Annotated in this window: 112 protein-coding genes and 1 tRNA gene (1 of these 113 only partly in view); 64 read left to right on the forward strand and 49 right to left on the reverse strand. The window is 60.2% G+C overall.

Translation table 11 applies throughout. The features are described 5' to 3' along the window. From ABJN75_RS14290 to ABJN75_RS14300, 3 genes are all read right to left on the reverse strand, one after another. Positions 1-604 (reverse strand): magnesium chelatase domain-containing protein (locus tag ABJN75_RS14290; protein WP_348440249.1); only part of this gene is annotated, 604 nt, incomplete at its 3' end. A 274-nt stretch (positions 605-878) separates the two neighbouring features. Then, a complete protein-coding gene (gshB, locus tag ABJN75_RS14295; protein ID WP_348440250.1) occupies positions 879-1,826 on the reverse strand; it encodes a glutathione synthase in 948 nt (315 codons plus the stop codon). A 166-nt stretch (positions 1,827-1,992) separates the two neighbouring features. Further along, positions 1,993-3,084 carry a diguanylate cyclase gene (locus tag ABJN75_RS14300; RefSeq protein ID WP_348440251.1) on the reverse strand — a complete coding sequence of 364 codons (1,092 nt, stop codon included), beginning with the start codon at positions 3,082-3,084 and terminating at the stop codon, positions 1,993-1,995. Between ABJN75_RS14300 and ABJN75_RS14305 the strand changes: the two genes are divergently transcribed. Further along, positions 3,084-4,364: a YHYH protein gene (locus ABJN75_RS14305; RefSeq protein WP_348440252.1), complete on the forward strand. Its 1,281-nt coding sequence runs from the start codon at positions 3,084-3,086 to the stop codon at positions 4,362-4,364. The genes ABJN75_RS14300 and ABJN75_RS14305 overlap by 1 nt on opposite strands. A 23-nt stretch (positions 4,365-4,387) precedes the next feature. Here the strand turns inward: ABJN75_RS14305 and ABJN75_RS14310 are convergent, their stop codons facing one another. After that, positions 4,388-4,756: a YraN family protein gene (locus tag ABJN75_RS14310; protein WP_348440253.1), complete on the reverse strand. Its 369-nt coding sequence runs from the start codon at positions 4,754-4,756 to the stop codon at positions 4,388-4,390. Next, entirely contained in the window at positions 4,753-5,694 is a 942-nt protein-coding gene (rsmI, locus tag ABJN75_RS14315) for a 16S rRNA (cytidine(1402)-2'-O)-methyltransferase (RefSeq protein ID WP_348440254.1), read from the reverse strand. The genes ABJN75_RS14310 and rsmI overlap by 4 nt, the downstream gene beginning before the upstream one ends. A 574-nt stretch (positions 5,695-6,268) precedes the next feature. Here rsmI and ABJN75_RS14320 point away from each other — a divergent pair. Continuing rightward, the gene (locus tag ABJN75_RS14320) at positions 6,269-8,209 is read left to right on the forward strand and encodes an EAL domain-containing protein (RefSeq protein ID WP_348440255.1); all 1,941 of its coding nucleotides are present in this window, start codon (positions 6,269-6,271) and stop codon (positions 8,207-8,209) included. A gap of 62 nt (positions 8,210-8,271) precedes the next feature. On the opposite strand, the gene ABJN75_RS14325 is transcribed toward ABJN75_RS14320, so the two are convergent. From ABJN75_RS14325 to rph, 4 genes are all read right to left on the reverse strand, one after another. Then, complete coding sequence (locus ABJN75_RS14325; RefSeq protein WP_348440376.1) at positions 8,272-8,799, reverse strand: GNAT family N-acetyltransferase; 528 nt, start codon at positions 8,797-8,799, stop codon at positions 8,272-8,274. A gap of 118 nt (positions 8,800-8,917) precedes the next feature. After that, complete coding sequence (hemW, locus tag ABJN75_RS14330) at positions 8,918-10,123, reverse strand: radical SAM family heme chaperone HemW (RefSeq protein WP_348440256.1); 1,206 nt, start codon at positions 10,121-10,123, stop codon at positions 8,918-8,920. Beyond that, on the reverse strand, positions 10,120-10,782 hold the full coding sequence (locus ABJN75_RS14335) for a non-canonical purine NTP pyrophosphatase (RefSeq protein ID WP_348440257.1): 663 nt from the start codon (positions 10,780-10,782) through the stop codon (positions 10,120-10,122). The genes hemW and ABJN75_RS14335 overlap by 4 nt, the downstream gene beginning before the upstream one ends. 6 nt (positions 10,783-10,788) lie before the next feature. Further along, positions 10,789-11,514 carry a ribonuclease PH gene (gene rph, locus ABJN75_RS14340; RefSeq protein ID WP_348440258.1) on the reverse strand — a complete coding sequence of 242 codons (726 nt, stop codon included), beginning with the start codon at positions 11,512-11,514 and terminating at the stop codon, positions 10,789-10,791. Between the two features lie 214 nt (positions 11,515-11,728). Here rph and hrcA point away from each other — a divergent pair, with 214 nt between their 5' ends. The 3 genes from hrcA (at position 11,729) to ABJN75_RS14355 (ending at position 14,224) form a co-directional block, all read left to right on the forward strand. Then, positions 11,729-12,808, forward strand: coding sequence for a heat-inducible transcriptional repressor HrcA (gene hrcA, locus ABJN75_RS14345; RefSeq protein WP_348440377.1), 1,080 nt, complete (start codon positions 11,729-11,731; stop codon positions 12,806-12,808). A 109-nt stretch (positions 12,809-12,917) separates the two neighbouring features. Continuing rightward, complete coding sequence (grpE, locus tag ABJN75_RS14350; RefSeq protein ID WP_348440259.1) at positions 12,918-13,550, forward strand: nucleotide exchange factor GrpE; 633 nt, start codon at positions 12,918-12,920, stop codon at positions 13,548-13,550. A gap of 38 nt (positions 13,551-13,588) precedes the next feature. Further along, on the forward strand, positions 13,589-14,224 hold the full coding sequence (locus tag ABJN75_RS14355) for a trimeric intracellular cation channel family protein (RefSeq protein WP_348440260.1): 636 nt from the start codon (positions 13,589-13,591) through the stop codon (positions 14,222-14,224). A 12-nt stretch (positions 14,225-14,236) separates the two neighbouring features. On the opposite strand, the gene ABJN75_RS14360 is transcribed toward ABJN75_RS14355, so the two are convergent. The 5 genes from ABJN75_RS14360 to mutS form a co-directional block, all read right to left on the reverse strand. Then, the gene (locus ABJN75_RS14360; protein WP_348440261.1) at positions 14,237-15,229 is read right to left on the reverse strand and encodes an adenosine kinase; all 993 of its coding nucleotides are present in this window, start codon (positions 15,227-15,229) and stop codon (positions 14,237-14,239) included. 224 nt (positions 15,230-15,453) lie between these two features. Then, a complete protein-coding gene (locus tag ABJN75_RS14365; protein WP_348440262.1) occupies positions 15,454-16,893 on the reverse strand; it encodes a radical SAM protein in 1,440 nt (479 codons plus the stop codon). A 71-nt stretch (positions 16,894-16,964) separates the two neighbouring features. Further along, positions 16,965-17,168 carry a hypothetical protein gene (locus ABJN75_RS14370; protein ID WP_348440263.1) on the reverse strand — a complete coding sequence of 68 codons (204 nt, stop codon included), beginning with the start codon at positions 17,166-17,168 and terminating at the stop codon, positions 16,965-16,967. Positions 17,169-17,361: 193 nt separating this feature from the next. Continuing rightward, positions 17,362-17,895 carry an AAA family ATPase gene (locus ABJN75_RS14375; protein WP_348440264.1) on the reverse strand — a complete coding sequence of 178 codons (534 nt, stop codon included), beginning with the start codon at positions 17,893-17,895 and terminating at the stop codon, positions 17,362-17,364. Between the two features lie 64 nt (positions 17,896-17,959). Further along, positions 17,960-20,710 (reverse strand): DNA mismatch repair protein MutS, encoded by a 2,751-nt coding sequence (gene mutS, locus ABJN75_RS14380; protein ID WP_348440265.1) that lies wholly within the window; start codon positions 20,708-20,710, stop codon positions 17,960-17,962. A gap of 158 nt (positions 20,711-20,868) precedes the next feature. Between mutS and ABJN75_RS14385 the strand changes: the two genes are divergently transcribed. Continuing rightward, positions 20,869-23,154, forward strand: coding sequence for an NADP-dependent malic enzyme (locus ABJN75_RS14385; protein ID WP_348440266.1), 2,286 nt, complete (start codon positions 20,869-20,871; stop codon positions 23,152-23,154). A 70-nt stretch (positions 23,155-23,224) separates the two neighbouring features. Here the strand turns inward: ABJN75_RS14385 and ABJN75_RS14390 are convergent, their stop codons facing one another. From ABJN75_RS14390 to ABJN75_RS14415, 6 genes are all read right to left on the reverse strand, one after another. Next, positions 23,225-24,094: a GNAT family N-acetyltransferase gene (locus ABJN75_RS14390; RefSeq protein ID WP_348440267.1), complete on the reverse strand. Its 870-nt coding sequence runs from the start codon at positions 24,092-24,094 to the stop codon at positions 23,225-23,227. Positions 24,095-24,210: 116 nt separating this feature from the next. Continuing rightward, positions 24,211-26,436 carry an ATP-binding protein gene (locus ABJN75_RS14395; protein WP_348440268.1) on the reverse strand — a complete coding sequence of 742 codons (2,226 nt, stop codon included), beginning with the start codon at positions 26,434-26,436 and terminating at the stop codon, positions 24,211-24,213. Between the two features lie 159 nt (positions 26,437-26,595). Further along, positions 26,596-27,600: an MDR family oxidoreductase gene (locus ABJN75_RS14400; protein WP_348440269.1), complete on the reverse strand. Its 1,005-nt coding sequence runs from the start codon at positions 27,598-27,600 to the stop codon at positions 26,596-26,598. A gap of 196 nt (positions 27,601-27,796) precedes the next feature. Next, a complete protein-coding gene (gene lspA, locus ABJN75_RS14405; protein ID WP_348440270.1) occupies positions 27,797-28,258 on the reverse strand; it encodes a signal peptidase II in 462 nt (153 codons plus the stop codon). Positions 28,259-28,287: 29 nt separating this feature from the next. Next, positions 28,288-29,169, reverse strand: coding sequence for an RNA methyltransferase (locus ABJN75_RS14410; RefSeq protein ID WP_348440271.1), 882 nt, complete (start codon positions 29,167-29,169; stop codon positions 28,288-28,290). Further along, a complete protein-coding gene (locus tag ABJN75_RS14415; RefSeq protein WP_348440272.1) occupies positions 29,166-30,386 on the reverse strand; it encodes a class I SAM-dependent methyltransferase in 1,221 nt (406 codons plus the stop codon). Before ABJN75_RS14415 ends, ABJN75_RS14410 begins: the two co-directional genes overlap by 4 nt. A 152-nt stretch (positions 30,387-30,538) precedes the next feature. Here ABJN75_RS14415 and ABJN75_RS14420 point away from each other — a divergent pair, with 152 nt between their 5' ends. Then, the gene (locus ABJN75_RS14420) at positions 30,539-30,994 is read left to right on the forward strand and encodes a carbon monoxide dehydrogenase subunit G (RefSeq protein WP_348440273.1); all 456 of its coding nucleotides are present in this window, start codon (positions 30,539-30,541) and stop codon (positions 30,992-30,994) included. A gap of 171 nt (positions 30,995-31,165) precedes the next feature. Here the strand turns inward: ABJN75_RS14420 and ABJN75_RS14425 are convergent, their stop codons facing one another. After that, a complete protein-coding gene (locus ABJN75_RS14425) occupies positions 31,166-31,576 on the reverse strand; it encodes a helix-turn-helix domain-containing protein (RefSeq protein ID WP_348440274.1) in 411 nt (136 codons plus the stop codon). A gap of 73 nt (positions 31,577-31,649) precedes the next feature. Here ABJN75_RS14425 and ABJN75_RS14430 point away from each other — a divergent pair, with 73 nt between their 5' ends. Next, the gene (locus tag ABJN75_RS14430; protein WP_348440275.1) at positions 31,650-32,354 is read left to right on the forward strand and encodes a cation transporter; all 705 of its coding nucleotides are present in this window, start codon (positions 31,650-31,652) and stop codon (positions 32,352-32,354) included. Between the two features lie 102 nt (positions 32,355-32,456). Here ABJN75_RS14430 and ABJN75_RS14435 read toward each other — a convergent pair whose 3' ends face one another. The 5 genes from ABJN75_RS14435 to sppA all read right to left on the reverse strand — a co-directional run bounded on the left by ABJN75_RS14435 (position 32,457) and on the right by sppA (position 36,043). Continuing rightward, entirely contained in the window at positions 32,457-33,548 is a 1,092-nt protein-coding gene (locus ABJN75_RS14435; RefSeq protein ID WP_348440276.1) for a PHB depolymerase family esterase, read from the reverse strand. A 27-nt stretch (positions 33,549-33,575) separates the two neighbouring features. Continuing rightward, positions 33,576-33,992 carry a CopG family transcriptional regulator gene (locus tag ABJN75_RS14440; RefSeq protein ID WP_348440277.1) on the reverse strand — a complete coding sequence of 139 codons (417 nt, stop codon included), beginning with the start codon at positions 33,990-33,992 and terminating at the stop codon, positions 33,576-33,578. Positions 33,993-34,268: 276 nt separating this feature from the next. Further along, positions 34,269-34,619, reverse strand: coding sequence for a LapA family protein (locus tag ABJN75_RS14445; RefSeq protein ID WP_348440278.1), 351 nt, complete (start codon positions 34,617-34,619; stop codon positions 34,269-34,271). Positions 34,620-34,771: 152 nt separating this feature from the next. After that, complete coding sequence (locus ABJN75_RS14450; protein WP_348440279.1) at positions 34,772-35,062, reverse strand: integration host factor subunit beta; 291 nt, start codon at positions 35,060-35,062, stop codon at positions 34,772-34,774. A gap of 12 nt (positions 35,063-35,074) precedes the next feature. Continuing rightward, on the reverse strand, positions 35,075-36,043 hold the full coding sequence (gene sppA / locus ABJN75_RS14455) for a signal peptide peptidase SppA (protein WP_348440280.1): 969 nt from the start codon (positions 36,041-36,043) through the stop codon (positions 35,075-35,077). A 234-nt stretch (positions 36,044-36,277) separates the two neighbouring features. On the opposite strand from sppA, the gene lptC reads away from it, so the two are divergent. The 6 genes from lptC (at position 36,278) to ptsN (ending at position 41,627) form a co-directional block, all read left to right on the forward strand. Beyond that, the gene (lptC, locus tag ABJN75_RS14460) at positions 36,278-36,958 is read left to right on the forward strand and encodes an LPS export ABC transporter periplasmic protein LptC (RefSeq protein ID WP_348440281.1); all 681 of its coding nucleotides are present in this window, start codon (positions 36,278-36,280) and stop codon (positions 36,956-36,958) included. 1 nt (position 36,959) lies between these two features. Further along, entirely contained in the window at positions 36,960-37,514 is a 555-nt protein-coding gene (locus tag ABJN75_RS14465; RefSeq protein ID WP_348440282.1) for an LptA/OstA family protein, read from the forward strand. An 89-nt stretch (positions 37,515-37,603) separates the two neighbouring features. After that, positions 37,604-38,317 carry an LPS export ABC transporter ATP-binding protein gene (gene lptB, locus ABJN75_RS14470; RefSeq protein ID WP_348440378.1) on the forward strand — a complete coding sequence of 238 codons (714 nt, stop codon included), beginning with the start codon at positions 37,604-37,606 and terminating at the stop codon, positions 38,315-38,317. 345 nt (positions 38,318-38,662) lie between these two features. Continuing rightward, positions 38,663-40,216 (forward strand): RNA polymerase factor sigma-54, encoded by a 1,554-nt coding sequence (gene rpoN, locus ABJN75_RS14475; RefSeq protein WP_348440283.1) that lies wholly within the window; start codon positions 38,663-38,665, stop codon positions 40,214-40,216. A gap of 247 nt (positions 40,217-40,463) precedes the next feature. Continuing rightward, positions 40,464-41,039 carry a ribosome-associated translation inhibitor RaiA gene (gene raiA, locus ABJN75_RS14480; RefSeq protein WP_348440284.1) on the forward strand — a complete coding sequence of 192 codons (576 nt, stop codon included), beginning with the start codon at positions 40,464-40,466 and terminating at the stop codon, positions 41,037-41,039. A 123-nt stretch (positions 41,040-41,162) separates the two neighbouring features. Further along, positions 41,163-41,627, forward strand: a complete 465-nt coding sequence (gene ptsN / locus ABJN75_RS14485; RefSeq protein ID WP_348440285.1) for a PTS IIA-like nitrogen regulatory protein PtsN — start codon at positions 41,163-41,165, stop codon at positions 41,625-41,627. 192 nt (positions 41,628-41,819) lie between these two features. On the opposite strand, the gene ABJN75_RS14490 is transcribed toward ptsN, so the two are convergent. Beyond that, positions 41,820-42,077 (reverse strand): DUF1150 family protein, encoded by a 258-nt coding sequence (locus ABJN75_RS14490; RefSeq protein WP_348440286.1) that lies wholly within the window; start codon positions 42,075-42,077, stop codon positions 41,820-41,822. A 55-nt stretch (positions 42,078-42,132) separates the two neighbouring features. Then, a complete protein-coding gene (locus tag ABJN75_RS14495; RefSeq protein ID WP_348440287.1) occupies positions 42,133-42,564 on the reverse strand; it encodes an Hsp20 family protein in 432 nt (143 codons plus the stop codon). 158 nt (positions 42,565-42,722) lie between these two features. Here ABJN75_RS14495 and ABJN75_RS14500 point away from each other — a divergent pair, with 158 nt between their 5' ends. Then, positions 42,723-43,661 (forward strand): nucleoside hydrolase, encoded by a 939-nt coding sequence (locus ABJN75_RS14500; RefSeq protein ID WP_348440288.1) that lies wholly within the window; start codon positions 42,723-42,725, stop codon positions 43,659-43,661. A 34-nt stretch (positions 43,662-43,695) separates the two neighbouring features. Here ABJN75_RS14500 and ABJN75_RS14505 read toward each other — a convergent pair whose 3' ends face one another. From ABJN75_RS14505 to rmuC, 3 genes are all read right to left on the reverse strand, one after another. Then, on the reverse strand, positions 43,696-44,595 hold the full coding sequence (locus ABJN75_RS14505; RefSeq protein WP_348440289.1) for a ribokinase: 900 nt from the start codon (positions 44,593-44,595) through the stop codon (positions 43,696-43,698). Positions 44,596-44,631: 36 nt separating this feature from the next. Beyond that, positions 44,632-45,249 (reverse strand): hypothetical protein, encoded by a 618-nt coding sequence (locus ABJN75_RS14510; protein WP_348440290.1) that lies wholly within the window; start codon positions 45,247-45,249, stop codon positions 44,632-44,634. A 151-nt stretch (positions 45,250-45,400) separates the two neighbouring features. Beyond that, on the reverse strand, positions 45,401-46,660 hold the full coding sequence (gene rmuC, locus ABJN75_RS14515) for a DNA recombination protein RmuC (RefSeq protein WP_348440379.1): 1,260 nt from the start codon (positions 46,658-46,660) through the stop codon (positions 45,401-45,403). Positions 46,661-46,810: 150 nt separating this feature from the next. Between rmuC and def the strand changes: the two genes are divergently transcribed. From def to ABJN75_RS14540, 5 genes are all read left to right on the forward strand, one after another. Next, positions 46,811-47,329: a peptide deformylase gene (def, locus tag ABJN75_RS14520; RefSeq protein ID WP_348440291.1), complete on the forward strand. Its 519-nt coding sequence runs from the start codon at positions 46,811-46,813 to the stop codon at positions 47,327-47,329. Between the two features lie 66 nt (positions 47,330-47,395). Continuing rightward, the gene (fmt, locus tag ABJN75_RS14525) at positions 47,396-48,334 is read left to right on the forward strand and encodes a methionyl-tRNA formyltransferase (protein ID WP_348440292.1); all 939 of its coding nucleotides are present in this window, start codon (positions 47,396-47,398) and stop codon (positions 48,332-48,334) included. Next, on the forward strand, positions 48,334-49,092 hold the full coding sequence (gene truA / locus ABJN75_RS14530) for a tRNA pseudouridine(38-40) synthase TruA (RefSeq protein WP_348440293.1): 759 nt from the start codon (positions 48,334-48,336) through the stop codon (positions 49,090-49,092). Before fmt ends, truA begins: the two co-directional genes overlap by 1 nt. A 203-nt stretch (positions 49,093-49,295) precedes the next feature. Beyond that, on the forward strand, positions 49,296-51,791 hold the full coding sequence (locus ABJN75_RS14535; RefSeq protein ID WP_348440294.1) for a methyl-accepting chemotaxis protein: 2,496 nt from the start codon (positions 49,296-49,298) through the stop codon (positions 51,789-51,791). After that, positions 51,791-52,261 carry a chemotaxis protein CheW gene (locus tag ABJN75_RS14540; RefSeq protein ID WP_348440295.1) on the forward strand — a complete coding sequence of 157 codons (471 nt, stop codon included), beginning with the start codon at positions 51,791-51,793 and terminating at the stop codon, positions 52,259-52,261. The genes ABJN75_RS14535 and ABJN75_RS14540 overlap by 1 nt, the downstream gene beginning before the upstream one ends. A gap of 75 nt (positions 52,262-52,336) precedes the next feature. Here the strand turns inward: ABJN75_RS14540 and ABJN75_RS14545 are convergent, their stop codons facing one another. The 4 genes from ABJN75_RS14545 to dapD all read right to left on the reverse strand — a co-directional run bounded on the left by ABJN75_RS14545 (position 52,337) and on the right by dapD (position 55,455). Continuing rightward, positions 52,337-52,939: a hypothetical protein gene (locus ABJN75_RS14545; protein WP_348440296.1), complete on the reverse strand. Its 603-nt coding sequence runs from the start codon at positions 52,937-52,939 to the stop codon at positions 52,337-52,339. Between the two features lie 2 nt (positions 52,940-52,941). After that, entirely contained in the window at positions 52,942-54,150 is a 1,209-nt protein-coding gene (gene dapE, locus ABJN75_RS14550; protein ID WP_348440297.1) for a succinyl-diaminopimelate desuccinylase, read from the reverse strand. A 63-nt stretch (positions 54,151-54,213) separates the two neighbouring features. After that, entirely contained in the window at positions 54,214-54,594 is a 381-nt protein-coding gene (locus tag ABJN75_RS14555) for a DUF805 domain-containing protein (RefSeq protein WP_348440298.1), read from the reverse strand. A 6-nt stretch (positions 54,595-54,600) separates the two neighbouring features. Continuing rightward, the gene (gene dapD, locus ABJN75_RS14560) at positions 54,601-55,455 is read right to left on the reverse strand and encodes a 2,3,4,5-tetrahydropyridine-2,6-dicarboxylate N-succinyltransferase (protein WP_348440299.1); all 855 of its coding nucleotides are present in this window, start codon (positions 55,453-55,455) and stop codon (positions 54,601-54,603) included. 147 nt (positions 55,456-55,602) lie between these two features. Here dapD and ABJN75_RS14565 point away from each other — a divergent pair, with 147 nt between their 5' ends. After that, complete coding sequence (locus ABJN75_RS14565) at positions 55,603-56,457, forward strand: LOG family protein (RefSeq protein WP_348440300.1); 855 nt, start codon at positions 55,603-55,605, stop codon at positions 56,455-56,457. Positions 56,458-56,529: 72 nt separating this feature from the next. Here the strand turns inward: ABJN75_RS14565 and ABJN75_RS14570 are convergent, their stop codons facing one another. Together ABJN75_RS14570 and ABJN75_RS14575 are read right to left on the reverse strand one after the other, a co-directional pair. After that, positions 56,530-57,114 carry a hypothetical protein gene (locus ABJN75_RS14570; protein WP_348440301.1) on the reverse strand — a complete coding sequence of 195 codons (585 nt, stop codon included), beginning with the start codon at positions 57,112-57,114 and terminating at the stop codon, positions 56,530-56,532. 130 nt (positions 57,115-57,244) lie between these two features. Further along, positions 57,245-57,952: a pyrimidine 5'-nucleotidase gene (locus ABJN75_RS14575; protein WP_348440302.1), complete on the reverse strand. Its 708-nt coding sequence runs from the start codon at positions 57,950-57,952 to the stop codon at positions 57,245-57,247. Between the two features lie 209 nt (positions 57,953-58,161). Here ABJN75_RS14575 and ABJN75_RS14580 point away from each other — a divergent pair, with 209 nt between their 5' ends. From ABJN75_RS14580 to ABJN75_RS14590, 3 genes are all read left to right on the forward strand, one after another. Continuing rightward, the gene (locus ABJN75_RS14580; RefSeq protein ID WP_348440303.1) at positions 58,162-58,917 is read left to right on the forward strand and encodes a GGDEF domain-containing protein; all 756 of its coding nucleotides are present in this window, start codon (positions 58,162-58,164) and stop codon (positions 58,915-58,917) included. A 195-nt stretch (positions 58,918-59,112) separates the two neighbouring features. Next, positions 59,113-60,015, forward strand: a complete 903-nt coding sequence (locus tag ABJN75_RS14585; protein WP_348440304.1) for a DMT family transporter — start codon at positions 59,113-59,115, stop codon at positions 60,013-60,015. A gap of 81 nt (positions 60,016-60,096) precedes the next feature. Beyond that, entirely contained in the window at positions 60,097-61,431 is a 1,335-nt protein-coding gene (locus tag ABJN75_RS14590; RefSeq protein ID WP_348440305.1) for an alpha/beta hydrolase, read from the forward strand. A gap of 7 nt (positions 61,432-61,438) precedes the next feature. Here ABJN75_RS14590 and ABJN75_RS14595 read toward each other — a convergent pair whose 3' ends face one another. The 3 genes from ABJN75_RS14595 to argB all read right to left on the reverse strand — a co-directional run bounded on the left by ABJN75_RS14595 (position 61,439) and on the right by argB (position 63,275). Continuing rightward, positions 61,439-61,867, reverse strand: coding sequence for a carboxymuconolactone decarboxylase family protein (locus tag ABJN75_RS14595; RefSeq protein WP_348440306.1), 429 nt, complete (start codon positions 61,865-61,867; stop codon positions 61,439-61,441). After that, positions 61,864-62,250, reverse strand: coding sequence for a MerR family transcriptional regulator (locus ABJN75_RS14600; RefSeq protein ID WP_348440307.1), 387 nt, complete (start codon positions 62,248-62,250; stop codon positions 61,864-61,866). Before ABJN75_RS14600 ends, ABJN75_RS14595 begins: the two co-directional genes overlap by 4 nt. 128 nt (positions 62,251-62,378) lie before the next feature. Further along, positions 62,379-63,275 (reverse strand): acetylglutamate kinase, encoded by an 897-nt coding sequence (gene argB, locus ABJN75_RS14605; protein ID WP_348440308.1) that lies wholly within the window; start codon positions 63,273-63,275, stop codon positions 62,379-62,381. A gap of 208 nt (positions 63,276-63,483) precedes the next feature. Here argB and ABJN75_RS14610 point away from each other — a divergent pair, with 208 nt between their 5' ends. The 4 genes from ABJN75_RS14610 to msrB all read left to right on the forward strand — a co-directional run bounded on the left by ABJN75_RS14610 (position 63,484) and on the right by msrB (position 66,097). Further along, positions 63,484-64,023 (forward strand): sigma-70 family RNA polymerase sigma factor, encoded by a 540-nt coding sequence (locus ABJN75_RS14610; RefSeq protein WP_348440309.1) that lies wholly within the window; start codon positions 63,484-63,486, stop codon positions 64,021-64,023. Then, positions 64,008-64,721: an anti-sigma factor gene (locus ABJN75_RS14615; RefSeq protein WP_348440310.1), complete on the forward strand. Its 714-nt coding sequence runs from the start codon at positions 64,008-64,010 to the stop codon at positions 64,719-64,721. The genes ABJN75_RS14610 and ABJN75_RS14615 overlap by 16 nt, the downstream gene beginning before the upstream one ends. A gap of 125 nt (positions 64,722-64,846) precedes the next feature. Continuing rightward, positions 64,847-65,413, forward strand: coding sequence for a fasciclin domain-containing protein (locus ABJN75_RS14620; protein WP_348440311.1), 567 nt, complete (start codon positions 64,847-64,849; stop codon positions 65,411-65,413). Between the two features lie 177 nt (positions 65,414-65,590). Then, positions 65,591-66,097: a peptide-methionine (R)-S-oxide reductase MsrB gene (gene msrB, locus ABJN75_RS14625; RefSeq protein WP_348440312.1), complete on the forward strand. Its 507-nt coding sequence runs from the start codon at positions 65,591-65,593 to the stop codon at positions 66,095-66,097. 21 nt (positions 66,098-66,118) lie between these two features. Here the strand turns inward: msrB and yihA are convergent, their stop codons facing one another. The 4 genes from yihA to rpmH are packed head-to-tail and all read right to left on the reverse strand — an operon-like array spanning position 66,119 to position 69,252. After that, positions 66,119-66,796, reverse strand: a complete 678-nt coding sequence (yihA, locus tag ABJN75_RS14630) for a ribosome biogenesis GTP-binding protein YihA/YsxC (protein WP_348440313.1) — start codon at positions 66,794-66,796, stop codon at positions 66,119-66,121. A gap of 22 nt (positions 66,797-66,818) precedes the next feature. Beyond that, entirely contained in the window at positions 66,819-68,630 is a 1,812-nt protein-coding gene (yidC, locus tag ABJN75_RS14635; RefSeq protein ID WP_348440314.1) for a membrane protein insertase YidC, read from the reverse strand. Continuing rightward, complete coding sequence (rnpA, locus tag ABJN75_RS14640; protein ID WP_348440315.1) at positions 68,630-69,079, reverse strand: ribonuclease P protein component; 450 nt, start codon at positions 69,077-69,079, stop codon at positions 68,630-68,632. Before rnpA ends, yidC begins: the two co-directional genes overlap by 1 nt. A 35-nt stretch (positions 69,080-69,114) precedes the next feature. Further along, complete coding sequence (rpmH, locus tag ABJN75_RS14645) at positions 69,115-69,252, reverse strand: 50S ribosomal protein L34 (RefSeq protein ID WP_342889469.1); 138 nt, start codon at positions 69,250-69,252, stop codon at positions 69,115-69,117. 332 nt (positions 69,253-69,584) lie between these two features. Here rpmH and ABJN75_RS14650 point away from each other — a divergent pair, with 332 nt between their 5' ends. The 6 genes from ABJN75_RS14650 (at position 69,585) to ABJN75_RS14675 (ending at position 75,843) form a co-directional block, all read left to right on the forward strand. Then, positions 69,585-70,394, forward strand: a complete 810-nt coding sequence (locus tag ABJN75_RS14650; RefSeq protein WP_348440316.1) for a DUF547 domain-containing protein — start codon at positions 69,585-69,587, stop codon at positions 70,392-70,394. A gap of 171 nt (positions 70,395-70,565) precedes the next feature. After that, positions 70,566-71,375: a TVP38/TMEM64 family protein gene (locus ABJN75_RS14655; RefSeq protein ID WP_348440317.1), complete on the forward strand. Its 810-nt coding sequence runs from the start codon at positions 70,566-70,568 to the stop codon at positions 71,373-71,375. A gap of 54 nt (positions 71,376-71,429) precedes the next feature. Then, positions 71,430-72,860, forward strand: a complete 1,431-nt coding sequence (locus ABJN75_RS14660; RefSeq protein WP_348440318.1) for an FAD-dependent oxidoreductase — start codon at positions 71,430-71,432, stop codon at positions 72,858-72,860. Positions 72,861-72,885: 25 nt separating this feature from the next. Continuing rightward, positions 72,886-74,373: a HAMP domain-containing sensor histidine kinase gene (locus tag ABJN75_RS14665; protein WP_348440319.1), complete on the forward strand. Its 1,488-nt coding sequence runs from the start codon at positions 72,886-72,888 to the stop codon at positions 74,371-74,373. A gap of 206 nt (positions 74,374-74,579) precedes the next feature. Next, positions 74,580-74,656 (forward strand) — tRNA-Arg (locus ABJN75_RS14670). 440 nt (positions 74,657-75,096) lie between these two features. After that, positions 75,097-75,843: an NYN domain-containing protein gene (locus ABJN75_RS14675; RefSeq protein ID WP_348440380.1), complete on the forward strand. Its 747-nt coding sequence runs from the start codon at positions 75,097-75,099 to the stop codon at positions 75,841-75,843. Positions 75,844-75,932: 89 nt separating this feature from the next. Here the strand turns inward: ABJN75_RS14675 and ABJN75_RS14680 are convergent, their stop codons facing one another. Continuing rightward, entirely contained in the window at positions 75,933-76,622 is a 690-nt protein-coding gene (locus tag ABJN75_RS14680) for a GntR family transcriptional regulator (RefSeq protein WP_348440320.1), read from the reverse strand. 298 nt (positions 76,623-76,920) lie between these two features. On the opposite strand from ABJN75_RS14680, the gene ABJN75_RS14685 reads away from it, so the two are divergent. From ABJN75_RS14685 to ABJN75_RS14780, 20 genes are all read left to right on the forward strand, one after another. Further along, complete coding sequence (locus ABJN75_RS14685; protein WP_348440321.1) at positions 76,921-77,907, forward strand: TRAP transporter substrate-binding protein; 987 nt, start codon at positions 76,921-76,923, stop codon at positions 77,905-77,907. 2 nt (positions 77,908-77,909) lie between these two features. Then, complete coding sequence (locus ABJN75_RS14690) at positions 77,910-78,380, forward strand: TRAP transporter small permease (protein ID WP_348440381.1); 471 nt, start codon at positions 77,910-77,912, stop codon at positions 78,378-78,380. Then, the gene (locus ABJN75_RS14695; protein WP_348440322.1) at positions 78,377-79,657 is read left to right on the forward strand and encodes a TRAP transporter large permease; all 1,281 of its coding nucleotides are present in this window, start codon (positions 78,377-78,379) and stop codon (positions 79,655-79,657) included. The genes ABJN75_RS14690 and ABJN75_RS14695 overlap by 4 nt, the downstream gene beginning before the upstream one ends. Positions 79,658-79,690: 33 nt before the next feature. Continuing rightward, positions 79,691-80,395 (forward strand): hypothetical protein, encoded by a 705-nt coding sequence (locus tag ABJN75_RS14700; protein WP_348440323.1) that lies wholly within the window; start codon positions 79,691-79,693, stop codon positions 80,393-80,395. Between the two features lie 33 nt (positions 80,396-80,428). Further along, positions 80,429-81,346, forward strand: coding sequence for an NAD-dependent epimerase/dehydratase family protein (locus ABJN75_RS14705; protein WP_348440324.1), 918 nt, complete (start codon positions 80,429-80,431; stop codon positions 81,344-81,346). Between the two features lie 16 nt (positions 81,347-81,362). Beyond that, positions 81,363-82,103 carry an SDR family NAD(P)-dependent oxidoreductase gene (locus ABJN75_RS14710; protein ID WP_348440325.1) on the forward strand — a complete coding sequence of 247 codons (741 nt, stop codon included), beginning with the start codon at positions 81,363-81,365 and terminating at the stop codon, positions 82,101-82,103. Between the two features lie 19 nt (positions 82,104-82,122). Further along, entirely contained in the window at positions 82,123-82,941 is an 819-nt protein-coding gene (locus tag ABJN75_RS14715; protein ID WP_348440326.1) for a sugar phosphate isomerase/epimerase, read from the forward strand. A gap of 20 nt (positions 82,942-82,961) precedes the next feature. Further along, the gene (locus ABJN75_RS14720; protein WP_348440327.1) at positions 82,962-84,854 is read left to right on the forward strand and encodes a TIM barrel protein; all 1,893 of its coding nucleotides are present in this window, start codon (positions 82,962-82,964) and stop codon (positions 84,852-84,854) included. 313 nt (positions 84,855-85,167) lie between these two features. Continuing rightward, entirely contained in the window at positions 85,168-85,812 is a 645-nt protein-coding gene (locus ABJN75_RS14725; protein ID WP_348440328.1) for a TetR/AcrR family transcriptional regulator, read from the forward strand. A gap of 328 nt (positions 85,813-86,140) precedes the next feature. Continuing rightward, positions 86,141-86,968: an ABC transporter ATP-binding protein gene (locus tag ABJN75_RS14730; protein WP_348440329.1), complete on the forward strand. Its 828-nt coding sequence runs from the start codon at positions 86,141-86,143 to the stop codon at positions 86,966-86,968. Then, entirely contained in the window at positions 86,952-87,653 is a 702-nt protein-coding gene (locus ABJN75_RS14735) for an ABC transporter ATP-binding protein (protein WP_348440330.1), read from the forward strand. Before ABJN75_RS14730 ends, ABJN75_RS14735 begins: the two co-directional genes overlap by 17 nt. A gap of 33 nt (positions 87,654-87,686) precedes the next feature. Then, the gene (locus ABJN75_RS14740) at positions 87,687-88,895 is read left to right on the forward strand and encodes an ABC transporter substrate-binding protein (RefSeq protein WP_348440331.1); all 1,209 of its coding nucleotides are present in this window, start codon (positions 87,687-87,689) and stop codon (positions 88,893-88,895) included. Between the two features lie 73 nt (positions 88,896-88,968). After that, the gene (locus ABJN75_RS14745) at positions 88,969-89,838 is read left to right on the forward strand and encodes a branched-chain amino acid ABC transporter permease (RefSeq protein ID WP_348440332.1); all 870 of its coding nucleotides are present in this window, start codon (positions 88,969-88,971) and stop codon (positions 89,836-89,838) included. Continuing rightward, complete coding sequence (locus tag ABJN75_RS14750; protein ID WP_348440333.1) at positions 89,835-90,812, forward strand: branched-chain amino acid ABC transporter permease; 978 nt, start codon at positions 89,835-89,837, stop codon at positions 90,810-90,812. The genes ABJN75_RS14745 and ABJN75_RS14750 overlap by 4 nt, the downstream gene beginning before the upstream one ends. Then, on the forward strand, positions 90,813-92,303 hold the full coding sequence (locus ABJN75_RS14755; RefSeq protein ID WP_348440334.1) for an AMP-binding protein: 1,491 nt from the start codon (positions 90,813-90,815) through the stop codon (positions 92,301-92,303). A 7-nt stretch (positions 92,304-92,310) separates the two neighbouring features. Beyond that, entirely contained in the window at positions 92,311-92,841 is a 531-nt protein-coding gene (locus ABJN75_RS14760; RefSeq protein WP_348440335.1) for a nuclear transport factor 2 family protein, read from the forward strand. A 3-nt stretch (positions 92,842-92,844) separates the two neighbouring features. Next, the gene (locus ABJN75_RS14765; RefSeq protein WP_348440336.1) at positions 92,845-93,657 is read left to right on the forward strand and encodes an enoyl-CoA hydratase; all 813 of its coding nucleotides are present in this window, start codon (positions 92,845-92,847) and stop codon (positions 93,655-93,657) included. 14 nt (positions 93,658-93,671) lie between these two features. Continuing rightward, positions 93,672-94,853, forward strand: a complete 1,182-nt coding sequence (locus ABJN75_RS14770; protein WP_348440337.1) for an acyl-CoA dehydrogenase family protein — start codon at positions 93,672-93,674, stop codon at positions 94,851-94,853. Next, on the forward strand, positions 94,850-95,971 hold the full coding sequence (locus tag ABJN75_RS14775; RefSeq protein WP_348440338.1) for an acyl-CoA dehydrogenase: 1,122 nt from the start codon (positions 94,850-94,852) through the stop codon (positions 95,969-95,971). The genes ABJN75_RS14770 and ABJN75_RS14775 overlap by 4 nt, the downstream gene beginning before the upstream one ends. A 43-nt stretch (positions 95,972-96,014) precedes the next feature. Then, entirely contained in the window at positions 96,015-97,457 is a 1,443-nt protein-coding gene (locus ABJN75_RS14780) for an aldehyde dehydrogenase family protein (protein ID WP_348440339.1), read from the forward strand. 273 nt (positions 97,458-97,730) lie between these two features. Here the strand turns inward: ABJN75_RS14780 and ABJN75_RS14785 are convergent, their stop codons facing one another. Continuing rightward, positions 97,731-99,911 (reverse strand): EAL domain-containing protein, encoded by a 2,181-nt coding sequence (locus tag ABJN75_RS14785; RefSeq protein ID WP_348440340.1) that lies wholly within the window; start codon positions 99,909-99,911, stop codon positions 97,731-97,733. A 212-nt stretch (positions 99,912-100,123) separates the two neighbouring features. Between ABJN75_RS14785 and ABJN75_RS14790 the strand changes: the two genes are divergently transcribed. From ABJN75_RS14790 to ABJN75_RS14835, 10 genes are all read left to right on the forward strand, one after another. Continuing rightward, positions 100,124-100,849, forward strand: coding sequence for a Crp/Fnr family transcriptional regulator (locus ABJN75_RS14790; protein WP_348440341.1), 726 nt, complete (start codon positions 100,124-100,126; stop codon positions 100,847-100,849). 483 nt (positions 100,850-101,332) lie between these two features. After that, the gene (locus ABJN75_RS14795; RefSeq protein ID WP_348440342.1) at positions 101,333-103,741 is read left to right on the forward strand and encodes a methyl-accepting chemotaxis protein; all 2,409 of its coding nucleotides are present in this window, start codon (positions 101,333-101,335) and stop codon (positions 103,739-103,741) included. A 371-nt stretch (positions 103,742-104,112) separates the two neighbouring features. Beyond that, on the forward strand, positions 104,113-104,883 hold the full coding sequence (locus ABJN75_RS14800) for a glycosyltransferase family 25 protein (RefSeq protein ID WP_348440343.1): 771 nt from the start codon (positions 104,113-104,115) through the stop codon (positions 104,881-104,883). Then, positions 104,880-105,884, forward strand: a complete 1,005-nt coding sequence (gene galE, locus ABJN75_RS14805; protein ID WP_348440344.1) for a UDP-glucose 4-epimerase GalE — start codon at positions 104,880-104,882, stop codon at positions 105,882-105,884. The genes ABJN75_RS14800 and galE overlap by 4 nt, the downstream gene beginning before the upstream one ends. 131 nt (positions 105,885-106,015) lie before the next feature. Continuing rightward, complete coding sequence (locus ABJN75_RS14810; RefSeq protein ID WP_348440345.1) at positions 106,016-106,879, forward strand: glycosyltransferase family 25 protein; 864 nt, start codon at positions 106,016-106,018, stop codon at positions 106,877-106,879. After that, a complete protein-coding gene (locus tag ABJN75_RS14815) occupies positions 106,876-108,468 on the forward strand; it encodes a family 6 glucosyltransferase (RefSeq protein WP_348440346.1) in 1,593 nt (530 codons plus the stop codon). Before ABJN75_RS14810 ends, ABJN75_RS14815 begins: the two co-directional genes overlap by 4 nt. Positions 108,469-108,497: 29 nt before the next feature. Next, on the forward strand, positions 108,498-109,226 hold the full coding sequence (locus ABJN75_RS14820; RefSeq protein WP_348440347.1) for a class I SAM-dependent methyltransferase: 729 nt from the start codon (positions 108,498-108,500) through the stop codon (positions 109,224-109,226). Positions 109,227-109,250: 24 nt separating this feature from the next. After that, a complete protein-coding gene (locus ABJN75_RS14825) occupies positions 109,251-109,811 on the forward strand; it encodes a methyltransferase domain-containing protein (protein ID WP_348440348.1) in 561 nt (186 codons plus the stop codon). Between the two features lie 33 nt (positions 109,812-109,844). Then, on the forward strand, positions 109,845-110,552 hold the full coding sequence (locus ABJN75_RS14830; RefSeq protein ID WP_348440349.1) for an FkbM family methyltransferase: 708 nt from the start codon (positions 109,845-109,847) through the stop codon (positions 110,550-110,552). 57 nt (positions 110,553-110,609) lie between these two features. Continuing rightward, positions 110,610-111,467 carry a hypothetical protein gene (locus ABJN75_RS14835; protein ID WP_348440350.1) on the forward strand — a complete coding sequence of 286 codons (858 nt, stop codon included), beginning with the start codon at positions 110,610-110,612 and terminating at the stop codon, positions 111,465-111,467. Positions 111,468-111,551: 84 nt separating this feature from the next. Here ABJN75_RS14835 and ABJN75_RS14840 read toward each other — a convergent pair whose 3' ends face one another. The 3 genes in view from ABJN75_RS14840 to ABJN75_RS14850 are tightly spaced (each overlapping or abutting the next) and all read right to left on the reverse strand, a layout consistent with a single transcriptional unit that may run on beyond the window. Then, positions 111,552-112,517, reverse strand: a complete 966-nt coding sequence (locus tag ABJN75_RS14840; RefSeq protein ID WP_348440351.1) for a GDP-L-fucose synthase — start codon at positions 112,515-112,517, stop codon at positions 111,552-111,554. Further along, positions 112,510-113,568 (reverse strand): GDP-mannose 4,6-dehydratase, encoded by a 1,059-nt coding sequence (gene gmd, locus ABJN75_RS14845; protein ID WP_348440352.1) that lies wholly within the window; start codon positions 113,566-113,568, stop codon positions 112,510-112,512. The genes ABJN75_RS14840 and gmd overlap by 8 nt, the downstream gene beginning before the upstream one ends. Then, on the reverse strand, positions 113,565-113,913 hold the end of the coding sequence (locus ABJN75_RS14850; protein WP_348440353.1) for a glycosyltransferase family 10. 557 nt of this gene lie beyond the right edge of the window; 349 of the gene's 906 nt are visible here — the last part of the coding sequence; the start codon falls outside the window, past its right edge — the gene reads right to left on this strand; it ends in the stop codon at positions 113,565-113,567. Before ABJN75_RS14850 ends, gmd begins: the two co-directional genes overlap by 4 nt.

Here is a 113,913-nt window from a genome sequence, read left to right on the forward strand (position 1 = left end):
CCCGCTTGGCGGTTTCCTGGCCCTTGATGTCCGACAGGTCCGGCATGTTGGAGGGCGCGGCGCGCATCGCAGGCACCGGTCGCGAGAGCACCTGGGTGCCGCGAAAATGATTGGCGATGGCGATCAGGCTGCGCGGCGCCAGAATTTCGATCTCCTCGCCGGCCCATGCCGCTTCCGGGCCGCTGCCCGCCGGACAGATCAGCCCCTTGCCCAACGCATTGGCGCCGATCGCGGCGGGCAGTGCGCCAGCCACCGTGGCAATGGTGCCGTCAAGCGAGAGTTCCCCCAGCACCACATAGCCGTCCAGCGCGTCGCCGGGAATGGCGCCGAGTGCCGCCATCAGCCCGAGTGCAATCGGCAGATCGAAATGGCTGCCCTCCTTGGGCAGGTCAGCAGGCGCCAGATTGACGGTCACTTTCTTGGCCGGCAGCGCCAGACCGGAAGCATGCAGCGCCGCCTGAACCCGCTCTCGGCTCTCGGCCACCGCCTTGTCCGGCAGCCCGACAATGTGCATGTTCACCTTGCCCGGCGCGATCATCACCTGAACGTCGACCGGCACCGCCTCGATGCCCTGGAACGAAACCGTACTGACCCGCGCAACCATGTTTTCGGCCTCCTCACGCTGCCGCTTCAACCGCGCCGGAGCATTCGATTGTACCCGTTATGCGCGATAAGGGTGGAAGTTAAACACGGTATACGGACTAAAACAAGAACAATATGGCAACGAATACACTATTAAGGCGAATGAGGTTGTATCAGGTTGTAGAGCGGGAACGTTTCGGTCAGGCAGACCGCACCAATCCGTCCTGCCCAGGCAGGTCGGCAGCGGACAAGGCCGCCGGCGACGGCATATTCCATGCGTGAAGCCGGGCTGTCTCTCAGCCTCGCTTGGCTTCCACAGCATCCCAGAACAGCGCCGCCACGTCGGGCCCGCCGAAATTCCTGATCTCGCGAAGCCCGGTGGGCGAGGTGACGTTGATCTCGGTCATCAGGTCGCCGATGACGTCGATTCCGACCAGAATGAAGCCGCGCTCTTTCAGTGCCGGTCCGATGCGGGCGCAGATTTCCTTCTCGCGATCAGTCAGTTCGCTGTGCTCGGCGCGTCCGCCGACATGCATGTTGGAGCGTGAATCATGCTCGGCGGGAACCCGGTTGATGGCGCCCACCGGCTCGCCGTCGATCAGGATGATGCGCTTGTCGCCGGCCCGGACCCTGGAAAGATACTCCTGGGCGATGAACGGCTCGCGGTACATCTGCGCGAACATCTCCAGAAGCGAGGACATGTTGCGGTCGTCAGGCTTGACGTGGAACACGCCGGCGCCGCCATTGCCGTAAAGCGGCTTGAGGATCATGTCGCCGACCTCGGCACGGAAATCATTGATCGTCGCCGGATCACGGGAAATCAGGGTCCTGGGCATCAGGTCGGGAAATTCGGTGACAAAAATCTTTTCCGGCGAATTGCGCACCCAGGCCGGATCGTTGACCACCAGCGTCTTCGGATGCACCCGTTCGAGCAGATGCGTCGAGGTGATGTAGGCCATGTCGAAGGGCGGGTCCTGCCTGAGCAGCACCACATCCATGTCGGCCAGATTGATCTTTTCCTCCGGTCCGAGTTCGAAATGGTCGCCCTCGACATCCCTGAGGATCATCGGCTCGGCAACAGCCTGGATCACCCCGTCGCGCATCGACAGCTGGTCCGGCGTGTAGTGAAACAGCTTGTAGCCGCGCGCTTGTGCCTCCAGCGACATGGCGAAGGTGGAATCGCCGGCAATCTTGATCGAGCGCACATGGTCCATCTGGACCGCGACATTCCGGATCTTGCTCATGGGTGTGGTGTCTCCGCCAATCTGATGGATCCCACATAGGGTGTCGAAGGGGGCAATTGCAACGGGGGCGGGGAGGATTTGGCAGATCGATCGGCCAGGCAGGCGCCGGCTTTTTCGTTGTCGCGAACCGCCGCCAGACACGCCTCATGACCTGGACGGCAGCTTGTCAGGCTGCGATGTCGGCGACAACCCTGTTCCGGCCGGCGGCTTTGGCGGCGTAGAGCGCCTTGTCCGCGGCTTTAACCGCGGTCAGGAATGCGCCTTTGGTATCGCGGACCGTAGAATAGCCGATGCTGATGGTCACCTTGAGCGCAAAGCCGCGCACGTTGGTGGTGGTCTCTTCGACCGCCTTGCGAATGCGATCGGCGACCAGTTTCGTATGAATAGCATCCTGATCAGGCAGGACGAGTGCGATTTCCTCGCCGCCATAGCGCGCAACCAGATCTCCCGGACGTGCGTTGCAGGCGATAACGGACGCGACCTTCTGGATGATCTCGTCGCCCGTAACATGTCCGTATGTGTCGTTTATTCTTTTGAAGTTATCGATATCAATGAGCATGACGGCGCAGGGTTCGCCCGATCCTGCCCCTGATTCTGCCAGCCGGGATCCCTCTTCGTCGAAAACGCGCCTGTTTGCCAGGCCGGTGAGCGCATCGACTTTCGCCTGGTTTGTCAGCTTGCGCTCGTGGGAGAACTGGGAGGTGCGCCTGTTGAGTATTTCCGCAGCTCCGATGACCCCGACAAAATTGGCCAGGGCGATTGGCAGGCCGACTTTGCCAAGGATGAGCAGCGCCATTGACCAGGGAAGCAGAAACAGGCTGAGAAGCGCCAGGTTCGAAGCCAGACCCATCGCGACAAGCCTGAGCGGGCTCATCAGGCGTTGATTACCGAAATGCGCGAAGCAAAGCCCGGCAGCAGTCGAAATCATGATCCCCACGGCACCCGGCACCGCGCCCGCGCCGCCCTCCCAGAGACGAAAAACCAGTGCCGTTCCCGCAGTCAAAATGGTAGCGGGAAGCCCGCCATAGGATGCGACCAGAATAAGAAATACATGACGCAGATCGAAGATCAGCCCCGGAGCCAGTTCGATAGGGACCGCCATTGAACCCAAGGTTCCGGTAATGAACACGATTGTTGTGGCGGCGATGCGGCCTCGACGGGTCTGGCAATAGCGCAGCGCTGCCTCGTGCAGCAGCGCCGCAATGGCGATGATGCCGAAGCCCTGGAGAAATCCTGCGATGATGTCTTTCGCTTCCAATGATCCTGTTCCCTGCTGGCGCGCCGACCATCGAAGTCGTTCCGGTTGTCCCGAAAAATGACCCAGGAAGATTAAGAAAGAGCATCCAGTCGATGCCAAGAAAAAGCCGGCGTGCTGATTTCCCCGAGGGTAATCTTGCTTGCCAATGCCAGGCTGAATATGGCGGCGGGCATGTGAGCCCGCATGTCGGTTATCATTACCATGCCGTCACCGACCGCCTGCAGCAGTCACCAGTGACACTGGGTCCGGTTACAGAGGAGCATCGCGCTCCCATCGGCATCGCCATGGACGGGTTCGAGATATTCCTGCACCGGACGGCATCGGGCAATATCCCGGGCGAACTGGACAGCTGCAACGGTCACGAAGCCGAGGGGGTGGACTGTCATTACCACGCAGGAACCGCAGGCTCGAACGCGATTCTGGGCTGTCTTACGGCTCAGGCTGGCTGCGCTCTTGCAGGTGACGATGCGGTCTGCGACGCTCCATGCGCCCGCAGTGTCGATAAAGGGAAGTCCATCATGAGCAGCACGCGCCGGGGCAGGTTTGGTCTTATCCGCAAGGACGTCATGGAGTATCCCGGCGTCACAATGGGGCTTACCCTGCTCAGCGTGGCTGCCCTGTGGTCGGCCTCAAGTTACGGCTATTACGCCTTGGTCAGCGCCTTGCACCTGGAGAGCGGTTACAACGACGCTCCGTTTGTGTTCACCGCCTATTACCTGATCTGGACGGGGCTGGCCTTGCTTTGGTTCCGCAAGGTGCTGGCCGGTAGCCTCGTTCGCCGAAAGATCATGGCTCATGCCGTGGCAATGGCCCCGCTGATGCTGGTCATTGCTATTTTCGTGGCTGTCATACTGCCGAGCCTGCCGCCAGTCTCGGTGTGGCGCGCGCCCAGTGATCCGCCCGAGTTCATGTTCGCGTCCGGTTGGTATTACCTGCCCAAATCGGCGGACATCCTGTTCCAGCAGGTCCTGGTGGCGTCGCTGATTTACACCGCCGCCGAGTTGAAATTGCGCTTGATGACCATCTCAATCGGCATGGGGCTGATGTTCGGCGGTTTCCATCTTCTGCTGGCGCTCGACGGCTTCTTGCCGCTCTATGTGGCTCGTTTCACCATCGCCGCCTCCCTGTTCGGGCTTGTTGTTCCGTACATGTACCTGCGCCTGAAGCACGGCTTTCGCTGGGCCTATGGTCTGCATTGGTCGTTCTACGCGTTCGACGCGGCGGTCACCCACTTTGTTCTCGCAGTCCCGCGCTGGGCGGTCGGCATTCCAGGTGCGTAACAGAAGGTGCCGCCCGCCAAAGTTCAAAACGCATCCTCAAGATGCACAGGCCAGCGCCAGGGGCTGACCACGACGATGTCGTGGCGCCAGGACAGTCGCGCCGAATCCTTCTGCCGGCTGATGAACAACTCGCCCGCTGCCGCGATGCGCCGTTGCGCGGGATAGCTCACCGCATCCACACCCGCAGCCAGATCCCGCCGCGCCTTGACCTCGACAAAGGCGATGAGATCGCCCTTGCGCACCACCAGATCGATTTCGCCTGCCGGGGTGCGATAGCGCAGCGCTGCGATGCGATAGCCCTTGAGCATCAGGGCGAGTGCCGCCAGCCATTCCGCGCGCCGTCCCTTGCGCTCGGAGCGCCGTTTCCTGTCGAGCCTGTCGCCCGCGCTCACGCCTCGTCTTTCATGGCAAGCAATCTTGAATACAGATCCTTGCGCGTAAATCCTGTCAGCCGCGCCGCTTCCGTCGCGGCCTTGCCGGCGGGCAGGTCGGCTGCGAGCTTCGCCAGCAGCCTATCGACATCCTCTTCCGAGGGGGGTGGGGTAGAGCCGGGGCCGATCGCCAGCACGATCTCGCCGCGCACATTTTCATTCTCATATTGCACGGCCAATTCGCCCAGCGTGCCGCGCCGGACTTCCTCGAACGCCTTGGTCAGTTCGCGGCACACGGCAGCCGGCCGGTCCGGCCCAAGCACGTCGGAAGCGGATTTGAGGCAGGCCGCCAGCCGGTTCGGGCTTTCGAAAAACATCAGCGTCGCAGCCACCGTCTTGAATTCGCCAAGCCGGTCGCGCCGCGCCTTGTCCTTGGATGGCAGGAAACCGGCAAACAGGAACGTGTCGCTGGGCAAACCGGAGGCCACCAGCGCCGCCATCGGCGCCGAGGCACCGGGGATCGGGATCACCGGCACGCCGGTCTCGATTGCGGTCTGCGACAGCCGGTAGCCCGGATCCGAGATCAGCGGCGTGCCGGCATCCGAAATCAGCGCCACGCTCTTGCCCGCTTCAAGCGCCTCGATCAACTTGGGTCCAACGCGCTCGGCATTGTGCTCGTGATAGGCGTAAGGCCGGGTGGTGATGCCAAAGCGGTCGAGCAGCACCCGGCTGACGCGGGTGTCCTCGCAGGCGATGATGTCGGCGCCGGCAAGCGTTTCCAGCCCGCGGATCGTCATGTCGCCGAGGTTTCCGATCGGAGTGGAGATCAGATAGAGCCCCGGCTCGAGTGGTCGCGCCGCAATCTCGTGTCCGCCAATGCGGAACGAGCGCGCTTCGGTGTCCGCTGCCGGGTCGTTGCCGTCGGCCCTGGCCTCGGCGTTTGTTTTTTTCCGTGTCATGTCCGCGCTGGCGCCCCTTTGCTTCGGGATATTGCCTGCTGCATGGTTTGACAAGGTGTTCGCCCAATCAGGCGGGGCGCGGGCACGCCGCGACAACGCCTGTAACGATAGCGGCCTTTCGCGCCGCCGCCTTCATCATGGTCGCCTCATCGCAAGGACAGGCGGTTTGCCGGGGCTTGCGCATTAGCGGGCGATGCCGACAAACCTGGCATATAGGCGTTCACCGGACCCGCCGGCACACCGGTGGCGATCAGCATGGTTCAGCCAGTGCGGCCCTCGGGATGAACACCATGGCCATGGTCGAAACCCAGACCGGATCGAGATGCAATGGGCAAATTCCCTTCGCCGCCCGCAATTCCAGTATTGCACCGGAAGGACGAAAATGCCGGCTGTTCCTCTCGAGCAAATTTCATCAACAGAAATGGCAATGCGGTTTTGCGGACCGAGGCGGTCTTAAGAAGATAAAGGTTGTAGCATTTCAAATACACAACTGAAACTTTAAGTTAATGAGTATCCTGTATATCCGCCCCAGTAATTTGGATGATTTACGATTTAAAAACACTGGCTGCCAATTATGCGAAATTCAATTCTTGCAAGCATTTCACAGATCTTCGCGGTTCCCGGCAAGGATCCCGATTTGCTCAAGGAACAGTTCGAGGTGTTCTCAAGCCAGGTGCCGTTGATGTACGCGATTGTGCTCATCAATGCTTGGGGACTTGCCCTGAATTTCATGACAGCTGCCCCAGCATGGCTGACGATTTACAGTCCGGCAGCCCTCACTGTTGTTTGCTGCATCCGGCTTGTCGGCTGGTGGCGGGTGAGACACACGGTTCCCACACCCGAGGCGGCGCGAAAGGCGCTGACAAACACCAACAAAATGGGGTTTCTTCTCACAGTCGGGCTGTCCTGCTGGTCATTGTCGCTGTTTCAGTATGGCAATGCCTACATGCAAGGTAACGTTGCCTTTTTCATGGCCATTACCGGCGTGGGCGTCATCATCTGCCTGCAACAGTTGCCGTCTGCGGCGCTGATCGTTGCCATTGTCATCAATTTCGCCTTTGTGATGTATTTCAGCCTGGCGAATATTGCTACATTCGGGGGGATGGCAATCAATCTGTTGCTTGTCTCGATTGCTTTGCTGCTGGTGGTTTCGGTGCAGTTTCGCTACTTCAAGGGGGCAGTCAACGCCCGCAAGCAATTGGAAGCGATTGGCAAGACAAATTTCCGTCTCGCCAATCTCGATAGCCTCACCGGCCTGCCCAATCGCCGTCAGTTTTTCTCTCATCTTGAGGATGCAATCTCCGACGCCGATGGCCGACGTCACGCCGTCGGGATCATTGATCTGGATGGCTTCAAGCCGGTCAACGATCTCTATGGCCACAAGATCGGCGACACTCTTCTGGTCGAGGTCGGCCGGCGCCTGACGGAACTTGCCGATGACAGCACCCACATCGCCAGGCTTGGCGGTGACGAGTTTGCCCTGACCGTTGCCGATTGTCCCGACGACAGCGCACTGCTGGCGTTGGGCGAACGGATCTGCCAGGCTTTGCGTGATCCGTTCGTGCTTTCCGAGGCAACCGTGCAGATATCCGGGTCCATCGGTTTCGCGGTATATCCTGAACTGGCTGACAGCTCACACGAGCTTTATGAGCGGGCGGATTATGCGCTTTACCAGGGCAAGCGCGGCAACCGCGGCCATGCGGTACTGTTTTCCAGCGGCGATGTCGCCGATATCGAACAGGGCAAGCGGATTGAACAGGCGCTCAGCCACGCCGACATCGAACAGGAAATGACGGTGTTCTTCCAGCCCATCGTAAACATTCAAACCGGGGAGACTGCGGCTTTTGAAGCTCTGGCGCGGTGGACCAGTCCAACACTGGGCAGCGTGCCGCCGGATCAGTTCATACCGGTTGCCGAGCGGATCGGCCTGGTAAGTCAACTGACCCGGATATTGTTCAGGAAAGCGCTCGCAACGGCATCCGGCTGGCCGGAGGAAATCGGGCTTTCCTTCAACCTTTCAACCTACGACATCTGCTCGTCGGATGGTGTTGTTGCAGTTGTCGGCATCATCATGGCGAACGGCATTGACCCCAAACGCCTGGATTTCGAAATTACCGAGACCGCGATGATGTATGATTTCACCCAGGCCAGAGCATCAATCGAAATGCTCAAGGCGTTGGGGTGTGGCATTGCGCTCGACGATTTCGGAACCGGCTTCTCCAGCCTGAGCCAATTGCACGCCCTGCCACTGACCAAGATCAAGATCGATCGCAGCTTTGTCACCGATCTGGATCGGAAACCCGCCAGCTTCAAGATAGTCAAGTCGCTGCTTGCGCTCAGCTCCGACATGGGCCTGCACTGTGTCATTGAAGGTGTCGAGACCGCGGAAGAACTCACCGCGCTGAAATCACTTGGCGGACATCTGGTCCAGGGCTATTTCTTCTCACGTCCGGTATCGGAAATCGAAGCCACCAACTTCATTTCCCGCTCGAGTCCCGCGCAGGCGACCGGATAGGCCAGCAGGCTGGCGCATTGAATTGCGATGTGTCGATGGCAAGTCCATCCATTGCGGTGCGGTCAGGCGCCGTTCCATCCCGAGCGTGTCAACTCGTACCAGACTTCGCCGTGCTCGCTGCCCGGAACCGGATCGGGAAAATCGACGTAAACCGTGCGAGCGTAGCTCATACCGATCTTTTCCATGACGCGCCGCGAGGCGTGGTTCACCGCCATTGTGGTTGCCACGATCCTGTCATACCCACCGTTTTGAAACCCCCAGCCGACGAGCGCCGAAGCCCCTTCCGAGGCCAACCCCTGGCCCCAATCCGTCCGGCGCAGGCGATAGCCAAGTTCGGCCAGGGTCTCGCTCTCCGGCCACAAGCAGAACCAGCCGACGAACGCACCATTGGCTCTGCGACGCGCCGTCCAGACGTAGGGTTCTGTTCCTCTGGGCATGAGGAACGATGTGGCCGGTTCGCTTCGCTCGTGATCGATTGCGTGCCCGCCGTTCAGAAACAGCATGACCTCCGGATCAAGCTCCAGGCCGATGAAATCGGCCCGGTCATCCGGACAGCAACGACTGAGCGTCAGCGTCTTGGTCTGCAACATGGCCACGGTTGAGTATCCATCGCGAAAGCTTCGGCAAGCATGTCCCTGATCTGGCTGGACTTCCAGTCCTCAAGCCAGGTTGTCGGTTGCTCGAAAGCTCTCGCAGCGTTCGAGAGGCTCAGAATGCCAGGTCGGCCACCACCGCGTCGAGCACCAGCATGCCTTCGGGCGTGCAGCGGATCCGGTCGGGCGTCATCTGCTCTATCATGCCGTGGCTGATCAGAAATCCGGTTCGCTCGGCATCCAGGGTGCGGCCCGCAAGCGCGCTCCAGCGCTTGAGGTTGATGCCTTCGCGAAGTCTCAGCCCCATCAGCAACAGTTCGTCGGCTTGTTCGGACGCGGTCAATTCGCTGGTTTCGACCATGCCATGACCGCTGAGCGCGACAAGCTCCAGCCACTTTTCCGGATTGCGTTCGGTCGCGGTGGCGATCTTGCCCGCAGGTGTGAGCAGCCGGCCATGCGCGCCGGGCCCGATGCCGGCATAGTCGCCATATCGCCAATAGGTCAGATTGTGCCGGCTCTCGGCACCGGGCCTGGCATGGTTGGAAACCTCGTAGGCAGGCATGCCGTGGCCTTCGCACACCTGATGCGTCAGTTCATACAAGTGAGCCGAAAGATCGCCGTCCGGCACTATCAGCTTGCCGGCCTTGTGCAGGCCGTAAAACGGCGTGCCTTCCTCGATGGTCAGCTGATAGAGCGACAGATGGTCGGCGGCGAGCGAAATGGCTTCCTCAAGTTCGGCCGCCCAGGCCCTGGCCGTCTGGTCGGGCCTTGCATAGATCAGGTCGAACGACATTCGCGGGAAGATCTCCCGCGCCAGGCCAATCGCCTTGAGCGCATCGGCACGGTCATGCAGTCGTCCAAGCCGCTTGAGATCGGGATCGTTGAGCGCCTGCACGCCCATCGAGACCCGGTTGACGCCTGCCTCGCGGTAGCCGCGAAACCGGCCTGCCTCGACGCTGGAAGGATTGGCTTCCAGCGTGATCTCGATCCCCTCGGGCACCATCCAGGCTTCGCGAACGGCGTCCAGAATCGCTGCCACCGTGTCGGGCGACATCAGCGATGGCGTGCCGCCGCCGAAAAACATGCTGGTGACCACGCGCGGGCCGGAGATCGCCCGCATCGCCGCGATCTCGCGGGTGAAGGCGCTGACATAGGCCTGCTGATCGATACCGGCGTGACGGACATGGCTGTTGAAATCGCAATAGGGGCATTTGGCGGCGCAGAACGGCCAATGCAGATAGATCCCGAACCCGGGCTTGCCGGTATCGGGCGCGATGGCGCCGGACGCGGCGGCGTTTGCGGGGGGCGGCGTCTGGTTCACGTGGCGGGAACGCCCAGGCGTTGCTCAGCGAACAATTTGAAGGCGCGCGCCCGGTGCGACAGCGCGGTCGCCTGTCCCGGGTTCCAGCCGTGCTTTTCCTCCGCTGGCATCTCGCCAAAGGTGCGGTCGTGGCCATCGGGCCTGAACATGGGGTCATAGCCGAAGCCGAGAGATCCGCGCGGCGGCCAGACCAGAACGCCCGGTGCTTCGCCGCGATAGAAGCTGGTGTCTCCCTCGGGCGTCGCCAGGCACAGAACGCTGACGAAACGCCCTGTGCGTTGGGCGTCGCTTTCAGCCCCCCGGGCCTTGAGCGCGTCCTCGACCTTTTGCATGGCCCTGTCGAAACTCCGGCTGCCGTCGGCTTGCGTCGCCCAATCGGCCGTGTAGACCCCCGGCGCACCGTCCAGCGCATCCACCACCAGGCCCGAATCGTCCGACAGCGCGATCAGGCCGGAAGCCCGCGCCGAGGCAAGCGCCTTGGTGGCGGCATTGGCCTCGAAGGTGTCGCCGGTTTCCTCGGGTTCGGGAAGCCCAAGCTCGGCGGCAGACGTCACCTCGATGCCGAGCGGTCCGCACAAATCGCGCATTTCCGAGATCTTGCCGGCATTGTGGCTGGCGACCAGCAATGTGGTCAGCGTGGCGGGCGACGGATGGGTCATCGGCTGTTACAGCGGTCCTGCGACCGTCTCCTTCTGCATTGCCACCAGGTCGGCAATCCCGGCCTTGGCCAGTCCCATCAGTTCCAGAAGCTGGGCCTCGGAAAACGGTGCGCCTTCCGCAGTGCCCTGGATTTCGACAATGCCGCCCGATCCGGTCATGACGAAATTGGCGTCGGTTTCGGCGGCTGAATCCTCGAGATAATCCAGGTCAATCACCGGCTGGGCAGCGAAGATGCCGCACGAAACTGCCGCGACATGATCTTTGAGCACGCGGTCAACCTTGGCCATCGAGCGCTCTTCCATCCATTTCAGGCAATCGTGCAACGCGATCCACGCGCCGGTGATCGCCGCCGTCCTGGTGCCGCCATCGGCCTGGATAACATCGCAGTCGACGGTGATCTGGCGTTCGCCGAGCGCTTCGAGATCGACCACGGCGCGCAATGAACGGCCGATCAGGCGCTGGATTTCCAGCGTCCGGCCACCTTGCTTGCCGGCGGTTGCTTCGCGGCGCATGCGGTCACCGGTCGATCGCGGCAGCATTCCGTATTCCGCGGTCACCCAGCCCTTGCCGCCATTGCGCAGCCATGGCGGAACCCGCTCTTCCAGGCTCGCGGTGCACAGCACGTGGGTATCGCCGAACTTGACCAGGCAGGAACCCTCGGCATGTTTGGATACGTTGCGCTCAAAGCTGACCGCCCGCATCTTGTCTGTCTTCCGGCCCGATGGACGCATCTTGTTTCTCCTGATTCAAATATTGCCGCGTTCTATCGGCGCTCACCGCAGGATGCAAAGGAAAAGCGTTCCGGCCTTCAGGAGGCTGTAAACGGGCGTCTTTGTATTGCCCCTTCCGTGCCGCGCCGCAAAACCCTATATTCCGGCACAAGGGCCGCTATACTCCCTCCCAAGGGCATTGCCAGGGGCGGCCTCGAGGACAACATTGATGACCATGAACACGCCATCCATATCGGCGGATCTTGCCGGAACGCTTGATGAGCGGTCGCGGGAAATCTTTCGTGCGCTTGTGGAAAGCTACATGGAGTCGGGCGATCCGCTCGGCTCGCGCAGCCTGTCGCGGATGTTGCCGATGTCCCTGTCGCCGGCCTCGATCCGCAACGTGATGAGCGATCTTGAGGACCTCGGCCTGATTTACGCCCCGCATGTCAGCGCGGGTCGTCTGCCCACGCAGAAGGGGCTGCGCTTTTTCGTCGATGCCTTCATGCAGGTCGGCGATCTGCAGCCCGACATGCGCGAGACCATAGAACGCCAGGTGCATTCGGAGGATTCGAGCCGGCCGGTGGAGACGCTGCTGACCGAGGCGAGCCAGATGCTGTCGGGCATGACCCGCGGGGCGGGCCTGGTGATCGCCGCCAAGCAGGATGCCACCATCCGCCATATCGAGTTCATCCGGCTCGACCCGAACCGGGCGCTGGTGGTGCTGGTCGGCGGCAATGACCAGGTGGAAAACCGGGTGATGGAATTGCCCGACGGGGTGACTGCAGGGCAATTGACCGAAGCCGCGAATTTTCTCAACGCCCATCTTGCTGGACGGACGATGGGCGAGGTGCGCAGTGAACTTGAACGCATCACCGCCGAAGTTCGCTCTGAGCTCGATGTGCTGTCGCGCGATCTGGTCGAACGTGGTCTGGCGGTCTGGGCCGGAACCCGCGAAGGGGCGGGGGCTGCCAGGCTGATCGTGCGCGGTCGCGGCAACCTGCTTGAAGGCCTGTCGGCGGGAGAGGAACTCGACCGGCTCAGACTGCTGTTTGACGAGCTCGAACGCAAGGAGAGCCTGATCGAACTGATGACGCTGGCAGAGGAAGGCTCGGGTGTTCGCATCTTCATCGGCTCGGAGAACAAGCTGTTCTCCCTGTCCGGATCATCCCTGATCGTGGCGCCCTGGCGTGACAGCGACGACAAGGTCGTCGGCGCCGTCGGGATCATCGGCCCGACACGGCTCAACTACGCGCGGATCGTCCCGATGGTCGATTACACAGCCCAGCTGGTCTCCCGTCTGGTGCGCAAATAGCGCCGCCGGATCAGCCCGGCATCGATCTCGGCCCTTGATTTTTACTGTCCGAACGTCGATATGCGGGTCAACTCCCTAATTTGGTTCAAACAGTCAGGACATGCATATCATGAGCGATGAAAGCCAGGGCCACGAACACAACAAGCCACGGGCCGACGCCGCACAGAAGGATGGCGAAGCCGCCAATCCCGCACCGGCGGCTGAGCTTGATCCGATGGAAGCGCTTGCCGCCGACATAGAGCAGCTCAAGGACCAGCGTCTGCGGATGGCTGCGGACATGGAAAACCTGCGCCGGCGCACCGCCCGCGAAATCAAGGACGCCAAGAGCTACGCGATTTCGGGGTTTGCCCGCGACATGCTGCAGGTTTCCGACAATCTTCAGCGCGCGCTGGCCGCGGTGCCCGAGCAGACCGATGATGCGACCGACAACGGTCTCAAGTCACTGGTCGAGGGCGTCGAGCTGACCGAGCGGGCAATGCTGGCGGCGCTGGAACGTCACGGCGTGCGCAAGCTCGAGCCGAAGGGACAGAAATTCGATCCGAATTTCCACCAGGCGATGTACGAGGTTCCCAACCCCGATGTGCCCAACAACAGCGTCGTTGACGTGGTGCAGCCAGGCTATGTGATCGGTGATCGCATGCTTCGCCCGGCCATGGTCGGTGTCGCCAAGGGCGGTCCGAAAGAGGCGGCGGCGGCCCCCGAACCGGGTCCGATGAATTCGCAGGCGGAAAAGGACGCCTGAGTTCAACCTTGCCATAGTAACGGGCAGGAGACACGCACATGACCCTGCTCGAAGCTATCGATTATGCCGGTGTTGCGGTTTTCGCCGCCACCGGCGCGCTTGCCGCATCACGCAAACAGCTCGATATGATCGGCTTCATGTTCCTGGCCGCGGTAACCGGGATCGGCGGCGGCACTTTCCGCGATCTTGTGCTGGGTGCAACCCCGGTGTTCTGGGTTCACAAGCCTGCCTATCTGTTGGTCTGTGTCGCGGTGGCGGTGATTGTATATTTCACCGCCCATCTGGTGGAATCGCGCTATCGCCTGCTGCTCTGGTTCGATGCAATCGGCCTGTCGGCCTATTCCGTGATGGGTGCGGCCAAGGGCCTTGCGGTTTCCGGTTCGCCGATTGTGGCGCTGGTGACCGGCATGATGACCGCGACCATGGGTGGCATCCTGCGCGATCTTCTCGCTGGCGAACCTTCGGTGCTGATGCGTCCGGAAATCTATGTCTCGGCGGCACTTGTCGGTGCCGGCGGCTTTGTCGCCGCCAGCCTGTTCGGAGCGCCGCTGCTTGCTGCATCCGCTGCGGGCGTCATCCTCGCCTTCGCGGTGCGGGGCGGCGCCATCCGCTACAATTGGGCGTTCTCGCCCTACCGCTCACGCGCCGGCCGCCCACCCGAAGACGTGATGTGAAACCGGCCGGGTTCAGATGAACCCGGCGTCGCGCGCTGCATCCTTGAGCGAGAGCTGAGGCCGTGGCCCGATCTGCTGGATCACAAGGCCAGCGGCAAGGCTGCCGAGTTTCCCGCACACATCAAGCGGCTTTCCGGCCGCGTAACCATGCAGGAAGCCAGCCGCATACAGATCGCCTGCGCCGGTGGTGTCGACCACCTCGTCAATGTCGATGGCATCAATATCAACACGCTCATCGCCGCGGACAATTACGGACCCATGTTCGGACCGGGTGATGGCCGCGAGCTTGCAATCCTTGCGCAGCTGCGACACCGCATGTTCAAAGTTATCGGTCTCGTAGAGCGATTTGGCTTCTTCCGCATTGGCGAACACGATGTCGATGGTGCCCGAGCGCATCAGCTCGAGAAACTCTTGACGGTAGCGGCTGACGCAGAACGGATCCGACAGCGTCATCGACATTTCGCGGCCGTGCTTGTGGCCGATCTCGGCGCACAGACGGATAGCATCCTTGGCGCGCGGCGGATCCCACAGGTAACCTTCGAAATAGGTCACCTTCGCATCAGCCACCACATTGGCCTCGATGTCTTCCGGTCCGAGCTCGACGCAAGCGCCGAGATAGGTGTTCATCGAGCGTTCGCCATCCGGCGTGACGAAAATCATCGACCGGGCGGTGGGCGGCGTGCCGTCCAGCGGCTTGGTGTCGAAATGCACGCCCAGGGCGCGGATGTCGTGACTGAAGATCTTGCCCAGTTGATCGGCCGAAACCTTGCCGAAATAGGCCGAGCGGCTGCCGAAGCTGGCGAGACCGGCGGCGGTGTTGCCGGCGCTGCCGCCTGATGCCTCAATCGCGGGTCCCATGCGCGAATACAGCAATTCGGCCCGGTCGGCGTCGATCAGGTTCATCGCGCCCTTGATGATGTTGTTGTCGACGAGAAAAGCCTCGTCACAGCGGGCAATGATATCGACAATGGCATTGCCGATGCAAAGGACGTCAAACTTGCTCATGAAATGGTTCCGGTTGGCTCGCATGGTGTAGGTTCGTAATCAGACTTATTAGCGGTTTGAAGCCTTATTGGAACCCTTGGGTGTGCAATAACCACCATATGCGGCCATCTGCCGGTGCCTTTTTTGGTCGGAAAAACCGCGGTTAGGCCGCTGACTGCCGCAACCGGCTGACGTGATCATGAGCCGAAGTGTCGGAGCAGGACCGGAATTCTGCTGGGGATCTGTCACGCCTCGAATTTGCGTGGACGCAGGAATTCGGCGAAATTTTCCAGAAACAGGTGTTTGCCGGGGCTGTTCAGGGCGTCGCCAATCTCCCCCAGAACCGCTGAAATGAGGGTTTTTTGCACCCCGCAAAACCAGGCGGGCGGCTTGGCGATCTTTTTCTCCAGCAGAAACGAGGAGCCGAGGCACGATTGGCAGATTTCATTGGCCCAGCAGGTGCCGCAGGTCTCGTGGTAATCCTTTCCGTTTTCGACGAATTTTTTCGAAATCCTCGAGTAACGCTCCTGATCCCAGTCCTTGCCGATAAAGCCGTAGGACGTCTCCTCGGATTCCAGAAGATAACAGGGGAAGGCCTCGCCATCATAATTGACCGCCATGAAGCTGCGACCGGCGCCGCAGACGTGGGAGTTTTTCGCCTTGTTGACGAAGCCATCGATGACAAACTGAATGCCCCTGAGCAGAAATGGATCGTCAGACAGGAACGATCTGATGCAGTCCCGCGCGACATTGGAAAAATCCCGGGAAACCTTTTCGATTTCGGCGTAAGCGCCTTCACCGTGCCACGAGCCAAGCGCCAGGGTGATTTGCATTTCCCGCACGCCGAGGTCGAGAAAATGGGACACAACATCCCTCACTCCGACGCCATGCTGGTAGTGGGTCCGCGTGTAGACCGCCTCGACCGCCACCGGGTTGCCCGACTGCCGGAATTTCCCGATTGTTTCCGAGGCCTTGTTGTAGGAGCCCCGCCCGCCGGAGAATGGCCGGAGATGATCATGGATGCTCTGCTCCCCGTCCATGCTGACCAGAACGTAGAAATTCCGCGAGCAGAAAAACTCGATCATCTCGTCGGTGACAACGGTGCCGTTTGTGACGATCACGAAGGAAGGCGGGGGGAACCCGAGCTCGGCGCTTCTCATTTCGACATGATCGACCGCCAGGCAGATCTCCGTGAACGCCAGCGCCGGCTCTCCGCCGAGAAATTTCAGGCTTTTCAATCCGCCTTTCGACAAGTGCAAGGCCCGGTCGATCGCATCGCGGCAAGTCTGGGGGAGCATGATCTTCTTTGATTTGTTGAGATCCTCCGCATAGCAGTAGGAGCAGGCCAGATTGCAGATCTGGCTGATGTTGAGAACCAGATCCTTCAGTCCCTCGTCATTGACGGGTTGAGCCTGGGGTCGTGGTTTCTGCGCCCCGATGACACTTTGAAAGAACTGACGTGCGGCGTCCTCAAACGGCTTTTCACCAGGCAGGTTTTTTGAAAACTCATCGGATCTGAAAGCCTCGAGTTCCGAGATGACGGAACCCGGCGCTTCAAAAAGGGTGCAGATCTCCGGCAGGAAGATGTAATCGCCCCCGGAGCCGGAGACGATGGTGAACCTGCCCTTCGCCGCGGCCTTTTTCTCGGTGCGCGGGCGTGTGCCGACGGGAACGGGGGAAGGCATGGCGTTGCTCCATTTCCAGTGGGGGAACCCGGTGCGGCGGCCGCCGCCAGGCAGCCGCCGCGGGTGCTATCTCAGCCGCAGCCGATACCGCCGCAATTCGCACGTGATGCAGACGCAAGCTCGGAGAGCTTGTTGATGTCTTCGGCGCTCATTGCGGCGATCGCATCCTTGTTTGCCATCAGCGCGCGGATTGGCCCAGCTCCAATGGCTTCGGCGACTTTTTCCATATCCCTGCCCGATAGATGGGAAAGGTCCGGTGCATCTCTTGATGCCATGATACGCTCCCTTTTCTTCGTATGAACATTGACACAGGCCCGGCCAGAACATGACGAACCCATCACGATGGTAACATGTGTCAAAGATAAAATAAATCTAAGGTAGCAATAAAACTAAATACAACCTATGACAATGGTCTCGTTGAACCCTGCCCGCATCAGCTGTCGTCCGGATAACCCAGCCGCGCTGAAACTAGCCCAGCATGTTGATCACGAATGCTCTGCGCTCCGCGATCGAGGCGCGGGGAATTTCCAGCAGATCATATCCGGCGGCGCTGTAAGCCGCGAGATTGGCTTCATAATCGCGGATCGCAAAATTGAAATCATGCCGCCTTTCAGCATCACGCGCAAAGATTGCCTCCCAGGGCGGACAGACAAAAACCGGATTGTCGAACCGTCGTTCCGCAACTGCTTCGAGCATGAAACGCGGAGGCTGTCGCCCGATCACCTCTCCGTAAGCAATGGCCTCGATAAAACTCCGGTCGAAAAACACAGATTGGCCGGCGGTCTCGGCGATCTGGTCAAAGGCGGCAATCGAACGCGCAAACAGCAGGTTCATGAACGCGGCCTTGTCGGCCCAGGGCAGGGCCGTGCCGTTTGACGCCAATTGCTCGGCGACGATCTGGCGTCCGGCCTCGGGCGCACAGGTGTATCCCGCGGCGGACAGGGACTTGATCAATGTCGATTTGCCGCCGCCCGATGCGCCGGTGATGACGAATTTCGGCATGGCCGATTTGCCCCCTGACAGATGTGCCGATGGGATCGGGAGACTGGTCGAGAACTCCCTGGTGTCAGCGCCGGCCGGTGTCAGTCAGCCGCCGCTTGAGCTCGTACAGCGCTTCCAGCGCATCGCGCGGCGTCATGTCATCGGGATTGAGCGCCTCCAGATAGGCATCCGATTGCGATGGTCCCTTCGCAGTCCTGGCCGGCTCCCTTTTTACCGGCATTGCAAACAGCGGCAGATCATCGACAAGTCTTGCGGCCGGGTTCTCCCGTTCGCTGGTTTCCAGAAGCTGCAGCACTTCGCGGGCCCGCGCCACCACCGCATCGGGAAGCCCGGCCAGCCGCGCCACCTGGATGCCGTAAGAGCGGTCTGCGGCACCGGGTCCGACCTCGTGCAGGAAGACGACTTCGCCCTGCCATTCCTTGACCTTCATGGTGGCGTTGGAAAGCCGCGGCAATTTTTCCGACAGCGCGGTCAGTTCGTGGAAATGCGTGGCGAACAAGCCCCGGCAGCGATTTTGCGCGTGCAGGTGCTCGACCGCCGCCCAGGCGATCGACAGCCCGTCAAAGGTGGCGGTGCCGCGCCCGATCTCGTCGAGAATGACCAGTGAGCGCGGGCCGGCCTGGTTGAGGATCGCCGCCGTCTCCACCATCTCGACCATGAAGGTCGAGCGTCCGCGCGCCAGATCGTCCGAGGCGCCAACCCGCGAAAACAGCCGGTCGACCGCTCCGATATGAGCCGCGCCCGCAGGCACGAAGGATCCGATTTGCGCCAGGATCGCAATCAGCGCGTTCTGTCTGAGAAAAGTTGATTTACCACCCATGTTGGGCCCGGTCAGCAGCCAGATCGACCCGCCTTCGCCGGTTTCGTCGGGGGGTGAAAGATCGCAATCATTGGCGACAAACGGTTGCGCGGCCTGGCGCCGGAGCGCCTGTTCGACAACCGGGTGCCGCCCTGCGATGATCTCGAAGGCGAGGCTGTCGTCAACCCTCGGCCTCGCATAGCCCTGTTCGCTTGCCAATTCCGCCAGCGCCGCCGTCACATCGATCACCGACAGCGCATCCGCTGCCGCCTTGATCGCATCGGCGTGGACTACTGCGAGCTTCACCAACTCGTCAAAGGCGGCAAGCTCGATGGTTAGCGCTTCGCCCGCTGCATTGGCGATGCGGGTCTCGAGGTCGGAAAGTTCCGTGGTGGTGAAGCGCATGGCGTTAGCCATGGTCTGGCGATGGATGAAGCGGGATTTTGCCTCGTCGCCTGTCGTCAGCGGCCCGGCATTCTGGGCGGTGACCTCGATGAAATAGCCAAGCATGTTGTTGTGCTTGATCTTAAGCGCGCGGACCCCGGTCTCCTCGGCATAGGAGAGCTGAAGTCCTGCGATCACCCGCCGCGACTGGTCGCGCAAGGCCCGAAGTTCATCAAGTTCCGCCGAATACCCGGTGCGGACAAATCCGCCGTCGCGCTTCATCAAGGGCAGTTCATCATCAAGCGTTGCTGACAGCCGGTCGCTGATCTCGTCGGGAAGCGCCTTGAGTGCGGTCACGGCCTTGGCGAGATGATCAGGCGCGTCGCCGGCTTCAAACACCCTGGCGATGTCGCCAGCGGCCCTGACGCCGGTCAGGATTGCGCCGAGATCACGCGGACCGCCGCGATTGAGCGCCAGCCGCGACAAGGCGCGCGGCATGTCGGCAACGCCCTTGAGCGCTCGCCTGAGCGTGTCGGTCAGCGACTGCTCGGCGATCAGCCAGGAGACACCGTCAAGCCGGGCATTGATGGCGTCGGGATCGGTCAGCGGCGCCATCAGCCATTCGGCAAGCTTGCGCCCGCCGCCGCCGGTCACAGTCCGGTCGATTGCCTTGATCAGGCTGCCCTGCCGCTCGCCCGAAAGCGTGCGGACCAGCTCGAGATTGGCCCGTGTCGCCGGGTCGATGAACATCCGCGCGCCGTCGCTTTCGCGCTCGGGACGCCCCAGCGGCGGGCGCTCGGAAATCTGGGTTTTCTCGACATAGGCGATGACGGCCGCGGCAGCCGCCAGTTCAGCGCGTGAAAAACTTCCGAAACCGTCGAGCGATCCGACCTCGAAAAACCGCGAGATCCGTCCCTCGGCGGTGGCGCTGTCAAACAGAACCGCCGGCTGCGGTGCCGCCACCCGTCCGATTTGGTCGATCAGCGGCCGGATTTCAGGATCGTGGAACACGTTCTCCGCCAGAATCAGTTCGCTCGGCTCGACCCGGGCGATATCGGCGAGAAGCCTCGCTGGGCGGCTTTCAGCAACATGGAACGCGCCGGTTGAAATATCGATCCAGGCCAGCCCGAACTGCGCGTCGCCTGAACCCTTGATCCGCGCCAGGGCCATCAGGAAGTTTGACTGCGACGGATCGAGCAACCTCTCCTCGGTCAGCGTTCCCGGCGTCACCAGCCGCGTCACGTCGCGCCGGACAACCGATTTCGCGCCGCGTTTCTTGGCCTCCGCCGGATCCTCGGTCTGCTCGCACACGGCGACCCGGAACCCCAGCGAAATCAGTTTCTGAAGATAGTCGTCGGCGGCATGCACCGGCACGCCGCACATCGGAATGTCCTGCCCCAGATGCTGGCCGCGCTTGGTCAGCGTGATGCCGAGCGCCCGCGAGGCGTCCACCGCGTCCTCGAAGAACAATTCGTAGAAATCGCCCATCCGGTAGAACAGCAGCGAATCCGGATTGGCCGCCTTGATCTCGATGAACTGCTCCATCATCGGCGTCGCGGTGGCGCGGCTTTCCGCGGTGGCGAGCTGGGCGGTTGTCAATATGGCGGGAGTGAGCGGGTTTTCTGCGTTCAAGAGCGGGTATCTGCCTTGGGTTTTCAGCGGTTTGCGATGTAAGTTTCAGCGGATCGTCGGCTTTACAGCCTGATCCAACCACCCTAACGGTGGGAAGAGGACAAAGACAACAGGGACGAGGCGCCATACACAAGGTCGCCCACAACGGGATGGATACTATGCCAGGGACGGACAAGTCAGATCGCTCGATTTCAGCTGTGACGGACCAGGAGGCGCTGGATTTTCACGCCCGCGGCCGGCCGGGCAAACTCGAAATCAATCCGACCAAGCCGATGGCGACGCAGCGCGACCTGTCGCTGGCCTATTCGCCCGGCGTCGCGGTTCCGGTCAAGGCCATTGCCGAGGATCCGTCCCGCGCTTTCGATTATACCGCCAAGGGCAACCTGGTGGCAGTGATTTCCAACGGCACCGCTATTCTCGGCATGGGCAATCTCGGCGCGCTCGCCTCCAAACCGGTGATGGAGGGCAAGGCGGTGCTGTTCAAGCGCTTTGCCGATGTCGATTCCATCGATCTGGAAGTCGACACCGAGAATGTAGACGAGTTCGTCAATTGTGTGCGCTTTCTCGGCGCCAGCTTCGGCGGCATCAATCTCGAGGACATCAAGGCGCCCGATTGCTTCATCATCGAGCAACGGTTGCGCGAGGTCATGGACATCCCGGTGTTCCATGACGACCAGCACGGCACCGCCATCATTGCCGTTGCCGGTCTGATCAACGCGCTGCACCTGACTGATCGCGATCTCAAGACAACCAGGCTGGTCTGCAATGGTGCGGGTGCTGCGGCAGTGGCCTGCGTCGAGCTGATCAAGGCCATGGGCTTTACGCCCGACAACATCATCATGTGCGACACCAAAGGCGTCATCTACCAGGGCCGCACCGAAGGCATGAACCAGTGGAAATCGGCCCATGCCGCGGAGACCAAGGCGCGCTCGCTGGCAGACGCCATGGACGGCGCCGATGTGGTGCTCGGCCTTTCGGTCAAGGGGTCTCTGACCGAAGACATGATCCGTTCGATGGCGAAAAATCCGATCATCTTTGCCATGGCAAATCCTGACCCGGAGATCACGCCTGAAGAAGTGGCTGCAATCCGCAATGACGCCATCATGGCCACCGGCCGTTCCGATTATCCCAACCAGGTCAACAATGTCCTGGGCTTTCCCTATATCTTCCGCGGCGCGCTCGATGTGCGGGCGTCAACGATCAATGACGACATGAAGATCGCTGCCGCCAATGCGCTGGCCGAGCTCGCCCGCGAGGACGTGCCGGACGATGTGGCTGCTGCCTATCAGGGGGTGCGGCCGCGCTTCGGTCCGCAATACATCATTCCGGTGCCGTTCGATCCGCGGCTGATCTCGGCCGTTCCGGTCGCAGTCGCCAAGGCGGCGATGGAGTCAGGCGTGGCCCAGAAGCCGATCCTCAACATGGATGCCTATGCGCAGGAACTTTCGGCCCGGCGCGATCCGATCGCCTCCACCCTGCAACGGCTTTATGAGCGGGTACGTCGTCATCCGCGCCGCGTCGTCTTTGCCGAGGGCGAGGAAGAACAGGTCATGCGCGCCGCGGTTTCCTATGTAAACCAGCGGCTTGGCACAGCCTGCCTTCTGGGCCGCGAGGAGCAGATGCGCGAGACCGCAAAGCTTGCGGGTATCGATCTCGACCGTCCCGGCATAGAGCTGGTCAATGCCCGGGTGTCGCGCCGGGTCGAGGCCTACACCGATTACCTTTATGCCCGGCTGCAGCGCAAAGGCTATCTGCACCGCGACTGTCAGCGGTTGATCAACACCGACCGCAACCATTTTGGCGCCTGCATGGTGGCGCTGGGTGATGCCGACGCCATGGTCACCGGCACCACGCGAAACTATTCGACCGCTCTGGAGGATGTCCGCCGCTGCATCGACGTCAAGCCGGGACACCGGACCATCGGGGTGTCTTTGGCGCTGTGCCGGGGGCGCACCGTGTTTGTCGCCGATACCGCAGTGATCGATATGCCGAATTCGGAAGAGCTGGCCGACATCGCCGAGGAAGCTGCCGGTATGGCGCGGAGGCTTGGTTATGAGCCGCGTGTGGCGATGCTGGCCTATTCCACCTTCGGTCACCCGACCGGAGAACGCTCGGAACGAGTCCGTGACGCGGTCAAGATTCTCGACAAGCGCCGGGTTGATTTCGAGTATGACGGCGAGATGGCCGCCGATGTGGCGCTCAACCCCAAAGTGCTCGCGCAGTATCCGTTCTGCAGGCTGTCGGGCACGGCCAATGTGCTGGTCATGCCGGCATTCCACTCGGCCTCGATCTCCACCAAGATGCTGCAGGAACTTGGTGGCTCCACCGTCATCGGGCCGCTGCTGGTAGGGCTCAACAAGTCGGTGCAGATCGTCTCGATGGGCGCCAAGGACTCCGACATCGTCAACATGGCCGCCATCGCCGCCTACAACGCGGCGAGTTGAAGAGCGGAAAGATCTGGTTCAAGCAAGTGACCGGACCTCAGGTTTTCTGATCCCGGTCATGCGGCCTTGCTCAGGCCGCGAACCGCGATGCGTCGGCGCCGTAGTGATTGATATAACGGCCGTTGATCTGCCGGATCGGCAGCATCACCAGAATATCGGTGGTGCGGAAAGCAACATCGACCACGGCCTCGCCCGAAACCAGTGCTCCAACTCTCAGGTAGCCCTTGACCAGCGGTGGCATCGCGGCGATGGCGGCGCGCGGATTGATCGCTTCGACCGGCATCATGTCCATCGACAGGCCGCGGCCGGCAATGGCCCGCACGCTCCAGTCAGCATTTCCCGCCGCTGTCTGGTTGAGGAATGACAGCGCCAGCGCGTGGGCATAGGGCTTGTCGCCGGGAAACGAGGCGCATCCGAACATCACGTCGACGCCATGGCCCAGCGCATAGGCCCAGTTGCCTTGCCACAGCGCTTCAAGCGTGCGGCGGGTGCGGTACTCGCGCAGCACACAGGAACGTCCAAGCTCCAGGAAGCGTTTATCCGGATTGCGCCCGACCAGATCCATGACATCGAATTCGCTCTGTGAATAGAACCCGTCATGGCGCGCCGCCACTTCCTGCCGGAGCAACCGGTAGGTGCCGACAATCTGATCCTCGGGCTCACCGGCAATCGCCGTATCAAGCACGATCAGGTGATCGCAGTAGCGGTCGATGGTGTCATAGTCGCGTTTCTGCTTCATGGCGTCCGCCGGCAGCCGCGCCCCCATCTCCTCGACAAACACGCGGTAGCGCAACGCTTGCGCTGCTTCGACTTCGCTCAGTGTGGCTGCAAGCCGCACTTCCAGCGCTCCGATGCGTCCCAGGACCTGGGCCGCCGGTTGAAATTTCGCAATCGGTGCGAGGAAGGGCTTTGACAAAGACCGTTGCACTTGCGTTTCCATGGGTATTCTCCCGCTAGGTGATGGCGGGTTTCAACCATGATTCTGCGACATCCGAGTGACATTTGCCATCCCGTATGTGGTCATTTCGAGATCATTCTGCAATTTCGCGCCTGTGATCAGCCTGCAGCGACCGATCTTTTGTGCGCGGTGACGGTTGCAAGCTGGAGCAACCAGTCCGGATCGACCGGTTTTTCAGCGTGGCCGTCGGCACCTGCCGCCAGCAGATCGTCGCGGGTCGAAGCCTGCCCATCGGCCGACAGCACGATGACGGGCAGCCGCGAGAGCTGGCCAGCCTCCTCTTCGGCGCGGATATGAACGATTGCGCTGCGCCCATCGAGCTTCGGCATCGACAAGTCGGTGATGACAAGATCGTAGTTCGGCACGCCGCCGGGGCGCTCCATGGCTTCACACACAAGGTCGCGACCGTTTCCGACCACCGTTACGCGGTGCCCCTGGCGCGCCAGCATGGTGCGCACCACCAGTGCGTTGACCGGATCGTCTTCCGCCAGAAGAATATCCAGCGTCGGGTTGCCGGAGCCACGTTCAAGCACCGCAGGGCGCTGCTTTGCGCTCAATCTTTCCCGGTCATCCCGGTCATCGCGGCGGGTCAGGACATTGATCAGCGATTCCCGCCGCACCGGCCGCACCAGCCATGCATCCGCCCCATGTCCGGTGTGGCTGTCGAGATCGCGGCTGTCTTCGGGCGCGATCACCAGGGTGCGGGCGACGTTGGTGGCAAATTCGGGCGGCGCGGCCGACAACAGCGCCTCTGCGCGGTCGGCCAGCCTCCGGTCGACAATGATGTCGCTGAGCGTTGCACCGGAGCGGAACAGCTGTGTCAGCGCCGACATCATGGTTTCAGCATCATCAGCGGTTTCGGCAATGCCGCCCAGATCGCGGACAGTCCATTTCAACGCTGTTGAAACCGGACCTTTGGGAGCGATCACCAGCACCGTGCGGTCGGCGAGCGGCCCATGCACCGGCTTGCTGGCTTCAGGTTCGGCAAGCTCCCTCACCGGTGCGGTGAACTGGAATGTGCTGCCCTGTCCGGGCGTCGAGGTGACGCCGATGCGACCGCCCAGCGCCGCCACGATCCGTGCGGAGATCGCCAGTCCCAGTCCGGCGCCGCCATGCTTGCGGGTCGGGCCATTGTCTGCGCGTTCGAACTCGTTGAAGATCCGGTCCTTGTCTGCGTCTTTCAGGCCCGGCCCCGTGTCGGAGACAATAAAGCTCAGTTCGGTGTCTTCACGCCCGACTTCGATCAGCACGCCGCCGGTCTCGGTGAATTTGATGGCGTTGCCGACAAGGTTGAACAGCACCTGCCTGAGCCGGCCGATGTCGGATGTGATCCGCCGGGGCGCCTCGGGCGCGATATGGACAGCGATGTCGATGCCCTTTTCGTGGGCGCGTGAAGCCATCAGTTCGCAAACCCCGTTCACCAGCTCTTCGAGATCACCCTGCTCATGGCGCAGATGCAGCCTGCCGGCCTCAATGGATGTGACGTCGAGCAGGTCCTCGATCAGGGAGAGCAGCGACTGGCCGGATTCGCGCGCGGTCTTGAGGTAGCTTGCCTGCTCCGGAGTCGTCTCGGTTTGCGAGAGAAGATGGGTCATGCCCAGAATGCCGTTGAGCGGCGTGCGGATTTCGTGGCTGACGGTGGCCAGAAAACGCGATTTGGCGTGGTTGGCGGCTTCCGCCTTTTCCCGCGCCTCGACCAGTTCAGCCTCGGCCCTGCGCGTAGCGGTGACATTGCGGGCGATGCAATTGACAAACAGATCTCCGGAAGACGGATCGCGTGAGGCTGTTTCATGCCATGTCCAGATCGTCTGGTCCGCGCCTTCGCCCAGCACCAGTTCGCGGGCGCCGGTTTCCCCGGTCTCAACCGGTTCGATGCCCGCCATGGAGAGCGTCAGCCCGGTCGGATTGTCGCAACCCGTCACGCTCCGGAACGTTTCGTTGGCGTAGACGATGCGGCCATCCAGATTGCAGGCGGTGATCATGTCGCCAAGCACGTCAAAGACCGTGATCAACTGGCCTGAAAACTCGCCCAGTTCCCAATTGCGGTCGATGTCACGTTCCGCAAGTGCCGCCTTTTCGGCCATGGCGCGCGCCGGATGTCCCGATACGGTGTGTTTGACCGAGCGTTGCAGCAAAGGCGTGGCGGCATACACCGCCAGCCCCGCGACCGAGGCTAGCAGCAAGGCCGGAGCATTGAACGCCACCGAAAGCGCCGTTGCCGCCATCGCGGCCGATACCGCAAACAGGGCCCCCGAGGCACTTCCCGGCGTATCGGTATCCGCCCCGCGCTGGCTCGCCGCAGCGCCCGGGACCGGGTATCGCACCGCCGGGATCACCTCCGGCGCGTGTGACTGTGTCGCTACCGGCTGGGTCAGGGCCCGGTGAAGTGCGTCTTGGAGTCGTCGCGGTTCTGTGCTCATGGACCCGTGAATACCACGGGCCCGGTAAGCAAAGATTTCAGCAAAAGCCTCAAATTTTAGAGATTACGCATTTGCCTGTTTCATATTGATCACCACCCGACCGCGAACCTTGCCGTCGATGATGGAGTGGGCTGCATCGACAATGCCGTCGAAGCCGATTTCGGTCGACAGCGCAGTGAGCTTGGAAACGTCCAGGTCCTTGACCAGGCGCGACCAGGCTTCCTGTCGCAGCGCCAGCGGAGCCATCACCGAATCGATGCCGAGCAGCGAAACGCCACGCAGGATGAACGGCGCAACCGATGCCGGCAGATCCATGCCCTGCGCCAGGCCGCAGGCCGTGACCGCGCCGCCATAGGAGGTCATCGACAACACATTGGCCAGCGTGTGACTGCCGACCGCGTCGACGCCACCGGCCCAGCGTTCCTTGGCGAGCGGCTTGGCCGGGCCCGACAATTCATCGCGATGGATGATTTCCGAAGCGCCGAGGCTCTTGAGGAAATCGGCCTCTTCAGGGCGACCGGTTGATGCAATGACCTCGTAACCGAGCTTGCCAAGCACCGCGATCGCCACCGTGCCGACGCCACCATTGGCGCCAGTGACCACCACCGGACCGCGATCGGGCGTGATGCCGTGGCGTTCGAGCGCCATCACCGACAGCATGGCGGTGTAGCCCGCGGTGCCGATCGCCATCGCCGAACGGCCATCCATGCCCTCGGGCATCGGAATCAGCCAGTCGCCTTTCAGCCGCGCGTAGGCCGCATAGGCGCCGGTATGAACTTCGCCGACGCCAAAGCCGTTGAGAATTACCTTGTCGCCGGGCTTGAAGCGATCATTGTGCGAACTCACCACGGTGCCGGCGCAGTCGATGCCAGGCACCATCGGCCAGCGTCGCACCACCGGGCCCTTGCCGGTGATGGCCAGACCATCCTTGTAGTTGACGGTGGTCCATTCGACCTCGACGACCACGTCGCCTTCCATCAGGTCATCAAGGCCAAGTTCTGTCACATTGACTGACATCACCTTGTTCTCGTCGCGGGTGAGCAATATGCCCTTGAAACGGTCTTGCATGAAAACTCCTCGTGGTTTGTTGGTTCAGACTGGCCCGCCCGGATATCAAGATCAAGGCAGGCGAAGTTGGGCAGGTTCCTAGTGGTCTGACCGAAACAGATGATACCTATCGGTTTCGAAAAGTCAGCCCACAAGCTATTGATCTGGTGGGGCGATTTGTCCTGACAGATGGGAACCATCTGTCAGGATCGCACCACTAGTCGCGGCTTTTGCGCTCTCTGATCGCCATGATCGCTTCATCCAGCACAATCAGCCCTGCACCAATGGTAATGAAGCTGTCCGCGAGATTGAACACGGCGAAGGACCAGGTTTCGGTGTGAAACAGGATGTAGTCGACCACATGGCCATAAATAGCCCGGTCGACCAGATTGCCAGCGGCGCCGCCGATGATCAGGGCATAGCCCAGATGCGCGATCGCCCGTCCTGGCGGGTTGCGCCACCAGAGATGGGAAACGAAGACGATCACCAGACCGGTCAGCACCAGCAGCCAGCGATCAGGCATGTCGCGCAGCAGCGAAAACGCAATGCCCTCGTTCCAGGTGCGGTAGAGTGCCAGCATCGGCGCCACCGGCAAGAATTCCTGAAACGGCAACCGTGTTTCGACCAGCCATTTGATCATCTGATCGAGCGCTACAGTGCCCGCGACCAACGTCAGCATCGGAACGATCCGTCTTGGCAGCGATTTTGTCACGATGGGGTCTTTCCGGTCGCGGCGGGCTCTGCGAGATCAAGCAGGTGGCGGCGCGCCTCAAACAGCATCACCCCGGTGGCGATCGCCAGATTGAGCGAATCCGCCCGGCCCGTCTGCGGGATGCGGGCCAGTTTGCCGCAGGCTTTGGCCAGCGTGTCGGGCAGGCCTTGCTGCTCGTTGCCCATCAGCAGAATCACCGGCCGGCCCTTGTAGCCGATGGAGCGGTAATCGACGCTGCCCTTGAGATGGCTGCCGACCACAAGCGGCTCGGCTTTTTTCGACCAGGCCAGAAATTCGGCCTCGCTGACCCGGACCAGTGGCACGGCGAAGATCGAGCCCATGGTGGCGCGCACGGTCTCGGTCGAAAATGGGTCGACGGTGTCGCCAATCAGCATCACGCCCGCTGCGCCGGCCGCATCCGCGGTGCGGATGATGGTGCCCAGATTGCCCGGATCGCGCACCCGGTCGAGCGCCACCCAGGTGTCGTCCGGTGCCATCCTGACGGCCTCAAGTGCCGCCAGTTTCTGCTCGAACACGGCGATGACCGCCTGCGGATTGTCGCGCCGCGTGATCGCGGTCAGCACCTTGTCGCTGACTTCCAGCACAAGCCCGCCGCGCGCAATCGTCAGCGCCGCGATCTTTTCAACCTGGTCCTTGCCGCGCTGGCCCTTGGCGTAGATCAGCGTGCGGATGGACCAGCCCAGCTCGATCGCGTCGATCACCAGCTTCAGTCCCTCGGCAAGGAAAGTACCGGTCTCGTCGCGGTGCTTTTTCATCGACAGCGCGCGAATGTCCTTGATCACCGGATTGGACAGGCTGGTGATTTCCTTGACCTGGCCAACACGAACCTTGTCGTTATGGGTTGCGTGATCACTCATTGGGGCAGCCACCGGGCAAACAGGGAGGTTGACAGCGCGCGGCATTCGTCCGGATCGGGCTTGCCGCTCTCGCGGATGATCAGTTCGCCCGATTCCACCCGTCCGCCGGCGCCGCGCATGGTCTCGCGCATTAACTCGTGGATGGCGTAGAACGAGGCCCGGATCGAGTACGCCGTCAGCACCAGCCCCACCGGCTTCGGGCTCAGGAGTTCCCGGCAGATATCGAGCATCAGCGGCAGATGCTCGAACAGCTGCCAGACTTCGCCATTCGGACCACGCCCGAATTTTGGCGGATCGGTGAGAATGATGTCGTAGTGGTTGCCGCGGCGTTCCTCGCGCGCAATGAATTTCATCGCATCCTCGCAGATCCAGCGGATCGGCTTGTCATTGAGCCGCGCCAGGGCCTGGTTTTCCCGGGCCCAGCCGATGGCCTTTTTCGAGGCGTCGACATGGGTGACCTCCGCCCCGGCATGGGCCGCCACCAGCGAGGCGACGCCGGTATAGCCAAACAGGTTGAGCACTTTCAGCGGTCGCTTGGCCTCGGTGATCTGATCTGCCATCCAGCGCCAGTGGGCGATCTGCTCGGGAAATACCCCGACATGGCGGAACGAGGTCAGCCGTCCGTGAAAATCGACTCCGAGCAGTTTCATCGGCCAGGTTTCGCCCAGCGGGACGCCTGGAAAGGCCCAGCGTCCGATGCCGTCCTCGTCGGTGTCGCCGGTAAACACCGCGTCCGCCTTGTTCCATTCGGAATCGGGCAACCCGCGGCTCCACAGCGCCTGCGCCTCGGGTCGGACAATGCGCAGGCTTCCATATTGCTCGAGCTTCTCGCCCTCGCCGGCCGCGTTCAGGCCCATGTCGATGAGCTGGTAGTCGTCCTCGTTGCCGGTTTCCAAAATCACCGGCGCGGTCTGCCGTGGCAACGCTCCGCTGCGCTTGATCAGCGGCCTGATCGGCGCTTGCGGTTGGGCTGGTCCATGCTTGTCCGTGCCGCGTTTGTCAAACACAGGCGCGTTATAAACCGGCTTGGCTGTCACGGCTCTTGGGGGAGCGCCTGCGATCTGCGGTTTTTTGGCACGTGACGGTTTCTCGGCCGGATTTGCGTCACGACCCGGTTTGCCGCGCGGTCCACCCGCTGGCTTGCCGTCGCCCGGCCTGGCGTCCCTGGGTTTGGCGGGACCTCCGCGTCGTGGCTTTTGGGTGCGCTTGTCGGCCAAGGTAAATGTCCGGTTTGTGAGCGTGGCCAGACCCTCCAAGGTGTCATGACCCGCGATTTCATGAGAGTTTGGACATAGCAACCCGATATGCACTTGGCAAAGCCGTTTTCGCTTTGCATAGATAGGGCAGCAATCAGGGAGGGACTTGTCCAATGGAAATGAACGGCGAAGAACGTATCGCTGCACCGCGCCAGCTGGTCTGGGAAGCGCTGAACGATCCTGAAGTTCTGCGCGAATGTATTCCGGGCTGTGAATCTCTCGAAAAGAGCTCCGATACCGAGATGTCGGCCACCGTCAAGGTCAAGATCGGACCGGTGTCGGCCAAGTTTTCGGGCGAGGTGACGCTGGAAAACATCAACGCGCCCGAAAGCTACACCATCGCGGGCGAAGGCAAGGGCGGCATCGCCGGCTTCGCCAAGGGCGGCGCCGATGTGAAGCTTGTCGAGGACGGCGCGGAAACCGTGCTGAACTATGTTGTAAACGCGCAGGTCGGCGGCAAGATCGCCCAGCTCGGCTCCCGCCTGATCGATTCCACCTCGAAAAAGCTCGCCGGCCAGTTCTTCACCAGGTTCAACGAGGTGGTCAGCGCCAGGGCCGCGGGGAGCTAACGCGCGTCGCGTTCAAACGGATTGAGGTGACGCGCGTCAGCTCTTTGTTTTTGCATGTCGTAGCAAAATCGCTGCACACTTTTGCGCGACATGCATTGGAAGGTCCGGTGGTCGGCGGGCGCAGGAAACAATGCCGGTTGAACGGTCACACCCGGTTGCCCATAATCCCGCTCAATGCTCGGTCTCGCACAAGCTGTGATCGGCCAGTGTCTCGATCACCGCACAATGGGCGACGGTGTTGGCGTCACAATCGGAAATTCGTTGCAGCTCGCGTTCCAGTCGCCGCAGCTTGGCAATCCTTGCCCGGACATCGTCAAGACGGCGAGCGGCCAGATTGTGGGCGTCATGGCACGGCTTCTCCGGGTGCTGACTGAGTTCCAGCAAGCCTTTGATGTCCTCGATGGAAAACCCCAATGCGCGGGAATGGCGGATAAACGACAGCCGTTTCAGCCCGTCTGTTGAATATCGCCGCTGATTGCCGTCAGAGCGTTCCGGAGCATCGATCAATCCCATCTGCTCGTAGTAGCGAATGGTCGGGATTTTTACGCCGGTGCGTTTGGAAAGCTCGCCGATGGAAAACATCAAAATTACCTCTTGAACCTATAGCTGCTAGAGGGATTATATGTCGTGCCTCCAACAAGGCAAGGACCATGAAATGGCAGATACCCCCACCCTGAGCGCCCCTTCCTGTGGCCGAGAAACCCAAGCCTGCGGCTGTTCCGGCAACCCGCGCTTCGACGGCATGGACACGTCCTACAAGCGCGTCTTGTGGACCGTGATTGTCATCAACGCAGCCATGTTCTTCGTCGAAATGTCGGCAGGCCAACTGGCAGGCTCTCAGGCCTTGCAGGCCGATGCGCTGGATTTTCTCGGCGACGCGCTGACCTACGGATTGAGCCTCGCGGTGATCGGCATGAGCATCAGGGTCCGCTCCACCGCAGCCTTGCTGAAGGGCTTCAGTCTGCTGGCCATGGGGCTCTGGGTGTTCGGCTCGACCGCTTATCAGGTGTTAATACTGGGTGTGCCCAGCGCCGGGATCATGGGCTCGATCGGCCTGCTCGCGCTCGCGGCAAACCTGGCCAGCGTGTTTCTGCTGATGCGCTACAAGGATGGCGATGCAAATGTGCGCTCCGTCTGGCTCTGTTCGCGCAATGACGCGATCGGCAACGTCGCGGTGATGGTCGCAAGTGCTGCGGTCTGGCTCACCGCATCGGCATGGCCCGACCTCGTCGTCGCTTTGCTCATGGCCGGCCTGTTCCTGCGCTCGGCCCAGCTCATTCTTGTCCAGGCCTGGCAGGAATACCGCTCCGGCGAAGATCTCGGCGCTCTGGAGAGCCACGGGCATGACCATGCGCGCTGAGCTGAACCGGGTGCCGCGCTTTGACAGGACACTGATCGATAGCACTTGATCGGCTGATTGCAATTGGCGGCATGATCGAAAGCCGGTGTCATGGGTGTCATTTCAGATGTCCTGATCAGCAGCGTCGAGAAAGAAGCGGATCATTTCATAGCTCGCATCCGGGCCGCGGGAATCGGTGTAGCTGCCTCCCGGCTGTCCGCCCGACCAGGCGTGGCCGAGACCATCCACAATCCAGTGCTCCAGCTTGACCCGGCCGTCGGCGGTTGTGGTGATCTTCCGCTCGAACGATCGCCCACCGGTATACCCCTGCTGAATGGTCTCGATGGTTGGCTCCGGGCAATGGGCGACACTGTTGATGGCTATCTGGTCGCCATTGGCCGGGTGGACGGTACTGTCACTGGAACCGTGAAAGACGATGGTTCGCACATTTGTGGCCTCGCCTGTGGAGCGCACAGCGGCGCTGCCGCGGCCGGCCATGGCAGCAAAAGCCGAGGGCACATCATTGGCCGCACCGAAGGCAAGGCCGGAATGGGCGCCGACCGCGGAAAAGATATCCGGATAGGTTTCACCCATGATCACCGCCATGGCAGCCCCCGCGGACAGGCCAGCCACGAAGGTCCGGTCTCCGGGCACCTCGTGCTCGGCCATGATCTGACGCGTGAGGCCCGCCAGGATCGCAGGCTCGCCGCGATCCCGCCGCTGATCGCCGCGACTGAACCAGTTCCAGCAGGACTGCGCATTGTGGCCGCGGGATTGCTGCGGATAGATCACGACCAGACGGTGAAGTTCCGCCAGTGCATTCATGCCGGTACCGGTGGCAAAAACTTCGGGCGTCTGGGTGCAGCCGTGCAGCATGACAACAATCCCCGACACCCCCTGCGTGGCAGAGTCAGGCACATAGGTCAGGAAAGGGCGGCTTCCGGCTTCGCACTCGAACAGCCCTTGGCGAAATTGCGCGCCGCCGGGAACCACGTCGGCAGGTGTGGCGCCGCCGCCGGTCACGGTCTGCAATCCGGCAAGGCCGGAAAGCGGAGACATGGCCGGGGACAGGCCGCCTCTCGGCTCGGTCCCCGCCTCCGGCATCAGTCCATGCCGGGCGAGGGTGCGCCGGACAAGATCATTGGCGGCAGCTAAGCGCGCAAGGCGTGCGTCAGCGCGGGCCGGGTGCTTCGCACCGGTGTCAAATATGTTCACGTTTGTGGTCCTTGTGATGCGCGCGTCCTATCTGATGCGATCGGCGAGCGCTTTCTTGACTTCACTGCTTGCTTGCAATGCACCCAACACCGTGATGGAGCCTATGGTTCCAAGTGCGAGCTCCGGGGTGACGTCGGGATAGATCCGGGCAAGCCCGACGACCTTGACATGCAGCACTTCGCCAGCATCGCGCAGCGCCTCCAGGTCAGCCCGTGTGTAATCGCGCAATCCCAGCTCCATGGTGTGCCGTTCGATCGTTTTGGTGACCACATCCACCTGGCTGTCCAACTGGTTGCGTATCGCGGTTCGAATGAAATCGCTGCGGTTGGAATAAAATCCTTCCTGCACCAGAAGATCGATGCGACCGAGATCGACATAGCCAAGATTGATGGTGATTTTTTCATTGTCGGGCACCTTGTCCCGCAGCCGGTGAATGTTGCTCATTGTTATTCTCCATCCATGTGGATGGTATATGGATTACAATTAGCAAAATGCAAGAAAAAAGTGAAATCTAATATGTCAGCTTTCACGATCAACCCGGCGCCGACGCGCACTTCGAGTCAGAGGAAGAATCGGGTCTGCTCGGAAAACGCGCCTTGACACGCGGTCTGCACAGGGAGACCGCAGGAGTGACAACACCTGCGGGAGCGCCGCATCCCTGGACGGGGGGCGATTATTACAAGCATTGAAAGCAAGGATGTCCGGCGAAGGTGGGCGGCCTCAGGCAGCGCTGCGCTTGTCCGGTGCAGGCAGGGCTGCCGCGATTTCCTGGGCCTTGGCCTTTTCGCGATCGGCTTCGGTGTGCCATTTGACCGCTTCATTGGCTTTGACGCGGGCCTGTTTGCGGTGTTTGCCCTGCTTGACCCAGGTCGCCAGCGACCCGATGATCATGCCGATGATGAGAGCTGCAAACAGAAACACGAAAAACGGCAGCGTCACGGACAGCACCGTATCGGCCGGATCAAACGGATTGAGAGACAGTGTCACCGCCGTGCGGTTGGCCACCGACAACATGATGAGAACGATGCCCAGGGGCACAAAAATTGCCAGTGCGATGATACGTTTGATCATGTCTCGATCCAGTTCTTTGAAAGCCCGCAATCCCTTGGGCGGGCCTTGTCATCGTTAATGCCGGCCATGACGGCAATCGTGATGACAGCGCCACCTCTCAAGCCGCTTGACTGATCCGCATCAGATAGGGCCGCGCTGCAGTCAGCGCAAGCTCAGTCCTTGTCGTCCGGGTTGAGACGTTCACGCAACTCCTTGCCGGTCTTGAAGAACGGCACCCATTTCTCTTCCACGAACACCGGTTCGCCGGTGCGCGGGTTGCGGCCCGAGCGCGGCGGACGGTTCTTGACCGAAAACGCCCCAAAGCCGCGCAACTCGACACGGTTGCCATCGGAGAGAGCATCGGTGATCTCGTCCAGTACGGCGTTGACGATATTTTCGACATCCCGGTGATAGAGATGCGGATTTCGCGCCGCAACCGCTTGAACCAGTTCCGATTTGATCATTTTGGTTTCCCCCTACTCTGAACTCTCCGACTGCCCGCCAACCTGCCAAACGGACACAAGACCGTCAAGGAACAACTTGCCGCCCGACAGCCGGTCAATTTCATGTGTCAGTGTCTGCGGCATGCCCATGAATTGCTGCAGCAGGCTTGCCGCGCCGCCGCCAAACAGCAGGCTTGATGTCGAATCCGCGGTTTTCCAGTCGATAATCTCCAGTTTGTCGTCGATTCCGCGGCTTTTCAGGTAGGCGCGGATTTCTGCCTCGCCACCGAGCGCATCGACAAGGCCGTTCTTCAGGCCTTGCCGCCCGGTGAAAATCGAGCCGTCGGCCAGCGCCAGCACATCCGCGCGATCCATCTTGCGGTTTACCGCCACCAGATCGACAAACCAGTCATAGCTGTCGAGCACCATGGAACGGATCATCGCCTTGGCTTCTTCGCTGGTATCGTGGAAGGGCGACGGTTCGGCTTTGAGCGGCGAGGATTTGATTTCCTCAAGCCGCACACCGATCTTGTCGAGCAGTTCCCGCGCCTGGGCATACTGGAAAATCACCCCGATGGAGCCGACGATCGAGCTTTCTCCCGCGACGATATGGTCTGTGGAGGCCGCGATCATGTAGCCGGCGGAGGCGGCCAGGGTGTGAATGTCGGCGACCACCGGCTTGGATTTGCCGGCTTCCACCAGTGCCTTGTGGATCTGCTCGCCGCCGTAGGTTGTGCCGCCGGGCGACGAGATGGAAACCACGATTGCCTTGGCCGCATCATTGTCCGATGCATCCTCGATCAGGTCGAGGAGTTGCTGATTGTCGGTGATGACGCCGCTGATGTCGATGCGGGCGATATGGTCGCTGCGCCGGCCTGGTTCCGCGTAGTTCAGCGCCAGACCTGTCGCCACCCCAATCAGGATCAGCACGGTCAAGATTCGCCAGAAGCTGAGCTTGCGCCTGATGCGGCGGCGATCGGTGAGACGTTCCGGATCTGTCACGAGGTTTTCTCCGATTGAGCCGCACCCGGCAGTCGTCGATGCACGAAAGGCAACAACATATGAAAATGAACGGTTACGGCATTGCTTTGCCATCGTGGCCGATGCATGGCAAATTGTATCAACTGCTTCGCAAAATTACCATATTGGCATGCGAAGCCATCCGCAACATTTGCCTGGCCTCGATGGTCGGGAGTGCCCGCCTGGCGCTGATAACCTTTGGGACCGCAACAGCAGATGACCGCCTCGACAGTTTCAGGAATACCGGGCAACGGCGCTTACGCCGGCCGGTCGCATGCCGAGTACCGGCTTGCGCTGAGGCATACCCGGCTGGTGCGGATGCTCAAGATCCTGTTGCCGGTGCTGGCGGCTCTCATTGTCATCGGGTTTATCGCGGTTTCCTGGCTGGATTCGCTGGGACCGGAGGGAGTGGAGATCGAATCCGTGTCCCTGCGTGACGGAAAGCTGGTCATGCTGAATCCGGAGATGAGCGGTCAGGGGTCGGATGCAAGACCCTACAGCATGCGGGCCGCGCGGGCGATTCAGGATCTGGCCACCCCGGATGTGATCGTGCTTGAAGAGATCGTCGCCGATCTGCCCGTGGCTGAAGACGACGAGGCCGTTCTCAATGCCGAGAGCGGCGTCTATGACAGAGCCGAGCAGACACTGGTGTTCGACAAGGCCTTCACCGTGGTCAGCGAGACAGGCATGGAAGCCAGGCTGCAGTCGGCCGACATCGATCTGGCTGCGGGCAATTTGACAACCTCCGATCCGGTCTCGATCCGGTCTGGCGAGGCCTCGGTGGTTGCGCAATCCATGAAGATGCAGGATAAGGGCCGCGTCATCATTTTCAAAGACAAGGTCCGCATGACGATCAACCCTTCGGCGCTCAAGCCGAAGGACGGAGCGACGAACTGATATGACAAGAACCGCATTGTTTTTCATGAAGCTTGCCGTGGTCGCGATTGCCGCCGGGCTGGTCTTGCCTGTCGCGGATTCCTGGGCCCAGGGCACCGAAAAGCGAATGGCGGGTCTGGCGCTTTCCAACGACGAACCGATCCAGATCGAGAGCGACGAGCTCAAGATCGACGAAGAGACCAGCAAGGCCACCTTCACAGGCAACGTCAAGGTTGTGCAGGGTGACACCCTGCTGCAGGCAGGCCGGATGGTCGTCAATTACGACAAGAACGGCGGATCGGTGTCCTCGGGCTCGGCCCAGATCCGCGAAATTGAACTGTACGACAAGGTGTTCATCCAGGCCGACACCCAGACCGCCACAGCCGATACCGGTAACTTCAATATGGTCAACGAGGTGCTTGTGCTGTCGGGCAAGAAGGTCGTGCTCACCGACGCCGAGAATGTCTTCATCGGCTGCAGGCTGACCGTCCAGATGAAGGACGGGCAGGCCAAGCTCGACAGCTGCGGCCGCCGGGTCATGATCCAGCTGGATCCGAAGTCGCGACCAAAACAGTGATCCGTGCCCTTTTTTCATCGCTCGGCGGCAATCGCGACCAACCCGAAACACAACGCGGGCCAGAGGATGCGCAGCGCTATGACGGAACGCTGATTGCCCGCAATCTGACCAAATCCTACAAATCAAGACGCGTCGTGGATGGCGTTTCGCTCGGCGTGCGCCGGGGGGAGGCGGGCGGACTGCTGGGACCGAATGGCGCCGGCAAGACCACATGCTTTTACATGATCACCGGTCTGGTTCCGGTCGACACCGGCACGATCGAGATCGATGGGCACGACGTTTCAACCTTGCCGATGTACCGCCGCGCCCGTCTCGGCGTCGGCTACCTTCCGCAGGAGGCCTCGATCTTCCGCGGCCTGAGTGTCGAAGCCAATATCCGCGCGGTTCTCGAAGTCGTGGAAAAGAACCGCGCCAAGCGCGAGGAAAAGCTCGACAACCTGCTCGAAGAGTTCCACATCTCGCATCTGCGCAAGGCGGCATCGATTTCGCTCTCCGGCGGCGAGCGACGCAGGCTCGAGATTGCCCGTGCGCTGGCTTCCGACCCGACTTTCATGCTGCTTGACGAGCCTTTTGCCGGCGTTGACCCGATTGCGGTCTCCGATATCCAGGACCTGGTCCGGCATCTTACCCGAAGGGGCATCGGCGTGCTGATCACCGATCACAATGTGCGCGAAACGCTCGGTCTGATTGACCGCGCCTACATCATGAACGCGGGCGTGTTGCTGACCCACGGGCGGCCCGCGGAAATTGTCGCCAATGCCGATGTCCGCAGGCATTATCTCGGCGAGCAGTTCTCGCTCTGAGTTACGATTCAGCCTGAACCACTCCAGCTTCAGAACATAAAGTTTCCGCCGCGTGCTCCAAATACCCGGCGCTGCATCCCTGTTGGATTGCGGCATGAGTCTTCAAATTAAACCCCATCCAGACAGGAACGCCGCCGAACCGCCCGCGGGAGCATATTCTGCCCGCTGTCCGGTGGCTTTTACCCTGTTTGAAGGCGCCACTTGACCCGAAGGAAGAAAAAAGCAATTTTTGGGCCAGATGGGGCTAGTGATGTGCCGGTGAAGGTGCAGGGGAACGCGAAACGGATGGAGCGGCATGATCGCGCCCGGTTCCTGTTCGGCCCAAGCGGGGAGTAATGCGTAACCATGGCGTTGTCAGCTGGACTTCAATTGCGCCAAAGCCAATCTCTGGTGATGACGCCGCAACTGATGCAGTCGATCCGGCTGCTCCAGTTCAGCCATGTCGAACTGACACGGTTCATCGAGCAGGAGGTCGAGCGAAATCCGCTGCTCGAACTGGTTACCCCGGAATCGGAAGCGGTGGAGGCGAACACAGATGCGCCGCGCGACCTGCCGGAGCTTCGCACAGAGGCATCCGAATCGGGCGACGACGCCACATGGGCCGGTTCGGCAGAAACGCAGGCCGAACGGATGACCTCCGAGATTGACGGCCGTTACGAGAACGTCTTCCCCGACGACCATGGCACCGAACGGGTTGACGCGCCCGAGTTCATCGACAACTGGAAATCGATGCCCGGCAGCGATGGCGGCCACGCCAGCGAGGGCTATGATCTCGACGATTTCGCCGCCCGTGCACCGACTTTGCGCGATCACGTTGCCGAACAGATTGCCTTTGCGTTCTTCGATCCGGCCGAGCGGCTGATCGCCACAGAGCTTGCCGACCAGCTTGATGCGGCGGGCTACCTGACCGGTGAGCTTTCCGAAACCACCGAACGGCTGGGCGCTGATCCGGACCGGGTAGAATCGGTGCTCGCCCGGCTCCAGGATCTGGAACCTGCTGGAATTTTTGCCCGCTCGCTTTCCGAAAGTCTTGCCTTGCAACTGGCGCGCAAGGACCGGCTTGATCCGGCGATGGCGGCTTTGGTCGGCAATCTCGAGCTTCTCGCGCGGCGTGATTTCGCCGCACTGACGCGGATATGTGGTGTCGATGAAGAAGATCTGCTTGAAATGATGGGCGAGATCCGCGCGCTTGATCCCAAGCCGGGAACGCGGTTCGAGACCGGATCGAGCGAAATGATCGTGCCCGATGTCTCGGTGCGGCCGGCATCCGATGGCGGATGGACCATCGAGTTGAATCCGGACACTTTGCCGCGGGTGCTGGTCAATCAGACCTACTTCGCCACAGTGTCCGGCAAGATGGCCAGGAATGCCGACGGTCAGGATTTCCTGAGCGAATGCCTGCAGACCGCCAACTGGCTGGCACGTTCGCTCGACCAGCGCGCCCGCACCATCATGAAGGTGGCGACAGAGATCGTTCGCCAGCAGGATGCCTTCCTGCTTCATGGAGTCGATCATTTGCGCCCGCTCAACCTCAAGGCCGTGGCGGAAGCCATCGGCATGCATGAATCGACCGTCAGCCGCGTGACCTCGAACAAGTACATGATCACGCCGCGCGGCGTTTTCGAACTGAAATATTTCTTTACCGTCTCCATCGCCTCCGCCGAAGCCGGCGGCGACGCCCATTCGGCCGAATCCGTCCGGCATCGAATCCGCGTGCTGGTCGAGCAGGAAGCGCCCGAAGCTGTGCTTTCCGATGATGATGTGGTTGATCTGCTCAAGCAGGCCGGGATCGAGATTGCCCGGCGAACAGTGGCGAAATACCGTGAGGCCATGGCGATTCCATCCTCGGTTCAGCGCCGCCGGGAAAAGCGCGCCCGGGCCCGCGCCGCCGCTGTTTGACCCGGGGCCCGGCAATCATCTGAAATCGTTGTTGAAATAAGCAAGGCCCGTGCCAAGCTTGACAGTGTAGGCGCATCGGCGTAGAAGCCGCACCGCACCGGGCAGGAAAGAAATGCGCTCCCGGGCATCCGGTTCTGTCAAGTGAAAAATTACATGGACCGGAGCAATTGACCGTCGTCAACCGCTTGGATGAGCGTGACGCATGGCTTAGACTAAATCCCCAAGTCATAATAAGAAGGGACTATCCATGAGCGTGCGAGTGTCGGGTAAGCATATGGAAATCGGCGAGTCGTTTCGGACACGCATTGAGGACCAGATCACAGGTGCCGTCCGGAAATATTACGATGGCGGTTTTTCGAGCCAAGTCATCGTGGAGAAATCCGGATCCAGGTTTACGGCCGATTGCAAGATCCATCTTGATACCGGCGTCGTGTTGCATGCGACCGGCGATGGCCAGGATCCGCAGCCGGCATTTGATGCCGCCGCCGAACGCGTTGAGAAACGGTTGCGCCGTTACAAGCGCCGCCTCAAGGATCATTACGCCAACGGCCAGCAGACCAATGCCGAACTGGCCTACGCGGTGGTGGATTCAGCCAGTGATGACGATGTCGACGAAGTGCCGGCTGACTATGCTCCCGCCATCATCGCGGAAAGCACCAAGCAACTGGTCACCATGAGCGTGGCGCATGCCGTGATGGCTCTTGATATGACCGATGAACGAATCCTGATGTTCCGCAATGCCGGAAACGATGCGCTCAATGTGGTCTATCGCCGGGAAGACGGGAATATCGGTTGGATTGACGCCGGTGGGGTTAAATCCTGAAGGCGTTTGCTGAAATGAAATCGGGCAAGCGGGCCGTACGCGGCTAGAGACGGCGTCGCCCGCTGCAATTGCATGAAGCGAAAAACGATGCCCGCGCCGCGGGCCCGAGACAAGGAACGTGACATGGCGCTTGCTGATCTGATTGGGCAGAACTCTGTTCTGCCCGCGCTCAAGGCAAACTCCAAGAAGCAATTGTTGCAGGAACTGGCGGCAAAGGCCTCGGAGGTCACCGGACTGAGCGAGCGGGAGGTGTTCGACGTCATTCTCCAGCGCGAACGGCTTGGCTCCACAGGTGTTGGCAACGGCATTGCGATCCCGCATGGCAAGCTTGCCACGCTTGATCACATCGTTGGTGTCTTCGCACGCCTCGATCATCCGGTTGATTTCGAAGCCCTCGACGACCAGCCGGTTGATCTGGTGTTTCTGCTGCTGGCGCCCGAGGGCGCCGGCGCCGACCACCTCAAGGCGCTGTCACGGATCGCCCGCGTCATGCGCGACAGCGACATGGTGGCCAAACTCCGCGCCACCGACAACGCCGCTTCGCTCTATGCCTTTCTGACCGGAGAGCCCGCGTCCAACGCCGCCTGAATGCGGGCATAGCACCGGGCCACACGCCCGACCTGCCGGACAAACCCATAATCCTGCCGGCACCCGTCCGCACGGCCGGATAATCGATCCCGGCAGATCGGGAATTCAGTCACCGTTGCAGGTGTGAGTTGGCGGGCATTTGCCTGGATATCCGGCAAGCACGGGGGCCTGCGCCGCGCAGTTGATGGGAGATCAGTGCAGGGCGACGGTTTTCAGTTCATCCTCGGCAGCGCGGTAAAACGTGCTGGAGCGGTTATCGGTCAGCAGGATCGGCGTGCCGTCGGCGCCAAACAGCGCCCAGAGTTCAATCCCGGGATCAAGTTCGGGGGCTTCCGGAAAGCGGGCGCTGACGTCTTCGGAGCGCATCTTGCGGATATAGCCAACCTTCCCGGCGCCCAGAAGCGCCAGGTCATGAGCGGACAATTGGCTTTTTGCTGATTTGGCAATCATGTAGATTTCCTCCGGTGAGTGGCAGGAAACATCCTGTGGGAATGAACCGTGATCTTCAGTCTCGAACCGAAATGTTAATTTTTCGCACCATGCGCTCGGGCTCGGGGCGAATTAGATCGACGGAAAGCAAACCGTTCTTCAACTCTGCGCTGGTGACCTCCATGCCCTCGGCGAGCACGAACATGCGCTGGAACTGCCGCGCCGCGATGCCGCGATGCAGATATTCCCGTCCGTCATTGTCGGACTGGCGTCCCCGGATGACGAGTTGGTTCTCCTCGGTGGTGACCTCAAGGTCCTCATCCCGGAAACCGGCAACGGCCAGCGTGATCCTCAACCGTTCGGCGTTGGAGCCGTCGGTGGAGGCGCGGATGCGCTCTATGTTGTAGGGCGGGTAACCTTCCGACCCCTTGGCGATCCGCTCCAGGGTCTTTTCCATAGTGTCGAATCCCAGCATCAGCGGACTCGAAAAGGGCGTCATGCGCGACATGGCTTGTCCTCGTTTTCAAGCGACAGGCGCCGGACCCACATTCGGCATCCGGCATGACACCAATATGGGAACTTCAGCACGGCTTCGCAAGAACCTTGCCGTGAGGCTTTGCAGGCACGTAGTCTCGCGGCAACCGAATCGCATTTCGAGGAACCGCCATGACGCCACGCAAGATCATCATCGACACCGATCCCGGTCAGGACGACGCCGCGGCGATCATGCTGGCCCTGGCGAGCCCGGAGCTCGAGGTGCTGGGGATCACCGCGGTGGCGGGCAATGTGCCGCTCGCGCTGACCGCCCGCAACGCCGGCATGATCACCGAAATCTGCGGCAGGGACGATGTCCCGGTGTTCGCCGGCGCCGACATTCCGCTCAAGCGCAAGCTGGTGACCGCCGAGCATGTGCATGGCAAGACAGGGCTGGATGGTGTTGAGCTGTTTGAACCGGCGCGCCCGCTCGAAACCGTGCACGCCGTCGATTTCATCATCGAAACCTTGCGCAACGAACCTGAGGGAACAGTTACCCTGTGCGCGCTGGGTCCGCTGACCAACATCGCCAGCGTGTTTGAGCGGGTTCCCGGCGTTGTCACGCGGGTCAGGGAAATCGTGCTGATGGGCGGCGGATTCTTCGAAGGCGGCAACATCACACCCTCGGCCGAGTTCAACATTTATGTCGATCCGGAGGCGGCTGACATCGTGTTCAGGTCGGGCGTGCCGATTACCATGATGCCGCTGGATGTCACCCACAAGGTGCTGACCACCAGGGCGCGTGTTGACCGGCTGCGCGCCAATGGCAATCATCCTTCGGTGGTGATGGCCGACATGCTCGAGTTCTATGAGCGCTTTGACGAGCAGAAATACGGAACCGATGGCGGCCCGTTGCATGATCCGACGGTGATTGCGTGGTTGCTTGACCCCGACATGTTCAAGGGCCGCCGGTGCAATGTCGAGATCGAAACCGGATCAGACCTCACGCTGGGCGCAACAGTGGTGGACTGGTGGAAAGTAGCCGGCAGAACAGAGAACGCCTTTGTCGTCAAAGACGTCGACTCCGACCGCTTTTTCGATCTGTTCATCGAGCGCCTCGGCCGGCTTTGAACTGCTGAAACAGATGCGCCGGGGCCGGGCGCCGCTACAATCTGTCGTCCACCTCTGCTGACAACGGAATCGATGGCTGGGCTCCCGGTTTCAGGCAGGCCAGTGCGCCTGCTACTGCGGCGCGCCGAACTGCTGCCGTGAATTCCATCCCGGCGTCGAGGCCCTGCGCCAGATATCCGCAGAATGTATCGCCTGCTCCGACGGTGTCGACCGGTGTGATCGGCAGCGCGGCGGTATGGGTGATCTCGCCGTCGCGCGCGGCCAGCACGCCGTCGCCGCCAAGCGTCACGATCAGGCACTGGCCGGTTTGCCCGTGCAGCGCAGCGAGCTCCGTCCTTGCTTCTGCCAGCGTCGCAATCTGCCGGCCGCACAGCCGGGCGAATTCGGTCTCGTTGGCGATGACGATATCGGCCAATGGCGCGAGCCGGTCGACCGCGTCACTCAGTGGCGCAATGTTGAGGACGCTTGTGACCCGCTTGCCTCGTGCCGCGGTCAGAGCCGCGCCAACTGCATCCTCGGGAATCTCCATTTGCAGCAACAGCGTGTCGCCTGCTGTCATGCTGGCCACCGCCCGTTCCGCGTCCTCAGCCGTCATTTTGCCGTTGGCGGCGGGAATGACCGCGATCATGTTCTCGCCGTCGCCGCCCACCAGAATGAGCGCCGTGCCTGTCGGGCCTGTAAGGTGACGGACGGCGCCAAGATCCGCGCCGGCTTCGTCAAGCAATGCCAATGCTTCAGCGGCAAAGGCATCATCGCCCACCGCACCCGCCATTTGCACGGCGGCGCCCGCACGCTGCGCCGCCAGCGCCTGGTTGGCGCCCTTGCCGCCTGGCGCGGTGGCAAAGTCCGTGCCTGTCACGGTTTCGCCCGGCTCCGGTAATCTCGGTGTGGTGGCGATCAGATCCATGTTGACTGATCCGATAACGGTAATCATGGGATTCTCCTGCGTCGGGCTGCTGTGTTTCGGGTCCTACCCTGGAAAGGATTGCGCGCCAACGCTGATCAGTGCGCTGACGCCGGGATGCTGGACAAGGCACAAAGTGCTTTCGCGTCCCTGGATGTAGCAGACCATCGGATAATCGCTGGCGCGAAGCTCCTGATAATCCCGCTGAGACAGTCCCTCCTCCACATAAAACGGAAATTCGCCCGCATCGGGCTGGTCCATGCCGTGCGGCCATTCCGGCAATGTCCCGGAACGTGTGTTGTCAGCGTAGAAACCCAACCAGTCTTCCATCGCGAAACGCATTGCATCGGGTTCGAGGATATCGTCGAACCCCAGCAGATCGGCTGACCCGTAGGACGCGCTCCAGACCACTTCGTCCACACCGTTGTGCACGACCAGGTCAAGAGTGGCGAGGCCGCAGTCTCCGGTGGCAATTGCCGAGGCGACGAGATCGCCCAGCCAGGTCTGTTCAACGGCCATCCCGCAATCCTGCACCATTGCCTTCTGAGCAAGTGCTGTGCCGTGCGGCCCGACCGGAACGACGATCAGGCTCATGGCGAGCGCCGCCGCCATGCCGAAAACCCGGTGACCGGTCATGGCGGCATGAACGCCGGATGGTGCGGTGACCCGTTTGCAAACAGCCATGTCTGTCTCTCCCTGAAAATTCCGATAACTCCCTGTCACACGACAAGCGTCTGATGTTCACCTCATACCAGAGGCTGGGGCTTCGCAATGGAAATTCTGGGGATCTCCCGCAAGATGCGGCAAAGGTACCGGGCTTTCCGCTGCTCCCGGGTCAGTCGTCCTCGTCAACCACCCTGAGTTTGAGCGTCGAGGATCGCGGTTCGAATTTCGGGTTCTGCGGCGGGGTGGAGGCATCGTCCCCTGGCGTCTTGGCGGGAACGGCGGGTTTGGCGTCATCGGTCAGTTGGGAAAATTCCAGCGCCTCGATTTTCGCACCGCGTTTGCTGAGCTTGTCCGACGAGGTCAGGATCAGCTCGACATCCTTCTGCGCCATCGAGAAATGCGCCTGCAATTTTCGGGTCCGGTCATCAAGGCGGGAAAGGTCTTCCATCAGTCTCAGCACCTCGCCCTGGATGAGATGCGCCTGTTCACGCATGCGGGCATCCTTGAGCAGCGCATGGATCACCTGGATCGACAGCATCAGCAGGGAAGGTGAGACAATCACCACGCGCGCCCGCTGCGCCTTGTGTACGATCGCTTCGAAATTCTCATGGATCTCGGCGAAGATCGATTCCGACGGCACGAACAGAAACGCCGTGTCCTGGGTCTCCCCGGCGATCAGATATTTTTCCGAGATGTCGCGGATATGGACTTCGATATCGCGACGGAAGCGCTGTTGTGCGCTCTGGGCGGCCTGCTCGCCCGATCCCGCCGTTTCGGCCTCGCGCATGGCGTTCCAGGCCTCCAGCGGAAACTTGGCGTCGATCACCAGATCCGGCGCGCCATTGGGCATGGCAATGGTGCAGTCGGGCCGCATGCCGTTTGACAGGGTCGGTTGAAAACTGAAGGCTCCGAACGGCAACCCGTCCTGGATGATGGTCTCCATGCGCGATTGTCCGAACGCGCCGCGGGTCTGCTTGTTGGACAGGATCGCCTGCAATCCGACCACGTCACGCGCCAGCGACTGGATGTTGGCCTGCGCGGTATCGATCACCGCCAGCCGCTCCTGCAGTTTCGACAGGTTTTCATGGGTGGTGCGGGTCTGGTCGGTCAGCGTCGAACCGATGCGCTGGGTCATGCCGTCGATCCGCTGGCCGATCGACTGGTTGAGCTCGGCCTGACGCGCGCCGAACAGCTCAGTCATGGCGCCCATCCGGCCCTGCATCTCCGATTGCGCCTTCAGGATCTCGGCCAGCCGGGCCTCGGCCTCAGCCGCCCGTTTGGCAGCATCGGCTTCCGCCCGGGCTCGGGCGCTGGCTGAACGCTTCAGTGCCACCGCCAGCCAGACAGCCAGCACTCCCCCCGCCAACAGGGCGGCAAGCAGCGTCTGGCCAAGCGTCACCGCATGGCCATTGAGCTCAAAAAACGGCATCGAAAAGAGCGCGGCGCCTGTCTCCATGCGCAAGACTTAGCTGATTCTCCGCATTTTGTAAGATCAAAACGGGAACATCTGGGCGACGTTGCGATTCGATCGCATGCCGGCCCGATTGACGACGGACTTTTCAGTGACTATTTCAACCTCATGAGCATCAAGCCGATTATCTATTTGCCCGATCCGATCCTGCGCCAGCAAAGCCAGGCGGTGGAACGCGTCGACAACGAACTCGCCGCTTTCATCGAAGACATGATCGAGACCATGTATGACGCGCCGGGAGTAGGCCTCGCGGCGATCCAGGTTGGCGTGCCGCGCCGCTTGCTGGTGATCGACGTCGCCGGCAAGGATGAGGAGCCCAATCCGCAGGTCTTCATCAATCCGGAGCTTGTCGCAGCCAGCGACGACATCAATGTCTATGAGGAAGGCTGCCTGTCGATCCCCGACTATTATGCCGAGGTCGAACGGCCGGAGGCGGTCACGGTCCGTCATCTTGACCGGAATGGCAAGGAACGCGTCACCGAAGCCAACGGCCTGCTCGCCACCTGCCTGCAGCACGAGATGGATCACCTCAACGGCGTGCTGTTCATCGACCATATTTCCAAACTGAAACGCGACATGGTGGTGCGCAAGTTCACCAAGCTCGCCAAACAGCGCGTGACCGCCTGAACCCCGGCGACGGCGTGGCCATTGCCGGCCGGTTTGTCGGCTGAGGATGTCTTTCGAGGAGCCACAATGCGCATCATCTTCATGGGGACGCCGGATTACGCGGCGCCGACGCTTGAGGCGCTGCATGCGGCCGGTCACCAGATTGTTGCAGTGTATTCGCAGCCGCCGCGCCCCGCCGGACGGCGTGGACTGGAAGTGCTGCCGTCTCCGGTTCATCGCATGGCCGAAAGTCTCGGCATCCCGGTCTTCACTCCGAAAAGCCTCAAAAGCGAGGAAGAGCAGGCGGCGTTTCGCGCGCTCGATGCCGATGCCGCGGTGGTCGTGGCCTATGGATTGATCCTGCCGAAACCGGTTCTCGATGCTCCGCGGCTTGGCGCCTGGAACGGTCACGCCTCGCTGTTGCCGCGCTGGCGCGGCGCCGCGCCGATCCAGCGTGCGATCATGGCCGGCGATGCCGAGACCGGTGTGATGATCATGAAGATGGATGAGGGGCTCGACACCGGCCCTGTGGCGCTGAGCGAAAGGACAAATCTGTCGGACACCGTAACGGCGGGCGAATTGCACGACGATCTCTCCGCCATGACGGCGCGGCTGATGGTCGATGCCATGGCGAGACTGGAGCGCGGCGAGCTTCCGCTGACACCGCAATCCGACACCGGTGTCACCTATGCGTCGAAAATCAGCAAGGCCGAGACCCGGGTCGATTTCAGCCGGTCCGCCAGCGAGGTCAGTCATCACGTGCGCGGACTGGCGCCCTCGCCCGGCGCCTGGTTCGAGCTTGAGGCCAATGGCCGAACCGAGCGGGTCAAACTGCTGGGCGCCGGTGTCGTTGATGCCGATCCCGGTGAGGCTGCTGCCGGCACCGTGCTCGACGACCAATTGCTGATCGCCTGCGGCGAGGGCGCGGTTCGGCTTGTGACCTTGCAAAAAGCCGGCGGCAAGCCGCTGGCTGCCCGGGACTTCCTGCGCGGAACACCGGTTGCGCCCGGAACGGTGATCGGCTGATGCCGCGTTACCGGCTGGATATCGAATATGATGGCACTGGCTATGCCGGATGGCAGCGCCAGGAGGACCAGCCCTCGGTCCAGCAGGCGATTGAAACCGCAATTCGTGGATTTTGCGCCGAGACAGTCAGCATTCGCGGCGCAGGACGAACCGATGCCGGCGTTCACGCGCTTGGCCAGGTTGCCCATGCCGATCTTGCCAGAGAGTGGCCCGGCGACACGGTACGCGATGCCGTCAACGCGCATCTGCGGATGGCCCGCGAGCGCGTTGTCATCCTTTCGGCAAGCCGGGTCGCTGACGATTTCGATGCCCGGTTCTCGGCCCTGTGCCGCCATTACATCTACCGGATTATCTGCCGTCGTACGCCGCTGGTGCTTGAGAGCAATCGTGCGCTCTGGTCCCCCAGACAACTGGATGCAACGGCCATGCATGAGGCGGCGCAGCGTCTCGTCGGGCGGCATGATTTCACCACCTTCCGCTCCGTGCAGTGCCAGGCGAATTCGCCGGTGCGCAGTCTCGACCGGCTGGACGTTGTAGCGGGGAATGCAGATGGTTTGATCGAGATCCACGCCAGTGCGCGCAGCTTCCTGCACAACCAGATCCGCTCCTTTGCCGGAACCCTGAGGCTGGTCGGGGAGGGGAAGTGGTCCGCCGATGATGTCGAGGCTGCACTCGCGGCGCGCTCGCGCAAGGCATGCGGACCAGTGGCGGTACCGCACGGACTCTATTTTCGGGCGGTTGACTACCCGGACGCGTAGAACAGTACCAATTTGTGCCATGAAATCAGGTACAACATCTGATTTCGGGGATCTGGCGGGCAGTTTTAACGCAAAAATAACCTAAACAGCCGAAAGCTTTACTTGCCAGAAACCGTGCCTGCGCGTGCGGTGCATGATGCCGTTCTGGAAGTCTCGACCTCCCCGAGACATGCTGACAAACTCGCTCGCTCCTAGGAATCACCATGCGTCTTTCCACCAAATTGCCGATCGCGGCCGCATTGCTGACCATCGTATCGATCGGAGCGGCGAGCATCGCCAGCCTTCAGATAGCGTCCCGGGCGCTTGAGGCGAAGACGACGGAGAAACTGGAAGCGATCGCCGACGGGCGGCGCAATCAGCTCGAGACCTTCATCGCCAATCTCGAGCAGGATCTGACCGCAGCCTCGCAGAACAATCTGATGCGCATCGCGCTGGAAGGCTTCAAATATGACTGGGGCTTTCTCGGGGACGGAGCCGCTGAGGAACTGAAAAGGCGTTACATTACAGAGAACCCCTTCCCGGAAGGCGAGCGCCAGAAATACGACACCGCCCATAAACCTGACGCGGCGAAAGTCAGCTCCTACGATCAGAGCCATGAACGCTATCACATCCAGTTGCGCGAGATGGCCGAGGGCCGCGGTTGGGAAGATTTCTTCCTGGTCGACATGAATGGCAATGTTCTCTACTCGGTCAACAAGCACAATGATTATGCCGCCAACCTGAGGGCCGATGACTGGAAGGGCACCGGCATCGGCAAGGTATTCGAAGGCATCGTCGGCGCCGATGAAACCGGCAAGACCGTGTATGCCGATTATGCATCCTATGCGGCGGATGGCGGCAAACCGGCCGCCTTCATGGGACACGCCCTGAACTCGCAAATGGGCATGGTCGGCGTTATTATCATTCGCATGCCCGGCGGCAAGATCGCCGATATCATGGCCAACACCGCGGGCCTCGGCCGGACCGGTGAAACGGTACTCCTGAATGCGCAGGGGTATCTGATCAGTGATTCGGCCAAGACCGGAGAGATGGACTCCCTGAAGGTTCAACTCGACACCAGCCTTGCACAGGATATCCAGGGGGCCGGCGTGGCCGTCGGCAGCCTGGAAGGCTACCGCAACATGGATGCCTACGCGGCCATGACCAATTTGTCGTTTGACGGTGGCAACTGGACCGTTGCCGCCTTGCTTGACAAGAACGAGGCCGGCGCCAGCATGGTGACGATGCGCAACACCATTCTCGGTCTGTCGCTATTGCTGCTGCTTGGCGCCCTGGCGGTCAGCATCTGGTTCTCCCGCACCCTGACCAAGCCGATTGAAGCACTTGTCGACAATATGCGCCGTCTTGCCGGCGGCGACACATCGATTGAACTGGCTGGTGAAACCCGCAAGGACGAGATCGGTGAAATGGCCCGCTCGGTGGCCGTGTTCCGTGATGCCGCCCTTGAGAAGGTCGATCTCGAGCGTCAGGCTGACGAGAGCCGCACGCTGTCGGAGCGCGAACGCCAGGAACGCGAAGCAGCCAAGGCCGAGGAAGCGGTTCGCATGCAACAGGCGGTCGATGCCCTGGCCGGCGGCCTGCACAGCCTGTCGGAGGGCGATCTGTCGGTTCGCCTCGACAAACCGTTCATGCAGGGCCTTGACGGATTGCGGCTTGATTTCAACGCCTCGGTCGAAAAGCTCAACAGCACGCTCTCTGAAGTCAGTGAGAATATCCTGGCGATCAATGGCGACACCGGCGAATTGCGCGCCGCCGCTGACGATCTGTCGCGCCGCACCGAGCAGCAGGCGTCCTCGCTCGAACAGACATCCGCCGCACTCGACGAAATCACGGCAACCGTCAAGAGTTCCTCCCAGCGCGCCGACGAGGCCACCGGCAAGGTCGGCGAGGCCAAGGTCTCTACCGACAAGTCCGGCCAGGTGGTCGCCGAGGCGATCAATGCCATGGGCCGGATCGAGAATGCGTCCGACGAGATTTCCAAGATCATCAATGTGATCGACGAGATCGCTTTCCAGACCAATCTGCTGGCACTCAATGCCGGTGTCGAGGCGGCCCGCGCCGGCGAGGCAGGCAAGGGCTTCGCGGTGGTTGCGCAGGAAGTGCGGGAACTGGCGCAACGCGCCGCATCGGCGGCCAAGGACATCAAGGGTCTGATCGGCAAGTCCGGTGAAGAGGTGAAATCGGGTGTGGCGCTGGTCCGGCAAACGGGCGAGGCATTGGGCCTGATTGCCCGGCATGTCAGCGACATCAACGAACAGATCAATTCGATTGCGACCGCGGCCCGTGAACAGGCGACCGGACTTTCGGAGATCAACTCGGCGGTCAACCAGATGGATCAGGTGACCCAGCAGAATGCGGCGATGGTGGAACAGACCACAGCAGCGACCCACCGGCTGTCCGGCGGTGCGGCAACGCTGGATGGCCTGCTACGACAGTTCACGCTTTCCGATCATCGTGGCTTCGTGCCGGTTCAGGCTGCCGCGCAGAGCACCGCTCGCACAACGGGTCATGGGGACCCGACCCCCAAGATGTCCGGACAAACGGCGAGACCGGCGCAAGCCGTCAGCAGTTCGACTGCGGGTGCACGCCCGGTTCCGTCGCCCGCCCGCACCATTCTCAAATCTGTCGCCCAAGCCTTCGGCGCCGGCAAATCCAACAACTCAACCGCAGCGTCACAGGACGACTGGGAGGAATTTTGATGCAAGACAACGCAAACATCATGGCGGATTCGGGGTTTCTGGAAATCATCTCGTTTCATCTGGGCAAGCAGGTTTTCTGCGTCAACATCATGTCGGTTCGCGAAATCCGCGGCTGGGCGCCATCGACGACCCTGCCGCATTCGCCGCCGCATGTACTTGGTGTAATCAACCTGCGTGGTTCGGTGATCCCGGTGATCGACATGGCGATCCGGCTCGGTCTTCCGGCTATTGAACCGACAGAACGCTCGGCTATTATCGTCACCAACATCGCCGGAAAGCTGGTCGGGCTGCTGGTCGAGAATGTCTCCGACATGATCACCGTCAACACCGCCGAGCTGCAGCCCGCTCCCGACGTGCTGCCGGCCGCCGAACGCGCGCTGACCAAGGCGATCATTCCGGTCGACCAGCAGATGATCTGCTACCTCGATCTCGACGCGCTGTTTTCGGCTCCCGAGGACATCGCGGCCTGATTGCGCGACAGCCCCATAGCAGTTTCAGCGCCGCGCGCCCCGACGGATACGTGGCGCTGAAGCATTTTGCAGGGGTCAGACGGCAAGTGCGGTGAAGGCCAGTTCGGAGACGATCAGCCCTGTCATGACCATCATCAGGGTGATGAAGATCGAGATCATCAGGTCGCCGCCAAGGCTGGTCCTGATGACCCGGTAATAGAGCCAGATGACCACCATATAGACAATCACCGAGATAAAGGCGCTGACGGTCTCGGACACTGGCGTCAGATAGCGCAGTGCAGCGGGAAAAAAGCCGATATAGGCCGACAACAGCCCGAACCAGTTGTTGACCACGACCAGCTGGGAATATTTGCCGGACAGGCCGAAGACCTGGGTCACGGCCAGCAGCAGCACCGCCGGCACCACCCAGGCGGCCAAGTCAAAACTGCTCGAGACGAAAAAGAACCGGAAAATCTCGCCGGCCGACTCTGGTCTGGTATCAGGCAATGCCCGCCAGATGCCTGTCCACAGAAAGCACTGTACCGGCCAGGCCCAGGCAAAGGCGCCGAACGATCGCCAGAAACCGTCGGGCGAGGCGTCGAGCAGCCGCGCTCCTTCAGGCCGGCGCTGGATCAGATAAAACAGTCCCGCCAGCGACTGTCTGGCTTCGCTGCGCGATGGGACAAGGTTTGTAGCCAAGATCAGCGAGCTCCGGCGCCGGAACAGCGATGCTCGAACCAGCGCTCCAGAAACAACTCGTAAATCCCGGTGAGGCTTTCGAGATCCGCAAGCGCCACCCGCTCGTCGACCATGTGCATGGTCTGTCCCACCAGGCCGAACTCGACCACCGGGCAATAATTCTTGATGAAGCGCGCATCCGAGGTGCCGCCGGTGGTCGACAGCGCCGGCGTCCGGCCGGTCGCTTCACTGACCGCGGCGGAAAGCGTCTCAATCAACTGGTCGTCGCGGGTCAGAAACGATGGTGAGACGCGTGGATCGAACTCGACCGTGTAACGAACCGGATCACGTCCGGGGCGCAACCGTATCTGCTTTGCGGCCTGTTCCAGCCGCCCGCGCAACTCGGCCGCGAGGCTTTCACCCGTCCAGATGTCGTTAAAGCGAATGTTGAACCGGGCCGTGGTGCGCGCCGGAATCACATTGGTGGCCTTGTTGCCGGTGTCGATACTGGTGAATTCCAGATTGGTCGGCGGAAACCGGTCATTGCCTGTATCCAGCGGCGGATCCAGCAGCCCGTCCATCAGCGTTACAAGCCCGCGCAGCGGATTGTCGGCCAGATGCGGATAGGCGGCATGGCCCTGCACACCCTCGACCGTCAGCGTGCCCGACAGCGATCCGCGTCTGCCGATCTTGATCATGTCACCCATCCGGTCCGGATTTGTAGGCTCGCCGACCACCGCCGCATCCCAGCGCTCGCCCTTGCCGGCGGCGTAGGCCAGCAGTTTCTCGGTGCCGTTGATCGAGGGGCCTTCCTCGTCGCCGGTGATCAGCAGCGAGACCGATCCTTTCGGGGCGCCGCGGCGTGCAATCAATCGCGCCAGCGCCGAGACGAAACAGGCAATGCCGCCCTTCATGTCAACCGCACCCCGGCCATACATTTCGCCATCGACGATATCGGCTCCGAACGGGCTGCGGGTCCAGGCCTCCTCATCGCCGACCGGCACCACATCGGTATGGCCGGCAAACATCAGATGCGGGCCGTCAGAGCCGAGCCGCGAATATAGATTGTCCACATCCGGCGTGCCGGTGTCGCAAAACGTCACCCGGTCATTGCTGAAGCCGAGCTCGCCCAGCATTGCGCCAAGCGTCTCAAGTGCGCCGCCGTCTTCCGGCGTTACCGATGGACAGCGGATCAGGGCGGCGAGTGTCTGGGTCGGATCGGTCAGGGTCATGCTTCGTGATTAGACGATTGCCCCGGGGCTGTCGACTGCTAGCGGCTACGGAAACCGCCGGTTTCAATAACCCGGATGATCGGGTGCAGGCCCGTGTCGGTTTGGCCCCTTGAAGGAGGGCCAGAGCATGATGATCAGCAGCATGAAAAAGGAAGCAGCCGGAACCACCAGCACCCCGACCAGAACGCCGGGCAGACCGGCGTCGTGCAGACGCTTGATGCTCATCACGGCGACCGACCAGGCTGCGGGCAAGAAGGTGAAGATGATACCGAAACCGGCCGTGGTCATGGCCGGGCTGTCGGGAGCAGCCTGAACCGCGGCTGAAGTCGGGATTGCCAGAACCACGGTCCAGAACAGCATGGCCCAGGCATAGGCCCGGCGCGACAGCCGGCCGGATACGCTGAACAGAAGCCAGCGCATTCCGGACCCGGGTCGCCGCGCCATGGGATGCTAGTCCCTGAGCAATTCGTTGATTCCGGTCTTCGACCGGGTCTTCGCGTCAACGATCTTGACGATCACCGCGCAATAGAGATTTGGCGCAGTGGCGCCGTCGCCCATCGTGCCCGATGATGGCATCGAACCCGCCACCACGACCGAATAGGGCGGGACTTCGCCATAGCTGATCTCGCCGGTCATGCGGTTGACGATGCGGGTCGACTTGCCGATGTAGACGCCCATTCCGAGCACCGAGCCCTCGCGGATGATACAGCCTTCCACCACTTCGGAACGAGCCCCGATGAAGCAATTGTCCTCGATGATGGTCGGTCCGGCCTGCAATGGCTCAAGCACGCCGCCGATGCCGACGCCGCCGGACAGGTGCACATTCTTGCCGATCTGGGCGCAGGAACCAACTGTGGCCCAGCCATCGACCATGGTGCCTTCATCGACATAGGCGCCGAGATTGACAAACGACGGCATCAGCACGACGTTCCTGCCGATGAATGATCCGCGCCGCACGATCGAGCCGGGAACCGCGCGAAAGCCGGACCGTTCGAATTCATTGGCGGTCCAGCCATCGAACTTCGATGGCACCTTGTCCCACCAGACGGCGTCTCCGGGCCCGCCCTTGATGATCTCCATCGGATTGAGCCGGAACGACAGGAGCACGGCTTTCTTGAGCCATTGATTGACCGTCCATGCGCCATCGTCGCCGCGCTCGGCCACACGGGCTTCACCCCGGTCGAGCAGGTTCAGGGCTGTTTCGACCGCTTCACGCACCGCTCCGGCAGTTGTCGTGGAAACCGAGTCGCGGTCGTCAAAGGCGGTTTCAATCGTGCTGGCGAGGGCGGCCAAATCGTGCTTCATTGTGGCGATTCCTTAAGGTTCAGCGTCTAGTCTGGCGGATATGGGCGTCAGCGGCCGGACTGCCAGCATCGTTGCTCTTCTCCTAAGCGAGCCGGGGCGCGGGGTCAATTCCGGTGCGGTCGCCAACGCCAAAACGGGAATTTGATCATGAACGCCAAACGAACCAACCAGGTCTGGGATCCGCTCGCCGACAGCAGGCAGGACAAGCTCCGCGCCGACCGGCAGCCCAGGACGCCACAGAGCACGGCGCCATCCTACCGGCTGGCCTATGCCAACGAGGAATTTCTCTGCCGCGAGGAACTGCGCCCGGTGCGGCTGCAGCTCGAGCTTCTCAAGCCCGAAATGATTCTCGCCGAAGCAGGCATCCGCTCGACTGTGGTGATGTTCGGCGGCGCGCGGATTCCCGAGCCGGGCAAGGCGCCCTGGGCTGCCAAGAACGAGACCCAGGCCAAAAACCTGACCGAAGCCTCGAAGTATTATGACGAAGCCCGCGCGTTCGCACGTCTGTGCTCGAACCATTCGCTTGCCACCGACGGCAAGGAATTTGTCGTCGTCACCGGCGGCGGACCGGGGGTGATGGAGGCGGGAAACCGTGGCGCCCATGATGTTGGTGCGGCCTCCATCGGTTTGAACGTGGTGCTGCCCCATGAACAGGCGCCCAATGAATTCGTGACGCCGGAACTCAGTCTCAATTTCCACTACTTTGCCATCCGCAAGATGCATTTCCTGATGCGCGCCAGGGCGATCACCATTTTTCCGGGCGGTTTTGGAACCCTGGATGAACTGTTTGAATCGCTGACATTGATCCAGACCGGCCGCATGGAGCATGTGCCGCTGATCCTGTTCGGATCGAAGTTCTGGAACTCGATTGTCGATTTCCAGGCGCTGGCCGATTTCGGCACGATTTCACCGGGCGATCTTGATCTGATCAGCTTTGTCGACACCGCCGAGGAGGCCTGGTCGATCATCGCCAGCCATTATGAAATCACCCCTTTGACATGAAAAGGCCAGACCGGGGATGTCCCGGCCTGGCCCACTGTTCAGATGACGTGGCGTTCAGGTGAACGCCTCCGGTCAGTTCTTGTCGGCGTTGGAACGATAGAAATCGGTGATGTCGATCTTCTTGTCGCCATTGCGGTCGAAACGTTCGAACATCTTGCTGTCGACGGAAGCGAATTCCTCGACGCTGATCTCGCCGTTCTTGTCGGTGTCGAGGCGTTCGAGCCGCGCTCCGCCGCGATGGTCGCCCCGGCCTTCGCCGCCACGCTTGCCTTCAGCATGACGCTTGCCGTCGCGGTCGCCGTGCTTGCTCATCTTGCCGTCACGATCACCGTCTTTCATCTCGGCTCGTTCAGCACGGCGCTCTTCACGGTTCTGCTTGCGCATTTCCTTGCGCATGTCGCCAAAGGCCTTGAGCTCATCCTTGCTCAGCGAGCCGGACTTGTCGGTGTCCGCGCTTTCAAACATGGCAAGGCGATGCGCCGAGACTTCTTCGAGCGTGACAGAGCCGTCTCGGTCGGCGTCAAACCGGTCCATCATGCGTTCGATGCGTGGGCCGCCATGCCGGGGGCCATCGCCCTTGCCTTGTGCGGCCATTGCAGGAGCGCCAACGGAGGCGATCAGGGCTGCGGCGAGGGTGGCGAGAATTGTCTTCTTCATGAGTGATATCCTTTATCGAGGGAGGCGTGTTGTGCATCCTCAATGTGGTTGCTGCATCTCATGAAAACCACTTAAAGCCCTGTAATGTAGATTAAACTTCGGAAAGGTTTGAAACCCGCCGGGCGAAAGCTCAGCTCACGGCTCTAATCAAGAAAGCCGCCAGATCGTCGGTGACATGATCAATGTGGTCGCCGTCCTTGCCCTCATGTTCCCAGACTTCGTCGAGCACCACATCGAGATTGTTGGGCACGATCAGTACCGTGCGCATTCCCAGCGCATGCGGAGCGAGCAGATTGCGTGGCAAGTCCTCGAACATTGCCGCCTTGTCCTTGTGCACGCCATGCCTGGCCAGAAACCGGTCATAGGTCTCGGGCGCAGGCTTGGGTTTGAGGTCGGCCGCGACAATATCGAATATATCGTCGAAATGATCGAGAATCCCCAGCGCCTGCGCCGCCCGTTCGGCATGCGGCGTATCGCCATTGGTGAAAATGAACTTGCGGCCCGGCAGCGCCTTGATCGCCGCGCCGAGCACCGGATCCGGCTTCACCCAGGAATAGTCGATGTCATGGACCTTCTCGAGAAAGTCGTTCGGGTCGATTCCATGATGCAGCATCAGGCCCTGCAGCGTGGTGCCATGTTCCCGGTAATATTTCTTCTGAATGCTGCGCGCCGCATCGTGATCCAGATCGAGCAGATCGCGCACATACGCGGTCATTTTCTTGTCGATCTGCGAGAACAGGTCGGTGTGACGCGGATAGAGTGTGTTGTCGAGATCAAACACCCATTCGGTTATATCGGCGAAGTCGGCGGGATCGGGCAGAGCCGATTTGTTGGTCATGCGAATCTCGATTTCATTCTGGAGAAATTTTCCTGATCCAACTTGGACCATCCGCGATCAAACATAAACAGCCGGTTTACCTACTCTGTATACCGGACGTCAAAACTATCATGCGATGCACCTGCCAATTCGACTTCCGGAAGTGGTATTGATGCATGCAGCCCCCTCGACCGACGCTCTGTTCCGCCGTTCTCAAAAAGATATTCAAGGTGACACTGGTATCGGTGATCCTCTCCATGATGGTCACCGCCGCAATCCTGTACGCCATGGGTGAAACCGGTGGAATGTTTCTGGGGCTTCAACTCGCCATCATCTGCCCGTCGTTGATAATGCCGCCTGCAACCTACTTGTTCTATCGCCAGGCGCTTCAGCTGGAGGCGGCGCACAACGAGTTGCGCGACGTCCATCAGCGACTTTTCGATGTTCATCTCAAACTCCAGTCCGCACATAGCGATCTGGAGCACAAGGCAAGCCATGATCAGATGACCGGGCTCGCAAACCGCGACTTCTTCCTTGATCGGCTCTCCGCCATGCGGCGCCTCTCTGATCATGGCTACCTGATGATGATCGATGCGGATAATTTCAAGCGGATCAACGACACCTATGGCCACGACGCCGGTGACCGCGCGCTGCTGGCTATTGGAAAGGCCATTTCCCAAACTGTTCGAACAGGCGATTTCGGCGCGCGCATCGGCGGCGAGGAGTTCGCGGTCATTCTGCATGGCGTCGACAGCGCCGATGCTTCCGTTGTCGCTGAACGGATCAGAACCTGCGTCGAGCAAACCGAGATAGTCACCGCTGAAGGCGAGACATTGAAGGTAACCGTCAGCATTGGCGCAACGGCATTTGGCGCCCACCGGCATAATGACGAAATCATGCGCGCCGCCGACGCCATGCTCTACAAGGCCAAGAATTCCGGTCGTAACAGGGTTTGCGTCGAACCATTCATGGCCCGCGCGGCCTGAGGCGGCGGATGTCTGGCGAAATCTACGGCCTCCATAGGGCGCTTGTCTTTCAACAAGCGGCAAGGCCGTCGGGCTCGCAGCGGGGGCTGTTGCGCGGGCCGCAAGGCTGCTAAACCGCTGCAAACCTGCAGTTCCCGATCCGCGTTTTTCTTCTCCGCGCACTGATCGGCCTCCCACCGGATATCGCCTGACCAAATGGAAACCTGGATCCTCATCACCATTGCCGCCGCGTTTTTGCAGAACATCCGCTCGGTTCTGCAAAAACACCTCAAGGGGGTGATGGGCACCACCGGCGCGACCTTTGTGCGCTTCGGTTTCGGTGTGCCGTTCGCCTTGTGCTTTGTCGCGCTGCTTGCCTTTGGGCTTGATTATCCGGTCCCCCGCCTCAATCCGGCTTTCGCTGGCTGGGTCACGCTTGCGGCGCTGGCCCAGATCGCTGGCCAGGCCTTGCTGATCCAGATGTTCAGCCATCGCAATTTTACCGTCGGCACCGCCTATTCGCGCACTGAACCGGCGCAGGCGGCGCTGTTCGGGTTGATCTTTCTCGGTGACCGGGTCAGCGCCGGCACGCTTGTCGCCATCGCCATCAGTCTGGTCGGGGTCATCCTGATTTCGGTGGCTCGCGCCGCAACCGGTGCATCGGCGCTGTTGCGTTCGGTCTTCTCCCGCACCGCCGCGCTGGGGCTGGCGTCGGGAACCATGTTCGGCATCGCCGCGGTTGGCTACCGTGCCGCCTCTCTGTCGCTCGCCGGACCGAACTTCATGATGCAGGCAGCCGTGACGCTGCTCTCGGCGATCATTCTGCAAACCGTCATCATGCTTGTCTGGATGGCGCTGAGGGCGCCGGGGGAACTCGGCAGAATTCGGGCAGCCTGGAAAATTTCGGCACTGGTCGGTCTGGTCGGGGCCAGCGCCTCGTTTGGCTGGTTCATGGCCATGACCCTGCAGACAGCCGCCGCGGTCAAGGCGCTGGCGCAAGTGGAAATGATTTTCACCTTCGCCTCGTCGGTGCTGGTCTTCCGCGAGCATGTCAACAGGTTGGAGATTGCCGGCTGCATTCTGATTGTGGCAGGGATACTTGTGCTTGTGCTGGTCTGACCGGCATGATGGCGATAAGGTTCGTTTCCGGACGTGGCCACTCCTTACGACGTGAATGGAATCTTTATGCTTGCATCGTGCATGCCAACGACCCGACTGCCGTTTGAGAAGCCCCGGATTTTGGTCCGTGCGGCCTTGCTCGCGCTTGCATCTTTGCTGGCAAGTTGCGCCAGCCCGCCCGAAGGCGTGCTCACTCCGGTTGCCCAGTCAGCACCGGATGCGACCGGCATCTCGATCATGGTCGCCACCACGCGCGCCCCGTCCGACAATCCGGGCCTGCTGTATTCGGGAGAGCGCGGCACCGCGATTGATTTCAATGAACTGGTGATCTCGATCCCGCCCGAAGCCAATCGCAAGATCGGCGAGGTGCAGTGGCCCAAGAAACTGCTCGCCGATCCGTCGCGCGAATTCGCCACGCTGTCGGCAAACAAGTTTACAACCGTCGATCAGGTGAAAGGCTGGTATCAGCGCAACCAATCGCCGTCCGGGCGGCTTTTGATCTTTGTGCACGGCTTCAATACCCGCTATGAAAGCGCGGTCTATCGCTTCGCCCAGATCGCTCATGACAGCAAGACCGACGCCACTCCGGTGATGTTCACCTGGCCTTCGCGTGGCTCTGTGTTCGATTACGGCTATGACAAGGAAAGCACCAATTATTCCCGCTCCGCGCTGGAGGCGCTGTTGACCGAGGCCGCCCTGGCGCCGGAGATCAAGGACATCACCATTCTGGCCCACTCCATGGGCACCTGGCTGACGATGGAATCGCTGCGCCAGATGGCCATCCGCAACGACGGGGTGCCCTCAAAGATCGGCAACGTCATTCTGGCCTCGCCCGACCTTGATGTAGACGTGTTCCGCCAGCAACTGGCCGACATGGGGCCGGCGCGGCCGAAGTTCACGGTGTTTGTGTCCAAGGACGACCGCGCGCTAACCCTGTCGCGGCGGATTTCAGGCAATGTCGACCGGCTAGGCCAGATCGACATCAACGATCCCACCTATCGCGACGAGTTCGAACGTGGCGGCATCACCATTCTCGACCTCTCGGCCCTGCAGGTTGGCGACCGTCTCAACCATTCAAAGTTTGCCGAAAGCCCGGAAGTCGTCAAACTGCTGGGCCAGCGGCTGATCGACGGGCAGGCTGTTACCGATCAGGATCTTGGTCTGGGTGCCGAACTGGGCGCCACCGCGATGTCTGTTTCCAACACGGTAGGCTCGGCCGCGGGCATGGTGATTTCCGCCCCGATCTCCATCATAGATCCGAAAGCGCGCGATACGTTCGATGCCCAGACGCGGCGTTTCGGCCAGGGTCTTGGCGACAGCATTCTGGGCGTGACGACCGGGTTGGGCGGGAGCGTGAGCGGAACGGCAACCCGCACGCAGCGCTGCGAGCCGGCACGGGGAAACAGCTGCAGATGAGACGTGGTCAGGCTTTCTCCGCGTCCTGATCGTCAAACAGCTCCATGGCGGTGTTCATGCCGTTGATGGCAGCAGGCATGCCGCCATAGACCGACATCTGCAAAATGACTTCAAGCAGTTCGCCGCGGCTCGCACCCGCCGCCAGCGCGTGTTCGAGATTGACGCGAAGCTGGGGGCCGGTCTGGCCGCCAAGCGCAGTCAACGCCGCGACTGTTGCAATCTGCCGGGTTTTCAGATCGAGGCCGGGACGGGAGTAAAGCCGGCCATAGGCATATTCGACCAGTGTCTCGGCGAAATCGGGAACCATTTCATCATAGCGCTCCGCCAGCACAGCCTCGAGCCCCGGATTGAGTTGAGCGACGATGGCACGGCCGCGCTCCAGTGCGGTCGGGGATGGGGATGAGGCTTCCGATGGGTTGGCGGTCTGCGGGGTCATGATGCGTATCCCTTCTGGTCAGCCTGCGCATGGGCGGCTTCGATCTCGTGATAATTGGTGATCTTGTATTCAAGCAGGGCCGCGCAGGCGTTGAGCTGTTCAATCCGCTTGAGCACCAGCGCATGCTGGTTTTCAAGCATGACGCGACGGTTCGAGGCCGTGGCGTTGCCCCTGGCCCGCATCAGCGCATAGCGCTTCATGTCCTCAAGGCGCATGCCGGTGGCTTTGAGCGCCTTGAGAAAATCGATCCAGCGGACCGCGTCGGGGTCGTAAAGTCGCTGCCCGCCTTTGCGAAACGGCGGATCGATCAGGCCGATTTTTTCGTAGTATCTGAGCGTGTCGATGCTCAGTCCGGTCAGCTCCGAAAGCCTGCCGATCTTCATGCCGTTGAGCCCGCGGGAATTGCGCTTGCCGCATCAAACAAGTCCATCACCTGTTCTCCAGTTGCCAGTGTGCATGAAGCCTACGGGCTGGAGTACGGTTCAGGTCAAGCGGCTTGTGGCATCTTTTTTCACGGAACCAGCAAGGTTCCCGCGCCATGGGCGGTAAACAGCTCCAGCAGCACCGCATGCGGCGTCTTGCCGTTGAGGATGACCACGCCCTTCACGCCGCGATCGATCGCTTCGATGCAGGTTTCCACCTTGGGGATCATGCCGCCCGAAATCGTACCGTCGGCGATCAGCGCACGGGCCTCGCTGACTGTCAGTTCGTCAATCAGGTTGCTGTCCTTGTCCAGTACTCCCGGCACATCGGTCAGGAACAGCAGCCGCGAGGCCTCGACCGCCCCGGCGATGGCGCCGGCGAAGGTATCGGCATTGATGTTGTAGGTGTGGCCGTCGCGGCCAGGCGCAACAGGGGCCAGAACCGGAATCATCTCGGATTTGGCCAAAAGGTCGAGCAATGTCCGGTCGACTTCCACGGGTTCGCCGACAAAGCCCAGATCGAGCACCCGTTCGATATTGGAATCCGGGTCGATAACGGTCTTTTGGGCCTTCTCGGCATAGACCATGTTGCCGTCCTTGCCGCACAGACCGATGGCCCACTCGCCCTCGGCGTTGATCAGGGCGACGATTTCCTTGTTGATAGAACCGGCCAGCACCATTTCGACGATCTCGACGGTTTTCTCGTCGGTGACCCGCAACCCGCCCTCAAACTTGGATTCGATTCCCATCTTGGCGAGCATCGCGCCGATCTGCGGTCCTCCGCCATGCACCACAATCGGGTTGACACCGGATTGTTTGAGCAGGGCGATGTCCTGGGCGAAGGCCTTGCCCAGTGCCGCGTCGCCCATGGCATGTCCGCCATATTTGACCACCACGGTCTTGTTCTCGTAGCGCTGCATGTAGGGCAGCGCCTCGGCGAGCAGGCGGGCCTGGGTTGCTGCGTCATTGCTTGTGGTTTCAGACATCGGCGTGGCATCCCGGTTTGGCGTGAGCGCAGGAAGGAAAAGTCCGGCGCTGTTTAGCCGCAATCGGTTCCCGCATCAACAACTCCGGCACTTAATGCCGAAACCTTCGAGGAAAATGACAACCGGATCGCCGATTCAGACGTACAGGGTTTCAGCAATGCATGAAACTGATACTGATAAGCGAAGTCGCGGAGAAGCCAGGCCCAACATGAGCACAAATGACCTCTCAGGATTGATCGCGCGCACCGCGCTGGGCGACCGCACTGCGTTCTCCACGCTGTATGGTGAAACAAGTGCGAAACTTTTTGGCGTCGCGCTGCGTATTCTCAAGGACAGGGCGCAGGCAGAAGACGCCATACAGGAGGTCTATGTCCGGATCTGGCGGCGTGCCGGCAGCTTTCGGGTGGGGCAGGCCTCGGCCATGGCGTGGCTGGTGACGATTGCCCGCAACCAGGCGATCGACATGATCCGCGCCCGCCAGCCTGCGACGCTGGAGTATGATGATGCGCCCGATGTGGCCGACCCGGATCCCGATCCGGAAGCCCGGGCAGCGATGAGTGGTGAAGGCCGGCGGATCGAGGCCTGCCTTGAGGAACTGGAGGCCGACAGGGCGGCGGCCGTGGTTGCCGCCTATGTCGAGGGACTGAGTTACCAGGAGCTGGCCGCGCAGAACGCCGTGCCGCTCAACACCATGCGAACCTGGCTGCGCCGCAGCTTGCTGAAACTGAGAGAGTGCCTGAACCGATGACCTCCGGAGCGCAAATTTCCGACGACAACGCCCTGGCGGGTGAGTACGTGCTCGGCGTGCTGCCACTGGCGGAGCGCCGCATGGTCGAAGACCGTATGCTTCGCGACAGTGATTTCGAAAAGCTGGTGGCTTCCTGGCAGGTCGATCTCTCCAACCTCGACGACGCCTACCGGCCCGCAACTGTACCTCAGGGTGTGAAGGCCCGGATCGATGCGCGCCTGTTTGCTCAAGCAGCAAAGCCTGCCGGCGGGCTCTGGGCCTCGCTCGTCTTCTGGCGCGGCCTGGCCTTTGCCGCGGTCGCCGTTGCCACCGCCATCGGTATTTTCCGCCTGGACCTTCCCGGCACGGGCAGCCCGGCCACGGCTCCCGCCCTGGTCGCCGAGCTTGGTGCTCCGGGCAGTGCGGTTGGCCTGATCGCCGCGCTTGATCCGGCTGATGGCGCGTTCACCATCACGCCGGCGGCATTTTCGCCCGATGACGGCAAGTCGCTTGAATTGTGGCTGGTGCCGGGTGAAGGCGCGCCGGTATCTCTTGGACTGGTTCCAGCCGATGGTGGCCGGCTTGTGCTTGATCAGGAACTGAGCGAGCGGCTGTCGGCCGGTGCACTGATCGCTGTCAGTCTTGAACCGCTTGGCGGCTCCCCCAGCGGCGCTCCGACGGGCCCGGTGGTCTTGTCCGGCGCGCTGGCAAAAAAATAATTTCAGGTTTCTGAAACTTATCTCGCACAGCTCCCGTCTTCCTCTTTAACCGCCGCAAAACAGATGCGGCGGGTGATCAAAGGCCCGGATGATCCGGCCTGCAACCACGACAAAGAGGCTGACTTATGAAAAACACTCTTCGCTCCATTGCCGCCACTGCGGTTCTTCTTTCCGGCGTAAGCCTGGCCTTCGCTGCAAGTCACGGCGGAAACAAGATGGTCGGTGGCGCCGAAATGTTCCCTGACAAGAACATCGTCGAAAACGCCGTCAATTCCGCCGACCACACCACACTGGTCGCCGCCGTCAAGGCTGCAGGCCTGGTCGATACGCTGATGGGCGAAGGCCCGTTCACCGTGTTCGCTCCGACCAACGACGCTTTTGCCGCTCTGCCGGAAGGCGCTGTCGACACTCTGCTGAAGCCTGAAAACAAGGACCAGCTGACCAAGGTCCTGACCTGCCATGTTGTCGCTGCTGACGCGATGTCGGACGCAATCATGAAGATGGTTGACGATGATGGCGGCGCGCATCCGGTCAAGACCGTCGGCGGCTGCATGCTCAACGTTACCTACAAGGGCGACAAGATCATGATCGAAGACGAGACCGGTGGTATCGCCAATGTCACCATCGCCGATGTCGACCAGTCCAACGGCGTGATCCACGTCATCGACAAGGTGCTCCTGCCCAAGTCCTGAGCCCTTTCATCCGGGCGCGCCGGCCCAGAACAATAATATCGCCGGCGCTCCCCCCGGATGGTCTCCCGCCTGGCCACCTCTTGTCGGGCGGGAGGTTTTCACGGCCAAGTGAAAACATGTGCTTGGTCTTTTCGGTCCCGCCGCCTTAGCTTTCAATCAACGCAAAGGAGTTTTGAGATGATCACGAAAACAGAGATTGGCCGCCGCGCACTGCTCGCCGCTGGCGTTGCCGGACTGGCGCTTACGGTGATTGGACGCCGGGCACCCGCCAGAGCATCTGAAGGCAATTTCGAGATCATGCTTAGCGAGGCGGAATGGCGCGAAAAACTGTCCCCGCAGCAGTTTGCGGTTTTGCGCGAGGAAGCCACCGAGCGCGCCTTTACCAGCCCTCTCAACGATGAGAAGCGCAAGGGCGTATTCCATTGTGCCGGCTGCGATCTGCCGGCCTACTCCTCCGAAGCCAAATATGACAGCGGCACCGGCTGGCCGAGTTTCTGGAAGGCGGAAGAGGGCGCCATCGGCACCAAGGAAGACCGGTCGCTGTTTTCAACCCGCACGGAAGTCCACTGCCGCCGCTGCGGCGGTCACTTCGGTCACATCTTTGATGATGGTCCGGCGCCAACCGGAATGCGTCACTGTCTCAACGGTGTGGCGCTGAGCTTCAAGCCGGCTGAAAACGCCTGATGCATTCGGAATGATGATCGGTTACAGCGTGATGGCCAGCGCGATCGCGATCCTCAGATCCGCGATACCCGAGCCTTTTTCCGATGATGTGGCGATGATCTCCGGGTAGGCCGCAGGCCGGCGCTTCAGCGCCGCCACTGTCTCCGACATCAGCCGCGGCACGCCGGCTTCCTTGATCTTGTCGGTCTTGGTCAGAACCACCTGATAGGACATCGCCGCCTTGTCGAGCAGGTCCATCACGCTTTCGTCGTTCTTCTTCAGGCCGTGGCGGCTGTCGATCAGCAGATAGACCCGCTTCAGCGTCGACCGGCCGCGCATGTAGTCAAACACCAGCTTTGTCCACAGATCGACCTGGTCCTTGGGAGCCTTGGCGTAGCCGTAACCCGGCATGTCGACCAGCGCCATCGGTGGCAGATCATCCGCATCGCCCGAATAGCCCTCAGGCACGAAATAATTCAGTTCCTGGGTGCGACCCGGCGTGTTTGATGTCCGCGCCAGTCCGTTGACGCCGACAAGTGCGTTGATCAGCGACGATTTGCCGACATTGGAGCGGCCCGCAAAGGCAATTTCCGGCGGGCCTTCAGGCGGCAGGAACTTGAGCGACGGCACGCCGCGGATAAACACAAACGGTTTTGTAAACAGCGTGGCCGAGAGTTCCTTGGCGGCTTGCATGGCCGGATCTGCGGATAGTGTGCTCATCGCTCCGGCCTCCGTGTGCCGTTCAGGTCGTTTTGTTCTTGGGTTTGAAGAGGGCTGCGAGATTGTCCCACAGCTCGATCTTGGCGCCCTGGCGCTTCATGATCACGCCCTGCTGGAGCACTGACAGCGTGTTGTTCCAGGCCCAGTAGATCACCAGACCGGCAGGGAATGTCGCCAGCATGAAGGTAAACACAACAGGCATCCAGGTGAAGATCATCGCCTGTGTCGGATCCGGAGGTGTCGGGTTCATGCGCATCTGAATGAACATGGTGATGCCCATGATCAATGGCCAGACGCCGATCATCAGGAACGATGGAACGTCATAAGGCAGCAGACCGAACAGGTTGAACAGCGAGGTCGGGTCGGGCGCCGACAAATCCTTGATCCAGCCGAAGAACGGCGCATGCCGCATCTCGATGGTGATGTAGAGCACCTTGTAGAGCGAGAAGAACACCGGAATCTGCAACAGCACCGGCCAACACCCGGCGACCGGGTTGATCTTCTCTTTCTTGTAGAGCTCCATCATGCCCTGCTGCAGCGCCATCTTGTCGTCGCCGTGCTTGGCCTTGAGCTCTTCGAGCTTGGGCTGGACTTTCTTCATGTTGGCCATCGAGACGTAGGACTTGTTGGCCAGCGGGAAGAAGATCAGCTTGACGATCACGGTGGTGACCAGGATCGAAACGCCGAAATTGCCGAACATCTTGTAAAGGTAATCAATCAGCCAGAACATCGGCTTGGTCAGAAAATAGAACCATCCCCAGTCGATCATCAGATCGAAATTGAGAATGTTGTTCTTCTCCCCGTATTCGGCGATGACCGGAACTTCCTTGGCGCCGGCAAACACCAGCGTCTTGGATGTGACGCTGCCGCCCGGCGCGACCGCCATTGCGTCGGTTTTGAAATCCGACTGGTAGCGCGCGCGGCCATCGGTGAAGTGGGCGAAGCGGGTCTCGAAGCCTGCGCCCTGCGGCGGCACGAGCGCTGCGGCCCAGTACTTGTCGGTGATCCCCATCCAGCCGGCAGTAGCCTTGGCGTGGACGATGACCGGGGTGTCCTCGACGTCGGAATAATCAACTTCCTGCAGCCCTTCTTCGCCAACAACGCCGATCAGGCCTTCATGCAGAACATAAATGCCTTGCGTCTTGGGTTTGAAGAAGCGGGTGACGCGGCCATAGCCTGCGACCGAAGCGGCCACGTCGCCGGAGTTGGCGATCGTGTCCTCGAAGCTGAACAGGTAATGCTCGTCGACCGAGATCACGCGGGTGAACACAAGGCCTTCGCCATTGTCATAGGTCAGCGTGACCGGGGACGTTTCCGTCAGGGTCTGTCCCGCAGCAGCGGTCCACACGGTGTTTGGCCCCGGAGCCGGGCCGGACTGGGCGTCGGCAATGAAACCGACTTCGGCAAAATAGCCGTTGGCCATTCCGGCGGGGCTGAACAGCGTGATGTTCGGGCTCGTCGGGTCAATCGTCTCGCGGTATTCCTTCAGCAGCAGATCATCGATACGGGCGCCGGAGAGATTGATCGAACCTTCAAGCGATGGCGTGTCGATGCTGATCCGGCCGGTCTGGGCGACCGCTTCCTCACGGGTCAGCCCGGCTGCCTGGGTAACGGTACCGGGAATGGCGACGTCGCTGCCGGGCGCTGATCCGCTCACCGCGCCCGGAGCAGCCGCATTTCCTGTGCCTGTTGCCGGTGCCGGTTGCTGTGCCTGCAATGCTTCCGCGGCAACGCGTTCGCGCTCGATCTTGGGGCTGACATAGAGAAATTGCCAGGCGACAAGGACAAGTACCGACAAGAGGATTGCGACGAAATAATTGCGGTTGTTTTCCATCACTCATTCCTGGTGGCCGGGCCTGCGGCGCCTGGCGTTTTGATGTTGTCCGATGCGCCGGATTGTTTCTCCGCGCGCGAATGTCGTGGCCGTGTCCCGCCGGTGTTGTCGCCTATCCGTTCGGTGAGTGCTGTGACCAGCCTGTCAAACGGAGCGGCAAGGGTATCCCGGCGTGCGACCACCACATAGTCGTGTCCGGGCTTGAATGGAACCCCTGCAATGTGACGCACGGCCTCTTTGAGACGGCGGCGCATTCTGTTGCGTTCCACCGAATTGCCCTGTTTTTTCGTGACGGTATAGCCGATACGGGGAGCTTGGTCTGGTTTCCCCCTGTCGAGGGTTTCCAGCAGAAAATAGGGTCCGCGCAGGCGTTTGCCCTTTTGCACGGCGAGGAAATCCGGACGGGTTTTGAGCCGCCCGGGTTTCTTGATGGTATCGTCTTGCGCCACGCGATTGTCTTTCTTCGCGGGCCCGCTGTCAGCGATCAGGCCGACAGACGACTGCGCCCGCGGGCGCGACGAGCCTGGATGACCTTGCGGCCGCCCTTGGTAGCCATACGGGCACGGAAGCCGTGGCGACGCTTGCGAACAAGCTTGGATGGTTGGTAAGTACGCTTTGGCATTTATTTTAATACCGCGGTGTGCGGCCCTTCTTGGAACAACTTGGTTTGGGTGTTCAGTCCGTCAAAACACGCTCCCGGAAACCGGAAGCTTCCACGGACGAGCGGCTTATAAACGCGATCCCGGTCAAAAGTCAATGAGTTGCTACCGGTCGGGGGTGCCATCGGCTCTGTTCCGCAGCGCGTCGCGACACCTCAATCCTCTGCAAGCCAGGGTCACATTCGTTCACAAGCCGGTGAGACAGCCTGTCGGGAGCTTGCCTGAAGGCACCGGGTGCGTCAGTTCATGATGGCAACACCGGACCCCAATCAAGCACAGGACTAGAGTGTCAATCATGAATCTTGACCGCCGCACACTCATCGCAGGAATAGCAGGGCTGGCCGCCGCTTCCGCGCTGAAGCCGTTTCATGCCTCGGCGGCTTTGACCGGATTTCGTCCCACCGGTCAGGGCAAGCTGGACCATTCAGCCTTTGACAGGCTGCTCAAGGCCCATGTCAGACCCGATGCCCAAAGCTACAACCGGGTCGATTATCGCGGCGTGAAGGCAAACCTCGATGCGCTGAAGGCCTATATCGCCTCGCTGCAGGCAGCCAACCCGGTTTCGCTGTCGCGCAACGAAGCCCATGCCTACTGGATCAACCTGTACAATGCCAAGACGCTTGAGGTCGTCGCTGAAGCCTTTCCCGTAAGTTCCATCAAGAAGATCAATCTCGGCGGTTCGTTCCTGTTCGGCTCCGGTCCGTGGAAAGCCAAATTGCTCGCGGTAAACGGCCAGGAACTCTCGCTTGACGATATCGAGCATGAAATCGTCCGTGCGCTTTTCAAGGACAAGATGTCCCATTACGGGCTCAACTGCGCCTCCTATTCCTGTCCCAATCTGGCCGCCAGCGCGTTCACCGGCGCCAATGTCGATGCACTTCTGCACGAAAATGCGGTGGCCTATGTCAATCATCCCCGGGGCGTCACCATCAAGAATGGCCGGATAACAGCCTCGAAGATCTATTCCTGGTACGCCGGCGATTTTGGCGGCAAAGCAAAACTCAAGAGCCATTGGTCATCTCTTGCAAATCAGCAAAAGGCTGCCGCGATCGCCGCTGCGTCGATTTCAGGCTATGACTATGACTGGAGCATCAACGCGCTTTGAGGCCATGATGACGCGATAGTCACGGCGCCGTGAGTTTTGCGCTGTCGCTGTTCACGTGACTTTGGCTACAAGCGAGGGATCGTCATTGGCCAGGAAAGCCGCAACCTTCTAGGCATTCTTCGAGATCAACCTGCGGCCGGAGCGTCGCGAAAACGACCCCGGAGATGCGACATGAACATGCAACCCCAGATCGGGCAGATGAACAACACCATGACATGTACCCGAAAGACCGGTCCGGAACCCACGCCGGAATGCTTGGAGCAGACCTGCCGGCCTGCGATCTGGCGGCGGTTCCTGCCGCTTGGCGTCGTCGCGATCGGGCTTTTGGCCGGCTATGCGGCAGGATTTCATGAATATCTGTCGCTGACGACGCTTGCCGAACAGCGTGAAATGCTCAAGGGGTTTGTCGCCGACAACATCGTGCTGTCGGCGGCGGGTTTCGTCGCGCTCTATGCGCTGGCCGTTGCCTTCTCCTTTCCGGCGGCCTCTATCCTCACCATATTCTCCGGCTTCCTGTTTGGCTGGCTGCTCGGCGGAGCCTTGACCGCCATCGCCGCCACCACAGGGTCGGCGGCAATCTTCCTCGCCGCGAAATCGGCCTTTGGCGATGTCTTGCGCAAGCGTGCGGGTCCGTTCGCGGCCAGGCTGGCGGATGGCTTTGCGAAGGATGCGTTTGGGTATCTGTTCGTGCTGCGCCTGGCGCCGGTGTTCCCGTTTTTCATCATGAACATCGCTCCGGCCTTCTTCGACGTCAAACTGCGCACCTATGTGACGGCAACGTTCTTCGGTATTCTGCCCGGCACCTTTGCCTATGCATGGCTGGGCCAGGGGCTCGACAGCGTCATCGTCTCCGCGGCCGCGGCCGGCCGCGAGATTTCTGTTTCCGATCTGGTGACACCGGAAATCACCATCGCCTTCCTCGGGCTTGCAATCGTCGCCGCGATCCCCACCATAGTACGGAAATTCCGCGGACGTGGCTGAGTTGCGCCGCGATAACCATACGCCAGCGGACCAATTGTTCGGAAAGACAGTTTTATGACCAACCGGTTGACACCTGACATCTGCATCATCGGCGGGGGCTCAGGCGGGCTTTCCGTCGCCGCAGCGGCCGCCGCGTTCGGCGTTGACGTTGTGCTCGTTGAAAAGGGCAAGATGGGCGGCGACTGTCTCAATTATGGTTGCGTGCCATCAAAGGCGATGATCGCCGCCGCCAAGCACGCCCACGCCATTGCCCAAGCGCCGGACTTCGGGGTCAGCGCAGGCGAGGCCAAGGTCAACTTCCACAAGGTTCATGATCACGTGCATGCGGTCATAGGCGCCATCGCGCCCAATGATTCGGTCGAGCGGTTCCGCGCCATGGGCGTCAACGTGATCCAAGCCGAGGCGCGTTTTGTCAACAAGACAACGGTGATCGCTGGCGAAACCGAAATTCGCGCCCGGCGCTATGTCATCGCCACCGGATCCTCGCCGTTTGTGCCGCCGATCCCGGGTCTTGATACGGTCGACTATCTGACCAACGAAACCCTGTTCGAGCGCACCCGGGCGCCCCGGCACCTCATCATCATCGGCGGCGGGCCGATCGGCATGGAAATGGCCCAGGCCCACCGCAGGCTCGGCGTGGAGGTGACCGTTGTCGAAGGCTTCAAGGCGCTGGGCAAGGATGACCCGGAACTTGCCGCCATCGTGCTCGACAACATCCGCGCCGAGGGCGTCAGCCTTCTCGAAGGCTGCAAGGTCACCTCCGTTGAAAAACGCGGCAAGACCGGGGTCCGGGTCAATTATCAAAGCGATGCGGGCGACGGATTTGTCGATGGCAGCGATATCCTGGTCGCGGTCGGACGCCTTGCCAATGTCGAAGGTCTCGGGCTTGATGACGCCGGCATCGCCTATGACCGGCGCGGCATCAAGGTCGGCGCCAATCTGCGCTCCTCCAACAAGCGGGTTTACGCCATCGGCGATGTCGCCGGCGGGCTGCAGTTCACCCATGTCGCCAGTTATCATGCAGGCCTCGTGGCGCAGCAGATCCTGTTCCGTGCGCCCGCGAAGGAAAACCGCGACATCATCCCCTGGGCGACCTATACCGATCCCGAACTCGCCCATGTCGGGCTGAGTGAGGAAGAAGCCAACAAACGCCATGGCGGACGGATTTCCATTCTGCGCTGGCCCTATGCCGAAAATGACCGGGCCCAGGCCGAACGCAAGACCACCGGCCTGATCAAGATGGTGGTTGATCGCAAGGCGCGCATTCTCGGCGTCTCCATCGCCGGCGCTGGTGCAGGTGAAATGATCAACATGTGGACGCTGGCGGTGACCAACGGCATGACGCTCAAGGACGTGCGCGGTTATGTGCCGCCATACCCGACCATGGCCGAAATTGGAAAACGCGCCGCAATTTCCTATTATAGTCCCTTGACGCGCAAGCCGTTCGTCCGCTGGATCGTCCGGTTCCTGAGACGGTTCGGTTGAGCAACACGGCCGGGGAGGGCGGGGCATGACAGACGACAACACATTTGACACAGATGACACCGGTTTGACGCCCACCGCAAGCACGCCCAGAGCGCTGAGCCTGTCCTCCAAGCTTTTGTGGCTGACGATCCTGTTTGTCATGATCGCCGAAGTGCTGATCTTCGTGCCCTCGGTCGCCAACACCAGGGTGCGCTGGCTCACCGACCGGCTCAACACCGCGGCGGCGGCCGCGGTGGTGATTGACGCGGTCAACGAGATGGAGCTTCCGCAGTCCATTCAGGACGACGCGCTGATGGCCACCGGCACCAAGGCCATCGTGCTGCGCAAGGATGGCGCTTCACGCATGATCGCGAGCGCCGACATGCCGCCGACCGTCACCCACCAGTATGACCTGTCCGCCGTTACCCCGGTGGGCGCGATCATCGACGCCTTCGACACGTTCCTGTTTGGCGGCGACCGGGTTATCCGGGTTTACGGGCCGGTCGCCGATGATCCCGACATGCAGATTGAACTGGTGCTGTCAGACGCGCCGCTGCGCCACGCCATACTGATCTACGGCCGCAACGTGTTTTTGCTGTCCCTGCTGATTTCCTTTATTACCGCGGGCCTGGTGTTTTTCGCCATCAACCGGATCATGATCCGTCCAGTGCGCCGGATGACCGAAAACATGCAGGCTTTTTCCCACGATCCCGAAAACCCGGCCAGGATCATTGTGCCGCGCCAGGTCGGCGATGAACTGGGCGTGGCCGAAGGCCATCTTTCCGTCATGCAGTCGCGGCTGCAGCAAACCCTGAAGCAGCAGCGCCATCTCGCCGATCTCGGTCTCGCGGTCTCCAAGATCAATCATGACATGCGCAATATCCTGTCCTCGGCGCAGCTGATGTCGGACCGGCTGGCGATGATCGATGACCCGATGGTCAAGCGTTTCGCGCCCAAGCTGTTGCGCACCATCGACCGGGCCGTGAGCTATTCCGGCGAGGTGCTGGCCTATGGCAAGGCGCGCGAAGCCAAGCCGCGCCGGCGGTTCATCAATCTGGTGACGCTTGCATGTGAGGTCCGCGATATCGTTGCCGAGGAAACCGAGGCTGACATCGCCTATGTGCTCGATATTGAGGAGACGCTGGAGGTGGAGGCCGACAGCGACCAGATGTTCCGGGTTATCTACAATCTCGTACGCAACGCCGTGCAGGCCTTCGGCGCCGACCCTGCGGACGATGCGGCCCTGGTTCAGCGCATTACCCTGTCGGCGCGCCGCGCCGGTTCGGTTGTCGAAATCCGTGTCGCCGATACCGGCCCGGGATTGCCTGCCAAGGCGCGCGAGAACCTGTTCCAGCCGTTTCGCGGCTCGGCCCGGTCTGGCGGCACCGGTCTCGGCCTGGCGATAGCCCGGGAACTGGTGATCGCTCATGGCGGCTCGATCACGCTCGACGAGACGGTCACCCAGGGCACAGCCTTCCGCATCGAGCTTCCCGATCAACCGGTGGCGCTCGACACCTTCCGGGCCAGTGCCTGAAGCGGGCTTGATTCGCGAGCCATCGGTCAGGCCGGCGGCCGCAGCAGTGGGTCACCTTTGTCCCGGTCTCGCAAGCGTGACGGCCGGTCCGCCCGGGTCAGGAACGCACGATTTGCACGGCGATCGCTTTTTTCAGCAAATCCGCTTGCAATCCCTCGCTGTCCGTTTTAGGAGAACGCCTCGCAGACGACCGACGCCTGCAACGCGCGCCCGTAGCTCAGCTGGATAGAGCACCAGACTACGAATCTGGGGGTCAGAGGTTCGAATCCTTTCGGGCGCGCCATTTTCACACGGTCCGTTCCGGACACATAGGTTACGGTTTGTACCGGAGACATGGGTAACAGTTTTGGCCCGAAGGGGTTTTGAAGCGGTGCCAACCTGCATGTCTGATCATCAAAGTATCCTCAATCGTAGTCCATGAAGCTGACCGGCCAGATTCGGTCGTCGGTCTGCTTGGCCCTGAGCTTTCATCCGCTGCGGGGCTTGGTTACGCTCCATTCGAGGCTCCAGATTACATGCCAGAGCATGAATTTGGCTTCGGCGGTGAAATCGACAAACTGCAGCCTCAGGATGCGGTGCAGCGTTGCGGTTTTGGAGCCGCCGGCTAATATCGGCGCACCGATTTGGTGAAAAGGCCACAGGTTCAACCATGAAATTCGCAGCAGGGTCGAGCCATCCTTTGCCGTCGCTGGCAAACAGTCGCATGAGGCATGACACATGACCATTCCGATAGAACCACGCGCCCCTCGCCTTGCCGTTCTGATTGACGCCGACAACACCTCCGCCAAGATTGCCGATGGCTTGTTCGAGGAGATAGCCAAGATCGGCGAGGCCAGTGTCCGGCGGATCTATGGCGACTTCGCCAGCCCGCGGTCCAAGGGCTGGACGGATGTCCTTGCGCGGCATGCAATCATCCCGCAACAGCAATTTGCTTACACAAGCGGCAAGAACGCCTCGGACATCACTCTGGTCATTGACGCCATGGATCTGCTGCACAGCGGTCGTCTTGATGGCTTCTGTCTGGTTTCATCCGACAGTGACTTCACCCGGCTTGCATCCCGTATCCGCGAACAGGGCATCGATGTCTTTGGCTTTGGCGAACAAAAGACCCCCGAGAGTTTCCGCCAGGCCTGCCGCAGGTTTATTTACACCGAGAACCTGCTGCCCGCACTTGCATCAGATAACAGCGATACCCCCGACGCGTCGAAGTCACTGCAGCCGCCGAGTGCGGCGACACCCGTCTTGCGAAAGGTCATCATGCAGATGGAGAGTGAGGACGGCTGGGTTCCCCTGGGCGCCCTGGGAACGCAACTCGCCAATCTCTCGTCCGATTTCGACCCGCGGACCTACGGATTTCGCAAGTTGAGCGATCTGGTCCGCAAGACCGGTGCCTTCGAGCTCGACCAGGGGGACGGGAAAACCTTGAGGATCCGGATTAGGCCCGCCAGCGCCAAGAAGGTCGCCAGCTAGCGTGGGACAGACGTTCCCTCACTCGCAGAAATTGCCTGGCTGGCTTGCGGTTGCTGATCATTTTCGGGGAACCGCTGTGTCGATGTGATCTAAATGATCTCCAGTGCGCGGATGTAGTTGCCTTCCATATTGCTGATGTGTTCGCGCAGGATGGCGACAAGTGTCTCCTCGTCTGCGGCGATGAACGCTTCGAGCATTTCGACATGCTCGTTGAAGGTCTGGTTGCGATACATTTCCAGCGGGCTCGAAAGATGTGCCCTCAACGCGGCGATCCGGCTGGCGCAAGTCTCGTAACCTTCGCGCACATAGTGATTGCCGCAGTGCTCGATGAAAGCCCGGTGAAACAGGTCATCGGCCACAGCGTAAAGCAGTGCGTCTTCGCTCTCCCGCGCCTTGGTCATCATGGCGACCGCCTTGGACAGCTTGGCCTGGGCGTGGACCGGGTCGTGCGCCATGGTGATCTTGGCAGCCTGCGTCTCTATCATCAACCGGTACTGGACCAGCGCACGGATGTCTTCGGCATCTGGACGAAAGACAACTGTTCCGCGCTGCGGATAAATATTGATCAGTCCCTGCGCCTGCAGCAAGGTGAAGGCTTCGCGTACCGGCGTGCGGCTAACATTCATTGCTGAAGCGATGGTCTCTTCCGACAACACTTCGCCGAGTCCGATCTCGGCCCGGCAAATGGCAGCCCTCAACCGGTCTGCCACGATCACGGCCAACGATTTTGGCCGGTCGATCGGCATGCCCCTGATCTGCCTCCGTTTTTGGCCCGCCATCACACATTCCTCTTGCAACTCAAGGGTCATTCTAACCGACCTCACACTGAGGTACAATGCTTTCTAACTACGGATGTGACCGAAATCGATTGCGCCTGGCATTGTGATCGAAAGCACGAAGGTTATTTAACCATTTAAAATATATAGATAAATACGAACTATAACAATTTTCATCCAAACTCGATCATCAATTGACATACTGTACCTCAGTGTGCGAAGCACGCTTCAGCGCCCGCTGAACTGGAGGCTATGGCGCACGGACCAAAGTTCGACAACAACCAAAGGGAGGAGCTGTTTTATGCTCAGGAACGTCGCCAAATACATAGTTGCCGGTGCTGCCGCTGCCATGCTGCTGACCACGGCTGCCATCGCGCAGGAGAAGATCGTCATGCGCATCGCCCATGCCATGCCGGAATCGCACAGCTATCAGAAATGGGTCGAAAATTTCCGCGAAGAGCTCGACAAGCTCGCGCCGGGGCGTGTTGACGTGAAGGTTTTCCCGAACGCGCAGCTCGGCAAGGAGACGGAATATATTGAAGGCATGTCCTTCGGCACGATCGACGGTGCGGTCATGGGCCGTCACGGCCAGATCGACCCGCGTCTCGATGTGCTGAACCTTCCCATGATCTTCCGCGACGAGGCGCACAAGGACCTGGTCATGCGCAACGGCGGCGAGCTGCAGAAGACGCTCGATGACATCATGTACGAGAAGGGCTTCAAGGTGCTGGGTTGGGGCGAACTCGGGTTCCGCCACATCACTACCAAGGACAAGGCGATCCGTTCCTCCGCTGATCTGGCGGGCGTCGATATCCGCGTCCCCAATGTCGAGCCCTGGCTCGTCGCCTTCCGCGCCTGGGGCGCAAACCCGACTCCGATGGATTTCTCCGAACTTTATTCCGCTCTTCAGCAGGGTGTGGTGACAGCTCAGGAAAATCCGCCTGAAATCATCGAGACGTCGCGTTTCTACGAAGTGCAGAAATACCTCAATCTCACCAGCCATGCGAGCATCCCCAGCCAGTTCGTGCTTTCCCGTGCGCTCTGGGAAAAGCTGCCTGATGACTTAAAGGAGCCGGTCATGAAAGCAGCGACGATCAGCCGTGACTATCAGGTGGCGCTGACCCGCGAGGCCAATTCGAGCCTGGTTGCCAAGTTGGCCGAGCAGGGCATGACCGTGGTGGAAGATGTTGATCGTGAATCCTTTCGCGCCGGTGCGGAGCAGGCCTACGCCAAATATCAGGATGTCATCGGCGCCGATCTGATCAAGTCCGTGGAAGAGGCTAATTGACCATGGCATTTGTCTGCCGATTGCTGAGAGCGGTCGTCGGAGGTCTCATTGTCGCGCTCGTTGTGAGCGTGGCAATGGGGGTCTTCTATCGTTACGCCCTGGGCAATTCCCTGTATTGGGCCACTGAAGTCCCGAACTTCATGCTGATCTGGATCGTGTTTCTAGGGGCGGTGGTTGCCTTTCACGAAAAACAGCACATCGCGTTCAGCCTGATCCAGGAGATGCTGCCCGTCAAGGGCGGCGCCTTTCTCGAATTCGTCTCATCGCTCATTGTTCTGATATTTCTGGGCGTGCTTGCCTATTTCGGCACGCGACTGGCACTTGGCACACTCAATAGTCCCTCGGAAGCCCTGAAATTGCCGATGGGCTACATCTATGCCTGCCTGCCGGTTTCGGCGGCGCTGATGGCGATCAGCGCGATCGAAAACATCATTGGTGCGCTCGGCCGCATGGCCGGAAGGACTTCCCCATGATCCTGACCCTCTTTATCGTGTTCTTTGCTTGTCTGATGATCGGTGTCCCGATCGGGTTCGGAATGGGATTTGCCACTGTGGTCGCACTGGTGAGTCACGGAAGTTTTCCGATGGAGGTCATCCCGCACAAGATGGCAAATGCGGTGAACTCCTTTCCGCTGGTGGCTCTGCCGCTCTTCATTCTGGCTGGAGCGCTTGCCGGCGAAACCAGCATCGCCAGCCGTCTGGTGCGGTTCGCGGACACGCTTCTCGGCCATGTCCGAGGCGGCCTCGGTCACGTCAACGTCGCCTCCTCAATGTTTTTTGGCGGTATTTCCGGCTCTGCCGTGGCTGACACCGCGGCAATCGGCAGCCTGATGATCCCGGCGATGGAGAAGCAGGGCTACAACCGCGCCGACGCGGGTGCCATCACCATCTGTTCGTCGACCATCGGCGTTCTCATTCCGCCAAGCATTCCGATGGTCCTTTACGGTGTGACCGTCGGTGCCTCGATAGGCTCGTTGTTTCTCGCAGGGATAGTTCCGGGCGTTCTGGTCGGCCTGCTGCTGATGGCGGCGGTCTTTGTCATGTCGAAGAAGAAAGGCTGGCCGCAGCGCGCTGAACGTGCGCCCGCCGGTGAGCTCTGGGAAGCGTTCAAACAGGCAATTTTGCCGTTGATGCTGCCGGTCTTCCTGCTTGGCTCGATTGTTTCCGGCCTCACGACAGCCACCGAAGCCGGTGTCATCGGCGTAGTCTACGCGCTTTTCCTCGGCGGCGTGATCTATCGCGATCATACGCTGAAGGCGCTTTTCAGAATTACCGTCGATGCGGCCGTCAACACTGCAATTCCGGTGTTTGTTCTGGCCACGACTTCGGTCGCGGCCTGGATCATCGCTATCGAACAGTTCCCGGCGGCGCTGGTCGAGTTTTTCGCGATGATGGACTTCGGCAACATCCTGCTGCTGCTCATCATCAACATCTTCCTGATGCTGGTCGGCATGGTCATGGATCTGGTGCCGGCGCTGATCCTGTTCGCCCCGATCCTGCTTCCCGTTGCAATGGAGGCCGGAATGGATCCGTTGCAGTTCGGTGTCATGATGGTCGTCAATCTGGGTGTCGGGCTGGTGACGCCTCCGGTGGGCAATTGCCTCTATCTCGGTGCGGTCGTTGCGCGCGTCAGCCTGACCTCGCTGATCCGGGCGAGCTTTCCGTTCCTCCTCGTCAATATTTTCGTGCTTCTACTGGTGACCTATGTCTCGCCAGTCAGCACCTTTCTTCCCTCTCTCTTTTACAACTGAGATGGCTTCTGCCCACATTGCAAGGAATATGACATGACTGGTCTTCTGGGGCGTGGCGCCCTCGTCAACTGGGGTGGCGTGATCGCTGGTGGTGAACAGGACTACAATGCCTGGCACAGCCTCGAGCATATGCCCGAACGGCTTTCAGTCCCGGGCTTTCGTCGCGGCAGACGTGCCGTCGCGGTTGCCGGAACAGCTGAAACACTCAAATATTTCATGATGTACGAGGCGGTGGACGCCGAGGTCTTTGTGTCCGAACCCTATCTGAACCGGTTGAACAATCCGACCCCGTGGACACAACGCATTCTATCACTCTATCTCGCGCCCTCCCGCACGGTCTGCCGCGTCATTGACAGCCGCGGCTGTGGCGCCGGCGGCTGGATGGCGACCTTGCAGTGGAGCAAAGGCACGGCAATCCCGCATGACGAAAACAGCTTCCCGGACGGATGGATCGAGAAAATCATGGCGATGGAGGGCGTTGTCGGAGCCCATCTGCTCAAGGGCGAGCCGGATCTCGGCCAGTTGCAGACCACGGAAAAGAAGTTTCGCGAAAGCCAGGGCGAGCCGGACCGTACCATAGCGCTCACCCTGCTCATTGATGGTTTCTCCCTGGCGGAAACCCGTGCGGCCATGAATGCGACACTCGATGTGCTCGACGAGCCGGTGCGCGACGACTGCGTTGCGACCCTGTACGAGACCCAGCATGTTCTGACCAATGCCGATGTCGGCAAGCCCTGAGCCTCTGCTCAAGTGCAACAGACGGGAACCCGGATGAGAGTTTTGATCACAGGCGGTGGCGGTTTCATTGGCTCCTGGATAGCCAGGGCCATGCTTGCGGCGGGCCACGATGTGCGGATCTTCGATTTGCACGACGAGCGCCGGATGATGGGCATGATCGTCGGAGAGGCCACGGCCAGTGCCATGGACTGGCGCACCGGCAATATCGCCGATACCGGCACCGTGGAACTGGCGGCGAAAGACTGCGACGCCATCGTCCATCTTGCCGGGCTTCTGACACCGGCCTGCCGCGCTGATCCGCTGAACGGAGTGAGCGTCAACCTTGTGGGCACGCTCAACGTATTCCTCGTTGCCCGCAAGTTCGGCATTGCCCGTGTCCTCTATATGAGCAGTGCCGGGGTGTTCGGTGCGGATGCCAGCGGAGAGCCGCGTCCGGTGACCCATTACGGGGCCTTCAAGCTCGCCTGCGAAAATTCGGCCGCGGCCTTCTGGGAAGATGACCGGATTGCCAGCATCGGGTTCAGGCCTTTCGTGGTCTACGGTCCCGGTCGCGAAGGCGGATTGTCGGCAGGCCCGAGCCTCGCCTGTGAGGCCGCCGCGCGTGGCCAAGACTACACCATCCCCTTCACCGGACGTTTCGACATCATCCATGTCGAAGATGTGGCCTCCGCCTTCGTTCAGGCGCTGGCCTTGCCGCCGGAAGGCGCGCGGGTGTTCAACCTTTCGGGCGGCATGGCCAGCGCCCAAGACGTTGTCGCGGCGATCTCCGCCTGCGCTCCCGACGTCCGGATTGACGCCACCGGCAACCCGATGCCGATCACCTGTCCCGAGCCGGATGGCCTGATACAGGTCGCCTTGCCGAAATGGCACGCGCGCGATCTCGCCACCGGCATCGCCGATACTATCTCGTATCACCAAGCCCGCGCCGGCCAGACCGGTGCCGCAGGCTGACCGCCAGGAGAAGATCATGTCGCAACGGTTCATGGACCAGACGGCAATCATCACAGGCGGAATCCGCGGAATAGGCCTTGGCATCGCCAGGCGGCTGGCGAGCGAAGGCGGCCGCATCATTCTCTGGGACATCGATCCCGCGGGCTTCGACGCTGTCTCGGCCGGCTTTGCACCTTTGCTTGTCGACAAGGTTGACATATCCGATCCGCAAGCCATCCAGGCTGCCACCCAAAAAGCGATCGAGAGGGCAGGCCGAATTGACATTCTCGTCAACAATGCCGGTATCAGTGGGCCGGTGTCGAATGTGGAGGATTACGACATCGACATTTGGCAGCGGGTGCTGACTGTGAACCTGACCGGCGTCTTCCTGTGCTGCCGTGCCTTGCTGGCCCATATGAAGACCAATGACTATGGCCGCATCGTCAATGTCGCCTCGATCGCCGGCAAGGAAGGTGTGCCCGGCATTGCCGCCTATTCGGCGGCCAAGCATGGCGTGCTCGGCTTTACCAAATCCTTGGCGAGAGAGCTGGTGGAAGCCGGCATCACCGTTAACTGCATCGCTCCGGTGATGGCCGAGACGGAACTGCTTAAGCAGATGACAGCCGAACACATCGCCGCGAGCAAGGCGAAGATCCCGATGAGACGTCTTGTTTCGGTGGAGGAAGTGGCCGCCATGGCAGCCTTCGCCGCCAGCCGCGATTGCTCTTTCACGACCGGTTTTACTTTCGATGTCTCCGGCGGACGCGCTGATTACTGAGCGCGGGAAAGGCACCAGCATGAACATCGTGCCAGTAGAGCTGGCCCATCTGACCGCACTCGATTGCGCCCCCGTGGCGTTCTGCGCGCTGGCCGCAGCCACAGGTTACCAGAGTGTCTCGCTTAGAATGGCGCCTGTCGCACCCGGCGCGATCCACTATCCGCTGTCGAGCAAAAGCGCGGCGCTCAACGAAACCCGGGCCGCCATCACCGATACCGGGATCCGCATCAGCAGTGTGGAGATAGTCTCGCTGTCGCCCGATCTTGATATATGCGCGGTCGAGCCGTTGCTTGCCGCAGGCGCAGAACTGGGGGCAACGGGCCTGTGTGTCACTGGTGACGACGGACAGACCAGTCGGATCAGCGAGACCTTCGCGCGATTGTGTGAACTGGCACACGGCTACGGCATCAATGTTGATCTGGAGTTCATGCGCTGGCGTCCCGTTGCAACCTTGCAGGACGCCCTAGCGGTGGTGTCGGCAGCAGGTGCGCCCAACGGTTTTGTGCTGATCGATGTGCTGCACCTGATTCGATCCGGCGGCAGCGCCGCCGATATCGCCAGAGCCAATCCGGCTCAACTGCGCTGCGTGCAGCTTTGCGATGCCCATGCCGAAAATCCGGCCGGACTCGACGTGATTGGCGAGGCGCGGGGTGGTCGCTTGCCGATCGGTGACGGACAGCTGCCATTGGCAGAAATCATTGCCACGCTGCCCGAGCGGGTTTCCTGGGCGGCGGAACTTCCAACAAGCGCTGCAACCGGTAGGGCTGCACCACGCGAAGCGCAGCTTTCGCGGTCACGGCAAACGATAGCAGACCTGTTCACAGCGGATCAGCGGTGAAAAAACCGGAGGTTGACTTCATGAAGACATCGATCGCGACCGTTTCCATCAGTGGTGATTTCGAAGACAAGCTCGCCGCCATCGCCGGTGCGGGCTTTGACGCCATCGAAATCTTCGAGAACGATTTCCTCGCATTTGACGGAAGTCCGGCCGAAGTTGGCCGTATGGTGCGTGACCGGGGCCTTGTCGTGAGCCTGTTCCAGCCCTTTCGTGATTTCGAGGGCATGCCGGAGCCGTTTCGTAGCCGCAATTTTGACAGGGCGGAACGCAAGTTCGACCTGATGGGTGAACTCGGCACCGACTTGATGCTGATCTGCTCCAATGTGTCCCAGGTGTCGCTGGGCGGTATCGACCGGGCAGCCGCGGATCTGCGCGAACTCGGCGAGCGTGCGGCGCGGCGCGGTCTGCGCATTGGCTTCGAGGCTCTGGCCTGGGGGCGGCATATCAATGATCATCGCGATGCCTGGGAAATCGTCCGGCGCGCCGACCATCCCAATGTCGGCATCATTCTCGACAGTTTCCACACCCTGGCCCGCAAGATCGACGTCAATTCCATCCGCGCAATTCCCAGCGAGAAGATCTTCATCGTCCAGCTCGCGGATGCGCCGATGATCGACATGGATCTGCTCTACTGGAGCCGCCATTTCCGCAACATGCCTGGGGAGGGCGATCTGCCGGTCACCGATTTCATGCGCGCCGTCGCCGCCACCGGCTATGACAGCTATCTGTCGCTTGAAATCTTCAATGACCAGTTTCGTGGCGGATCGGCCGCCGCGATCTCGGTCGATGGCCATCGCTCCCTGGTCTATCTGATGGACCAGGTGAAGCGGGTCGAACCCGATATCGCGATTGGTGTGCCCGACATGCCGCCACGCGCTGCGGTCGAATCCGTCGCCTTCGTTGAGTTCGCCACGTCGGCGTCGGACCTGCCGGAACTGGAGCCTTTGCTGAGCTCGCTGGGTTTCGAAAAGACAGCCCGCCACAAAACCAAGAGCGTGGTGTTGTATCGCCAAGGCGATATCATTCTTGTGGTCAATACCGAGGATCAGGGCTTTTCCAGTGCTTCCCATCTGGTACATGGCACCAATGCCTATGCCATCGGGCTGAAGGTCAACAACGCAGACGCGGCTCTCAACCGGGCAATTTCACTGGGCGCTGCGCCGTTTGAGGAACCGGTCGGCCCTGGCGAGACCGCGTTGCCCGGCATACGTGGCATCAGCGGCAGCGTAATCTACTTCCTTGATGACAGCGAGACACTGGGACAGATCTGGGAGAGCGAATTCGAACCATTGCCGGTCGACGCTGCAAGCAGATCGACGGGGCTGACGCGTATCGATCACGTGGCGCAAACCGTGAATTTCGATGAACTGCTGACCTGGCTCCTGTTTTACACGTCGATCCTGGATGCGCGCAAAACCCCGATGGTCGACATCATCGATCCCGCCGGCGTGGTGCGCAGCCAGGTCGTGGAGAATGACACCGGGACATTGCGCATCACCCTCAATGGCGCGGAAAACCGCAACACGCTGGCGGGGCATTTCATCGCCGAGAATTTTGGTTCGGCGACGCAACACCTGGCCTTTGCGACCCGCGACATTTTCGCCACTGCCGACGCGCTGACGCACCGAGGCTTTGTACCGCTCACCATCTCGCCCAATTACTACGATGATGTCGAGGCTCGCTTCGGCCTCGACCCGGACCTCACCGAAGCCCTGAAATCGCGCAACATCCTGTATGATTGCGATGATCATGGCGAATATTTCCAGCTCTATTCACCGAGCTACGGAGAGGGGTTCTTCATCGAGATCGTGGAACGTCGTGGCGGATATCGCGGCTATGGTGCGGCCAATGCCATTTTCCGCATCGCGGCTCTGCGCAAGCATCTGCGTCCAGTCGGCATGCCGCGCAAATAGGACGGGCAGGTCTAAATCGGCGGTCCAATCTATGAGCAGAATTCGATTGCCGTTCGGTGCGCCGTGCCTGGCGATCTTTTGTACGTTTCTTGACGTAAGCAAGCGTTGGCTTGTGCCTGCGCACCCTGACTAGGGCCTGTCTCCAGATCCCGGATCTCAATCGATGCCATGCCAACGTTTGCTTGGCCTTGGGGGTACTCAAACGAATCCTGCTCGCGTATATGCCGATACAGTGATTAGTATGTTTGACGTTTCGTCTCCAGGTTCGAACAGATATGACACTGCTGGCAAATGACAAATCAGGGAGAGTGCCATGACGTCATGGAACAAGGCGGTGCCGACGGCCGCCGAGCAGCGGGAACTCAAGAAGGACGCCCTCTTGAGGCAGGCCGCATTTGCATTCCGGACGAATGGCTATCATGGAACCTCGCTGACCGACATTGCCGACGCATTGGGGATCAGCAAGCCGACGCTTTATTATTATGTGAAGAACAAGCAGGACCTGCTTTATCAATGCCATCTGGCCGCATCGGAACAGGCGCTGGATTCTGTCTGTCGTGAGATGTCGTTGAATGCGCTGGAGAGGGTCTGCCGGACGATGTCGGATTATGTCCGCTCGATGATCTCCGAAGAGAGCTACAGTGTCATTATCCTTGAAGAGAAGTCTCTCAAACCCCAGCAACTTGCCTATGTCATCGAATGTCGCGACCGATTTCAGGCCGAGGTTATCGATATGATCGGTCAAGGTGTGAAGGAGGGCACGATTGTGCCTTGTGAACCCAAGTTCGCGGCTTTCTGTGTTTTTGGCACGGCCAACTGGGTGACCAAATGGTACCGGCCCGGCGGATCCTGGCAGGTCGATGAAATCGCCACGGCGATCGGTGATTTTACCCGCAGCGGACTTTCCGCTCAGCCGGTGCCACCCGGTTTGACAGCTTTGTTCGGGCTTGCCAGGTAACCCGAGATCGCCCGCTGACATTGCTTGCAGGTCAATCAGGCGAGGTCTCTCCGGTCTGATGTTTCGGCATTGGCTTTGGCGTTTTGTGTCAACGGTCAGTGACAGACGGGCGTTGGCGCTCGTCCAAAAACTATATAAACTATTGAATAAATTCGATATTCATGCTGCATCGGCATGGAACATGACTTTCAAATTATGTATTCGACTTTGAAGTCGATAAACCTATTCAAGAGTTGACATAAGGTTTGAGATGTATGAATGTACAGATCATGCGTCGGAAGATTGGCGTTGTGACGTGAATTCACGCCATACGAAGAGGAGGGCGAGAGTGGCCACTTCAGGTTTGAGAGAGAGGCCATCGGGCTCCGGCGACAACGGCGGCAAGCCACTGGTCCGCGCCGTCGCGGTCGGCAAGAACTACGGCGGAGTTCAGGCGCTCAAGAGCGTCACGTTTGAGATCCGGCCTGGTGAAATTCTTGGTCTGATCGGACCGAACGGATCGGGCAAGTCGACCTGTGTCAACGTCCTTTCAGGCGCGGTACGCCCGTCTTCGGGCCAGGTTTTGCTCGAAGGCAATGACATTTGCCGGATGTCCGTCGACGCGATCGTGTCTCGCGGCATGGTCCGTACCTACCAGGCGACACAGATTTTTCCGGAATTCTCCGTGCTCGACAATGTGTTGCTCGGCTGCCATTCGCGCCGGACCATTTCCCCCTTGTCTGCGGTGTTGCGCACACCGGCTGCGCGCAGCGAAAACAGCGCCATGATGGCAGATGCGATGGCGGCGCTTGAGGCGGTGCGGCTTGACCAGCGGGCAGGGCAGATTGCCTCGACCCTTTCTGCCGCCGATCAGCGTTTGCTGATGATAGCGGTAATGGTTGCCGCAGCGCCAAAGGTGATCCTGCTCGATGAGCCTGCGGCCGGCATGGTTTCGAGTGAGCGCCAGGCATTGGCTGATGTTATCCGGACCCTGCCGTCCAAGGGCATCAGCGTCATGGTAATCGAGCACCACATGGGGCTGATCATGGATGTGTGCGACCGGATCGTCGTGCTGAATTTCGGTCAGAAAATCGCCGACGGAACCCCGGCCGAAATCCGGAACGATCCCGCTGTGATCGAAGCTTATTTGGGACATCGCGATGCTGACCGTCACTAACCTGCGAATTGCCTATGGCGGCGCTGAAGTCGTTCACGGTGTTTCCCTTGAAGTGGGAGAGGGCGAATGCGTCGCCCTGATCGGGCCGAACGGCGCCGGCAAATCCAGTCTGCTGAAAGCTGTTTGCGGCCTGCTCAAACCCACCGGCGGAAACATAGTTTTCGAAGGTGCGGACATCACCGGCATGGCCGGGCATGAGGTCGCCCGCCGCGGCATCGCCATGTGTCCGGAAGGCAGGCAGATGTTTCCCGAAATGACTGTGATGGAGAATCTTCGCCTCGGCGCATACCGCCGCCGGAATGAGGACATCTCGGCGGAAATCGAAGAGGTGATGACCCTGTTTCCACGTCTGCGCGAACGCGCATCCCAGATGGCGGGAACCCTTTCCGGTGGCGAGCAGGAAATGGTGGCCATCTCCCGGGCGCTGATGGCCAAGCCGCAACTTTGCATCTTTGACGAGCCTTCGCTCGGCATCGCCCCGAAAGTGGTCGATGAAATCGAAGACACGCTTGTGAAAATCAAGGCGCTTGGTGTCACCGTGTTGCTTGTCGAGCAGGCGGTCTCCATGGCGCTTCGCGTCGCCGATCGCGCCTATGTGCTGGAGGCAGGTGAAGTGGTTGCGGCCGGGACGTCCGCGGCGATGTCAAACGACCCCAGAGTTCAACGTGCCTATCTTGGTGCCTGAAGACAAATGGTTCAACTTGAGGAGGAAACCCGAATGAACAGATTATGCATGCTTGCCGTAACGACTGCGTTGGCGCTGCTGCCGCAGATGGCGACCGCGGCGGAGAAAACACTGACGGTTGGCGTCAGTGATGCGTTGTCGGGCGGGGGCGCCGTTTATGGTGAGCCGCAAAGACGCGCGATCAATCTCGCCATCGAGCAGATCAACGCCGGCGGTGGCGTGAATGTGGGTGAGGACACCTATACGCTCGAAACCATCGAGTATGACGACAAGGCTGATCCGACCGAAGCCACCAATGTGGCCCGCAAGCTGATCGACCGCGATGGCGTCAAGTTCCTGATGGGCTATTGCTGCTCCGCATCGACCGGTGCGGTGGCATCGATCATCGGACGCGAGGATGTCATCATGCTCGTGGGCACCGCCGGCGCACGCGCCATCACGGCTGCCGGCAATGACAACGTCTTCCGGACCCGTCCTCCGGGTGACTATTCGGGCGCAGCCGCCGGCCGCTTTATCGCCAGCAAGGGTGTCAAGCGCCTCGGTGTTCTCGCGACCCGCGATGTCGCGCTTTTCACCCAGTATCGCGACGCTCTGATCGAGGCTTTCGAAGCCGAAGGCGGTGAAGTCGTGGCGCTGGAGACCTTCGGCGGACAGGATCGTGACATGACCGCACAGCTGACCAAGCTGCGCGGGCTCGAGCCGGATGGCTATTTCATCTCGGGCTATGTCGAGCAGGTGGCCTTCGCCTACCGCCAGGCTTATGAACTCGGCATCACTGCCCCGCGGTATGGCTTCTCCGGCGGTAGCGCAGAGCAGTTCCTCAGCGTCGCGAGCAGCGAAGCGCTGGAAGGTGTCTGGGATCTGATCGCCATCGAATTCAATGCTGATGCGTTGGGCGACACCGCCAAGGCCTATGCGAAGGCCTATGAAGAGCGCTGGGATGCCTATCCGACCCCGAACAGCGCTTTTGCCTATGACCAGGTCTATGTCCTGCGGGATGCCCTGGAAGCGGCCGGCACGGTCGAACTCGATGACGTTAAGAAAGCACTGCGCAATCTTGCTGTGCCCGAAGAGACCGTTCTCGAATACCTGCCGGTCGACGGCAAGATGTTCGACCCCAAGGGGCAGGCCTACATCTCCAACGGTGCGTTTCAGTTTCACAACGACAAGTGGGACTTCGTGACCAAGCTTCCGTCGGACTCCGCCGCCTACTCGGCCTACTTCCAGACGATCACCAAGTAACAGGTCAGCTTTAGCGTATGCGCTAAATACGGGTGTGCGAACGATTTCGCACACCCCCATTCCGGAGTTCGCAATGTTAGTGGATCTGATCCAGCAGCTTTTCAACGGCTTGGTGATAGGCAGTATCTATACGCTGGTCGCCCTTGGACTCACAATTATCTTCGGCATTCTCGGTATCGCCCATTTCGCCCATGGCAGCGTGGCGATGTTTGGCGGCTACCTCACGTTCTTCTTTATCCAGCAGTTCGGGTTGGGTCTCTTTCCCGCCATGGCTGTGGCCATGGCGGTCGGCGCCCTGCTCGGCGTGGTGCTGGAGCGGGTGGCTTATCATCCGGTGCGCAACGCGCCGCCGATCAATGCCTTCATCATTGCCCTCGGGCTCACGCTGATCATCGAGAAATCCAATCTGCTCATCTTTGGCGTCGACCAGGTGATCATCCCCACCGGATTTGATCGCGTCTTCAACATCGGCGGAGTCACTTTGCCGGAACTGCGCGTTTATATTCTGGGCATTGCGGCGTTTCTTGTGATCGCCATGACGATCCTCATCAACAAGACCTGGATGGGCATGGCGGTGCGCGCGGTCGCCCAGAATCGCCCGGCGGCGGTTTTGATGGGCATCAATGTGAACACGGTTTCGATGTTTGTTTTCGCTCTGAGTTCCGCCCTTGGCGTGGCCGCCGGCGTGCTGGTCGGAGCCCTGTTTGCTGTTGCTCCCGGTGTGAGCGGCGGACTGGTTGTCAAGGGTTTCGCCGTTCTCATTCTCGGCGGTCTTGGCTCCATTCCCGGAGCGATCATCGGCGGCCTGGTGCTTGGCGTGTCGGAAGCTTTCGCATCGGCGTTCATCTCGTCCGCCTACAAGGACGTTATTGCCTTCCTGCTGATGATCGGCGTCCTGCTTATCAAGCCTGAAGGTCTCATGCGACGGAGGTCGAACCGATGATCCGGCTGGTTCTCATTGCAGCGGTCGCGGTTGGTGGAATTGCTTTCCCCTATTTGCTGACATCGAACTATTTCATTCACCTCGCCATTCTTGCGATCATCTGGATGATCGTGGCCCAGGGCGCCAATGTCATTCAGGGCTACACCGGATATGTTTCCATCGCCCAGGCCGGTTTCATGGGCGTCGGCGCCTATTCCTCGGCGTTGCTGAACCTGAACGCCGGGTGGCCGGTGTGGATCTGCATGATCGTCAGCCCGCTGATTACCGCCGTGGCTTCGTTGATTGCCGGCTATCCGTCGCTTCGCGTCAAGGGGCACTATTTCGCCATCGTCACGCTGGCGCTGAACATGGTGATCTTCATCGTGCTGGTCAACTGGATCCCCGTGACCGGCGGCGAAGGCGGCATTGCCGGAATTCCGGCGCCGGAATCGATCCGGATTGCCGGTGTCGAGATTTCGTTCCTGAGCCGGGTGAACTACTATTACCTGGTGCTCGCAGCTCTTGGGCTGGTGATGCTGATGATTGCTGCACTGGTGCGTTCGCGCGTCGGCCTGGTGTTGCAGGCAATTCGCCAGAATGAAACCATGGCCGAAGCGGCCGGCGTCGCCTGCTGGCGTTACAAGCTGTTCTCCTTTGTCTTCAGCGCTTCGCTGGCCGGGTTCGCTGGTTCCCTCTACGCCCATTACATGAGCTTCCTGAGCCCGGCGCCATTTTCGGTGGACCACTCCCTGAACGCCATATTGGCGGTTATTCTCGGAGGCAGCGGAACCCTGGCCGGACCGCTTGTGGGTGCGGGCCTCACCGTGGCGCTTCCCGAAATCCTCCGCGTCGCCGAATCATACCGCTTGATCATCTACGGTGTCGGACTGGTTATAGTGGTCATCTTCCTGCCGCGCGGGCTGGTGCCATGGCTGTCGGATCTCGCACGCCGGGCTGTTCGTTCGCGTGCAGACAAGCCGACGGAGGAACGGTGAATGGTCAGCATCGGCAATTCCGTCCGTCACCACGCCATCCTTCGGCCCGATGCAGTGGCTCTGGTGGAAGACGACAGGCATGTGACCTACGCAATGCTGGATCAACTGGTTTCTGGATGCGCCCTGCGTCTGGTGACCGATGGCGTGAGGGTCGGCGACCGTGTTGCCATTGTCCTGCCAAACAGCATCGAATGGGTGATTGCCTATCAGGGAGCTCTCAGAGCCGGGGCCGTGCCGGTGCCGCTCAATCCGTTGCTCGCGGATGCGGAGATCCACGCCATAGTTCGCGACAGCGAACCGGCGGCCGTGATCAGTTGCGACCGGTGGTCAAGAGCCGATCAGCATCCGGCATGCGGCCTGGTCTATGACATTGCCGCAGCTGGCATGCCGCTGGTTTCAACCACTGCCGCCGCGGTCGAGTGTCCGCCGTGCAGGCCGGACGATACCGCTGTGATCCTGTATTCTTCTGGATCCACAGGACAGCCGAAGGGCGTTGAGCTCACGCACTACAACATGTTCTGGAATGCGCAGGCTTTCGCGCTTGATCTGCTGCGCCTGACGCCGGAAGATCGCGGCTATGGAGTGCTGCCGCTCAGTCATGTGTTTGGCCATACATGCCTGCACACGACATTCCTCCTCGTCGGCGCTTCGATTTCATTGTCGGCGCGGTTTGATCCGGAGGACACGCTCAGGGCGATTGACCGCGACCGGGTGACAGTCTTCATGGGTGTTCCCACGATGTACTGGATGCTCGCCAAGGCGCCCCTTCCTGACGGGCTTGATCTGTCATGTTGGCGCGGATGCGTGTCAGGCGGCCAGGCTCTGCCTGAGGAAGTTCACGCCCGTTTCGAGGAGCGGTTCTCGGTCCCGATCTCGGAAGGCTACGGGATGACCGAGGCCAGCCCTTCCATCTGTGGCGCCCGGCTGTTTGGGGCGATCCGCAAATCCGGATCTTCAGGGCAACCCTATTGGGGTGTCAAGCTTCGGATCGTGGATGAACATGGTTGTGATCTGCCGACCGGCGAGAAGGGCGAGATAGTGGTTTCCTCCCCCGGCCTCGCGAAGGGCTATTTCCGGCGGCCTGATCTGACGGATGCAGCCTTTCGCGACGGCTGGCTGCACACCGGCGACATCGGCATGATGGATGAAGACGGCTTCCTGTTCGTGGTTGATCGCAAGAAAGAGATGATCATCTCGGGCGGATACAATGTCTACCCGCGTGAAATCGAGGAACTGGGGCATCGCATGCCAGGTGTTCTCGAGGTGGCGGCGATCGGCCAACCCCACGAAAAACTCGGCGAGAAAATCGTCGCCTATATCGTTGCCGAACCGGGAATCGAGATCGATGCGGAGAGCTTGATTGCCCAATGGGGCGCCAGCCTTGCCCGATACAAGGTCCCCCGCGAAGTCCGCATTCTCGAAAGTCTTCCACGAAACGCCACCGGCAAGGTCGATCGTATGCGCCTGCGCGCCATGAACTCGGAGTATTAATCCTGCAATGAACAGTAATGAATTCAACAAGCTACTTGCTAGGTTCACCATTGCCGCGGAGAGCGGAGACGGGGATCGGTTCGCGCAGTGCTTCACGCCGGACGGGGTCTATTATGACTACATCTACGGCGTGCATCGCGGTCGGGAAAGTATCGCCCACATGATGCAGAACCTGTTTCATCGCGATGCCGGTGACGACTATCGATGGGAAATGTTTGACGGCGTTATCGACGGCAACATGGGGTACGCCTGGTCGCTGTCGAGCTTTTCCTCCCGCATGGAACGGTTCAAGGGCAACAAGGTCGTGATCGACGGCATGTCGCGCTTCATCCTCCGTGACGGGCTGATCGCCGAATACCGTGAATCCGTCAATGGCGGTGTGGCCATGACCCAGCTCGGTGTCGAAACTGAACGGATGCGGCAGGTATTCGGGCGTTGGGTCGGCTGGCTCCAGGACCGTCCCGCAACCAAGGCCTATCTGGGTCGCGAGCGCGGCCAATGGGCAAATGGTGTCTTGCTGGAAAACATTGAGGATTAAGCCGTGGCATACGAGCACATCAGATATGAAATCGAGGACCGGATCGCCCGGATTATCCTCAACAGGCCCGAGCGGATGAACGCATGGACCGCGACGATGGAGCGCGAAGTCCTGTTGGCCATGCAAGCCGCGGCAATAGATGACGACGTGCGCGTCATCGTGCTGACCGGCGAAGGCCGCGCCTTTTGCGCCGGCGCTGACATTGACGAACTGGCCAGCCTCGATCCGGAGGATATTCGCGCCGAGGAATGGATGCGTCCGTTCGACATGAATCGGCGGCCTGACTGGCAGACCCGCTACTCGTTCTATCCGGCAATTGAAAAACCGGTCATTGCCATGCTCAACGGCGCAACCGCGGGCATCGGCCTGGTGCATGCACTTTACTGCGACATCCGCTTTGCCGCGGACAATGCGGCGTTCTCCACGTCCTTTGCACGTCGCGGACTTATCGCCGAACACGGATTGAGCTGGATGTTGCCGCACATTGTCGGTCACGCCAATGCGCTGGACCTGCTGCTTTCCGCCAGGAAATTCCATGCTCCGGAGGCATTCCGCATGGGGCTCGTCAATCAGATCCACCCCCCCGAACAGCTGGAAGAGGCTACCATGGCCTACGCTCGCAACCTGGCAGACCTGGTTTCGCCGCGTGCCATGGCCGTCATCAAGCGCCAGCTGTATGAGGTGCCGTTCCAGACACTCGCCGAGGCGACAATCTCAGCCAACAAGGAAATGGCGCAAAGCGTCCTGAGTGAGGATTTCAAGGAAGGTGTTGCCCACTTCATAGAAAAACGCGCGCCTCAGTTCACAGGCCGCTGATCAGGATGGATGTCTTGGGATACCCCGAAAGCGGCCTTTTCAGCGCACGCGAGATGGAATTCAGGAAGCAGGTCCGGGATTTCGTGGCGGAGCACCTGCCGCGGCAAACCGCGGCACGCCTGAAGGGCGGACATCACGCCAATCGCGCCGAAATCGAGCAGTGGACCCGGATCCTGCACCAGCGCGGCTGGAGCGCCTATTCCTGGCCAAAGGAATTTGGCGGCCCGGGATTCTCCTCCATCGAGCGCTACATCTTCGAGGATGAATGCGCGGTTGCCGGAGCTCCGGAACTGGTTCCGTTTGGCCTGAAAATGGTTGCACCGGTGCTGATGAAATATGGCGATCAGCAGCAACGTGATCATTTCCTGCCGCGTATTGCCAGGCTCGATGACTTCTGGTGCCAGGGCTACTCAGAACCTGGCTCTGGCTCAGATCTTGCTTCGCTCAAAACCAGGGCAGTGCGCAAGGGCGACCATTATGTCGTCGACGGTCAGAAGATATGGACGACGTCGGCACACGAAGCCGATTGGATCTTTTGTCTGGTGCGCACATCGAACGAAGCCAAACGCCAGAATGGCATCAGCTTTCTGTTGATTGATCTGAGCACCCCGGGCATCGAGATACGCCCGATCATCACACTTGATGGCAAGCATGAAATCAATGAAGTCTGGTTCGAAGGCGTCGAAGTTCCGGTTGAAAACCGGGTTGGCGAGGAAGGCATGGGCTGGACCTATGCCAAGTACCTGCTTGAACATGAACGTCTCAATTTTGGCGGCATGGGGTTTTGCAAGCGGGAACTGATCCGGTTGCGCGAGATGGCGTCGACCAGCCTGCGCCATGGCCGGCCTTTGCTTGAGCATGCCTCCTTCCAGCAGCGGTTGGCGGCCCTGGAGGCCGAACTTGCCGCAATCGATCTGACCAATCTGCGCTTTCTGCGCGAAGTCGAGGCGGGCCGCGAAAACCCGCTTCAGGCTCCGGTGCTGAAAATCATCAGTTCGGAGCTTCAGCAGGCGATTTCGGAGCTCCAGGTCCGTGCCCTCGGCTCGAAGGCTCTGCGCTTCAGTCCGCAGGGCATGGCCCCGAACGCCGGACATTATTTCGCGGCCGAGAATTACTGCAACATGCGCAAGACCACCATTTACGCCGGATCGAATGAAATCCAGCGCAATATCGCGGCGAAAGGCATTTTCGGATGAACAGCATACCTGATCCGATGACGACCGCCTTGCCGCTCCTGTTCGAGCCGGACGACACGCTGGAGATGCTGGCCGACATGCTGTCGCGTGCGCTTGCCGGGCATTCCGGTGGCCATTGGCGCGAAGAGTTGTGGCCGCTGCTTGCAGAATTAGGGTTGTTGGCTGCTGTGATGCCGGAACGGCATGGCGGATATGGCGGCGCGCGCACGGCCGCACTTGTCTGCCGATTGCTGGCAGAGGCAGGCGTGGTCAGTCCTTTCGCTATTTCCTCCGCAGCGATCGCACCGTCTCTTGCGGATCTCGATCAAACCACCGGGCCGGTGACGGCGTTGCTCGAAGCGCTGGTTGAAGGCCGTCAGGTGGCGACGATCGCGCTGCATGAAGCGGATGCGTTGCCGGTTGTGCAGGAATTCCAGACTGTGCTTTCCGGCGCGGGGGAGGGCCAGTGGCGGCTTGACGGGCCCAAGCGGATGATCGCCTTCGCGCAGGAAGCCGACTGGCTTGTGCTGCCGGCCAGAAATGAGGCGGGAGAGCTCGTCATCATCATGCTCGATCAGGCAAGTGTTGCCCCGGCCCTGCGGCCTTGCACCCTGATAGACGCCATGCCGGCCGCGGACGCATCCTTCAGCGGCCTTGTCATTGACGAGAACGCGATAGTGGCCGTGGGTGAGCAGGCCGAGAACCTGCTTCGCCGCATTGTCGACAGGCTCACGGCCGCTCACTGCGCCGAAGCGGTGGGTGCAATGAATTTCATGATCAAGGCCACGGCGGAGTATCTCGGCGTGCGGCGTCAGTTCGGCCAGCCGCTGTCAACCCATCAGGCGCTTCGCCACCGCTATGTCGACATGACAATCGAGCAGGCCAAGGCGGAAACCATGGTGGCGCTGGCGGCTGTGGCCGTTGACCAGAAGAGCCCGGAGCAAACAAACAGGGCTTTGGCCAGGGCGCGTTATGTGATTGTGCGCGCCGCATGGTTTGTCTCGCAGGAAAGCATCCAGATGCATGGCGCCATCGGAATGGCCAACGAGACACCGGTCAGCGGCTATTTCAAGCGATTGCTGGCCCTGTCGCTCTGGCTTGGCGACGAGGACGACGCCCTTGAAGGCCTGATTGCCTGAGCCACAACGCAATCCTGCCAATACCGAGTGAAGGAATGGATGAATGCTGACGAAACCGGATTTCTATATCGACGGCCAATGGTGCGCTCCCGCGAAGGCAGAGCTGTTCGAGGTCATCAATCCCGCCGACGAGCAGCCGTTCGGAGCCATTTCGCTGGGCGCAGGCGAGGATGTCGACAGGGCCGTGGCATCAGCGCGCCGCGCCTTTGAGGACTGGGGCCGTACCGCTCTCGACTACCGGCTGGAACTGGTGCAAAAGCTCCGCGGGATCTACGAGGCGCGCATTGATGAAATGGCGGAGGCCATCTCGAAGGAGATGGGCGCGCCGATTTCGCTGGCCCGGGACGCGCAGGCAATGGCCGGTCTTGGTCACATCAAGACATTCCTGAGGGTGGCCAAGGCGTTCGAATTCGAACACGGTCTTGATGAGCGCAATCCGCAGGAACGCATCATCCATGAACCAATCGGGGTGTGCGGTCTGATTACGCCGTGGAACTGGCCGATGAACCAGGTGGCTCTGAAGGTGATCCCGGCATTGCTCGCCGGTTGCACCATTGTCCTCAAGCCTTCCGAAATTGCTCCGTTCTCGTCAATGCTGCTTGCCGAAATGATTGACGAAGCGGGCTTTCCCGCAGGTGTGTTCAATCTGGTCAATGGGCTTGGTCCGGTTGTCGGAGAGGCAATGTCCCGTCATCCGGATATCGACATGATGTCGTTCACCGGTTCGGCGCGCGCCGGCATCGCGGTGCAGAAAGCCGCTGCCGAAACAGTCAAGCGCGTTTCGCTGGAGCTCGGCGGCAAGTCGCCCAATATCGTGTTTGATGATGAAGCATTGGGCGATGCGGTCAAGCGCGGGGTTCGGGCCTGTTTTCTCAACACCGGCCAGTCCTGCAATGCCCCGACCCGGATGCTTGTCGAACGTCCGGCCTATGACCGGGCGGTTGCCATCGCCGCCGAAGTTGCGGATGCAACCAGGGTCGGCGAGCCTGATCAAGCTGGCCGGCATATCGGACCGCTCGCCTCCGGCGTTCAGTTTGACAAGGTTCAGGATCTGATCGCAACGGCAATCAGGCAGGGCGCTCGTCTCGTGGCTGGTGGGCCAGGACGACCGGAAGGGTTCAATCGCGGTTACTATGTCCGTCCGACGGTGTTTGCCGATGTTGACAACCACATGACGATCGCGCGCGAGGAGGTATTCGGACCTGTACTGGTCATGATTCCGTTTGATGACGAGGAGCAGGCAATAGAAATCGCAAACGACACGCCTTACGGGCTTTCGTCCTATGTGCAGTCGCTGGATCTCGACCGGGCTGAACGCGTCGCCCGCCGGCTCCGGGCAGGCATGGTTCAGCTCAACGGCGCCAACCGGGCCGGGGCCAGCCCGTTCGGCGGATTCAGGCAGTCCGGCAACGGCCGCGAGGGCGGTCATTGGGGTCTGGAGGAATATCTCGAGGTCAAAGCGATCAGCGGCTGGCGCACAGACTGACGCCAGTCTGCCTTTCGCGAGGACGGCGTCTGGCAAGTCCGTAACCGTATTGCTCCGGAAATCGATGCAGTCCTTATGCCGGCCAGGATCGTGCTGCCTCACTTGCAGGCCGGTTGCTTCAAGGGCTTTGATCTGCGACCCGCAGGCTCTGGTATTCCCAGCGCATGTCGCACAAAACCGCTGCACACCTTTGTGCGCCATGCATGGAAGTGACCGTTTCGGCGAAAACGCTATCTCCCAAACCTAGACAATTTCTGCCAAATTCATGACAAGTCATTGCTCGGGCGGACAAAAGGACAGCGCCTCCTCGGGTGAAACGGGATGCCCGAGGTAGTAGCCCTGGGCAAAATCACACCCCAGCTTGTGCAGCAACTCATACTGGTCTTGTGTCTCGATGCCCTCTGCAACCACCTGCATGCCCAGATTGTGGGCCAGATTGATGATCGCCCGGATGATGATCGAGTCTTCGGCGCTGGACTGGATTTCCCGCACAAAGGATTGATCGATCTTCAGGCGACTGACCGGGAAACGCTTGAGGTGAGACAGCGATGCATGGCCGGTGCCGAAATCATCAAGCGCAATCAGCGCGCCGAGGTGATGGAGCGCTTCCAGCGTTCGCGCGATCTGGTTGCCGGTCCGGTCCAGAAGCACGTTTTCGGTCACCTCAATTTCGATGTCACTCGCCTGCAGCCCGTATTTGCTCAACAGCGAGCGAAAAGAGTCGACGAAATCGAGTTGTTTGAGTTGCGAAGCCGCGACATTGACGGCAATCCGGCCGATCCGGTGCCCCTTCTGGCGTATGTCGCGCGCCATCGACATTGCCTGTTCGAGGATCGCGTAACCCAATGGAATGATCATTCCGGTCTCTTCGGCGACTGGAATGAACTCCGCAGGCGAAACCTGCCGGCCTTTGTGTTTCCAGCGCGCCAGCACCTCAAACCCGACATGGTGTCCGGTTTCAAAGCAGACCTGGGGCTGGGCGGCAATCCTGATCTGCCCCGCCGACAACGCCTCCCGTAACGCGTGTGCAACTGCTTGCCGCCGCTCCACCCGCTCTTTCAATTTGCGATCGAAATAGACCCAGGTGCCGCGCCCCTGCTCCTTGGCCTGGTACAGCGCGATATCCGCGTTCTTGAACAGATCCTTCGGGGTTTTTCCATCCGCGGGGAACAGCGTTACCCCCAGACTGCAGCTCGGGATGACCGACCGGTGCCCAAGGGCGACGGGGTTGCCTAGGCGCGAGGTGATTGTCTTCAGCAGCTTCTCAAGATCGTCAACGCACTTCATATTGGGCAAAAGCACCGCGAACTCGTCACCACCGATGCGGGCCACGGTATCGGATTTGCGCAAGACACCCGAGAGGCGGTTTGCGATTTCGATCAACAATTGATCACCCGCATCATGGCCCAGAGTATCGTTGACGTCCTTGAAATGATCCAGATCTATCAGCAGCAAAGCGCCGCTGACGCCGGCTGCCTTGCGACCCTGCAGGGCCTTGGTAAGGCGATTGATCAGCACGGAACGGTTGGAGAGACCTGTCAGAGGATCCCTCTCGGCCTGTGTCTTGATGGTCTTTTCCGCCTGCTTGATGTCGGTGATATCGGTACATATACCGACCGTGCATCCGGCTTTGGAGCGCCGCTCCTGAACCTGTATCCAGCGCTCGTCGCACAATTGTTGAATGATTGGACGACCGGGACTGGTATGGCGCTTGAGGCGGCTTTCAATATAGGCTTCGCGGGCCTGGGGATCGTCGGGAAGATCCAGATACTGGCCATTCTCGATGGCAACCCTGAGCAATTGTTCGAACGAAACCCCCGGTTTGAGGTGGCTGGCCTTTCCCGGGTGCATGTCCTTGTAAGCGCTGTTGACGTGGACCAGTTTGTCTTCACCGTCAAACGCAATCACGCCATCGGGGATGGTTTCCAGCAGCCGCATCAGGAATTCCTCGGCGTTCTTGCGTTTGCTGACCTCTTCCTGCAACGCCAATTCGATCAATTTGCGCTCGGTAATGTCATAACGGATGGAAACATATCCGTTGATGACACCCCTGTGGTTCCTTCGCGGAACGATTGTTGTGTCAATCCAGTACAGATCGCCACTTTTGTTCCGGTTGCATATTTCATCATGCCAGGGCTGCCCTTGTGAAATGGTCTCCCACATGTTGTGGAAGAATTCGCGGCTGTGAACGCCCGAATTCAACATGCTTATTTTTTTTCCGATCAGTTCGTCTTGCTGGTAACCGGTGATTTTGCAGAATTTTTCATTGGCATATGTGATCCGGCCGGACGTGTTGGTCAGCGATACGATCGTGTTCTGGTCAAGCGCTTCCTTGTAGGCCAGCAATTCATTGCGTGACGCGTGAAAATCCGTTGCGCGAACAAGGAGTTGGTTTTTTGGCCAGCTATCTGTCGAGGTGTTGGGTCTGCTTAAATCGGTTACTTCAAGGAACATGGGTACAACTCCGAAAGGCAATTGAAGTGGCTTGTTTCATATGTTTTTCGACAGAATATATTTGCTCGGGTCGCATATGCCCTTATTCGTTCTATTTATGTACGGTATCGTAATTATAAAATATTTAACAATGTTTTACCAAATACCTTTTTAACGCCGTCATTTGGGTATATTGCACTGCACTCTGATTCCGCGATGATAGGGTGGCTGGATTGCACAACAGTCTGACTGGTGATTTTGATATCCAGAACCAGATTTTTTTGGATATTCGCCCGGACGCTCTCGCGTTTCTTGAAGCGCGGGCCGTCGTAAAGCGGTTAAATCAGGATCAGGTACTTTTTGAGGAAGGGGACGTGGTCAGTCATGCCATATTTCCCCATGAGGGCGTCGTCAGCCTGATGGCCAGGATGGACGATGGACGCAGCGTTGCCAAGGTATCCGTGGGCAAGGAAGGGTTTGTCGGTATAGTCTTCCTTTACGGGGGCGGCGAGACTGTCAGCCAACCGGTGGTCAAGGTAGCTGGCTACGCATCCTGGATTTCGATCGAAGCGCTCGATGCCGCGATAAAGAAATATCCGTGTGTCCGGGATGCGATGATGCGCTACGCCAGATCCCTGACCGTGCAGTTGATGGAATCCGTGGCCTGCAACAGTTTGCACAAGGCTGAACAACGGGTCGCCCGTTGGCTGCTGGAGGCCCATGACAGGGTAAATACAGACAGGTTCCAGATAACCCAGCAAGCGGTGTCGGAGGTGCTGGGTCTCAGGCGTGCGACGGTGAGCGCGGCCTGCAATGCATTGATGAACCAGGGTGCCCTGAGGTATTCCCGCGGTACGGTCACGATAATCGAGCGACGGTTGCTGGAAGACAGCGCCTGCGAATGTTATGACCGGATTCGGCGCGCATACGGGCAAGCGCCCGCGAACACAATTTTGTAGCGTCAGGCAGGTCGATCCTGTGCGTTAACGCTCTGATGCCACGGGCATGCGTCAAAACTCCCATCGATAATTCGAAAATTTGAGACCGTCCGGGCGCCTGTGCAAACTGAGCGTGGGTGGCATTTGCCTTTAAGCGATCATTAACTCTGTAAAAGTACGGTTACGTACTTAAGCATGAGGCCTATGGGTAAAGCAGAGCTGCCCATTGACGCGCTTATCCTAATGCAAATGTCGGATTTTGCTGACGGCTGGAGGAGCTGTCGTCTAGGGAGGAACAAATGGATAAATTTCATTTGAAGGTGCCGTAACGGCCTCAAGCGCCGGAACAGCCAATATCCTGTTGGCCGTCTGGGCGGGGTTGCCACTGTCGATGCCTGACACGTTGTCAGCATCCTGATGTGACCCCGTGTGCGCATGATTTTCGGTCAACCTATTGAAACAGTACAAGATTTCGAAATCCATGAACTATGGAAGGATTTTCCTATGCCTAATCCCAGCATTTCCGCCTCCCCCGCCGGTGTGAGCCCGCCCGCCCGAGCGACGAACCGCCGCAAATCGATCAGCATCCGCTCGACCTTGATCGCCATCGTTTCGGTTCTCGTCGCTGGCCTGGTGGTTCTTGCCGTCATCAACATGCTGTCGGCCTGGGACCGGATGCAGAGCGCGCAAGCCATGCGCAGCAACAACGAGACCGGTGACCTCTTCCTTTCGAGCGCGGGCTCGCTGGCGCTCGAAAGGGGGATCACCAACACGGCCTTCTCCAGTGCAACAAAGGCGCCAACCGAACTGGTTGCGCGCATCGCCGAACTCCGCCAACGCGGCGATCGTGCTTTGGACGCCGCTCTGGAGCATGTAGCCAATTCGCCCCCGTTCAAAGACAAGCAGGCCCTGCTCTCGTCGCTGTCCAGAGACCGGGAGCATTTGCAAATGATCCGCGGCAAGGCAGACCAGCAATTGTCTGTCGATGCAGCCGGCCGCGACAAGGAAGTGATCGCACAGTGGGTCCCCAGCATTACGACCGTGATCATGTCGTCGCAGAATTTGAGGAAGGCGGCGCAGACAATTCCGGCAAGTGCGCTTGCGCGCTCCCAGATGCTGCTCGATCTGCGGGAGGCCATGTGGGTGATCACCGAATATGCAGGACGGGAGCGCGCGCTCATCGGCGGCGCCATCGCCCAAGGTTCCCAACTTGATCCGCAACAGATGGCATTGCTTGCCGAATATCGCGGCCGGCTTGAACAAGCCTGGGCTTCGGTGGATATCTATTCCAGCCGTGACTTCGCCAACTCCTCTGTCATTGCAGCAATCCAAATCGCGCGGCAGACGTTTTTCACGTCCTATGAGGAAACTCGCAAATCTGTTTACACGGCCAGCGCCGAAGCGCGCGACTATCCGCTGACCGGAGAGCAGTGGGTCAGCACCGCAACCGCGGCGATTGACAGTCTGCTTGCGCTTTCGGACACGATCGGACAGTCGGCCGGCAGCTACACCCATCAGGTGGAAAGCAGCGGGCGTCTTGATGTGATAATCAGTTCTGTCGGTCTGCTTCTTGCTGTTTCGATCGGTGCATTTGCATTCTGGATCGTGGTCATGCGGATTACACGGCCGATTCAGTCGCTGACCGGAACCATGTCACGGCTCGCCGATGGCGATCTCGATGTTGTCATTCCTTCCATTGAGCGCGGCGACGAGATCGGGCAGATGGCTCGCACGGTGGAAGTGTTCCGCGAGGCAGGTCTCAACAACCGCCGTCTGGAAGAAGAGGCGGCGGAAGGCCGTGAGCTGAGCGAACGTGAAAGACGGGAGCGGGAGGCGCTGAAAATTGCCGAAGCCGAGCAGCTCAAGTCCGCAACGGATACACTTGGTACCGCCCTCGGCCATCTCGCCGAAGGAGATGTGGGCCACCGCATCAACGTTCCGTTCGTGGAATCGCTCGATCAGATCCGTCTCGACTTCAACCAGTCCGCCGAACGGCTGGAACAGGCCCTGCGTTCGGTCGGAGACAATGCCGCGGCAATTCATTCCGGGTCGGAACAGATCCGTGTTGCGGCTGACGATCTGGCCAAGCGGACGGAAATGCAGGCCGCTTCGGTTGAGGAGACTGCAGCTGCGATCGAGCAGATCACAATTGCCGTGCGTGATACCAGCGCGAGGGCCGGCGAGGCGGGTGATCTGGTTGCCCGCACCCGTCAGCAGGCGGAGCATTCGGGTGCTGTCGTCGAACAGACGGTCGCGGCGATGGCGGCAATCGAGACCTCTTCGCACGAAATCAGCAACATCATCGGAGTGATTGACAGCATTGCCTTCCAGACCAATCTTCTGGCCTTGAATGCAGGCGTTGAAGCGGCGCGTGCCGGTGACGCCGGCAAGGGCTTCGCCGTGGTTGCCCAGGAAGTGCGTGAACTGGCTCAACGTTCGGCAAATGCAGCTCAGGACATCAAATCCCTGATCATGAGTTCGTCTGAACAGGTCACTTCCGGAGTTTCGCTTGTCGGAGAAACCGGTGATGCACTCAGGCAGATTGTCGCCGAGGTGCAGGAGATCAACCAGCACGTCGTCGCAATCGTCGAGGCCTCCAAGGAGCAGTCCGTCGGCCTCGGAGAAATCAACAAGGCTGTCAATCAGATGGATCAGAGTGCCCAGGAAAATGCGGCGATGGTGGAGCAGACTTCCGCCGCCAGCCACAGTCTTGCGTCGGAGGCTTCGGCTCTAAACGAACTGCTCGCCCGGTTCAAATTCAGCGGGCAGCAGCAGCAGCAGCAGCGGCCGCGGCAGCCTGCGGCAAACTCGCAATCTCCCACACGGACGTTGATCAGGAAAGTTGCCAACGCCGTCGGACGAAAATCTGGAGCGAGCACCGCGGCGGCTGCCGAGAACTGGGAAGAGTTCTGATGCCGCAGGCCGTCTGAGGCTCTGCCGCCAATGTGAGCGGCGGCGGATCAGGCATCTGCCTTGAATGAAGCCGGGTCTCGTTGCAGTCGGATGGACATGCGACGAGACCCGGTCCCCAAGGTGGATGATGCCAACCTTTCGCTAAAAATAGAAAGCTGGGTATCCCGTCGAAAGTCCCCTGGGCCCGGCTCGGAAAGCTCCGCGCTCCGTGCCGGTACTGTGCTGCCGGATATCTGGCTCAAGGACGCCAGACGGGATCGAACATGCTCCAATCCGGTTTGACCCTTGCGGTCTGCAAAGCCCCTCGTCTAGAACAGGTCAACCCGCCGCCGTGGCGCGCGACAGGGTGTTGAGTAAACAGCGGGCGTGGCATGAACGAACCGGGCGATATTCAGGCCTTCATTATCCACTTGACCCGCGCCCAGGCGCGGCGGCCGCAGGTCGAGCGCATACGCGCCGCCTGCCCTCTGCCGGTGCAGGTGATCGAGGCGGTCGATGGCGGTGCGCTGTCCGCCGGCGAGGTAGAGGCTGCCTGTTCCCGCCAAAGCCTGCATGCACCGCGCTATCCATTTCCTCTCAGCCCTGGCGAGATCGGCTGTTTTCTCAGCCATCGCAAGGCCTGGCGGATGATTGTCGACATGGGCCTGAAGGCCGGCCTGATACTCGAGGACGATGTCGAAATCGATGGCGAGGTCTTCGCCAACGCGCTGGAGCTGGCAAACGAGGTCATTGACCGGGCCGGTTACATCCAGTTTCAGGTTAGGCCGGTAAAGGACAAGACGCGGATTCTGGCAAAAAACGACAAATCCAGCATCGTGCAACCGCGGGTCGGAATGCTGCGCACGTCGGGACAACTCGTCAGTGCGGCCCATGCCCGGCATCTTCTGCAACTCACCGAGCGCTTTGACCGGCCGGTCGATACGCTGTTGCAGATGAGTTGGGTTACCGGCGTCGCCCTGAGTTGTGCGGTGCCGTCGGGCCTGAGCGACCGGACACAGCAGGCCGGCGGCAGCACGATTTCGGTTCCCAAAAACAAGACGCTGGGGAAAACTCTCTTGCGAGAGATCAGACGGTTCGTCTATCGCAGCCGCGTCCGCACCTGTTCCAATCGGCATTTTACACCAATCGGAGTTGAACAATGACCGTACTTGTTACCGGCGGAGCCGGCTACATCGGCAGCCATATGGTGCTCAAGCTGCTCGAGCACAACGAGGAGGTCGTGGTCATCGACAATCTGTCGACCGGCAATGAATGGGCGGTTTCCCCGCAGGCGACATTCTACAAGGCTGATATTGCCGACCCGGAAGCGCTCGACACCATTTTTTCAAACCACAAGATCGATGCCATCATTCACTTCGCCGGCTTGATCATTGTCTCGGAATCGGTGGAAGTGCCGCTCGATTACTATTCCGAGAACACCTGCAAATCGAGATTCCTGATCCAGCACGCGCTTGATGCGAAAGTGGAGAATTTCATCTTCTCCTCCTCGGCCGCGGTTTACGGCGCGCCGGGTCTCGAGCCGGTGAGCGAAGCAGCACCGTTTGTGCCTGAATCGCCCTATGGGACCTCGAAACTGATGACCGAACTGATGTTGCGCGACGTGGCGGCGGTCAATCCCGGTTTTCGCTACGCCGCATTGCGCTATTTCAATGTCGCCGGCGCCGATCCGCAGATGCGGGCAGGTCAGTCCTCCCGGCTTTCGACCCACCTCATCAAGATCGCCGCCGAAGCCGCGACCGGAAAGCGCGACGGACTCCAGATTTTCGGCGACGATTTCCAGACCCCGGACGGCACCTGCGTGCGTGACTATATCCACGTTACCGATCTTGCCGGTGCGCATTATTGCGCGCTGACCTATCTCAGGAACGGCGGGGCGTCGATTGCGGCCAATTGCGGCTATGGCAGCGGCTATTCCGTCCGCCAGGTGGTCGATGCCGTCAAGGCGGTCTCCGGCGTGGACTTCAAGGTCACACAGGCTCCGCGCCGGGCCGGCGACGCCGCCATGATCGTGGCCGATTCCACCCTTGCGCGCGATGCGCTCGGATGGTCGCCGGAATTCGAGGATCTGGAAACAGTCATCCGCCATGCGCTGCAATGGGAACGCAATCTGGGCAACCGGACGGGCGGAAATCCGGCCGGCTGAGTGACGCCGGACCGGGTCAGCCGGCTTGCCTTCGCCTTCGATATTCTGCATGAACACCGGAGACGAAGATGTCGACGGTGCGCCGCACTCGGGCGGGTTGACATTTTTGGAGGCCGGACCGGGACCAGGACATGACCATCCCCTGCTACTACATCAATCTCGACCGCTCGCCCGAGCGCGACGCATCCTTTCGCGCCGAATGCGCCCGCGTCGGGATCGAGCCGACCCGCGTCGCTGCCGTCGACGGGCGAACCCTGCCGGACGAACTTATTGCCGCGATGGGGCCGCGCACATCGGGCGAATATGGCGTCGGCTATGGCGAGATCGGTTGTTTCCTGAGCCATGTCCGCGTCTGGGAAATAGTGGCAGCACAAACGCAGGACTGGGCCTTTGTCTGTGAGGACGACATCCACTTCGCGAGCAACGCCGCCAATTTTCTGCAGTCTTCCGACTGGCTGCCCAGGGACGCGGACCTGCTCAAGGCGGAGACGGTGTTTCAGCGCGTCTTGATGGGCAAAGAGCCCGCCTCCCTGGCCTTTGGCCATGGGCTGTTCCGGCTTAGCTCAGTCCATGGGGGAACTGCGGGCTATTTCGTCTCGCGCTGGGGCGCCGAGAAACTGCTCAAACTGACATCCGCCGCCTGTGATCCGGTGGATCAGCTGATGTTCAATCCAAAGCTTGGTATCTCCGGAAAACTGGCAATCTGGCAGTTGGAGCCAGCGATCTGTGTCCAGGACTATCTGGTCACTCCGAGCGACAGACATTCAGGCGTGGAAAGCATAGTAAACGCCGCGCCACGCCTGTTTCATCCCGATGGCGGTCGGGCGGCCAAGTCCAGAGGGTTTGATCGCCGGGTGCTTAAGCCGTTGCGCAAACTTGGCGTCGTAATGCAACGGATGATGATCAATGCACTAACCGCTCACAGATTTCGCAAAGTGCCTATCGAGATAGACGGTGTCCGCTTTGTCGCCGCGGGAAAGGTAAGCAAACCTTGAGAATCGCAATTCTTTACATCTGCACCGGAAGCTACCGGGTATTCCTGGAGGGGTTCCATGCGTCCTGCGAAAGTTACTTCCTGCCTGGCCATCAAAAGACCTATTTTGTTTTTACAGACCAGCCGCTTGACCGTGATTACCGGGGTGTTGTCACTGTGCATCAGGACAATCTGGGCTGGCCGGGCAACACGCTGGACCGGTTCACGGTGTTCACCAAGGTCCGCGACCAGCTTTCGGACTTCGATCATGTCTACTTCTTCAATGCCAATTGCCAGATTGTGGATCGCATTGGCGAGGAAATTCTGGCGGAACCCGGGGAGATTCTCGTTGTTCGCCATCCTGGTCATCATGAGCGGCCCCCGGCGGAACTGCCCTACGAACGCAGCCCCCGCTCAAAGGCTTTTGTCCCGGCAGGCGAAGGCAAGCATTACGTTGCCGGCGGCGTCAACGGCGGCCCGAGGGACAGCTATCTGGCCTTCATCGAAACAATGCGGAAGGCCGTGGAAGCGGACAAGAAGGCCGGTGTCATGGCTGTCTGGCACGACGAATCCCATCTCAACCGCTACATTCTCGATCATCCTCACAAACTGATGGATCCGGGCTATTGTTTTCCCGAGAACTGGCCACTGCCATTTCGACCGAAGATATTGATCAGAGACAAGGCGAAGTTTGGTGGGGCGCTGGCCTTGCGCAAGACCCGGCGCTGGCGCGCCCCCGACAACACCATTGTCATTGAGTTGCTTGGGCGCATGGGCAATCAAATGTTCCAGTATGCGACTGCGCGGGCGGCGGCGCTGCGCTGCGGCGCAAAAGTGGTTTTCGACACACGTACACTCGAGAAGATGGGGCATCCCTATGAACTCGGTCATTTCAATATCGAAGCCCGTATCGGCGGCCCCAAGGAACTTTGCCCGCCACGGGAGCGCAAGATCAAGCGCCTTGCCTGGCGAACCCTCGCCAAGATAGACGGGCGGTTCCTGCGCGAATCCCGCAACCGGTTCGATCCACGGGTGCTGCGCGCCAAGCCGGGTTCGGAACTCAGGGGCTATTGGCAATCCGAGCGTTATTTCACAGAGATCGCTCCTCAAATCCGCGACGACCTGAGGGTGCTGACGGCGCCCAGTGCTGAAAACCTGCAGATGATGGCTCAGATCGAAGCGTGTCTTTCGGTGTCTGTTCATGTCCGCCGTGGCGACTATCTCACCAGCGATAAGACCCGCGGTATTTACGCTGTCTGCGGTGAGGAATACTATGCCAAGGCGGCAGCATCTATTCTGGATTCAGTTGAGGGGACGCCGAGGTTTTTTGTCTTCTCCGATGATCCGGAATGGGCTCGATCCAATCTCGACCTGCCGGGCGAGAAAATTGTTGTGGCCATCAACGGACCGGAAATGCCATATGAGGACTTGCGGCTGATGGCAGCCTGTCGGCACAACATCATCGCCAATTCCACGTTCTCCTGGTGGGGTGCCTGGCTCAATCCGTCGCCGGACAAGATCGTGATCGGCCCGGAGACCTGGTATCTGGATCCCGGCCTATCGAATGAACACATCACCCCGCAGGGATGGCGGACAATTGAAAACACATAACCGCTGATCTCTCAAAAATGGGACTACAGATGAAAGAACCAAATAACGAAGAGGCGCGGCGAGCGTGGCTTGCAAGCCAACTCGGTTCATTTCCCGACAACCTTACAATTCTCGATGTCGGTGCGGGCGAATGCCAGTATAAGCCGTTGTGCGAACACCTTCGATACACAGCGCAAGACGTCGCGGAATATGATGGCGGTGGTAATCAGCGCGGCTTGCATACCGGGGACTGGGATTTCTCACAAATCGACATTCGCTGCGACATTCTGGATATACCAGAGGACACACAGTACGACATTGTTCTGTGTACCGAGGTACTGGAACATGTACCTGATCCGGTTGCCAGTTTGAAAAAGCTTGCCCGGCTTGTGGCCGACGGCGGTTACATGGTTGTGACCGCGCCATTTATTTCCGCCACGCATTTTGCGCCCTATCATTTTGCCACCGGATTCAGTGAGTATTTCTATCGCCACCATCTTCCTGAAGCCGGGTTCGAGATCGAGGTTCTTGAGCCAAATGGCGGCTATTTTGATTTTATGGCACAGGAGTTGATACGAGCCAGGGGGATGTCCCGCAAGTATGTGGGCCAGGAAGCAGGCGTCGTGCCTTCACTCATGTTCAAGTTGGCACGGTATCTGATGAAAAAAATGGCTCGCCTTGACGGACCACGGGGAAACCGCAATTCCAGTGAGTTCCTGACATTCGGCTGGCATGTCCGTGCCAGGAAAATATCCAAACCCGAAACGGTTCGTGATTGACCGCCAAATAGACAGGATTACATTTTGACCGAGATTCACAATTGTCAAAAACTTCACCTGGGATGTGGCTCTAAGCACATTCCCGGCTATTTTCATGTCGACGCGCTGGACTATCCGCATGTTGATCGCGTGGGCCCGGTGGACAAGCTGGACTTCATAGCCGATGGCACGGTTGAGCATATTTATGCCTGTCATCTGCTCGAGCATTTCGGGCGCAAGGAGTACGCGGCTGTTTTGCGGGAATGGCGGCGGGTGCTCAAGCGGGGTGGAACGTTGCGGCTTGCGGTGCCGGACTATGAGGCGTGCGCGAAACTATACGTCTCGGGGAAAGTCAGTGGCGGGTTGCCAACGATCCTCGGCCTGATGATGGGTGGGCAGCGGGATCAGTATGATTTTCACAAAATGGTTTTTGATGAGAAGAGCCTGACCGGATACCTTATGGAAGCTGGCTTCTCGGAAGTTTATCGATGGGACTGGCGTTTGACCGATCATGCCGGGCTCGATGATTACAGCCAAGCTTACCTGCCCCATATGGACAAGGAAAGTGGCACCTTAGTATCGCTTAACCTTGAGGCGCGGGCTTAAGGGCCATAGCAGCAAAACCAAAGGGATTACTACGTGACGATACGATCAGAGGCCAGGCGGGTTGTTCGGCGCTTGAAATACGCGCTGCAGGGCAAGCGACCGCCAAAGCCAGATGCATTTCTGGACGATTGTCGAGGGGTCATTCATGTCGGCGCGAGCAGTGGACAGGAAGCGCCCCAATACGCAGAACGCGGGCTGAATGTGCTTTGGTATGAACCGATCCCACTGGTGTTCCAGGAATTGCTGCAGACTATCGAACCCTACAGCAACCAGACGGCTATTGAAGCGCTGTTAACTGATCAGCCCAACGCATCTTACAAATTCAATATTGCTGGCAATCAAGGCTGTTCGTCATCGATTTTTGAGATGAAGGAACACAAGAAAATGTGGCCTGATGTGGGATACGTCTCCTCGATCGAGTTGCAATCGAGTACCTTGGTGAATTCTCTCACCGAGAATGCGGTTGATACCAGTCTGTACGATGCATTGATTCTGGATACGCAGGGTAGCGAGCTTCTGGTTTTAAAGGGTGCCGAGATGGTTTTGGATCGATTCCGTTACATCAAGACTGAAGCTGCTGATTTTGAGGCCTATGAAGGTTGCGCGCGTGCCAGCGAGATAGTGGCGTGGCTCGCGGAGCGCGGCTTTAAGAAAATTGATGAACGAGTTCTGATGAACAATGAATCCATTGGGAAGTATTATGATCTCGTGTTTCGAAAAGAGAGCACGTTCAATCAGTAGTCTCAGATTGATATCGCAACAATATTATAAGAGTAAACTAAAAATGGGATTCCATCTATGTTGAACGAGAGTGCCGCCGAAGTGTTGTCGCACTCCAGCAATATCCATTCGCAAAGCGGCGAGGATGGAGTCATTGATTATTTGTTGGAAAGAATTTCGAATCGGAACAAATGGTGCGTTGAATTCGGCGCTTGGGACGGAATATATCTGAGCAATACGCTGAACCTGATCGAGAATTTGGAATATTCAGCTGTATTGATCGAGGGAAACACAAAAAAATACCATGAACTATGTCGGAATATGCAAGAATTCGAACGGGTTACATGTGCAAATGAATTTGTGGGCTTCAGCCAATCTGACTCGCTCGACAACCTTTTGGCAAAAACTGGCTGCCCGGTGGATTTCGATCTTCTGTCAGTAGATATTGACGGAAATGACTATCACACGATCAATGCCATGGAGCTGTATCGACCCAAACTGATCTGTGTTGAGTTTAACCCGTCCATACCATCAATCGTGAACTATGTTCAGCCAGCGGATCCCGAGATCAGCCGTGGAAGCAGCCTTCGCGCCTTTTATGAATTGGGTAAGGAAAAAGACTACAAGCTGGTTTGTGCCAATAAATTCAATGCATTTCTCGTGCGCGGAGACCTGTGGCAGGGAGAGTATGTGCGTAACGATAGTGAGTTGATGGCCTTCCGCCAGGAAGAGCCGCCTTTGTCCGTAGTGTTTTCCGGGTTTGATGGCACGGTCATGCTCACCGAACCACACGACATGTTATGGCATGATGAAAAGCTAACGGCCGTCGACGTTCAGAAGTTCCCCGCTAGTCTCCGGCGCTATCCAGGGAATTACAACTGGTTGCAGTGGAAGATGTTCAAATGGCGCCGCCGGTTCAAGCGCTTGCTTGGCTAAAAGGCCGACCAGTTTGATTTGTGACCGCCGGTAGCCAGTATGTTGAAGAATTCTGCGTTGCTCCGCGGTCAGGGGTAACGCAGTCTATTTGTTCTTGCGCTCTGCCTTCAAATGGATTTCGGCAAATTCCGCGACCGACCGGGAAATTCCGTCTTCCAATCCGATCTTCGGCTTCCACCCCATCGCCCAGAGCTTGGCCGAATCCATCAGCTTTCGCGGTGTTCCGTCCGGCTTGGACGGATCAAGCTCGATCGAGCCGGGGTAACCTGACGAGCGCGCGATCGTCACCGCCAAGTCGCGGATCGTCACCTCGACTCCGCTGCCGACATTGACATGTTCATAGCCGGAGTAGTGTCTCATCAAAAAGACCAGCGCATCGGCGCAGTCATCTGCGTGCATGAACTCACGCAAGGGCGTGCCGCTGCCCCACAGCGTGATCGACGACGCCCCGGTGCTTTTTGCTTCATGCACCTTGCGGATCAGCGCTGGCAGCACGTGGCTGGTTTGCAGGTCATAATTATCACCAGTGCCATAAAGATTGGTCGGCATCGCCGAGATGAAATCCGCGCCGTGCTGCTTGCGGTAAGCCTGGCAGAGTTTAATGCCGGCGATCTTGGCTATTGCATACCATTCATTGGTTGGCTCAAGCGGGCCTGTGAGAAGGTCGCTTTCGGCAATCGGTTGTTTGGCAAACTTCGGATAGATGCAGGAGGAGCCAAGAAAGAGCAGCTTCTCGACGCCATTCTGATGAGCCGCATGGATGATGTTGGCCTCAATCATCAGATTCTCGTAGAGAAAATCTGCAGGCAGCGTATTGTTGGCGAAGATACCGCCAACCTTGGCGGCAGCAAGAAACACAGCCTCGGGGCGGTTCTCCGCAAACCATTCCTGAACTGCACTCTGGTTGGTCAGGTCCAGTTCGGAGCGCGTCGCATGGAGCACTGTACAGTTTTCCGACGCGAGACGGCGCACAATCGCGGACCCCACCATGCCGCGATGACCGGCGACATAGACACGTTTGCCTGCAAGTGAATAGAGAGCCTCAACCATGCTTCTTGGCTTCGTTCAGATCGGCTTCCGCCATTTCGGCGACGAGGTCGGCAAACGAAGTCTGAGGCGTCCAGCCAAGCTTCTGCTTGGCCTTGGAGGCGTCACCCAGCAACGTCTCGACTTCGGTCGGGCGGAAGTAGCGCGGGTCGACCTTGACGATCACCTTGCCGGACGGGTCGCGGCCGACTTCGTCCACGCCCTCGCCTTCAAAATTGATCGTCATATCAAGCGCGTCGGCGGCAGCTAGTACAAAGTCCCGCACCGAATATTGCACGCCGGTGGCAATGACGAAATCGTCGGGTTCGTCCTGCTGCAACATCAGCCACTGCATTTCGACATAGTCGCGGGCGTGGCCCCAATCGCGCAACGCATCGAGATTGCCAAGACTGAGCTTGTCCTGCTGGCCAAGCTTGATCCGCGCCAGGGCGCGAGTGATCTTGCGGGTGACGAAGGTTTCTCCGCGCAATGGGCTTTCGTGGTTGAACAAAATGCCATTGCAGGCGTAGAGCCCGTAGGCCTCGCGGTAGTTGACCGTAATCCAGTAGGCGTAAAGCTTGGCCACTGCATAGGGCGAACGCGGATAAAACGGCGTGCGCTCTGTTTGCGGGGTTTCCTGCACCAGGCCGTAAAGCTCCGAGGTCGAGGCCTGGTAGAATTTGCTCTTGTCCTTGAGGCCGAGAATGCGGATGGCTTCGAGCAGGCGCAGCGTGCCGATGGCATCGGAGTTGGCGGTGTATTCCGGCTCCTCGAAGCTCACCGCGACATGACTCTGGGCGGCCAGATTGTAGACCTCGTCGGGCTTGGTCTGCTGCAGGATGTGGGTCAGCGACGAGGAATCGGTCATGTCGCCATGGTGCAGCGCGAATTGGCCGGAACGCCCGTGTTCGCCATCGAGAAGATGGTCGATGCGGGCCGTGTTGAACAGCGAAGTGCGCCGCTTGACGCCGTGCACCTCATAGCCCTTCTTGAGCAGGAACTCCGACAGGTAGGCGCCATCCTGACCGGTCACGCCGGTGATGAGAGCGGTTTTCGGCGATGTCGATTGAGTCATGGCTTCGGCTTTGTCCTTTGGGCGGCGGCATCCTGCACGATACGGGCGGCGGCGCGGTAATGATCGGCGTAGTGAGACGCCTTTTCCTTGTTCTTGGCGATAAATTCAAGCCGGGACTGATAGTCCGCCACTGAGGCCGAGCCAATCGCGGCCTGAATGTCTTCAAAAGAATTGCAGACAATCATCCCGCGCGGATCAAATATCTCATCGATATCTGGCGCTCCCCAGTAGATGGGCACGGTTTCACACAGCAGGCAATCCACCAGCTTCTCGGTGAAGTAACTGGTTTCTCTCACATTCTCGATGATAACCGAATAGCGATAGGGCGCCAGACCGTCCGATTTG

This window comes from Hoeflea sp., from assembly GCF_039975035.1.
Classification (GTDB): domain Bacteria; phylum Pseudomonadota; class Alphaproteobacteria; order Rhizobiales; family Rhizobiaceae; genus Hoeflea.

Excerpts from the sequence above, each read along its gene's own strand:
- ABJN75_RS14585 (WP_348440304.1), top strand. The coding sequence starts at position 59,113 with ATGGAAACCTGGATCCTCATCACCATTGCCGCCGCGTTTTTGCAGAAC.
- ABJN75_RS14420 (WP_348440273.1), top strand. The coding sequence starts at position 30,539 with ATGGAAATGAACGGCGAAGAACGTATCGCTGCACCGCGCCAGCTGGTC.
- gshB (WP_348440250.1), bottom strand. The coding sequence starts at position 1,826 with ATGAGCAAGATCCGGAATGTCGCGGTCCAGATGGACCATGTGCGCTCG.
- ABJN75_RS14575 (WP_348440302.1), bottom strand. The coding sequence starts at position 57,952 with ATGACCAACAAATCGGCTCTGCCCGATCCCGCCGACTTCGCCGATATA.
- ABJN75_RS14610 (WP_348440309.1), top strand. The coding sequence starts at position 63,484 with ATGAGCACAAATGACCTCTCAGGATTGATCGCGCGCACCGCGCTGGGC.
- ABJN75_RS14720 (WP_348440327.1), top strand. The coding sequence starts at position 82,962 with ATGAAGACATCGATCGCGACCGTTTCCATCAGTGGTGATTTCGAAGAC.
- ABJN75_RS14465 (WP_348440282.1), top strand. The coding sequence starts at position 36,960 with ATGACAAGAACCGCATTGTTTTTCATGAAGCTTGCCGTGGTCGCGATT.
- msrB (WP_348440312.1), top strand. The coding sequence starts at position 65,591 with ATGATCACGAAAACAGAGATTGGCCGCCGCGCACTGCTCGCCGCTGGC.
- dapE (WP_348440297.1), bottom strand. The coding sequence starts at position 54,150 with ATGACCCTGACCGATCCGACCCAGACACTCGCCGCCCTGATCCGCTGT.
- ABJN75_RS14360 (WP_348440261.1), bottom strand. The coding sequence starts at position 15,229 with ATGAGCAAGTTTGACGTCCTTTGCATCGGCAATGCCATTGTCGATATC.
- yihA (WP_348440313.1), bottom strand. The coding sequence starts at position 66,796 with ATGAGCACACTATCCGCAGATCCGGCCATGCAAGCCGCCAAGGAACTC.
- ABJN75_RS14410 (WP_348440271.1), bottom strand. The coding sequence starts at position 29,169 with ATGAGTGATCACGCAACCCATAACGACAAGGTTCGTGTTGGCCAGGTC.
- yidC (WP_348440314.1), bottom strand. The coding sequence starts at position 68,630 with ATGGAAAACAACCGCAATTATTTCGTCGCAATCCTCTTGTCGGTACTT.
- fmt (WP_348440292.1), top strand. The coding sequence starts at position 47,396 with ATGCGCATCATCTTCATGGGGACGCCGGATTACGCGGCGCCGACGCTT.
- truA (WP_348440293.1), top strand. The coding sequence starts at position 48,334 with ATGCCGCGTTACCGGCTGGATATCGAATATGATGGCACTGGCTATGCC.
- ABJN75_RS14450 (WP_348440279.1), bottom strand. The coding sequence starts at position 35,062 with ATGATCAAATCGGAACTGGTTCAAGCGGTTGCGGCGCGAAATCCGCAT.
- ABJN75_RS14760 (WP_348440335.1), top strand. The coding sequence starts at position 92,311 with ATGAACAGTAATGAATTCAACAAGCTACTTGCTAGGTTCACCATTGCC.
- ABJN75_RS14785 (WP_348440340.1), bottom strand. The coding sequence starts at position 99,911 with ATGTTCCTTGAAGTAACCGATTTAAGCAGACCCAACACCTCGACAGAT.
- ABJN75_RS14745 (WP_348440332.1), top strand. The coding sequence starts at position 88,969 with ATGTTAGTGGATCTGATCCAGCAGCTTTTCAACGGCTTGGTGATAGGC.
- ABJN75_RS14775 (WP_348440338.1), top strand. The coding sequence starts at position 94,850 with ATGAACAGCATACCTGATCCGATGACGACCGCCTTGCCGCTCCTGTTC.
- ABJN75_RS14430 (WP_348440275.1), top strand. The coding sequence starts at position 31,650 with ATGGCAGATACCCCCACCCTGAGCGCCCCTTCCTGTGGCCGAGAAACC.
- ABJN75_RS14595 (WP_348440306.1), bottom strand. The coding sequence starts at position 61,867 with ATGACCCCGCAGACCGCCAACCCATCGGAAGCCTCATCCCCATCCCCG.
- ABJN75_RS14390 (WP_348440267.1), bottom strand. The coding sequence starts at position 24,094 with ATGGAAACGCAAGTGCAACGGTCTTTGTCAAAGCCCTTCCTCGCACCG.
- ABJN75_RS14620 (WP_348440311.1), top strand. The coding sequence starts at position 64,847 with ATGAAAAACACTCTTCGCTCCATTGCCGCCACTGCGGTTCTTCTTTCC.
- lspA (WP_348440270.1), bottom strand. The coding sequence starts at position 28,258 with ATGCTGACGTTGGTCGCGGGCACTGTAGCGCTCGATCAGATGATCAAA.
- rph (WP_348440258.1), bottom strand. The coding sequence starts at position 11,514 with ATGCGTCCATCGGGCCGGAAGACAGACAAGATGCGGGCGGTCAGCTTT.
- rpoN (WP_348440283.1), top strand. The coding sequence starts at position 38,663 with ATGGCGTTGTCAGCTGGACTTCAATTGCGCCAAAGCCAATCTCTGGTG.
- ABJN75_RS14600 (WP_348440307.1), bottom strand. The coding sequence starts at position 62,250 with ATGAAGATCGGCAGGCTTTCGGAGCTGACCGGACTGAGCATCGACACG.
- ABJN75_RS14810 (WP_348440345.1), top strand. The coding sequence starts at position 106,016 with ATGACCATCCCCTGCTACTACATCAATCTCGACCGCTCGCCCGAGCGC.
- ABJN75_RS14325 (WP_348440376.1), bottom strand. The coding sequence starts at position 8,799 with ATGTTGCAGACCAAGACGCTGACGCTCAGTCGTTGCTGTCCGGATGAC.
- ABJN75_RS14425 (WP_348440274.1), bottom strand. The coding sequence starts at position 31,576 with ATGTTTTCCATCGGCGAGCTTTCCAAACGCACCGGCGTAAAAATCCCG.
- ABJN75_RS14795 (WP_348440342.1), top strand. The coding sequence starts at position 101,333 with ATGCCTAATCCCAGCATTTCCGCCTCCCCCGCCGGTGTGAGCCCGCCC.
- ABJN75_RS14690 (WP_348440381.1), top strand. The coding sequence starts at position 77,910 with ATGGCATTTGTCTGCCGATTGCTGAGAGCGGTCGTCGGAGGTCTCATT.
- ABJN75_RS14750 (WP_348440333.1), top strand. The coding sequence starts at position 89,835 with ATGATCCGGCTGGTTCTCATTGCAGCGGTCGCGGTTGGTGGAATTGCT.
- ABJN75_RS14440 (WP_348440277.1), bottom strand. The coding sequence starts at position 33,992 with ATGAGCAACATTCACCGGCTGCGGGACAAGGTGCCCGACAATGAAAAA.
- ABJN75_RS14375 (WP_348440264.1), bottom strand. The coding sequence starts at position 17,895 with ATGCCGAAATTCGTCATCACCGGCGCATCGGGCGGCGGCAAATCGACA.
- ABJN75_RS14755 (WP_348440334.1), top strand. The coding sequence starts at position 90,813 with ATGGTCAGCATCGGCAATTCCGTCCGTCACCACGCCATCCTTCGGCCC.
- ABJN75_RS14740 (WP_348440331.1), top strand. The coding sequence starts at position 87,687 with ATGAACAGATTATGCATGCTTGCCGTAACGACTGCGTTGGCGCTGCTG.
- raiA (WP_348440284.1), top strand. The coding sequence starts at position 40,464 with ATGAGCGTGCGAGTGTCGGGTAAGCATATGGAAATCGGCGAGTCGTTT.
- ABJN75_RS14490 (WP_348440286.1), bottom strand. The coding sequence starts at position 42,077 with ATGATTGCCAAATCAGCAAAAAGCCAATTGTCCGCTCATGACCTGGCG.
- ABJN75_RS14715 (WP_348440326.1), top strand. The coding sequence starts at position 82,123 with ATGAACATCGTGCCAGTAGAGCTGGCCCATCTGACCGCACTCGATTGC.
- ABJN75_RS14305 (WP_348440252.1), top strand. The coding sequence starts at position 3,084 with ATGATCCTGTTCCCTGCTGGCGCGCCGACCATCGAAGTCGTTCCGGTT.
- ABJN75_RS14725 (WP_348440328.1), top strand. The coding sequence starts at position 85,168 with ATGACGTCATGGAACAAGGCGGTGCCGACGGCCGCCGAGCAGCGGGAA.
- ABJN75_RS14355 (WP_348440260.1), top strand. The coding sequence starts at position 13,589 with ATGACCCTGCTCGAAGCTATCGATTATGCCGGTGTTGCGGTTTTCGCC.
- grpE (WP_348440259.1), top strand. The coding sequence starts at position 12,918 with ATGAGCGATGAAAGCCAGGGCCACGAACACAACAAGCCACGGGCCGAC.
- ABJN75_RS14565 (WP_348440300.1), top strand. The coding sequence starts at position 55,603 with ATGAACGCCAAACGAACCAACCAGGTCTGGGATCCGCTCGCCGACAGC.
- ABJN75_RS14495 (WP_348440287.1), bottom strand. The coding sequence starts at position 42,564 with ATGTCGCGCATGACGCCCTTTTCGAGTCCGCTGATGCTGGGATTCGAC.
- ABJN75_RS14705 (WP_348440324.1), top strand. The coding sequence starts at position 80,429 with ATGAGAGTTTTGATCACAGGCGGTGGCGGTTTCATTGGCTCCTGGATA.
- ABJN75_RS14780 (WP_348440339.1), top strand. The coding sequence starts at position 96,015 with ATGCTGACGAAACCGGATTTCTATATCGACGGCCAATGGTGCGCTCCC.
- ABJN75_RS14555 (WP_348440298.1), bottom strand. The coding sequence starts at position 54,594 with ATGGCGCGGCGACCCGGGTCCGGAATGCGCTGGCTTCTGTTCAGCGTA.
- hrcA (WP_348440377.1), top strand. The coding sequence starts at position 11,729 with ATGAACACGCCATCCATATCGGCGGATCTTGCCGGAACGCTTGATGAG.
- ABJN75_RS14820 (WP_348440347.1), top strand. The coding sequence starts at position 108,498 with ATGAAAGAACCAAATAACGAAGAGGCGCGGCGAGCGTGGCTTGCAAGC.
- ABJN75_RS14510 (WP_348440290.1), bottom strand. The coding sequence starts at position 45,249 with ATGGCTGTTTGCAAACGGGTCACCGCACCATCCGGCGTTCATGCCGCC.
- ABJN75_RS14505 (WP_348440289.1), bottom strand. The coding sequence starts at position 44,595 with ATGATTACCGTTATCGGATCAGTCAACATGGATCTGATCGCCACCACA.
- ABJN75_RS14650 (WP_348440316.1), top strand. The coding sequence starts at position 69,585 with ATGAATCTTGACCGCCGCACACTCATCGCAGGAATAGCAGGGCTGGCC.
- def (WP_348440291.1), top strand. The coding sequence starts at position 46,811 with ATGAGCATCAAGCCGATTATCTATTTGCCCGATCCGATCCTGCGCCAG.
- ABJN75_RS14660 (WP_348440318.1), top strand. The coding sequence starts at position 71,430 with ATGACCAACCGGTTGACACCTGACATCTGCATCATCGGCGGGGGCTCA.
- rpmH (WP_342889469.1), bottom strand. The coding sequence starts at position 69,252 with ATGCCAAAGCGTACTTACCAACCATCCAAGCTTGTTCGCAAGCGTCGC.
- ABJN75_RS14445 (WP_348440278.1), bottom strand. The coding sequence starts at position 34,619 with ATGATCAAACGTATCATCGCACTGGCAATTTTTGTGCCCCTGGGCATC.
- ABJN75_RS14365 (WP_348440262.1), bottom strand. The coding sequence starts at position 16,893 with ATGCCTTCCCCCGTTCCCGTCGGCACACGCCCGCGCACCGAGAAAAAG.
- lptC (WP_348440281.1), top strand. The coding sequence starts at position 36,278 with ATGACCGCCTCGACAGTTTCAGGAATACCGGGCAACGGCGCTTACGCC.
- ABJN75_RS14500 (WP_348440288.1), top strand. The coding sequence starts at position 42,723 with ATGACGCCACGCAAGATCATCATCGACACCGATCCCGGTCAGGACGAC.
- ABJN75_RS14320 (WP_348440255.1), top strand. The coding sequence starts at position 6,269 with ATGCGAAATTCAATTCTTGCAAGCATTTCACAGATCTTCGCGGTTCCC.
- argB (WP_348440308.1), bottom strand. The coding sequence starts at position 63,275 with ATGTCTGAAACCACAAGCAATGACGCAGCAACCCAGGCCCGCCTGCTC.
- ABJN75_RS14335 (WP_348440257.1), bottom strand. The coding sequence starts at position 10,782 with ATGACCCATCCGTCGCCCGCCACGCTGACCACATTGCTGGTCGCCAGC.
- ABJN75_RS14710 (WP_348440325.1), top strand. The coding sequence starts at position 81,363 with ATGTCGCAACGGTTCATGGACCAGACGGCAATCATCACAGGCGGAATC.
- ABJN75_RS14685 (WP_348440321.1), top strand. The coding sequence starts at position 76,921 with ATGCTCAGGAACGTCGCCAAATACATAGTTGCCGGTGCTGCCGCTGCC.
- ABJN75_RS14840 (WP_348440351.1), bottom strand. The coding sequence starts at position 112,517 with ATGGTTGAGGCTCTCTATTCACTTGCAGGCAAACGTGTCTATGTCGCC.
- ABJN75_RS14570 (WP_348440301.1), bottom strand. The coding sequence starts at position 57,114 with ATGAAGAAGACAATTCTCGCCACCCTCGCCGCAGCCCTGATCGCCTCC.
- ABJN75_RS14665 (WP_348440319.1), top strand. The coding sequence starts at position 72,886 with ATGACAGACGACAACACATTTGACACAGATGACACCGGTTTGACGCCC.
- ABJN75_RS14800 (WP_348440343.1), top strand. The coding sequence starts at position 104,113 with ATGAACGAACCGGGCGATATTCAGGCCTTCATTATCCACTTGACCCGC.
- rsmI (WP_348440254.1), bottom strand. The coding sequence starts at position 5,694 with ATGACACGGAAAAAAACAAACGCCGAGGCCAGGGCCGACGGCAACGAC.
- ABJN75_RS14680 (WP_348440320.1), bottom strand. The coding sequence starts at position 76,622 with ATGGCGGGCCAAAAACGGAGGCAGATCAGGGGCATGCCGATCGACCGG.
- ABJN75_RS14535 (WP_348440294.1), top strand. The coding sequence starts at position 49,296 with ATGCGTCTTTCCACCAAATTGCCGATCGCGGCCGCATTGCTGACCATC.
- ABJN75_RS14385 (WP_348440266.1), top strand. The coding sequence starts at position 20,869 with ATGCCAGGGACGGACAAGTCAGATCGCTCGATTTCAGCTGTGACGGAC.
- ABJN75_RS14735 (WP_348440330.1), top strand. The coding sequence starts at position 86,952 with ATGCTGACCGTCACTAACCTGCGAATTGCCTATGGCGGCGCTGAAGTC.
- dapD (WP_348440299.1), bottom strand. The coding sequence starts at position 55,455 with ATGAAGCACGATTTGGCCGCCCTCGCCAGCACGATTGAAACCGCCTTT.
- galE (WP_348440344.1), top strand. The coding sequence starts at position 104,880 with ATGACCGTACTTGTTACCGGCGGAGCCGGCTACATCGGCAGCCATATG.
- ABJN75_RS14590 (WP_348440305.1), top strand. The coding sequence starts at position 60,097 with ATGCCAACGACCCGACTGCCGTTTGAGAAGCCCCGGATTTTGGTCCGT.
- ABJN75_RS14695 (WP_348440322.1), top strand. The coding sequence starts at position 78,377 with ATGATCCTGACCCTCTTTATCGTGTTCTTTGCTTGTCTGATGATCGGT.
- ABJN75_RS14400 (WP_348440269.1), bottom strand. The coding sequence starts at position 27,600 with ATGCAAGACCGTTTCAAGGGCATATTGCTCACCCGCGACGAGAACAAG.
- ABJN75_RS14370 (WP_348440263.1), bottom strand. The coding sequence starts at position 17,168 with ATGGCATCAAGAGATGCACCGGACCTTTCCCATCTATCGGGCAGGGAT.
- rmuC (WP_348440379.1), bottom strand. The coding sequence starts at position 46,660 with ATGCCGTTTTTTGAGCTCAATGGCCATGCGGTGACGCTTGGCCAGACG.
- ABJN75_RS14540 (WP_348440295.1), top strand. The coding sequence starts at position 51,791 with ATGCAAGACAACGCAAACATCATGGCGGATTCGGGGTTTCTGGAAATC.
- ABJN75_RS14700 (WP_348440323.1), top strand. The coding sequence starts at position 79,691 with ATGACTGGTCTTCTGGGGCGTGGCGCCCTCGTCAACTGGGGTGGCGTG.
- ABJN75_RS14655 (WP_348440317.1), top strand. The coding sequence starts at position 70,566 with ATGAACATGCAACCCCAGATCGGGCAGATGAACAACACCATGACATGT.
- ABJN75_RS14835 (WP_348440350.1), top strand. The coding sequence starts at position 110,610 with ATGTTGAACGAGAGTGCCGCCGAAGTGTTGTCGCACTCCAGCAATATC.
- gmd (WP_348440352.1), bottom strand. The coding sequence starts at position 113,568 with ATGACTCAATCGACATCGCCGAAAACCGCTCTCATCACCGGCGTGACC.
- ptsN (WP_348440285.1), top strand. The coding sequence starts at position 41,163 with ATGGCGCTTGCTGATCTGATTGGGCAGAACTCTGTTCTGCCCGCGCTC.